This window comes from Virgisporangium ochraceum (assembly GCF_016863655.1).
GTDB classification, from domain to species: domain Bacteria; phylum Actinomycetota; class Actinomycetes; order Mycobacteriales; family Micromonosporaceae; genus Virgisporangium; species Virgisporangium ochraceum.
In genome coordinates this window covers 1-114,847 of sequence record NZ_BOPH01000022.1, presented here as the reverse complement: position 1 = coordinate 114,847, position 114,847 = coordinate 1, and the positions used below count along the sequence as shown (strand labels likewise).

The 114,847-nt window shown below is 73.3% G+C and carries 99 protein-coding genes (1 of these 99 cut by a window edge); 50 read left to right on the top strand and 49 right to left on the bottom strand.

What is annotated here, in order from left to right; genetic code table 11:
* Positions 1-1,350, top strand: partial view of a beta-N-acetylhexosaminidase gene (locus Voc01_RS09580; protein WP_203926954.1) — the 3' portion only. Its footprint begins 144 nt before the window's first position; the window shows 1,350 of its 1,494 coding nt (coding positions 145-1,494); its start codon lies off the left edge, out of view; the stop codon is at positions 1,348-1,350.
* Here Voc01_RS09580 and Voc01_RS09575 read toward each other — a convergent pair.
* The 4 genes from Voc01_RS09575 to Voc01_RS52940 are packed head-to-tail and all read right to left on the bottom strand — an operon-like array spanning position 1,292 to position 5,030.
* Positions 1,292-2,272 (bottom strand): serine hydrolase domain-containing protein, encoded by a 981-nt coding sequence (locus tag Voc01_RS09575; protein ID WP_203926953.1) that lies wholly within the window; start codon positions 2,270-2,272, stop codon positions 1,292-1,294. The two genes, Voc01_RS09580 and Voc01_RS09575, sit on opposite strands and share 59 nt — an antisense overlap.
* A gap of 33 nt (positions 2,273-2,305) precedes the next feature.
* Positions 2,306-3,937, bottom strand: a complete 1,632-nt coding sequence (locus Voc01_RS09570) for a hypothetical protein (RefSeq protein WP_203926952.1) — start codon at positions 3,935-3,937, stop codon at positions 2,306-2,308.
* 29 nt (positions 3,938-3,966) lie between these two features.
* On the bottom strand, positions 3,967-4,749 hold the full coding sequence (locus Voc01_RS09565; RefSeq protein ID WP_239160077.1) for a family 43 glycosylhydrolase: 783 nt from the start codon (positions 4,747-4,749) through the stop codon (positions 3,967-3,969).
* Positions 4,680-5,030 carry a hypothetical protein gene (locus Voc01_RS52940; RefSeq protein WP_239160076.1) on the bottom strand — a complete coding sequence of 117 codons (351 nt, stop codon included), beginning with the start codon at positions 5,028-5,030 and terminating at the stop codon, positions 4,680-4,682. The genes Voc01_RS09565 and Voc01_RS52940 overlap by 70 nt, the downstream gene beginning before the upstream one ends.
* Positions 5,031-5,421: 391 nt before the next feature.
* On the opposite strand from Voc01_RS52940, the gene Voc01_RS09560 reads away from it, so the two are divergent.
* Entirely contained in the window at positions 5,422-6,375 is a 954-nt protein-coding gene (locus Voc01_RS09560) for an endonuclease/exonuclease/phosphatase family protein (protein WP_203926951.1), read from the top strand.
* Here the strand turns inward: Voc01_RS09560 and Voc01_RS09555 are convergent.
* Positions 6,359-8,362, bottom strand: a complete 2,004-nt coding sequence (locus Voc01_RS09555; protein ID WP_203926950.1) for a DUF5005 domain-containing protein — start codon at positions 8,360-8,362, stop codon at positions 6,359-6,361. The two genes, Voc01_RS09560 and Voc01_RS09555, sit on opposite strands and share 17 nt — an antisense overlap.
* 50 nt (positions 8,363-8,412) lie before the next feature.
* A complete protein-coding gene (locus Voc01_RS09550) occupies positions 8,413-8,607 on the bottom strand; it encodes a hypothetical protein (protein WP_203926949.1) in 195 nt (64 codons plus the stop codon).
* A 136-nt stretch (positions 8,608-8,743) separates the two neighbouring features.
* Here Voc01_RS09550 and Voc01_RS09545 point away from each other — a divergent pair, with 136 nt between their 5' ends.
* The 9 genes from Voc01_RS09545 (at position 8,744) to Voc01_RS09505 (ending at position 18,887) form a co-directional block, all read left to right on the top strand.
* Positions 8,744-10,033, top strand: coding sequence for a sensor histidine kinase (locus tag Voc01_RS09545; protein WP_239160075.1), 1,290 nt, complete (start codon positions 8,744-8,746; stop codon positions 10,031-10,033).
* A complete protein-coding gene (locus tag Voc01_RS09540) occupies positions 10,021-10,677 on the top strand; it encodes a response regulator (RefSeq protein WP_203926948.1) in 657 nt (218 codons plus the stop codon). The genes Voc01_RS09545 and Voc01_RS09540 overlap by 13 nt, the downstream gene beginning before the upstream one ends.
* 16 nt (positions 10,678-10,693) lie before the next feature.
* The gene (locus Voc01_RS09535) at positions 10,694-11,404 is read left to right on the top strand and encodes a hypothetical protein (protein ID WP_203926947.1); all 711 of its coding nucleotides are present in this window, start codon (positions 10,694-10,696) and stop codon (positions 11,402-11,404) included.
* 109 nt (positions 11,405-11,513) lie between these two features.
* On the top strand, positions 11,514-12,281 hold the full coding sequence (locus Voc01_RS09530) for an ABC transporter ATP-binding protein (RefSeq protein WP_203926946.1): 768 nt from the start codon (positions 11,514-11,516) through the stop codon (positions 12,279-12,281).
* Positions 12,278-14,740 (top strand): FtsX-like permease family protein, encoded by a 2,463-nt coding sequence (locus Voc01_RS09525; protein WP_203926945.1) that lies wholly within the window; start codon positions 12,278-12,280, stop codon positions 14,738-14,740. Before Voc01_RS09530 ends, Voc01_RS09525 begins: the two co-directional genes overlap by 4 nt.
* A 155-nt stretch (positions 14,741-14,895) precedes the next feature.
* Complete coding sequence (locus tag Voc01_RS09520; protein ID WP_203926944.1) at positions 14,896-16,419, top strand: phenylacetate--CoA ligase family protein; 1,524 nt, start codon at positions 14,896-14,898, stop codon at positions 16,417-16,419.
* A complete protein-coding gene (locus Voc01_RS09515) occupies positions 16,419-16,865 on the top strand; it encodes a DUF4188 domain-containing protein (protein ID WP_203926943.1) in 447 nt (148 codons plus the stop codon). The genes Voc01_RS09520 and Voc01_RS09515 overlap by 1 nt, the downstream gene beginning before the upstream one ends.
* Positions 16,862-17,923 carry a hypothetical protein gene (locus Voc01_RS09510; RefSeq protein ID WP_203926942.1) on the top strand — a complete coding sequence of 354 codons (1,062 nt, stop codon included), beginning with the start codon at positions 16,862-16,864 and terminating at the stop codon, positions 17,921-17,923. Before Voc01_RS09515 ends, Voc01_RS09510 begins: the two co-directional genes overlap by 4 nt.
* Positions 17,924-17,993: 70 nt before the next feature.
* Positions 17,994-18,887 carry a nitroreductase family protein gene (locus Voc01_RS09505; RefSeq protein ID WP_203926941.1) on the top strand — a complete coding sequence of 298 codons (894 nt, stop codon included), beginning with the start codon at positions 17,994-17,996 and terminating at the stop codon, positions 18,885-18,887.
* Here Voc01_RS09505 and Voc01_RS09500 read toward each other — a convergent pair.
* Positions 18,884-19,339: a hypothetical protein gene (locus Voc01_RS09500; RefSeq protein ID WP_203926940.1), complete on the bottom strand. Its 456-nt coding sequence runs from the start codon at positions 19,337-19,339 to the stop codon at positions 18,884-18,886. The two genes, Voc01_RS09505 and Voc01_RS09500, sit on opposite strands and share 4 nt — an antisense overlap.
* A gap of 190 nt (positions 19,340-19,529) precedes the next feature.
* Between Voc01_RS09500 and Voc01_RS09495 the strand changes: the two genes are divergently transcribed.
* A complete protein-coding gene (locus tag Voc01_RS09495; protein WP_203926939.1) occupies positions 19,530-20,369 on the top strand; it encodes a polysaccharide lyase in 840 nt (279 codons plus the stop codon).
* Between the two features lie 85 nt (positions 20,370-20,454).
* Positions 20,455-26,517, top strand: a complete 6,063-nt coding sequence (fxsT, locus tag Voc01_RS09490; protein WP_203926938.1) for an FxSxx-COOH system tetratricopeptide repeat protein — start codon at positions 20,455-20,457, stop codon at positions 26,515-26,517.
* Here the strand turns inward: fxsT and Voc01_RS09485 are convergent.
* Both Voc01_RS09485 and Voc01_RS09480 read right to left on the bottom strand, forming a co-directional pair.
* Positions 26,461-27,216: an alpha/beta hydrolase gene (locus tag Voc01_RS09485; protein ID WP_203926937.1), complete on the bottom strand. Its 756-nt coding sequence runs from the start codon at positions 27,214-27,216 to the stop codon at positions 26,461-26,463. The genes fxsT and Voc01_RS09485 overlap by 57 nt on opposite strands.
* 9 nt (positions 27,217-27,225) lie before the next feature.
* Positions 27,226-27,915: a MerR family transcriptional regulator gene (locus Voc01_RS09480; RefSeq protein WP_203926936.1), complete on the bottom strand. Its 690-nt coding sequence runs from the start codon at positions 27,913-27,915 to the stop codon at positions 27,226-27,228.
* Positions 27,916-27,966: 51 nt separating this feature from the next.
* Here Voc01_RS09480 and Voc01_RS09475 point away from each other — a divergent pair, with 51 nt between their 5' ends.
* Complete coding sequence (locus Voc01_RS09475; RefSeq protein WP_203926935.1) at positions 27,967-28,599, top strand: hypothetical protein; 633 nt, start codon at positions 27,967-27,969, stop codon at positions 28,597-28,599.
* Here Voc01_RS09475 and Voc01_RS09470 read toward each other — a convergent pair.
* The 3 genes from Voc01_RS09470 to Voc01_RS09460 all read right to left on the bottom strand — a co-directional run bounded on the left by Voc01_RS09470 (position 28,590) and on the right by Voc01_RS09460 (position 31,026).
* A complete protein-coding gene (locus Voc01_RS09470; RefSeq protein WP_203926934.1) occupies positions 28,590-29,729 on the bottom strand; it encodes a PrsW family intramembrane metalloprotease in 1,140 nt (379 codons plus the stop codon). The two genes, Voc01_RS09475 and Voc01_RS09470, sit on opposite strands and share 10 nt — an antisense overlap.
* Positions 29,726-30,334 carry a hypothetical protein gene (locus Voc01_RS09465; RefSeq protein ID WP_203926933.1) on the bottom strand — a complete coding sequence of 203 codons (609 nt, stop codon included), beginning with the start codon at positions 30,332-30,334 and terminating at the stop codon, positions 29,726-29,728. The genes Voc01_RS09470 and Voc01_RS09465 overlap by 4 nt, the downstream gene beginning before the upstream one ends.
* A gap of 95 nt (positions 30,335-30,429) precedes the next feature.
* Positions 30,430-31,026 (bottom strand): TetR/AcrR family transcriptional regulator, encoded by a 597-nt coding sequence (locus Voc01_RS09460; RefSeq protein WP_203926932.1) that lies wholly within the window; start codon positions 31,024-31,026, stop codon positions 30,430-30,432.
* 107 nt (positions 31,027-31,133) lie between these two features.
* Between Voc01_RS09460 and Voc01_RS09455 the strand changes: the two genes are divergently transcribed.
* Together Voc01_RS09455 and Voc01_RS09450 are read left to right on the top strand one after the other, a co-directional pair.
* Positions 31,134-32,603 carry an MFS transporter gene (locus tag Voc01_RS09455; protein ID WP_203926931.1) on the top strand — a complete coding sequence of 490 codons (1,470 nt, stop codon included), beginning with the start codon at positions 31,134-31,136 and terminating at the stop codon, positions 32,601-32,603.
* Between the two features lie 43 nt (positions 32,604-32,646).
* On the top strand, positions 32,647-33,147 hold the full coding sequence (locus Voc01_RS09450; RefSeq protein WP_239160074.1) for a GNAT family N-acetyltransferase: 501 nt from the start codon (positions 32,647-32,649) through the stop codon (positions 33,145-33,147).
* A gap of 381 nt (positions 33,148-33,528) precedes the next feature.
* Here the strand turns inward: Voc01_RS09450 and Voc01_RS09445 are convergent, their stop codons facing one another.
* Genes Voc01_RS09445 through Voc01_RS09435 form a run of 3 tightly spaced genes read right to left on the bottom strand, consistent with a single transcriptional unit; the run spans position 33,529 to position 36,982 of the window.
* On the bottom strand, positions 33,529-36,102 hold the full coding sequence (locus tag Voc01_RS09445; RefSeq protein WP_239160073.1) for an ATP-binding cassette domain-containing protein: 2,574 nt from the start codon (positions 36,100-36,102) through the stop codon (positions 33,529-33,531).
* An 11-nt stretch (positions 36,103-36,113) separates the two neighbouring features.
* Complete coding sequence (locus tag Voc01_RS09440; RefSeq protein ID WP_203926929.1) at positions 36,114-36,521, bottom strand: VOC family protein; 408 nt, start codon at positions 36,519-36,521, stop codon at positions 36,114-36,116.
* Between the two features lie 5 nt (positions 36,522-36,526).
* Positions 36,527-36,982: a helix-turn-helix transcriptional regulator gene (locus tag Voc01_RS09435; RefSeq protein WP_203926928.1), complete on the bottom strand. Its 456-nt coding sequence runs from the start codon at positions 36,980-36,982 to the stop codon at positions 36,527-36,529.
* 73 nt (positions 36,983-37,055) lie between these two features.
* Between Voc01_RS09435 and Voc01_RS09430 the strand changes: the two genes are divergently transcribed.
* Complete coding sequence (locus Voc01_RS09430) at positions 37,056-38,171, top strand: RNA ligase RtcB family protein (protein ID WP_203926927.1); 1,116 nt, start codon at positions 37,056-37,058, stop codon at positions 38,169-38,171.
* On the opposite strand, the gene Voc01_RS09425 is transcribed toward Voc01_RS09430, so the two are convergent.
* Genes Voc01_RS09425 through Voc01_RS09415 form a run of 3 tightly spaced genes read right to left on the bottom strand, consistent with a single transcriptional unit; the run spans position 38,152 to position 41,032 of the window.
* Entirely contained in the window at positions 38,152-39,057 is a 906-nt protein-coding gene (locus Voc01_RS09425) for a formylglycine-generating enzyme family protein (protein WP_203926926.1), read from the bottom strand. The two genes, Voc01_RS09430 and Voc01_RS09425, sit on opposite strands and share 20 nt — an antisense overlap.
* Positions 39,045-40,376, bottom strand: a complete 1,332-nt coding sequence (locus tag Voc01_RS09420; RefSeq protein WP_203926925.1) for a radical SAM protein — start codon at positions 40,374-40,376, stop codon at positions 39,045-39,047. The genes Voc01_RS09425 and Voc01_RS09420 overlap by 13 nt, the downstream gene beginning before the upstream one ends.
* Positions 40,373-41,032: a hypothetical protein gene (locus Voc01_RS09415; protein WP_203926924.1), complete on the bottom strand. Its 660-nt coding sequence runs from the start codon at positions 41,030-41,032 to the stop codon at positions 40,373-40,375. The genes Voc01_RS09420 and Voc01_RS09415 overlap by 4 nt, the downstream gene beginning before the upstream one ends.
* A 149-nt stretch (positions 41,033-41,181) precedes the next feature.
* On the opposite strand from Voc01_RS09415, the gene Voc01_RS09410 reads away from it, so the two are divergent.
* Together Voc01_RS09410 and Voc01_RS09405 are read left to right on the top strand one after the other, a co-directional pair.
* Positions 41,182-44,124: an AfsR/SARP family transcriptional regulator gene (locus Voc01_RS09410; RefSeq protein ID WP_203926923.1), complete on the top strand. Its 2,943-nt coding sequence runs from the start codon at positions 41,182-41,184 to the stop codon at positions 44,122-44,124.
* The gene (locus Voc01_RS09405) at positions 44,117-44,500 is read left to right on the top strand and encodes a hypothetical protein (protein ID WP_203926922.1); all 384 of its coding nucleotides are present in this window, start codon (positions 44,117-44,119) and stop codon (positions 44,498-44,500) included. The genes Voc01_RS09410 and Voc01_RS09405 overlap by 8 nt, the downstream gene beginning before the upstream one ends.
* Before the next feature lie 248 nt (positions 44,501-44,748).
* Here Voc01_RS09405 and Voc01_RS09400 read toward each other — a convergent pair whose 3' ends face one another.
* Positions 44,749-45,549 (bottom strand): SAM-dependent methyltransferase, encoded by an 801-nt coding sequence (locus tag Voc01_RS09400; RefSeq protein ID WP_203926921.1) that lies wholly within the window; start codon positions 45,547-45,549, stop codon positions 44,749-44,751.
* Positions 45,550-45,706: 157 nt separating this feature from the next.
* Here Voc01_RS09400 and Voc01_RS09395 point away from each other — a divergent pair, with 157 nt between their 5' ends.
* Genes Voc01_RS09395 through Voc01_RS09385 form a run of 3 tightly spaced genes read left to right on the top strand, consistent with a single transcriptional unit; the run spans position 45,707 to position 48,099 of the window.
* Entirely contained in the window at positions 45,707-46,936 is a 1,230-nt protein-coding gene (locus Voc01_RS09395) for a DUF6745 domain-containing protein (RefSeq protein WP_203926920.1), read from the top strand.
* Positions 46,937-46,989: 53 nt separating this feature from the next.
* Complete coding sequence (locus Voc01_RS09390) at positions 46,990-47,520, top strand: DUF8820 family protein (RefSeq protein ID WP_203926919.1); 531 nt, start codon at positions 46,990-46,992, stop codon at positions 47,518-47,520.
* Between the two features lie 39 nt (positions 47,521-47,559).
* The gene (locus tag Voc01_RS09385) at positions 47,560-48,099 is read left to right on the top strand and encodes a DUF1349 domain-containing protein (protein WP_203926918.1); all 540 of its coding nucleotides are present in this window, start codon (positions 47,560-47,562) and stop codon (positions 48,097-48,099) included.
* Positions 48,100-48,249: 150 nt separating this feature from the next.
* Here the strand turns inward: Voc01_RS09385 and Voc01_RS09380 are convergent, their stop codons facing one another.
* From Voc01_RS09380 to Voc01_RS09365, 4 genes are read right to left on the bottom strand one after another with little or no spacing between them, the layout of a single operon-like run.
* Entirely contained in the window at positions 48,250-49,422 is a 1,173-nt protein-coding gene (locus Voc01_RS09380) for a cytochrome P450 (RefSeq protein WP_203926917.1), read from the bottom strand.
* The gene (locus tag Voc01_RS09375; protein WP_203926916.1) at positions 49,419-50,546 is read right to left on the bottom strand and encodes an AAA family ATPase; all 1,128 of its coding nucleotides are present in this window, start codon (positions 50,544-50,546) and stop codon (positions 49,419-49,421) included. The genes Voc01_RS09380 and Voc01_RS09375 overlap by 4 nt, the downstream gene beginning before the upstream one ends.
* A gap of 25 nt (positions 50,547-50,571) precedes the next feature.
* Positions 50,572-51,729: an AAA family ATPase gene (locus Voc01_RS09370; protein ID WP_203926915.1), complete on the bottom strand. Its 1,158-nt coding sequence runs from the start codon at positions 51,727-51,729 to the stop codon at positions 50,572-50,574.
* 29 nt (positions 51,730-51,758) lie between these two features.
* Positions 51,759-52,793, bottom strand: coding sequence for a LacI family DNA-binding transcriptional regulator (locus tag Voc01_RS09365; protein ID WP_203926914.1), 1,035 nt, complete (start codon positions 52,791-52,793; stop codon positions 51,759-51,761).
* 102 nt (positions 52,794-52,895) lie between these two features.
* Here Voc01_RS09365 and Voc01_RS09360 point away from each other — a divergent pair, with 102 nt between their 5' ends.
* Positions 52,896-56,435: a LamG-like jellyroll fold domain-containing protein gene (locus tag Voc01_RS09360; RefSeq protein WP_239160072.1), complete on the top strand. Its 3,540-nt coding sequence runs from the start codon at positions 52,896-52,898 to the stop codon at positions 56,433-56,435.
* 18 nt (positions 56,436-56,453) lie between these two features.
* On the top strand, positions 56,454-56,846 hold the full coding sequence (locus Voc01_RS09355; protein WP_203926912.1) for a hypothetical protein: 393 nt from the start codon (positions 56,454-56,456) through the stop codon (positions 56,844-56,846).
* Here Voc01_RS09355 and Voc01_RS09350 read toward each other — a convergent pair.
* Positions 56,821-57,021 (bottom strand): ferredoxin, encoded by a 201-nt coding sequence (locus Voc01_RS09350; protein WP_203926911.1) that lies wholly within the window; start codon positions 57,019-57,021, stop codon positions 56,821-56,823. The two genes, Voc01_RS09355 and Voc01_RS09350, sit on opposite strands and share 26 nt — an antisense overlap.
* Positions 57,022-57,127: 106 nt before the next feature.
* A complete protein-coding gene (locus Voc01_RS09345; RefSeq protein WP_203926910.1) occupies positions 57,128-57,877 on the bottom strand; it encodes a class I SAM-dependent methyltransferase in 750 nt (249 codons plus the stop codon).
* A gap of 88 nt (positions 57,878-57,965) precedes the next feature.
* Here Voc01_RS09345 and Voc01_RS09340 point away from each other — a divergent pair, with 88 nt between their 5' ends.
* Genes Voc01_RS09340 through Voc01_RS09330 form a run of 3 tightly spaced genes read left to right on the top strand, consistent with a single transcriptional unit; the run spans position 57,966 to position 59,713 of the window.
* On the top strand, positions 57,966-58,568 hold the full coding sequence (locus Voc01_RS09340; protein ID WP_203926909.1) for a DUF2975 domain-containing protein: 603 nt from the start codon (positions 57,966-57,968) through the stop codon (positions 58,566-58,568).
* Positions 58,568-58,801, top strand: coding sequence for a helix-turn-helix domain-containing protein (locus Voc01_RS09335; RefSeq protein ID WP_203926908.1), 234 nt, complete (start codon positions 58,568-58,570; stop codon positions 58,799-58,801). Before Voc01_RS09340 ends, Voc01_RS09335 begins: the two co-directional genes overlap by 1 nt.
* Positions 58,802-58,834: 33 nt before the next feature.
* A complete protein-coding gene (locus Voc01_RS09330; protein ID WP_239160070.1) occupies positions 58,835-59,713 on the top strand; it encodes a hypothetical protein in 879 nt (292 codons plus the stop codon).
* Between the two features lie 4 nt (positions 59,714-59,717).
* Here Voc01_RS09330 and Voc01_RS09325 read toward each other — a convergent pair whose 3' ends face one another.
* Positions 59,718-60,809: a winged helix DNA-binding domain-containing protein gene (locus tag Voc01_RS09325; protein WP_203926907.1), complete on the bottom strand. Its 1,092-nt coding sequence runs from the start codon at positions 60,807-60,809 to the stop codon at positions 59,718-59,720.
* 17 nt (positions 60,810-60,826) lie between these two features.
* Positions 60,827-61,939: an epoxide hydrolase family protein gene (locus Voc01_RS09320; RefSeq protein ID WP_203926906.1), complete on the bottom strand. Its 1,113-nt coding sequence runs from the start codon at positions 61,937-61,939 to the stop codon at positions 60,827-60,829.
* 61 nt (positions 61,940-62,000) lie between these two features.
* Here Voc01_RS09320 and Voc01_RS09315 point away from each other — a divergent pair, with 61 nt between their 5' ends.
* Positions 62,001-63,002 carry a helix-turn-helix transcriptional regulator gene (locus Voc01_RS09315; protein WP_203926905.1) on the top strand — a complete coding sequence of 334 codons (1,002 nt, stop codon included), beginning with the start codon at positions 62,001-62,003 and terminating at the stop codon, positions 63,000-63,002.
* Between the two features lie 42 nt (positions 63,003-63,044).
* Complete coding sequence (locus Voc01_RS09310; protein WP_203926904.1) at positions 63,045-63,548, top strand: DinB family protein; 504 nt, start codon at positions 63,045-63,047, stop codon at positions 63,546-63,548.
* Positions 63,549-63,634: 86 nt separating this feature from the next.
* Here Voc01_RS09310 and Voc01_RS09305 read toward each other — a convergent pair whose 3' ends face one another.
* Positions 63,635-64,945, bottom strand: a complete 1,311-nt coding sequence (locus Voc01_RS09305; RefSeq protein ID WP_203926903.1) for a vWA domain-containing protein — start codon at positions 64,943-64,945, stop codon at positions 63,635-63,637.
* 1 nt (position 64,946) lies between these two features.
* Positions 64,947-65,435 carry an NPP1 family protein gene (locus Voc01_RS09300; RefSeq protein WP_239160069.1) on the bottom strand — a complete coding sequence of 163 codons (489 nt, stop codon included), beginning with the start codon at positions 65,433-65,435 and terminating at the stop codon, positions 64,947-64,949.
* Between the two features lie 68 nt (positions 65,436-65,503).
* Here Voc01_RS09300 and Voc01_RS09295 point away from each other — a divergent pair, with 68 nt between their 5' ends.
* From Voc01_RS09295 to Voc01_RS09285, 3 genes are all read left to right on the top strand, one after another.
* Positions 65,504-65,893: a VOC family protein gene (locus tag Voc01_RS09295; RefSeq protein WP_203926902.1), complete on the top strand. Its 390-nt coding sequence runs from the start codon at positions 65,504-65,506 to the stop codon at positions 65,891-65,893.
* A gap of 82 nt (positions 65,894-65,975) precedes the next feature.
* Entirely contained in the window at positions 65,976-66,455 is a 480-nt protein-coding gene (locus Voc01_RS09290; RefSeq protein ID WP_203926901.1) for a hypothetical protein, read from the top strand.
* Between the two features lie 165 nt (positions 66,456-66,620).
* Positions 66,621-67,145 carry a CGNR zinc finger domain-containing protein gene (locus Voc01_RS09285; protein ID WP_203926900.1) on the top strand — a complete coding sequence of 175 codons (525 nt, stop codon included), beginning with the start codon at positions 66,621-66,623 and terminating at the stop codon, positions 67,143-67,145.
* Here the strand turns inward: Voc01_RS09285 and Voc01_RS09280 are convergent.
* The gene (locus Voc01_RS09280; protein WP_203926899.1) at positions 67,139-67,612 is read right to left on the bottom strand and encodes a macro domain-containing protein; all 474 of its coding nucleotides are present in this window, start codon (positions 67,610-67,612) and stop codon (positions 67,139-67,141) included. The two genes, Voc01_RS09285 and Voc01_RS09280, sit on opposite strands and share 7 nt — an antisense overlap.
* A gap of 66 nt (positions 67,613-67,678) precedes the next feature.
* On the opposite strand from Voc01_RS09280, the gene Voc01_RS09275 reads away from it, so the two are divergent.
* On the top strand, positions 67,679-68,488 hold the full coding sequence (locus tag Voc01_RS09275) for an alpha/beta hydrolase (protein ID WP_203926898.1): 810 nt from the start codon (positions 67,679-67,681) through the stop codon (positions 68,486-68,488).
* Between the two features lie 30 nt (positions 68,489-68,518).
* Positions 68,519-69,217, top strand: coding sequence for a ThuA domain-containing protein (locus Voc01_RS09270; RefSeq protein ID WP_203926897.1), 699 nt, complete (start codon positions 68,519-68,521; stop codon positions 69,215-69,217).
* On the opposite strand, the gene Voc01_RS09265 is transcribed toward Voc01_RS09270, so the two are convergent.
* Positions 69,214-70,518 carry an ABC transporter substrate-binding protein gene (locus Voc01_RS09265; protein WP_203926896.1) on the bottom strand — a complete coding sequence of 435 codons (1,305 nt, stop codon included), beginning with the start codon at positions 70,516-70,518 and terminating at the stop codon, positions 69,214-69,216. The genes Voc01_RS09270 and Voc01_RS09265 overlap by 4 nt on opposite strands.
* 168 nt (positions 70,519-70,686) lie before the next feature.
* Positions 70,687-71,235: an AAA family ATPase gene (locus Voc01_RS09260; protein WP_203926895.1), complete on the bottom strand. Its 549-nt coding sequence runs from the start codon at positions 71,233-71,235 to the stop codon at positions 70,687-70,689.
* 122 nt (positions 71,236-71,357) lie between these two features.
* Here Voc01_RS09260 and Voc01_RS09255 point away from each other — a divergent pair, with 122 nt between their 5' ends.
* Positions 71,358-71,909, top strand: coding sequence for a GNAT family N-acetyltransferase (locus Voc01_RS09255; RefSeq protein WP_203926894.1), 552 nt, complete (start codon positions 71,358-71,360; stop codon positions 71,907-71,909).
* Between the two features lie 90 nt (positions 71,910-71,999).
* Here Voc01_RS09255 and Voc01_RS09250 read toward each other — a convergent pair whose 3' ends face one another.
* From Voc01_RS09250 to Voc01_RS09225, 6 genes are all read right to left on the bottom strand, one after another.
* A complete protein-coding gene (locus Voc01_RS09250) occupies positions 72,000-73,817 on the bottom strand; it encodes a hypothetical protein (protein ID WP_203926893.1) in 1,818 nt (605 codons plus the stop codon).
* Entirely contained in the window at positions 73,814-77,353 is a 3,540-nt protein-coding gene (locus tag Voc01_RS52935) for a DUF5682 family protein (RefSeq protein WP_239160068.1), read from the bottom strand. The genes Voc01_RS09250 and Voc01_RS52935 overlap by 4 nt, the downstream gene beginning before the upstream one ends.
* On the bottom strand, positions 77,334-78,494 hold the full coding sequence (locus Voc01_RS09240) for an ATP-binding protein (protein WP_239160067.1): 1,161 nt from the start codon (positions 78,492-78,494) through the stop codon (positions 77,334-77,336). Before Voc01_RS09240 ends, Voc01_RS52935 begins: the two co-directional genes overlap by 20 nt.
* A complete protein-coding gene (locus Voc01_RS09235; protein ID WP_203926892.1) occupies positions 78,491-83,101 on the bottom strand; it encodes a hypothetical protein in 4,611 nt (1,536 codons plus the stop codon). Before Voc01_RS09235 ends, Voc01_RS09240 begins: the two co-directional genes overlap by 4 nt.
* Before the next feature lie 26 nt (positions 83,102-83,127).
* The gene (locus tag Voc01_RS09230; protein WP_203926891.1) at positions 83,128-84,012 is read right to left on the bottom strand and encodes a DUF4132 domain-containing protein; all 885 of its coding nucleotides are present in this window, start codon (positions 84,010-84,012) and stop codon (positions 83,128-83,130) included.
* Positions 84,013-84,156: 144 nt separating this feature from the next.
* A complete protein-coding gene (locus tag Voc01_RS09225; RefSeq protein ID WP_203926890.1) occupies positions 84,157-85,053 on the bottom strand; it encodes a LysR family transcriptional regulator in 897 nt (298 codons plus the stop codon).
* Positions 85,054-85,137: 84 nt separating this feature from the next.
* Here Voc01_RS09225 and Voc01_RS09220 point away from each other — a divergent pair, with 84 nt between their 5' ends.
* The 4 genes from Voc01_RS09220 to mgrA are packed head-to-tail and all read left to right on the top strand — an operon-like array spanning position 85,138 to position 88,579.
* The gene (locus tag Voc01_RS09220) at positions 85,138-85,992 is read left to right on the top strand and encodes an NAD-dependent epimerase/dehydratase family protein (protein ID WP_203926889.1); all 855 of its coding nucleotides are present in this window, start codon (positions 85,138-85,140) and stop codon (positions 85,990-85,992) included.
* 24 nt (positions 85,993-86,016) lie between these two features.
* Positions 86,017-86,943, top strand: coding sequence for an SMP-30/gluconolactonase/LRE family protein (locus Voc01_RS09215; RefSeq protein ID WP_203926888.1), 927 nt, complete (start codon positions 86,017-86,019; stop codon positions 86,941-86,943).
* Between the two features lie 34 nt (positions 86,944-86,977).
* Positions 86,978-87,532, top strand: a complete 555-nt coding sequence (locus Voc01_RS09210) for a hypothetical protein (RefSeq protein ID WP_203926887.1) — start codon at positions 86,978-86,980, stop codon at positions 87,530-87,532.
* A gap of 21 nt (positions 87,533-87,553) precedes the next feature.
* Positions 87,554-88,579 carry an L-glyceraldehyde 3-phosphate reductase gene (gene mgrA / locus Voc01_RS09205; protein ID WP_203926886.1) on the top strand — a complete coding sequence of 342 codons (1,026 nt, stop codon included), beginning with the start codon at positions 87,554-87,556 and terminating at the stop codon, positions 88,577-88,579.
* 3 nt (positions 88,580-88,582) lie between these two features.
* Here the strand turns inward: mgrA and Voc01_RS09200 are convergent, their stop codons facing one another.
* Together Voc01_RS09200 and Voc01_RS09195 are read right to left on the bottom strand one after the other, a co-directional pair.
* Positions 88,583-89,422: an SAM-dependent methyltransferase gene (locus tag Voc01_RS09200; protein WP_203926885.1), complete on the bottom strand. Its 840-nt coding sequence runs from the start codon at positions 89,420-89,422 to the stop codon at positions 88,583-88,585.
* 80 nt (positions 89,423-89,502) lie between these two features.
* On the bottom strand, positions 89,503-91,458 hold the full coding sequence (locus Voc01_RS09195; RefSeq protein WP_203926884.1) for a SpoIIE family protein phosphatase: 1,956 nt from the start codon (positions 91,456-91,458) through the stop codon (positions 89,503-89,505).
* A gap of 150 nt (positions 91,459-91,608) precedes the next feature.
* On the opposite strand from Voc01_RS09195, the gene Voc01_RS09190 reads away from it, so the two are divergent.
* On the top strand, positions 91,609-92,082 hold the full coding sequence (locus tag Voc01_RS09190; protein ID WP_203926883.1) for a response regulator: 474 nt from the start codon (positions 91,609-91,611) through the stop codon (positions 92,080-92,082).
* Here Voc01_RS09190 and Voc01_RS09185 read toward each other — a convergent pair.
* On the bottom strand, positions 92,004-94,355 hold the full coding sequence (locus Voc01_RS09185) for a putative bifunctional diguanylate cyclase/phosphodiesterase (RefSeq protein ID WP_203926882.1): 2,352 nt from the start codon (positions 94,353-94,355) through the stop codon (positions 92,004-92,006). The genes Voc01_RS09190 and Voc01_RS09185 overlap by 79 nt on opposite strands.
* Before the next feature lie 63 nt (positions 94,356-94,418).
* Here Voc01_RS09185 and Voc01_RS09180 point away from each other — a divergent pair, with 63 nt between their 5' ends.
* A complete protein-coding gene (locus Voc01_RS09180) occupies positions 94,419-96,338 on the top strand; it encodes an amylo-alpha-1,6-glucosidase (protein ID WP_203926881.1) in 1,920 nt (639 codons plus the stop codon).
* Between the two features lie 41 nt (positions 96,339-96,379).
* Positions 96,380-97,102 (top strand): hypothetical protein, encoded by a 723-nt coding sequence (locus Voc01_RS09175; protein WP_203926880.1) that lies wholly within the window; start codon positions 96,380-96,382, stop codon positions 97,100-97,102.
* 4 nt (positions 97,103-97,106) lie between these two features.
* Here Voc01_RS09175 and Voc01_RS09170 read toward each other — a convergent pair whose 3' ends face one another.
* The 4 genes from Voc01_RS09170 to Voc01_RS09155 are packed head-to-tail and all read right to left on the bottom strand — an operon-like array spanning position 97,107 to position 102,332.
* The gene (locus tag Voc01_RS09170) at positions 97,107-100,118 is read right to left on the bottom strand and encodes an ATP-binding protein (protein ID WP_239160066.1); all 3,012 of its coding nucleotides are present in this window, start codon (positions 100,116-100,118) and stop codon (positions 97,107-97,109) included.
* Positions 100,115-100,480, bottom strand: coding sequence for a response regulator (locus Voc01_RS09165; RefSeq protein WP_203926878.1), 366 nt, complete (start codon positions 100,478-100,480; stop codon positions 100,115-100,117). Before Voc01_RS09165 ends, Voc01_RS09170 begins: the two co-directional genes overlap by 4 nt.
* Before the next feature lie 39 nt (positions 100,481-100,519).
* The gene (locus Voc01_RS09160) at positions 100,520-101,446 is read right to left on the bottom strand and encodes a hydroxymethylglutaryl-CoA lyase (RefSeq protein ID WP_203926877.1); all 927 of its coding nucleotides are present in this window, start codon (positions 101,444-101,446) and stop codon (positions 100,520-100,522) included.
* Positions 101,447-101,456: 10 nt separating this feature from the next.
* The gene (locus tag Voc01_RS09155; protein ID WP_203926876.1) at positions 101,457-102,332 is read right to left on the bottom strand and encodes a sigma-70 family RNA polymerase sigma factor; all 876 of its coding nucleotides are present in this window, start codon (positions 102,330-102,332) and stop codon (positions 101,457-101,459) included.
* Between the two features lie 107 nt (positions 102,333-102,439).
* On the opposite strand from Voc01_RS09155, the gene Voc01_RS09150 reads away from it, so the two are divergent.
* A complete protein-coding gene (locus tag Voc01_RS09150) occupies positions 102,440-102,898 on the top strand; it encodes a carboxymuconolactone decarboxylase family protein (protein WP_203926875.1) in 459 nt (152 codons plus the stop codon).
* Here the strand turns inward: Voc01_RS09150 and Voc01_RS09145 are convergent, their stop codons facing one another.
* Positions 102,899-103,303: a pilus assembly protein CpaE gene (locus tag Voc01_RS09145; protein WP_203926874.1), complete on the bottom strand. Its 405-nt coding sequence runs from the start codon at positions 103,301-103,303 to the stop codon at positions 102,899-102,901. It abuts the gene before it with no gap.
* Between the two features lie 584 nt (positions 103,304-103,887).
* Here Voc01_RS09145 and Voc01_RS09140 point away from each other — a divergent pair.
* From Voc01_RS09140 to Voc01_RS09130, 3 genes are all read left to right on the top strand, one after another.
* Positions 103,888-105,171, top strand: coding sequence for an ABC transporter ATP-binding protein (locus Voc01_RS09140; protein WP_203926873.1), 1,284 nt, complete (start codon positions 103,888-103,890; stop codon positions 105,169-105,171).
* Between the two features lie 93 nt (positions 105,172-105,264).
* Positions 105,265-105,603 (top strand): YciI family protein, encoded by a 339-nt coding sequence (locus Voc01_RS09135; protein WP_203926872.1) that lies wholly within the window; start codon positions 105,265-105,267, stop codon positions 105,601-105,603.
* A gap of 56 nt (positions 105,604-105,659) precedes the next feature.
* Positions 105,660-106,850 carry an RNA polymerase sigma factor gene (locus Voc01_RS09130; RefSeq protein WP_203927082.1) on the top strand — a complete coding sequence of 397 codons (1,191 nt, stop codon included), beginning with the start codon at positions 105,660-105,662 and terminating at the stop codon, positions 106,848-106,850.
* On the opposite strand, the gene pta is transcribed toward Voc01_RS09130, so the two are convergent.
* Together pta and Voc01_RS09120 are read right to left on the bottom strand one after the other, a co-directional pair.
* A complete protein-coding gene (gene pta / locus Voc01_RS09125) occupies positions 106,819-108,900 on the bottom strand; it encodes a phosphate acetyltransferase (RefSeq protein ID WP_203926871.1) in 2,082 nt (693 codons plus the stop codon). The genes Voc01_RS09130 and pta overlap by 32 nt on opposite strands.
* A gap of 1 nt (position 108,901) precedes the next feature.
* The gene (locus tag Voc01_RS09120; RefSeq protein WP_203926870.1) at positions 108,902-111,130 is read right to left on the bottom strand and encodes a putative bifunctional diguanylate cyclase/phosphodiesterase; all 2,229 of its coding nucleotides are present in this window, start codon (positions 111,128-111,130) and stop codon (positions 108,902-108,904) included.
* A gap of 76 nt (positions 111,131-111,206) precedes the next feature.
* Between Voc01_RS09120 and Voc01_RS09115 the strand changes: the two genes are divergently transcribed.
* From Voc01_RS09115 to Voc01_RS09100, 4 genes are read left to right on the top strand one after another with little or no spacing between them, the layout of a single operon-like run.
* Positions 111,207-111,830, top strand: a complete 624-nt coding sequence (locus tag Voc01_RS09115) for a hypothetical protein (protein WP_203926869.1) — start codon at positions 111,207-111,209, stop codon at positions 111,828-111,830.
* A 51-nt stretch (positions 111,831-111,881) separates the two neighbouring features.
* A complete protein-coding gene (locus Voc01_RS09110) occupies positions 111,882-112,277 on the top strand; it encodes a GntR family transcriptional regulator (RefSeq protein ID WP_203926868.1) in 396 nt (131 codons plus the stop codon).
* Entirely contained in the window at positions 112,274-113,167 is an 894-nt protein-coding gene (locus tag Voc01_RS09105; RefSeq protein WP_203926867.1) for an ABC transporter ATP-binding protein, read from the top strand. The genes Voc01_RS09110 and Voc01_RS09105 overlap by 4 nt, the downstream gene beginning before the upstream one ends.
* The gene (locus tag Voc01_RS09100; protein WP_203926866.1) at positions 113,164-114,117 is read left to right on the top strand and encodes an ABC-2 membrane transporter-related protein; all 954 of its coding nucleotides are present in this window, start codon (positions 113,164-113,166) and stop codon (positions 114,115-114,117) included. Before Voc01_RS09105 ends, Voc01_RS09100 begins: the two co-directional genes overlap by 4 nt.
* Positions 114,118-114,171: 54 nt before the next feature.
* Here Voc01_RS09100 and Voc01_RS09095 read toward each other — a convergent pair whose 3' ends face one another.
* Positions 114,172-114,597, bottom strand: a complete 426-nt coding sequence (locus Voc01_RS09095; protein ID WP_203926865.1) for a hypothetical protein — start codon at positions 114,595-114,597, stop codon at positions 114,172-114,174.
* Positions 114,598-114,847: the final 250 nt, after the last annotated feature.

The following is a 114,847-nucleotide window of genomic DNA, read 5'->3' as shown; positions in this document are numbered from 1 at the left end:
CCGGCCACCGGTTACGCGTTGCCGGTCGTGGCCGATTCGCGTCCCGGATCGATCACCCTGACCATCGACGGTGGTGACGGCGATCCCGCCGGGTACCGGCTCGACGTCGAGCGCACCGGTGTCGCGCTGCGCGCCGCCGGCGCGGCCGGCCTGTTCGCGGGTGTCCAGACGCTGCGGCAGCTCCTGCCACCGGCCATCGAGGCCGCCGCGAGAGGCAGCGGTCCGTGGACCGTCGCCGGTGGCCACGTCGCCGACCGCCCCCGGTACGCCCACCGCGGCGTGATGCTCGACGTCGTGCGGCACTTCTTCACCATCGCGGAGGTGCGGCGGTTCATCGACCTCGTGGCGCAGTACAAGGTGAACGTGCTGCACCTGCACCTCAGCGACGACCAGGCCTGGCGGCTGGAGATCCGCCGGTGGCCGCGGCTCACCGGGCACGGCGGCAGCACGCAGGTCGGCGGCGGCCCCGGCGGCTTCTACACCCAGGAGCAGTTCCGCGACCTCGTCGCGTACGCGGCCTCCCGGCACATCACGGTGATCCCGGAGCTCGACGTCCCCGGTCACACCACCGCGGCCCTCGCGTCCTACCCGGAGCTCACGTGCGACGGCGTCGAGCCGCCGCTGTTCACCGCGATCGGCAACGCCACCGGCTTCAGCTCGCTGTGCACCGACAAGGAGGTCACCTACCGCTTCGTCGACGAGGTCTTCGCGGAGGTGGCGGCGCTGACGCCCGGCGGGTTCCTGCACATCGGCACCGACGAGACGCACGCGACGCCGGAGGAGGGGTACCTGCGGTTCGTGGAACGGGTGCTGCCGCTGGTGGGCCGGCACGGCAAGACCGTCATCGGCTGGCAGGAGGTGCTGCGCGCCGCCGTGCCGCCGTCGGTGGTCGCGCAGTACTGGGGACGCGGCACCGACGACGCGACGGTCGCCGCCGCGGCCGCCCGGGGCAACCCGGTGATCCTGTCGCCGTCGAAGAGCGCCTATCTCGACATGAAGTACACCGAGGAGACCCCGATCGGCTTCAAGTGGGCCGGTTACGTCGATGTGGACAAGGCGTACGGGTGGGACCCGGAGACCGTCGTCGAGGGGCTGCCGCCGTCGGCCGTGCTGGGCGTCGAAGCTCCCTTGTGGACGGAGACGGTCGAACGGTTCGACCAGGTCGAGTACATGACGTTCCCCCGGCTGCCGGCGATCGCCGAGCTCGGCTGGTCACCCCGGTCGACCCACGACTGGCCCGACTTCCGGCGCCGCCTGGCCGCGCACGGGCCGCGGCTGGCGGTGCAGGGCGTCAACTTCCACCGGTCGGCGCTGATCCCGTGGGAAGAGCAGATCCCGTGGGAAGGCTAGCCAGCACCCGCGCCAGCACGGCGTCGGGCGTGGCCGACTGGTCGGCGCTGTCGTAGCCGCCCGCGGTCACCGCGACCGCGAGGTCGAGATCGGGCAGCACGAACAGCCGCTGCCCGCCGTTGCCCATCGCGGAGACCGTCCGATGTGGACCGACGGTGTCGAGGTACCACTGGTACCCGTAGCGCAGCGTGCCGCCGATCGTCACGTGCGTCCGCAACGCCACGTCGAGCCACGACGCGGGGACGATGCCCAGCCCGTCACCGAGCACGAGCTGACCGACGCGGGCCAGCCCGCGCGGGGTCAGCCGCAGCCCGGACGCCGCCGACGGCACGCCGTCGCCGCCGGCCATCCACTCGAACCGGTCGATGCCCAGCGGCGTGAACAGCTCCGCGCGCGCGAAGTCGGCCAGGCCCTGCCCGGACCCCTTGCTGATGAGCCCACCCAGCAGGGCGGACGCTCCACCGCAGTAGTGCCACTGCCGGCCGGGCTCATCGACGAGTGGCCGCTCCAGGACGAACCGGTACCGGTCCGCCGCCAGCTCCATGGCGATCTCGGCGTTCGCCGGGCCCGTGTAGGGCACGCTCTCGTCCCACTCGACGCCGAGCGTCATCGTGAGGGCGTGCCCGACGGTGCGCGTCGCCCGCTCCGGGTCGGCGGCCAGGTCGGGGTACTCGGGGAAGTGCCGCACCAGCGGCTCGTCCGGTGCCGGCACGAGCCCCCGCTCCAGTGCGATCCCGTACAGCAGCGCGACGACGCTCTTCGTCACCGAACGCATGTCGTGCAGGGTGTCCGGCCCGAAGTCCACGACGCCGAGCGGCACCCCCCAGGAGAAGTCCGGCCCGCTGCCGTACCACTCCTCGACGACGGCGTCCCGCCGCGCGACCACCACCCCGTGAACGGAGCCCAGCTCTGTCAGGTCCATGCCGCGACTCTGCACCCTGACACGGGGAGAGGGTCAACCGGCCAGCACGAGCACGGAGTAGTGGTCGAGCCGGTCGACGGTCACGGTCAGCCGGCCGCCACGGCAGGTCGACGCGGGCGTCGACGCGCCGGTCCGGTCGGGGGAAACCAGCGTGACGCGGCGCGGGCAACGCGGCAGGTCGACGCCCACGGTGACATCGGACTGCGGGCGGATGCCCCGGTCGTAGTTGTGGTTGACGAGGTGGACCGTGCGCAGCCCGTTGCTCAGCAGGCTCACCGACACGTTGGCCGCGCTGACCCGTACCGGTTGCGGCGCGTGGGTGGTGTTGCGGTACAGCCGCCGGTTGTCCTTGTAGAACCGGCTGTACTCCGTGAGGAAGTCGAGCATGCCGAGCTGTTCGGCGGTGGGGCTGCCGACGGTGTCCTTGAGGTGGAAGGCCGGGTACAGCCCGTTGGCGTAGGCCTCGGCGCCGAAGATGCGCCAGTAGTCCTTGCGCTCCTCCAGCGGCAGGTTGAGGTAGCTGGTCATCATGTCGTTGGGCCAGTCGATGAACACGGTCACCGGGACGTCGCCGGCGATCTCCCGGCTGGTGTTCTTCAGGTACCGGTAGTTGGCCTGCAACGACTTCGCCCCGTTGAGGTGACCGTCGAGGACCGGCATGTAGTCGGCGCCGCGGAAGTCGGGCGTCTGCTCGTCGGGGTTCCACGGGTACAAGCCGACGCTGTTGAAGTCCACGTACGGCAGCAGGCCGTTGGAGGTGATGAGGATGGGCCGTTTCGCGTAGCGGCGGAGTTCGTCCACCATGGACTTCCAGTACCGGCGCAGGTACGTCGCGGTGAAGCTGGTGTCGCCGGCGTACATGCGGTTCGCGGTCACCCGTCCCCACTCCGGCGCCAACGGGTTCGCGGCGTTCAGCGGGTCGAGGTTGAGACCGTTGGCCTTGAGGTAGGTGCGGTAGTTGAAGTTGCGGGTCAGGTCGTTCGGCGGCACGTCCCGTCGCGGCCGGTTGTCGGCGGTCATGCCGAACCGCGCCGTCCAGTCGGCGGCCGTGTAGCGCGGGTACTTCGCCAGCAGGTACCGGGTGAAGTCGGCGATCGCGTAGTCGTCGAACCCCTCGTTGCCGTTGAAGCCGTACTTCTGCCCGCCGCTGAAGCCGGCGTTGACCTCGTCGAGGTTGATCCCGTCGACGCCGCCGTCGATCTGGATCTTCGCCCAGCCGAGCAGGTAGGCGCGGTACGCCGGGTTGAAGATGTTGCCGCGCCTGGCCGGTACCGGAAACCCGAACTCGTCGTGGGGCACGGGGTCACCGTTCGCGTCGCGCGTCGACATGTCGTCGAAGATCGCGGGGGACGCGAAGTCGTGCGGGAAGATGACGCTCGCCGTCCCGCTGCCCATGAACGCGGTGCCCTGCGCGTGGTACCGCGCGATCTGGCCGAAGTTGTAGTCGGCGGCCTCGTCGCCGTTCGTCGACCACTTGCCGATCGCGCGGATCGTCGTGTCGGGGCGCAGGGTGTAGACCTGCGGGTCCTCCTGGTCCACGTCGGACTGGCTGAACCCGTACACCGCGAAGTCCCGGGCATCGAAAGTTTTGGTTTTCGCGGCCGCGGGCGATGCCGGAACCACAAGGGAGAGAACGAGACCGAGGGACGTCAACCGCCGTCGCATGGGCGGCAGTGTAACCCCAGGTATCGACACTATTCGAAGAATTTGAGACTGAACCCGGTATCGGTATTGGCACCGGGCATGTTGGCACGCCGGTAGGTGCTGTTGCCCCACCACACGAACGTGCCGGTGTACCAGTAGCGGTTCTCCCACGCGTAGGGCGTGCCCTTCGCCACCCCGTGGTACATGAACGGGAACCGCGGCCCGGCCGGCGGGCTCGTGGCGATGTCGCCCCGCAGCAGCACGAACGTGTGGTGGCCGGGCCCGTCGACGTACAGGGTCGGGTCCCAGCCGGCCATCATCGTGGCGCGGTTCGAGCCGAGGACACAGCCGTTGGACTTGTACCAGTCCCACACGTAGGTCGGGTCGCCCCCGGCGCGCAGTCGCAGGTCGGCGAGGCAGTACTGGGAGCTCCAGCTGCCGTTCGCGGAGTAGACGATGTGCAGCTGGCCGTTCGGGTCGCGGATCGGTTCGGGTCCCTCGTTGATGTACGGGTTGCCGACCACGCGCTCCCAGCTCTCCCGCGGCTGGGAGATGACGAACCGCCCGCCGGTGGTAGCCGTCGGGCTCGACATGCGGGCGATGTAGATGTTCTGCTCCACGTTGGTGTCGCCGGCCCAGCCCGACCACACGAACCACCGCTGGCCGTTGAAGTGGAACATGGCGCCGTCGATGGCCCATTTGTCGTCGGGTGTCACGATGCGCGTCTCGGACGTGTAGCCGCTGTCGGGCGTCGCCGAGCTGATCACGTACATGCGGTGGGCGGCACCGCGTCCGGCGGCGAAGTAGATGTGGTACCGGCCGCCGTCCTGCACGATCTCCGGTGCCCAGACCTCACCCAGGTTGCGGTGTCCGACCAGACCTGCCGGCTGGCCGCCGAGGCCAACCCGTCGGGCGAGGACGCCTGCCGCACGTGGATCCCGCCACCCGCCGACTGGGCAGAGATGTACGTGCCACCCACGCGGATCACGCTGGGGTCGGCGGCGCGCAGGCTCGTGCGTCCCAGCGGCACCGGCCCCTCGGCCCCGGCCGGCACCGCCGCACCGAGCCCGGCGAACGCGAGCGTGAGAACGAGAAGACCACGGAAGACCAGCATCGTCACGCTCCTCGGCGGTGCACCGCGACAGCACGGGCAAAGCCGGCGCCCGCCCGCGCCAGAAGCGGCTCCCGCGACCGGGACGGCGAGATCGACCAGTCGCGAGAGCGCTCTCTGAAGCATCACCGGTCAGGCCCGGTCCGTCAATACGTCGACCGTGACGGATGCGTTCGCGGTGGCGACGAGATCACCCGGCGTTCCGGGCGCCGGACCCGGGCCGCGGACAGCGACCGGGCACACAGGAACATCATCGCGCCAGGATGATGTTCATCTGTGCCCGGTCGCCGCCCAGGCACGCGGAAGCGCCGGCGTCACCGATGTGGCGGCAGTCGTTGACAAGCCGATCACCCGGCTCACAGCATAGACGGACATCGACATAACGGGGGATCGGATGGCATCTCGTGCTGTGCGCACCATCGTCGGGTTCGGCGTCGTCGTGGCGGTCGCCCTCGGGTTCCAGGCCGGGCTCCAAGCAGGGGGACCGGCGCTCGCCGCCGACCCGCAGCCGCTCACACTGTTGCACTTCAACATGGCCGGCGCGACCCTCAACAACGGCCAGTACCCGATCATCGGGCGGATCATCCGGGAGGTGCAGGAGCGCCGGCCCGACGTCATCTCGCTGAACGAGGTCTGCGACCGGCAGTACGCGCACCTGCTGATCCAGCTCCAGGCCATCGGCTACCCGATGGTCGGGTACTTCCAGAAGTCGCGCACATTCGTCGGGACCTGCGTGCGCCTGCCCGACACGCGTCACGTCGCCGGCAACGCCATCCTGGTGCGGGGCACCCTCACCGCCGACCAGGGCTACATCTTCACCACCGGCCACGTGCTGCAGGCCCGCGAGTCGCCGTCGGTCAGCGAGTCGCGCAGCGTCGCCTGTGTCAGCGCGGTGCTCGCCGCGGGCGGCCGGTCGGTGAAGGCGTGCTCGACCCACCTCGCGCCGAAGGACTCGGGCCAGGCGAACCCCTACGCGGCGCCCGAGGCCGAGGCGCGCGAGCTGGCGCGGGTGTTCGGTCCGGAGGCGGCCGCCGGGCCGTTCCTCCTGCTGGGTGACCTCAACCTGCTGCCCGGCAACGCGGCGCTGAACAGCCTCTACCCGCCGGCGGGCGCGTTCTCGGAGGTCGACCAGTTCCGGCACTGCACGGCCGGATCGTGCGGCGGGCCGGTGCAGGGAGGCCTGCCCTCACACGGGGAGGGGAAGATCGACTACACGTTCGTGAGCCGGAGCCACTTCACCTTCGCGTACCAGAACGTGCAGATGGTCGACGCCGGCAACTGCGACAGCCACGCCTGCTCCGACCACCGCCTCTTCCGCAGCGAGGTGACGCTCAACCAGGAATCGTGACGCGGCCGGGGAGGGAGCGGCCGGACTCGCCGGCGCGGTTGGTGGCGGTCACCACGAACTCGTAGTCGTGGCCGGGGACGAGACCCGTGGCGACCGCGCTGGTGCCGGTGACCGTCACCCGGGGCTCCACGAAGTCGGCCTGCCCGGCGGTGACGTCGCGCTGGTACACCTTGTAGGTCACCTTGCCCGGCGTCGCCGTCCAGGTGATCGTCGCCGTTCCGCCGGGGCCCGGCGTGGCGGCCACGTTGCCGGGCGGTACGGGCAGCCCCTTGAAGGCGATCGCGCGGGCGCGGGTCCACGGGCCGGCGCCGCCGCCACCGACGGCGCGCACGCGGAACTCGTACTCGTGGCCGTGGGTCAGGCCGCCGACGATCCGCTTCGTCTGCGCCGCGCGGGGCAGGTCGAGCCGGGTGAACTGGCCCTCGCCGGCGGTGACGTCGCGCTTCTCCAGGATGTACCGCCAGGCGCGGCGCGGCGCGGTCCACTCGAGCCAGATCTCGCCGCTGCCCTCGGCGTTGGCGACGAAGTCGCCGGGCGCCTCGGGTGGCGCGACCGTCGCGGTCGCCTGGACCGGGTCGGAGTGCCTGCCCTCGCCGGCGCCGGTCGCGGCGGTCACCCGGTACTCGTACCGGTGCCCGTTCTTCAACAGGTCGACGAGCATCGACGGCTCGGACACCTCGCGGGGAAGCCGCACCCACTGCAGCTGCCCGGCGGTGAGGTCCTTCTGGTACACGCGGTACTGCGCGCCCTGCCCGGCCGCCGCCCACGACAGCTGCACCCGCCCGTCCTCGTCGGGGCGGGCGGCCAGCGTGGTCGGTGGTGCGGGCAGCGTCGCCTGGTCGCGCGCGGCGGGCGGCCACGGGACCTCGACGAAGCGCGGCCGGTACAACCGGGCGTCGGTGTAGAGGTCGGCCTGTTCGAGGCTGTTGACGTTGTACGAGAACAGCAGCCGGCCCTTGTGCGCGAGGTGCGGGTGCAGCGTGGCGTCGTAGACGATGACCGGGCGCTGGTCGTTGGTCTCGGGGACCCGGAACAGCTCCACCGGGTCGGTGAACGGACCGGTGAGCGCCGCGGCCGTGTAGGCGACCACCGACGAGTTCAGCGGCAGGTGCGACTCCATGCTGATGAGCACCCACTGGCCGCCGATCCGGTCGACCGAGAAGCTGGTGCCGACGCCGCTGGCCAGCCGGGCGGAGCGCGCCTCCTCGGGCGACCAGGACGTGCCGTCCCAGAACTCCCACGCGCCGGTGAGCTTGCCGACGGGCACCCGGGCCAGGTGGGCGAACTGGAAGTCGTCGGTGCGCTCCGACCCGTAGACGTACGTGAAGCCGCCATCGTCCACGATGGACTGGCCCCACGCGATGCCGCGGGTGAGCGGCAGCGGCTTCGTGTCGGCCACGGTGAGGTGCGGCAGGGCCAGGCTGACCAGCGACGTGGAGGTGCGCTGCACGTCGAGCACGCCGGGGCCGGTCTTCGCGTAGTGGTTCACGACCACGCGCAGGAGGTCGCCGTCGACGACGGCGTCGCCGACCCAGCAGCCGAGGCCCACCTTGTCGTCGCACATCAGCGACAGCGGGATCGTCGGCGAGCCGCCGTGCAGGGTCGAGGTCAGCTCCTTGCGGGTCTGCACGACGAGGCTGTTGTGGACCATCGCCTGGTTGGCCGGCCGGGTGTTGTCGGCGCCGACCGAGCCGAGGAACGTGTCGGAGAACAGCCAGCCCACCTGGTCGCCGGGGAGGTCGACGGAGACCGTGCGGTCGCCGCCGGTCCAGTGGAAGCCGGGCGCGTCGCCGTAGCGGGTCCACATGTCGTTGAGCTCGGCCGCCGACATGGCCGCCTGTCCCGACGGACCCGCCGACGGCGCGACGCGGGCCTCCGGCGGCGCGTCGGTGCCGGTGACGACGTAGGCGACCGCGCCGCTGCCGAGCACGAGGACGGCGAGGGCCGCCAGCACCAGCCGCAGCCGCCGTCCCCGTTCGTCGGTCACGAAGGGCACGATATCCCGACATCGCCCTCGATCACTTCAACGATTCGGTTTCACTGCCGCCGGTGGCGGTAGTGGTGCACGACGAGCGTCGCCGCGCAGGCGAGCGTGACCAGCCCGAAGCCGATGCCGGCGAGCACGTTCGCGCCGGCGGCCGAGGCGGTGGCGTTGGCGGCGGCGCTGACGATCAGCAGCAGCCACAGGACGGGGCGCAGCATCCCGCCCCGGTCGTCGGTGTCGTCACTCATGCCGACCACGCTATGGAGGCGGGCGGTCGCCGACGATCCCGCCTGCGCGCCGGTCGGGGTACAGCAGGCTGTACTTTCCGTTCCGCGGTGCGGCCGGCGCACCTTCCGTGGCCTATCGTCTGGCCGGGAGGTGCGCATGCCGGTCGGCGAGGGGTCCGCCGCGGTCGAGGCCGCGCCGCGCGGTCGCGGCCGCATGGTGCGGCGGTATCTCCGTGACCGCGTGCGCGTGGCCGTCGATGCCCTGGAGCATCTGGTGGGTGGCCTCGGCACGTCGATCCTGGCGCTCGCGGCGCTGGTGCTCCTGGCCGTGGTGGCGGTCCTGTGCGTGTTCGGGATCGGCCTGCTCATGGTGCCGGCGGCCCTGCAGGTCGCCCGGTCGGCCGCCGACCGGGAACGGGCCCGGCTGTCGCGGTGGGGGTCGCACCTGCCCGGTCCGCCGCCGGTGCCCGGCGGGGTGCGCGCGGCGCTGCGCGACCCGTGGGTGCGGCGCGAGCTCGCGTTCGTCGCCGCCCACGGCACGCTCGGGTTCGCGATCGGCACGCTGGGGCTGGGTCTGCCGCTCAGCGTCGTCCAGTACGTGACGTTCCCGCTGTGGTACCGGGCGCTGCCGCCCGACCTGGGTGGGCCGGGCTTCGTGTACTGGCGGATCGACGGTCTGCCCGACGCCCTGGCCGTCGCGCTGATCGGCGTGGGAATCCTCGCCGTCGCGGTGGCCGCGGGTCCGGGGCTGGCCCGGTGGCAGGCGTCGACGGGCCGGCGGCTGCTGGCACCGCCGCGCGACGTCGACGTGTCGCTGCGCATCGCCGAGCTGACCGCGACGCGCGCGGCCGCGCTCGACGCGCACGCGGTCGAACTGCGGCGGATCGAGCGGTCCCTGCACGATGGTGCCCAGAACCGCCTCGTCGCGGTGAACGTCCTGATCGGTGCGGCCCGGCGGGCCCTCGACCGCGACCCGGCCACCGCCGGCGAGGTCCTCGGCCGGGCGCAGGACGCCGCGGAGCTCGCGCTCGCGGAGCTGCGCACCGTCGTGCGCGGCATCCTGCCGCCGGTGCTCGACGACCGCGGGCTCGCGGGCGCGCTCGCCGGCCTGGCCAACGGGGCCGGGGTGCCGTGCACGGTGGAGGTCGACGTGCCGGGACGCTGCGCCGCCTCGGTCGAGGCGACCGCGTACTTCGTGGTGGCGGAGGCGCTCACGAACGTCACCAGGCACAGTGGAGCGCGCACGGCGGCGGTGACGGTCCGCCGCGAGGGTGAGCGGCTGCTGCTGCGGATCGTCGACGATGGCCGCGGCGGCGCCGACGCGACCCGTGGCTCCGGCCTCGCCGGGATCCGCCGGCGCGTGGAGGCCTACGACGGCCGGTTCGAGCTGACCAGCCCACCCGGTGGGCCGACGACGATGGACGTGGAGCTGCCGTGCGGATCGTGATCGCCGAGGACGACGCGCTGCTGCGCGAAGGGCTGGCCCTGCTGCTGCGGGCCGAGGGGCTCGACGTGGTGGCGACGACCGACGGGCCGGACGCGTTCCTGTCCGCTGTGGACGGTCACGAGCCCGACGTGGCGATCGTCGACGTCCGGATGCCACCGACGCACACCGACGAGGGCATCGTCGCCGCGGTCGAGGCCCGCCGCCGGCACCCGGACCTGGCGGTGCTGGTGCTGTCGGCGTACGTGGAGCAGGCGTTCGCCACCGACCTGCTGGCCGGCGGCGCGGTGCGCCTGGGCTACCTGTTGAAGGAGCGCGTGGGCCGGGTGGAGGAGTTTCTCGAGGCGCTGCACCGCGTCGCCGACGGTGGCACCGCCATCGACCCGGAGGTGGTCGGCCAGCTGCTCGCCCGCAGCCGCCCCGACAGCACGCTGAGCCGGCTCAGCCCGCGCGAGCGCGACGTCCTCGCGCTGATGGCCGAGGGACTGGGGAACACCGCGATCGCCGAGCGGCTGTTCGTCACCGAGGGGGCCGTGCACAAGCACATCCGCAGCATCTTCGCGAAGCTCGACCTGGCTCCCGACGACCGGGCCGACCGGCGGGTCACCGCGGTGCTGCGCTACCTCGACGACACCCAGCGACGCTGACCGATAGGGTGCGCGCATGGGCCTCTACGACACGCGGTGCGCGATCACCGGGATCAGCCTGTTCACCGCCGACGCGGTGATGGTCGGGCTGGACGGCTCCCGTCCGGTCACCCTCGGCGTCGCCGGTGGGTACAACGGCTACGGCGTCATCGAGAACGTCGTCGAGGACCGCAACACCGAGCTGATCATGGCCTACGTCCTCGACCGGGCGCGCGAGGGCCGGATGACGTTCCACCCCGACTACAAGCGGGATCTCGGCGCCCCGCCGCGCGACATCGAGAGCGTGCTCGCCTACTTCGAACGGAACTTCTGCGACTCGTCCGACGAGTACCCGGCGCTGGCGTTGGACGGCCGCCCGATCGTCTACTGCATGGTCTCGAAGCTGGTCTGGGACGCGGTCGGCCGGGCGGTCGCGGCCGGCCGGGCGACGGTGGAGGACATGTTCGCCGACGTGTTCGGCGACTCGCCGGTCGCCGCGGAAATCTACCGGTCCGCGCTGCACGAGGTCACCGACCAGCTCCGGGACATGTACGCGGTCTCCTCCTTCCTGCGCGCGCACGGGCTCGCCTGGCAGCCCCCGGACCTCGACGAGCACGGGATGGTGTACTCCGACGAGGAGGTGGCGGCGTTCGTGAGCGGGGCGAGGGTCCGGTTCGCCGAGGTGCCGGTGGTCCTCGGGGCGCTCGACCGCCACGCCGAGGAGCAGCGCCGCTTCGCGGACGACTGAGTACAGCCTGCTGTACCACGATCGGCCCACAGGCTGGATCGATCATCGACCGGCGTCGCCATAGCGTTCTCCGTGTACGCAGAATCCTTGCGAGATAACGGAGAAACCGATGTCCGTCTACGTTGGACAGACCGTCGAGGCGGCGGTGCGCGTCGAACAGCTCACCCGCACCTACGGCACCGGGCCGCAGGCGGTCGCCGCGCTCGCGGGGGTCGACGTGCAGTTCCACCGCGGCACGTTCACGGCGGTGATGGGGCCGTCCGGCTCCGGCAAGAGCACGCTGCTGCAGACCGCGGCCGGCCTGGACCGCCCGACGTCCGGGCGGGTGTGGATCGGCGCGACCGACCTCACCGGGATGTCGGAGACGAAGCTGACGAAGCTGCGCCGTGACCGGATCGGCTTCGTCTTCCAGGCGTTCAACCTCGTCAACGCGCTCACGGTCGAGGAGAACATCCTGCTGCCGCTGCGTCTGGCCGGCATGAAGCCGGACCACGCCTGGCTCGGCCACGTCGTGGAGCGGGTGGGACTGCGGGAACGCCTGCACCACCGGCCGTCCGCGCTGTCGGGTGGGCAGCAGCAGCGGGTCGCCATCGCCCGGGCGCTGGCGACGCGTCCCGAGGTGATCTTCTGCGACGAGCCGACCGGTGCGCTCGACACCGAGACCGCGGCCGACGTGCTGACCCTGCTGCGAGCGGTGGTCGACGAGAGCCGCCAGACGGTCGTGATGGTGACGCACGACCCGGTGGCCGCCTCGTACGCCGACCGCGTGCTCGTGCTCGCCGACGGCCGGATCGTGCGCGACCTTCCGCAGCCGGGCGTCGACCGGATCGCCGAGCAGCTGGCCTCGCTGGGTCGCCGTCGCGTGGTGGCGTCATGACGCGGCTGGCACTGCGGATGCTGCGGCACCGCCCCGGGTCGGCGGTCGCCACGCTGATCGCGCTCGCCACGGGCGTCATGATCCTGATGGCGATGGGCGCGCTCGTCGAGTCGGGACTGCGGTACGAGCCGGCGCCGGTGCGCTACGCCGCCGCCGACATCGTGGTCGCGCATCGCGACCTCACGGTGACCACCAGGACGTTCGGCGAGGTCCAGACGTCGACGGTGCGGCTGCCGGAGGGCGGGACCGTGCCCGCCGACCTGGTCGGCCGGCTCCGCGCCGTTCCGGGCGTCGCGACCGTCGCGGCCGACGCCACCGTCCCGGTCATGCTGTCGTCCACTGTGGTCGGTGGTCACGGGTGGGGCGCCGCGTCCCTGGCGCCGTACCGGCTCGTCGACGGCGCCGCCCCGGCTGGCGACGACGAGATCGTGGCCGACCGGCGGCTCGGGCTCGCGCCCGGGCAGCGGGCCGACGCCGTCGTCGCCGGAACCGCGCGCACGTACCGGGTGAGCGGCGTCGCCGACGGCCCCGCGGCCGCGGTGTTCTTCACCGACACCCACGCCGCGGCCCTGTCCGGTGGCCGGGTCTCCGTCGTCGGCGTGATCGCCGACCCGGGCGGCGACCGCGGCGCCGTGCTCGCCGCGGTGCGCGGGCTGGCCGACGCGGCCGGCGCGACCGCACACACCGGGTCCGATCGCGGCCTGGTCGAGGGGTCCGACGGGCTCGCCGCCCGGGACCTGCTCATCCAGGCCGGTGGCGCGTTCGGTGGCTACGTCGTGCTGCTGATCGTGTTCGTCGTCGCCGCGACCGTCGGCCTGTCGGTGCGGCACCGCCGCCGCGACCTGGCGCTGCTGCGGGCGGTCGCCGCGACCCCCGGCCAGGTCCGCAAGATGATCATGGTGGAGGCCGGGCTCGTCAGCCTCGCCGCGGCGGCGGTCGGCGTGCCGGCCGGGTTCCTCGCCACCCGCTGGGTGCGGCGCGAGCTCGTCGACCGGGGCTTCGTGCCGGAGAGCTTCCCGTTCAGCGACGGCGCGGTCGCGGTCGCGGCGGCGGCGTTCTGCACGGCCCTCGTCGCCGTGCTCTCCGCGCTCGTCGCCGCCCGCCGGGTCACCGCGATCCGGCCGGTGGAGGCGCTCGGCGAGGTCGCCGTCGAGCCGCCGCGCAGTGGCCGGGTGCGGCTCGTGTCCGGGCTCGTGGCGCTGGCCGGTGCCGGTTCGTCGGGCGCGTTCACGCTCGGTGCCGGGGGACAGGCGGCCCTCGCCGGGGCGATCGGCATGCTGTACCTGTTCGTGACCGCCGTCGGCCTCCTCGCGCCGTGGATCAACCGGGGTGCCGCCCGCGTGCTCGCACCGGTGCTGCGCCTGGTGTGGGGGTCCAGCGGCTACCTCGCGACGGCCAACCTGAAGGCGAACGCGCGCGGCATGGCCGCCGTGCTCACCGCGCTGGTGCTGTCGGTCGGGCTCGGTGGCTCGGTGTGGTTCCTGCAGAACAACCTGGAGCGGCAGACGGTGGCGCAGAGCCGCGACGGCCTGCTCGCCCAGCACGCGCTCGTGGCACCGGGCGGACTGCCGGCGTCCACAGTGGACGAGGTCCGCCGGGTCGCCGGGGTCGAGGCCGCCACGTCGGTGCGGCGCACGTCGGTGGTCGTGAAGTTCCTGGACGCGGCGGAGACGGTCAGCGCGCAGGCGGTCGATCCGGTCGGCCTGGCGTCCACGATGGACCTGCGGGTGACCGACGGCGACCTGGCCGACCTGCGCGGCACCGACACCGTCGCGGCGTCGTCGATCCGCGCGTCGTCGAGCGGCTGGAAGGTCGGCGACCGCGTGGAGTTCTGGCTCGGCGACGGCACCCCCGTGACGCCGCGGCTGGTGGCGGTCTACGAGCGCGGCCTCGGGTTCGGCGACGTCACGCTGACCCGCGACACGGTCGCCGGTCACACCGCCCGCGACCTGGACGACGAGATCCTCGTCCGGGGCGATCCCGGCGACCTCGCCGCGCGGTTCCCGGGCACCACGCTCGTCGCCACGGACAGCCTCACCCGGCAGCTCGCCGACGACCTCGCGGTCAGCGCCTGGCTGAACAAGCTGCTCGTCGCCGTGATGGTCGGCTACGCCGCGCTGGCGGCCGCCAACACGATGGTCATCGCGGCGCTCGGGCGGCGGCGGGAACTGGCGGTGCTGCGGCTGGTGGGCGTCACCCGCGGCCAGGCGAAGCGGATGGTCCACGCCGAACAGGCCGGGCTGCTGGGGGTCGCGGTCGTGACGGGCGCGTCGATCGCGCTGGCGACGCTCGCGATGGTGGTGAACTCGGTGACCGGTGAGCCGGTGCCGTACGTGCCCCCACTGGGCTGGGCGACGGTGATCGGCGGCACGGCGCTGCTGGCACTGCTCACCACGGTGCTCCCGATCGGCCGGCTGTTGCGGGCGTCACCCATCGAGCACATGGGAGTCAAAGAGTGAGGCGCTACTGGCGGCGATGTAGCTGACGCGATGCGATCGTGGTGTCGTGATCCGCGAGCGGCTCACAACACCACGATCGAGCGCCGCTACCTAGGCCGGGTTGAGTAGCCGGGCCGAGGTGGCGGCGCCCGCGCTTTTCTACGGTCGACAGGGTGATGAGCTTCGTTCGCCAGTGGACCCTGCGGCTGACCAGTGTCGCGCTGACCGCCCTGTACGCGTTGTACCGGGTGCATCCCGCTGTCTGGCGGACGATGGCCCGCAACTACCGGCCGTGGATGGGCCGGTTCGCCCGCCTGCACGCGTTCATGACGTGCCAGTTCGCCGCGCTCGACGTCCCCGCGTACGCCGACTTCCTCCGCCGCCGCGGCTGGACGTTCCGCTACTTCGACCTGTCGACGTACCCGGAGACGGCGAAGGACACCTACGTCAGGGCGTACCCGGAGGAGCAGCGGTGCTGGCACGGCCGGTTCGAGGTGACCGGCAGCGTCGTCGACGAGTCGTCGGGCTCGTCGGGCACGCCGTTCAACTGGGTGCGCGGCCGGCGCGAGCTGAACACGGTCCACAAGAACCTGGCCGGCTACACGACGCTGGTGTTCCCGTCGCGGCGGAGGTTCGTCATCAACGCGTACTCGATGGGCGCGTGGGCCACCGGCACCAACACCGGCATCGCGATGGCGAAGGTGGCCATGGTGAAGAACACCGGGCCCGACCTCGCGAAGATCGTCGACACCCTGCGGCACTTCGGGCCCGGGTTCGAGTACATCGTGACCGCGTACCCGCCGTTCCTGAAGCACCTGCGCGACGCGCTCGACGCGCGCGGTTTTCCGTGGCACGACTACCGCATCAGCGGCCTGGTCGGCGGCGAGGGCATGACCGAGGCGCTGCGCGACTACCTGGAGGAGCGCTTCGCCAAGGTGCGCAGCGGGTACGGCGCCAGCGACCTGACGATCGGGATGGCGGGGGAGACCGACCTCAGCGTGTGGCTGCGCCGCCGTCTGCGCACCGACGCCGGGCTGCGGTCGGCTCTGCTCGGCGCCGACGAGCACCGGCTGCCGATGGTGTTCCAGTACAACCCGCTGGAGACCTACCTGGAGACCAACGCCGACCACGATGTGGTCTGCACGGTGAACTCGACCGCCGTGATGGCGCCGAAGGTGCGCTACAACATCGGTGACGAGGGGCGGCTGTGGTCCTTTCCCGAGGTGCTCGCGGCCCTGCCGCCGTCGCTTCGACCGGAAGCGCTGCAGGCCTGGATCTCCGACAGGATGCGCCTGCCGTTCCTGTTCCTGTTCGGCCGCCGCGACAGCACGGTGTCGTACATGGGCGCCAACATCTACCCGCAGGACGTCGAGTACGGCCTGTACGAGGGGAACCCGCACGCGCACCTGATCGCCGGGTTCTGCCTGGAGGTGGTCGAGGACGCCGACCTGTCGTCGCGTCCGGTGGTGAACGTGCGCCTGCGACCCGGGGCCGGGGTCGATCGGGGCGACCTGGCGCGCCTGTGCGCCGACGGCGTGGTCGCCCACCTCGCGTCGGCGAGCCGCGATTTCGCGGAGTCGCTGAAGGAGGACCCGTCGGCCGCCCGCGTCGAGGTGCGGGTGTTCGACCACGACGACGGGCCGTTCGCGGGTGCCGACGGCCGGATCAAGAACGTCTACCTGATGACGGGAGCACGCTGATGCGCACGGAGGACTTCACCCACGCGCCGCCGATGGGGCGGGCGACGTCGATGTTCGTGGGCGGCACGAGGTACACGGGTCCGGTGGCGCTGCTCCGGTTGCTGCCGCGGTGGATCCGTCTGGTGCGGCAGCTGAAGCGGATGCGCGGCTACCGCTGGCACACGGTGTACTGGACCTTCCCGTTCACGCTCGGCACGATCGCGCTGTTCGACGACCGCGACGCGTTGCTGCGCTTCGCCCGCGCGTCGGCCCACCGCGACCTGATGTGCTGGGTGTCGGGCAACGGCACGAGGATCGCCACGGGTGGCTTCATCCGCTTCTTCGACGCCGGCCCGCACGGATACACCAACGGCGTGTGGCGCGCGGAGGACGACTCGATGGCGCACACGGAGCGGTTCGGTCCACTGTCCAGGGAGCACGAGGGCCCGGCGGTGCACAGGTCATGAGTCTCGTGGTGTCGAAGGTGGCCGACAGGGCCTCCCTGGGCCAGTTCCGCGACCTGCCGGTGCGCCTGCACCCGCGTGACCGCTACGTACCCACGCCCCGCCCGACGATCGACCGTTGGTACCGCTCCGGCGTCGACATGTACGTGGTGCGCGACGGTGCCGGCGTCGTGGTGGGGCGCACGACCGTCCACCGGGACGCGCGGATCGACGCGAAGCTCGGTCCGCGGCAGCTGTTCGGCCTCACCGAGTTCGTCGACGACCCCGCGGTCGTCGAGGCCCTGCTCGACACCGCGGCCGCCGGTGGCCGCCGACTGTTCGGCCCGGTCGCGTTGCTGCCCAACGAGACCGGCGGCGTGATCACCGACGGGTTCGGCGAGCGTGGCTTCGTCGACTCGGCGTGGAACCCGGCCTACTACGCGGCGCGGTATGAGGAGTACGGGCTGCGGCGGCGGTTCGAGGCCGACACGTGGATCTGCGACGTGTCCGCGCCGGTGGCGTTCTCCTTCGACGACAGCCGGATCGCGCGCGAGGAGCTGGTGATCCGCCACGGGTCGCGACGCCGGTTCGACGGGCAGCTGCCGATCCTGCGGGAGCTGCTCAACGCCAGCTTCGCGGGGCTCGGCTACTACACCGAGATCTCCGCCGACGAGCTGGCCGGGCAGACCGACGGGCTGGCGTACCTGCTCGACGAGAGCCTGCTGCTGTGGCTGGAGAAGGCGGGTCGGCCGGTCGCGTTCGTCGTGGCGGTGCCCGACATCTCGGAGTTCCTCATGCGGTTCTCCGGCCGCCTCGGGCCGGTGCACCGGTTGCGGTTGCTGCTCACCCGTCGCCGGTACCGGCGCGACGCGGTGCTCGTCATCAAGGGGACGGTGCCGGCGGAGCAGGGCAACGGGTACCTGACGCTGCTGTCGCGGGAGCTGCACCGCAACCTGCGCGCCGGCGGGTACCGGTCGCTGCGCAGCACGTTCGTCGAACGCGGCAACCACGCGTCGGCCGCGCAGTACCGCCGCATGGGCGGCCGACCGTTGCACGGCTACACCTTCTATGAGACGCCGTGAGCGAGCCTTGGCGAGCGAACAGTCAACTCAGTGGTGGCGAACGCATCGCCGAGCGGAGCGAGGTGATGTCGTGAGCTGGCCGGAGGCGTTCCGCGAGCTGGAGCCGGTGGTGCAGCGGGCTCCCAGCGCCCACAACACGCAGCCGTGGACGCTCACGTACGGCGCCGACCACGTCGACATCGGCTGGGACCCGTCCCGCGCGTTGCCGGTGTCCGACCCGACGCGCCGCGACCTGTTCCTCGGGCTGGGCACGTTTGTCGAGACGTGCCTGATCGTGGCCGCCGACACCGGCCTGCGCGTGACGGCCGGGCACCTGCGCCTGATGCCGGCCGCCGACCGGTACGACACCCCGTTCACGGTGACCGACGTCGAGGAGCGGCGCTGCGCCCGCGGCCGCTACGCGCCCGGACCGCTGCCCGGGGTCGCGCTGGAGCCGGGACTGGTGCGGGTCCCCGCCGCCGACGTGGCGGCGCTGCTGCCGGTCGCCGACCGCTGGATGTTCGGCTCGACGCCGGTCACCGCGGAGCTGCGCGAGTGGCTCCGGCTCACGCCGCGGCATCCGCGCTACGCGGAGGACGGCCTGACCGACCGGGCGCTGGCACTGTCCACAATGGAGGCGGTCGGGCTGCGGGTGGCGTTGAGCCCGCGCGTCTACGCGGTCGGGCGGCGGCTGGGGCTGCCGTCGCTGCTCGCTGGCGCGTCACCGGTGTCGCCGGAGGACACCGTGTTCGTGCTGACCGGCGACCCCGCCGACCCGGTGGACGCCGGCCGGCGGCTCATGCGCACCTGGCTCGCGCTGGGCCGGCACGGCGTCGCGGTGCACCCGTTGAGCCAGTTGCTCGACTGCCCGCACACCGCGGCCCGGCTGGCCGACCTGGTCGACGGCCCGCCGCTGGCGGTGTTCCGGGCCGGCCGTCCACTGAGGACACCGCCACGCTCGTCCCGCCGACCGACGCCGCGCTAACGGCGGCGCCACCGGTCCCTCGCCACGGCGAGCACGAGCGGACCCCACAACAGCAACGGAAGGTACGCGACGGCGACCGGACCGCCCGGCTCGGGTCGCCGCACCGCGTCGGACTCCTCGGGACCGATGAGCACGGGCCCGGTCTCCACGAACCCGAACACCGCGTTGAGCCCGACGTACACGCTGATCGCGACGAGCAGCAGCCCGCCGGTGACCGCCGGAACCACGGCCACCCGCGCGGGGACGGGCACCGGGTACACCAGCGCGAGCGTCAGCACCGCGAGGCCCACCGACACGACGGACAGCGTCACGAGGTACCAGCCCTCGGCGTCCATCCGGATGTCGTCCTCGGCGAGCAGCGACACGCGCCAGACAGCCGACGGCAGTACGCACAACGGAACGGCCCAGGCGGCGGCCACCGCCCACCGGGCCGGGGGATCGATCGTGGTCACGCCGTCATCGTGTGCGGGCGATCCTGTGTGTTGGCTGAATGCCCCTGAGTGCACTCTCAGGCGCGCATCGGGAGAGGGATAAATCTTCATTAAGGGCGTCGTGGCGGCTCCGGTCGGTGGGGCATCATCCGGAGAGGTCCGCAGGGCGGTGCGGGGTCCCGTCGTTGTGTGCTGCCCCCGGAGGAGAGCCATGAGACTGCGCGTGGCCATCGTCGCGGCCGCCGTCACCACGGTGCTGGCGACCGTCGGCACGACCGTCACCACCCTGGCGGTCGCCGACGCGTCCGTGGCCGGTCCGCGGGTGGGTTCGGTGGCCGCGGCCTCGTGGTCGGCGTCGTTCGACGGCTTTCCCGGTGCCGCGTGGAAAACGGCGTGGGGCGTCGTCCCCGGTGGACAGTTCGGCTTCGACCGCATGTTCGCGATGACCGGCGGCGGCCTGCTCGTGCGGTACGGTGCCGGCTCCTCGGCGCCGAGCTGCACCAACTGCCCGAGCGGGGGCGGCGGCCAGTTCTACACCGACCTCGACACCCTCGGCCTGTCCTCGATGGCCACCAGCCGCACGCTGAGCCTGAGGTACCAGCTGAAGTTCCCGGCCGGCCACGACTTCGGCCGCGGCGGCAAGCTGCCCGGCCTCTACGGCGGCAGCCCCGGCGAGGCCTCCGGCGGCAACCACGGCGACGCCTGGTCGACCAGGTTCATGTGGCGCAACGGAAACCAGGGTGAGGTCTACTTCTACTCACCCGACGAGGACGGCTACGGCCGCGACCTGGGCCTGGGCGCCTGGCGCTACCCCGCCGACGACGCGTACCACACGATCGAACAGTTCGTCGACCGCTCCCGCCAGACCATCACCGTCTGGTTCGACGGCGTCCAGGTCTTCACCACGGCGGTGACCGGCATCGGCGCCATCGACTTCAGCGGCATCTTCTTCTCGACGTTCTACGGTGGACACTCCACGGAGTGGGGCCCGGCGGTCGCGTCGGAGGTGCGGTTCCGGAACTTCTCCCTCAGCACCGCGGTCCAGCACTGAGAGTCGTTCACGTTCGACCCGCCTCTGGACCTTGTTGGCGGCCTGTGACAGGTTGACTACATGTCAGCCGGTGGTGAGCGGGTCGATGAGTTCGACTGACATCCTGATTATCACCGCGTCACGCGAGGAGTACGACGCCGCCCGTTCGGCGGTCGACGTCGCGCGGTGGGAGCAGCGCGGCGGCGGCGCCGTCCCGTCGCATCTGTGGGGTGAGTACCGCGCGAACGACGGTCGCGTCCTGTCGGTTGCGCTGGCCCGGCCCACCCGCGGCGGCGGCAGATCCCTGGCCCCGCTCGCGACCTCCCTGGTGGGCGAGGTCCACCCGACCTGCCTGGCGATGTGCGGCACCTGCGCGGGCAACCCGGCCGACACGGCACCGGGCGACGTGGTGGTGGCCGAGGTCGCCTACGAGTGGGACGAGGGCCTCCAACTCGGCACCGCCCTCATCGGGGACCACCGACAGTTCCCGCTCCACCCTGAATGGGTCCGGGCGGCACAGGACTTCAACCCGGCCGGTCTGCCCAGCCACGGTCCGGCCAGCACCGACGAGGCGCTGGTGTGGTTGCTGGAGCGGCTGCACCGGGGTCAGGAGCCCCGCGACCACCCCGCCCGCAAGCGGTACTTCCCGGTGGGCACCTGGTCGGAGCGGCTCGCCCGCTGGGAGGCGGACGGGCTGATCGACCACCACGGCACAGCGGTCGGCCTGACCCCGGTGGGCCGGGCGATGGTCGAACGGCGCCTCTACGACGACGTCGACGCCCCACGGTCGTTGCCGTTCGCGGTCCACGTGGCGCCCATGGCCAGTGGCAGCGCGGTCATGTCCGACGGTGGGGTGTGGGACTCGTTGCGGGGCATGGGAATGCGGCGCATCGGCGCCGTCGACCTGGAAGCGGCGACGATCGCGACCGTCGCCCATGAGCTGCGCGTCCCCTTCTGGCTGGTCGCCAAGGGCGTCGCCGACCACGCGGACGCCGGCCCGGAGGACCGCTACCGGACCTTCGCCGCGCGGGCGTCCGCCGAGGTGCTCTTCGACCTGCTGGTAAGCCTCCGGCTGCCCGCGGCGTCACGACCGAAGGTGGACGTCCGGCCGGCGGTGGGCGCACGGCCGACCGACCTCCGCAACGCGCTGATCGACGCCCTTCTGCAGCTGCCTGCCATGGCGGCGTTGTCCAGGCGTGTGCTGGTGGTCGACCTGATCCGGCGCGAGCTGCCCGGCTTCCCCGACGTGACCGAGCAGCCCGTGGCACGTATGCACATGGCTTCCCTCGTCACCGCCTGCCTCGACCACCCGGGCGCACTGGAGGTACTGGCAGAGACCGTGGCACTGGTCGACCCGGACACGCACGCGTCGCAGAAGATCCGCACCCTGATCGACGGCGCCACGGTGGCCCAGCGGCTGTCGCCCCGGCTCCTGGAAGCGGGTCGGGACCTGCTGCGGAGGGCCGACCGCGACCTCGACCTGGACCTGCCGACCCTCCTCGGCCTCGATCCGGAATCATCGTCGGAGGACGAGTTCGATCTCCGCGCTGGCCAACGCACGGAACCGGGAGAGGTCCCGCCGGTTCTGCGCCTGATCGTCGAGGCGACCGCCGAGGTCGGTGGTCCGGTCCGGGCCGAGATGTCGGCGTGGGTGGACCGCGTCGCGCACCAGCTCGGGCTCAAGAACGAGGTCGACGCGTACCGCTCCGCGATCTCCGGTGCCGGCGCCCGCGCCGCTCCGCCGGAGGTGGAGCAGCCCGCGCCGGCGGTCCTGGGTGGTGTCCCACTCCGGAGCCCCCGGTTCGTCGGACGCGAGGCGCTGCTCGACCAGGTCCGGGTGGAGCTCGGTCGCCAATCCCCGCTCGCCCTCGCGCTGATCGGGATCGGTGGCGTCGGCAAGACGCAGCTCGCGATCGAGTACGTCTACCGGAATGTCGGGTCGTACGACCTCGTCTGGTGGGTCCCGTCCGGAGGGCGGGACGAGGTCGTCGCGTCACTGGCCCGGCTGGCGGACCACCTCCAGGTCAGCCGGGGCTCCTCCGGCCGCGACGCCGCTGACGCGGCGACCAGGGCACTGCTGGCGACGTCCGAACGGTGGCTGCTGGTCTTCGACGACGTCGGCAGCCCGGACGAGGTCGACGAGTTCGTTCCCGTCGGCGGTGGTCACGTGCTGGTCACCTCGCGCGACCCGGAATGGGCGAGCCGGGTTCTCGCGCTGCATGTCGACGTGTTCGAGCGTGCCGAGAGCGTCAGCCTCCTGCGGAGATACGCGGAACGGCTCCCGGCGCCCGACGCGGCGAGGGTGGCGGAGGCTCTGGGCGACCTCCCGTTCGCGCTCGCCCCCGCGGCGTCGTTCCTGGCCGAGTCCGGCATGCCGGTCGACGAGTATCTGCGGCACCTGGGCGAGGCCGACGAACGGCAGACGGCCTACGGATTCAGCCCGGTCCGAGCGGTGTGGCAGATCTCCATCGACGCACTCGCCCGCCACTCCCTCGACGCGTTGCGCCTGCTCCAGGTGTGCTCGATGCTGGAGACGCAGCAGGTCCCGTGGGATCTCTTCGACACGCCGCTGCACCTGTGGACCCCCGAGCTCACTCACCTCCAGACCGACCGGATCGCCTTCAACCGGGCGCTGCGGGTCATCAGCCGGTATTCGCTGTGCCGGCTCGACCACCGTCTCAGCGCGATCGAGCTGACCCGGACCGCCCAGTTCGTGGTCTGGGAGGCGATCGACGACGAGCAGCTGCCAGCGCTGCACCATGACGCCGAGGCGCTGGTGGCCGCCCGTCCCGAGCTCGGCATCACCGTCAGGCCGGCCCCGGACCGACCGGCGGACGTCGACGCCGGCTCGGTCGAGCTGACCACCTCGGTGCGGCGGCTGCTGGCCGCGGACGATCCCCAGGCGGTGGCGCGGCTGCGGTCGCTGGTCGGATCCGTCGACGGAGACACCGCCGCCCGGCTCGACAGCGAGTTCGCGTTCCTGCTCGACCCCCTTCCCGAGCTCGACGCCACCCCGGGCCGGCTCGCCTGGATCTCGGGAATCTGGACCGCGCTGTCCGCCGGCAACGGGTACGAGTTCCGGGCCCCCGAACCCGACGACTCGCCCGTCGCGACGGACCAGCCGGTCGCACCGGAGCATCCGGCCGACACCGCCACGGAGCCGACCGTCGAAGCGGAGACGCCGCTGGAGGAGTCGTTCCTGCGGTTGCTGCGGCGGATCTGCCGGGTCTCCACACCCGTGGCCGACGCGACGGTCCGAACGCTCCGCGGTCAGGCGGCAGGACCGCAGTACGGGCACAACCTGCGGGTGACCGGCTCGGCCCTGGCCGACGACGAGGTGACGGTGTCGCTCCTGTTCCGCTGCGGCACCGGTGAGCTGACCGTCGACGACGTGGGCACGGCTCTCCTGAACGCCCAGCACCGGTACGCCGACGGCGGGCTCGACCAGTTCGTCGTCGTCGCGCCGCACGCCGATCCGTCGGCCGAGCTCACCGCGCTGGTGCACCGGATGAACCGGCGACAGGAGCACCGGTTCGACATCCAGGTCTGGGGCCCGTCGGAGGGGGTCGAGCGGCTGTTCGCGCTCGAACCGCCGGTCCACCGGACCGTCTACGGCCGGCCGCCGGCAACGGGTCCGGATGGCGCACGGGAATGGGCGGAGAAGGTGGGGGCCGCCGTCCGGTTGCCGGATCCGTGGCCGAGGTACCTCCGGAACACCTCGATGCACTGCCTGGGCGGCGAGGTCTGGGAGCACTTCGCGGCGCTGCTCGACGACCACGTCGAACCGAAGCTGTCCGACGACAAGGGCGCGGTGCTGGAGGTCCCGCTGGGCACGGCGGTGCGCGACTGGTTGTCCAGCGACGGGAACCGGTCGTTGCTGCTGCTGGCGGAGTTCGGTGAGGGGAAGAGCTTCTTCACCTACTGGTTGAGCTGCCGGCTGGCCGCCGAGTTTCTCCGCAACCCCCGTACCGGGTACCTGCCGCTACGGCTCGCCCTACGCGACCTCCGGCAGGCCGGCGGCGGACAGGAGCTCGTGGAACGGCGCCTGAAGCATCTCGGAACGTCGCTCGCCGAGTGGCACGAGCTCAGCCGCCGGTACCGGACGGTGGTCGTCCTCGACGGGTTCGACGAGATGTCGGCGCGGATGGACCCGGAGGCGTTCCGGCGCAACGTGACGCTGCTGGAGTCGTGCTACGAGTACCTTGACCGGTCCAAGGTGCTCATCACGTCCCGGACGCACTTCTTCGAGAGCCCGCGCGAACGCGAACGGTTCCTCGACCGCGTGGGCCGACCGCAGACGGTGCGGATCGCCCCGATCCCGCGCGCCCGCAGCGAGGCCTACCTCCATGCCCACGCCGTCGCGATCCAGGCCGAGGACAAGCTACGCCGGCTGAAGACGCTCTACGACCCGATCGGGCTGGCCGGCAAGCCGCTGTTCCTGCAGATGATCAAGGAGACACTGCCGGAGCTGCCCGGTGACCGCTTCGACGAGCTGGTGCTGTACCGCACCTACGTGGAGCGGAGCCTGCGCCGGAAGATCGCCGACCTCGAGGACCCGGGCGCCGAGGTGCTGCGCGAGGAGCTCATCCCGAACCTGCAGGGGATTCTCGAGCTCATCGCCACCGAGCTGCACGTCACCGACCAGGGCTACGTCAGCCTCAAGGCGGTCGCCGGCCAGCACGATCTGCACCGGATGCTGTGGCAGATGGCCGGCTCGGCGGGCGCGTCACCGGCTGCGGCGAGTTCCGACGACGCCCGGGCCCGCATCGGGATCCGTTCGCTGCTCAAGCCGGTGGCCGCCGCGGACCACCACGTCTGGCCGGTCGAGTTCTTCCACCGGTCGATGCGCGAGTACTTCGTCGCGTGCGCGATCGTCCGGCGGCTGCGCGAGGGCGTTCCGGACGACGACCGCGCGTGGCGGGAGGTGCCGCTGCCGCCGGAGGTCATCAACTTCGCCGTCCTGCTGATGCGCGACGATCCCGGTACCGACTTCCCGGCGGTCCTGCTCGCCGCCGTACGGTCGGCGGAGACGGGTCGCGACAACGGATGTGTCGGCGGCAACGCGCTGTCCCTGCTGTACGGCCTCACCGGACGGCTGCCGACCGGTTCGTGGGCCGGGCTCGACCTCGACTACGCCTACCTGCCCGGAGCGGACCTCAGCGGGATGAGCTTCCGCGGCAGCCGGCTGCGGCACGCGAACCTCGACAACACCACGCTCGACCGCGCCGACTTCACGAACGCCGACCTCACCGGCGTCCGGTTGGAGGAGACGGCCGCGGTGCGGGCGCTGGCACCGGTTCCCGGCGCGGCAGGTGTCTACTGCGCCTACGGCGACGGCACCCTGCGGGAGTGGCGGTTCGGCGGTCCGCGCCAGTTGACGACGCACATCCTGCGCTCGGACCTCCCGACGGATGTCACCGCGATCGCGGTCGGCCCTTACGGCGACATCGTGACGTTCGCGCGGGGAACCGTGTCCATCCTGGTCGGTTCGGCGAACGGCTGGCGGCCGGTGTCGACGTTCCAGCCGCGTCCACAGGTGCGGTTCTTCGCCGGCTATCGGGGCGACATCGTGATCTGCGCCGACATCGACGGGGAGACCCGCGCGATGCGGTACGACCCCGCGGGTCGTGAGGTGCGGGCGGCCGTGCCGGTTGCCGCCGACGACCCGCTGGCGGCGTCGGTCTCCGGAACGTTCGTGGTGTCCAGGTCGACCGGACCGCCGGCCGACCGCGAGCGGACCGTCAACCTTCCCGACGCCCGAGCGGCGACCGTCGACGCGCGTGATCTCGGAGACGGCCGGATTCTGATCGTGGCGGGGTTCCTGGACGGAACGATGACCTGCTGGCTCCGCTCCGGCACCGGTCCGCTGGAACGGTTGTGGTCGCACACCTTCCACGCCGGACCGGTGGCGTCGGTGCGGTTCGTCGGTGACGGCTTCGTCGTCAGTGGCGGAGCCGACCGCAGCATCCTCATCTTCCCGCTGGCGCCGGACCTGTCGGTCGGTCCGCCGGAGCGCCTGCGGTTGTCGGTGCGGTGCGAGGGCATGCGCTTCGCCGGCGTCGCGGGGGAGCGGGAGGCGCAGATGCTGCGGCGCCTCGTGGACCGGCAGCGTTCAGGCGGTCAGGTTCGCCAGTACCCGGTCGAGGGCGGTGGTCACGGCCTGCCGTGACTCGTCGGTGTGGTCGAGCAGGTCGAACGAGTGCCGTCCGTTCGGAACGTCCACAATGGACACATCCGCCTCCGCCTCCCGCGCCGTGGCCACGAACGCCTCCACCGTGGACGCGATCGCCGGCCGCTCCAGGCCCACGCGCGTGAGCACGATCGGCAGCGCGTTGGCCCGCATGGCGCCGGCCACGCCGGCGGCGGCCGCCACGCCCACGGCCTCGACGGCGTCGGCCGGGCGGAAGCGGACCGCCGGCGTGAAGCCCGCAACCGCGCCCAGCAACGGGTACGTGAGCGCCACGCACCGCAGCCACGCCGGCGGGTCGCGCAGCCAGTCGGCGCTCAACGGGCCGCCGCCGGAGAAGAACCACAACGCGACGCGGTCGGCGTCGACGCGGGGGTGGCGGCGCACCCGGTCGACGGCGGCGACGACCTGGTCGGCCGCGCGGGGGTAGGCGTCGACGTCGTGGAGGTCGTGGTCGATCGTCACCCCGACCGCGCCCCGCGACGCGACGAGCGCGCCGTACCCGCGGTACACCGGCCACTCGCGGGGTCGTGGTGACACCGTGGGCGGCAACGGTCCACCGTGGACGAACACCACCGCCGGTCGCGTTCCGCCGGCGTCGGGCAGGTACAGGTCGGTGTCGCCGGCCCGCTCCGGCTCGACGGGCTGTACCGGCACCACGAACGGTTCGAGAAACTCCATGCACCGACCCTACGAGGCGTAGCCGATCTCCAGCACCGTCACCGTGCCGCCGTCGCCGTCGACCAGGTGCTGCTCCACGGTGGGCCCGCACACGGTGAGGCCGTGCCGGCGCACCCAGTCGAACAGGTCGTGGCCGGCGCGGACCACCCCGACCGCCGGGGGCACCGTCGTCCGGACCACGGGGCGCGCCGGAACCGTCAGCGGGTCGCGGCCGTCGGCGACGGCCGCGCGGAAGCCCCCGGACGGTGACCCGTCCAGCCAGGTCAGCAGCGTGCCCGCGCACAGTCCGGCCAGCTCCGACGGGTGGCCGACCTCCACGTACCGCACGCGCATCCGGCGCGCGGCGACCCGGGTCCGCTGGGGGAGGACCGTGCTCGCGACGCGGAGCCGGTCCTCGGCGGCGGCCACCGCGGCGGTCAGGGCGGCGATGTCGCGGCGCAGGGCGGTCACGGTGTCGGCGAGCGCCTCGGTGACCTGCGTGTCGGGCGCGTCGACGAGGTCGGCGACCCGGCGCAGCGGCAGCCCGAGGTGCCGCAGCCCCCGGATGCGTTCCAGCCTCGCCAGCTCGGCGGCGCCGTACCAGCGGTAGCCGGTCAGCGGATCGACGGCGGCCGGTGCCAGCAGTCCGATCCTGTCGTAGTGCCGCAGCGTGTGGTCGGAGACCCCGGCCATCCGCGCCAGCTCACCGATCCGCCACACGCGCGTCCTCCTTGACCTTCGCCCTGGGCGAGGGTTCTACCGTCCCCGGCCATGACGCTTCCCTCCCGGGCGGCCGGCGGGCTGCTGCTGGCCGCGTTGCTCGCCATGGTCGCCTCCGCGGCCGTCGTGGTGCCATCGGGGCTCACCCTGAATCCCACCGATCCGGCCGCGACCCTGGCCGCGGTGCACGCGAAGCCCGGTCTCCACGTGTTCGAGCTCGCCCTCGACGTGCTGGGCTGGCTCGCCCTCACCGCCGCCGCGCTGTCGCTGCCGGCGGGCCGGCTCCCGTCGGGGTTGCTCGCCGCCGCCGGGCTGGCGGGCCTTCTGCACGACGCGTTCAACCTCTCGGTGACCCGGTTGGCGGCCGATTTCCACGATCCGACCACCGTCACCGTCGCGGGCGCCGTGCTCGTCGTCGGCAAGTGGATGGTCAACCTCGCCGGCCTGCTCTGGGTGGCCGCCACGGCGGTCGCCGCGTCGACGTCGGCCGGCCGCTCCGGCATCGCGTCCGCCGGCCGCTCCGGCATCGTGGCCGCGGTGTGCGGGTTCGCCGCGGTCGTGCTGCCCTGGACGACGGGCACGGCCGGCCCGTCCCCGGTCCTGGAGCAGGTGGGGTACCTGCTGCACCTCCCGGTGATGGTCTGGTGGGGCGTGCTCGGATGGCGGCTGGTGCGTCAGCCGTAGGCGCGGATCCGCGCGATCTCGGCCCGCGCGTGGTCGACCTCCGGGGAGTCGCCGCCGTCGGCGCGCGCCACGGCCTTCGCCAGGTCGTGGGCGGCCTCGATCATGTGCTTGCCGGCCCTGCGCTGGCCGCGGCCGTGCAGCGAGCGCAGGAACGCCCGCCGGTTGCCGGTCGCCGCGTCGACCTCGGGCTGGTAGAGGACGCCGCGGTCGACCTCGGGGGCGAGGATCGCCCGCGTCCACGCGCGTTCCGGCGGGGCGGCCAGGCGGAAGGTGTACCAGAGCAGCACGAGCTCCGCCGCGGCCAGGACCAGCATGGCCAGCCCGGACCAGCTACCGGCGTAGGCGCCCATGTTGTCCCACAGGCTGTGGGCCGTCATCGCCGCGAGGATCATCAGGGCGCCGCGGACCGCGTGGCGGGGCACGCCCCGGCCGAGGATCCACATGAGGCCGGAGCAGAAGACGGCGCTGAACAACGCGTGGCTGACGATGCCGGCGCTCGCCCGGGCGAGGAAGATGCTCCAGGCCGCGCCGAGCTGGTCGGAGGCGCTGGCCGCGGCGGCGTTGAACGAGTACAGCACGTCCTCGGAGACCTGCAGGCCGAGGCCGGCGAAGGCACCGACGATCAGCCCGTCGTAGGGGCTGCGTACCAGTCTCGGTGCCAGGCCGAGCAGCAGCACGAGCGCGGTCGCCTTCGAGGTCTCCTCGGTGACCGGCGCGGTGAGTCCGGCGGCGAAGTCGTGCGCCCAGGCCGGCCCGAACAGCTTGCCGTACAGGGCGAGGATGGCCGTGTTCGCCTGCAGGCCCATGAGGTACGTCGCCGGCACCGCGCCCCAGAGGAACGCCACCAGCAGCAGCTTCGGCGGCAGCGCCGTGTGGCGGTTGTGGTGGTTCAGGAGAAAGAGCCATGGGACCAGGTACAGGCCGAACAGCAGCGCGCCGCTGCCGATCCCCGTCCCGTACGCGCCGAGCTGCGGCCCGTACAGGTGCACCAGCTCGATGACGCCGGCGACCATGCCGAACACGAACACCCAGAACGCCGCGTTGTGCCACTGGACCAGCCGGAACCGCGCGCCCCAGCCGGAGTCGCGGATCGCGGTGGCGCGGTCGGTGTGCTCGTCGACCAGGGTCATGAGCCGGCCCGCCCGGCGACGCTGCGGAGCATGGCGTCGATCTCGGCGGCGTGCACGGCCAGTTGGCCGGACGTGGCGTCGACCACGACGGTGACACCGACCCCGTCGAACGCGTACGCGGCCACCAGCCCCTCCCCGGACCCGCTGGAGTAGTCCTCGACGACGCCGGTGATGCCGTCCTGCGCCGGCACGGTCGTGCGTCCACCGCTGACCGTGAAGCCGGGCAGCGCCGACGAGTCGATCCGCTCGGCCTGTCCGAGCAGCGCGTCGGCGTCACCGTTGAACGGCGCGACGTGCACCGACGCCACGACCCCGCTCTGCCCGACCTCGGCGTCGCCGCTGGCCGGTGTGCGGGTCGACCCGACCACGTACCCCTCGACCAGCCGCCAGCCGACCGGCGGCGTGATCGTGACGCCGCCGCCGAGGTCGAGCCGGTCGCCGGCCCCGATGCGCGGGTAGTCGGCCGGCGTCACCCGGTTCACCACGGGCATCACCACGGCCCAGAGCAGGATGAGCCCCGCGACCACGCCCGCGGCCGGCAGCGTGCGCCGGTCGAGCCCGAGCCAGCGCCGCTCGACCGGCACCCAGGTATCCGCAACCGTCATGCGGACACCTTCGCACCGCGGGCCCGGCATGCCAACGCGATCCGCCGAACCGCGTGGCGGCGCACCCGGGCTCCCGCCCGCCGGCTCCACCCCGGTCATTCCCCGGCCGACGGACCGGTGTCGCGCAGGAGCAGCGCGTCCACGAGGTCACGCATCGGCCCCACCAGGTCGCCCTCGTCCGCCGTCGCCAGGGGCTCCAGCCCCGCGGAGCGGAACACCACCGCCCCGATCGACGCCGCCAGCACCAGCTGCGCCCGCACCAGCAGCCCGTCGTCGCCGGCGCCGGGGTGCCAGCCGGCCGCCGTGGCCAGCCGCTCCGTGTAGTAGCGCAGGAAACCGACCCGCAGCTGGTCGATGCGCTCGTCGCCGGACCGGCGTAGCAGCAGCGGCAGGAACTCCCGGTGCCCGCGGTCGCCCTTCGGGCCGGCGATCAGTCCCGCGATGCTCTCGGCGATCCGGTCCGGACCCGTGCTCGCCTCCTGCCGCGACTCCTCCACCAGGTTCATCAGGCACGCCTCGAACAGGCCCTCCTTGGACCCGAAGTACCGGTTGATCAACGCGACGTTCACCCCGGCGTCCTCGGCGATGTCGCGGACCGTGGTCGACGCGTACCCGTCGGCCGCGAAGCGGCGGCTCGCCGCGTCCAGCAGCGCCTTGCGCGTGCGTGCGGCATCGCGCCGGCGCGGATCCATGTGCGCAGCGTAACCGACGTCACATGTGATGTAAACGCGCGTTGACTCACGAAGACGATCACCCTACCGTTACTAAGTCAGCAGCCGTTTACATGCAGGGACCATCCATGACACAGACCGTCGTCGAGCGCCCCGACACACGGGCACCACGGCACGCCAACGCCACCCTCCTGGTGCTGTTCCTGTCGCTGGGCGGCCTGGCGTTCGCGACGCTGCAGTCGCTCGTGGCGCCGGCGCTGCCGGTGATCGCGCAGGACCTGCGGGCCTCCACCGGCGACATCAGCTGGGTGCTCACCGCGTACCTGCTCGCCGCGTCGGTGTTCACGCCGATCCTCGGCCGGCTCGGCGACATGGTCGGCAAGCGGCGCGTGCTGCTCGCGGTCCTCGTGATCTTCTTCGCCGGGACGCTGCTGGCCGCCCTCGCTCCCAACCTGGTGGTGCTGATCGCCGCTCGCGCCCTGCAGGGCGCGGCCGGCGCGATCCTGCCCCTGTCGATCGGCATCGTGCGCGACGAGCTGCCGCGCGAGCGCGTCGGCGTGATCGTGGGTCTGCTGTCGGCCCTGTTCGGCATCGGTGCCGGCATCGGCATCGTGGCCGCCGGCCCGATCGTCGACCACCTCAGCTGGCACTGGCTGTTCTGGCTGCCGCTGGCCCTGATCGTGATCGCGATGCTGGGTGTGGTGTTCGGCGTGCCGGAGTCGCCCGTGCGCACGCCGGGTCGCCTCGACGTGCTCGGCGCCGCGATCCTGTCGGTGTCGCTGGTGTCGCTGCTGCTGGCGATCAGCAAGGGCCGCGAGTGGGGCTGGACCGACCCGCTGACCGTCGGACTGCTGGTCCTGGGAACCGCCGCCCTGGTGTCGTTCGTGCTGGTCGAGCTGCGCGTGAAGGAGCCGCTGATCAACATGCGGCTGATCGCCCTGCGCGGCGTGTGGGCCACCAACCTGGTCGGCCTGGCGTTCGGCTTCGCGATGTTCGGCACGTTCCTGCTCATTCCGATGCTGCTGCAGCTGCCGGCCGCGACCGGCTACGGGTTCGGCAGGACCGTCACGCAGGCCGGACTGTTCCTGCTGCCCACGACCGTGACCATGCTCGTGTTCGGACCGCTCTCCGGCCTGCTCGACCGGCGGTTCGGCCCGAAGCTGCCGATGTTCCTCGGCGCGGTGTTCGTGGTCGCCGCGTTCACGCTGCCGGCGGTCATGCACGACCAGCTGTGGCACATCGTCGCCTCGGGCCTGCTGACCGGCGCCGGTATCGGGCTGGCGTTCGCGGCGATGTCCAACGCGATCATCGAGACCGTGCCCGCGTCGCACACCGGCGAGGCGACGGGCGTCAACGCGATCGTGCGGACCATCGGCGGCAGCGTCGGCACCGCCGTGATCGCGGCGGTGGTCGCGGCCAACACCGACGCGCGCGGCCTGCCGTCGGACTCCGCGTTCACCGAGGGCTTCTGGGTCTGCGCGGTGGTCGCCGTGGTCGCGATCGTCGCGGCCCTCGCGCTGCCGTCCGCGCGGCGCCGCCGCGCCACATTCGATGTGACGCACGTGAGCGCGCAACGGCCGCCAGTGTCCGACGGATGAGCAATGGCCGCCACACCCCCGATGCGGCAGTGTCGGGGGTGTGGTGACTGTCCGCCGTTTCCGCGCCCCCGACGCCCCGGTGCTGTGGGCCCTGAACAACCTGCCCAACGTGGGCGCCACCGCTGACCCCGACGCACCCCTCCCGCTGCCGCCGGCCCAGGACCCACCGGCCGCCTTCCCTGACCTGGCCGACATCCCCGCCGGGTACCTCAGGGCCGGCGGCGACTTCCTGGTGGCCGAGCGGGACGGACACCTGGTCGGTATGGGCGGCATCCGCCCCACCGGTGCGGGAACGGCGGAGGTCCGGAGGCTGCGCGTGCACCCAGCCGTGAGGCGCCAGGGCATCGGCCGGTCACTGCTGGCCGCCCTGGAGCAGCGAGCCCGCGACCTGGGGCTGCACCGCATGGCGCTGGACACGGCCGACAACCAGCCCGAGGCGGTGGCGTTCTACCGGGCCCTCGGCTACGACGAGTCCGGCCGGGAGAGCCACCCCGACTGGTCGTGGACCCTCGTCTACTTCACCAAGCCACTCAACCCCGAGTAACCCGACACCCTTGCCCCGGCGAGGTGCGAGCCCCGGTCGGCCGCCCCGCGCGCCCGTGTGACCCCCTATCGCGCCCCCCTCGCGCCCGCACCCCCGCGCGCCCCCAACCGCGCCGATCTTGCAGTTATGGCCGCCCTTTCGTCCTGTTTCAGGGCGTTCTGCACCGGCCACAAGTGCAAGATCGACGCGGTCCGGTGCCCCCGCGAGGCGCTGGGCGGGGCGGGAGTACGCGGCGAGGCGTGGTTCGGGAGCTGGGCGCGGTGCCGGCGGCGCGGCGTGGGCGGGGCGTGGGCGGGGCGTGGTTCGGCGCGCCGTGGCCGGGCGTGGTTCAGAGCACGCGGCGTGGGCAGGGCGTGGTTCGGGGCGTGGGAGTCGCGGGTGTCAGCGGCGGGTGGGGGCCTTCTTCGCGGGAGCCTTCCTGACAGTCGCCTTGGTGGCGGAGGTCTCGGCGGCGGGGGCCTTCCTGGCGGGTGCCTTGGCGGCGGAGGTCTTGGCGGCGGAGGTCTTGGCAGCGGGTGCCTTGGCGGCGGAGGTCTTGGCGGCGGCCGTCTTCGCGGCGGGTGCCTTGGCGGGGGTCCTGGTCGCCGGCTTGCGGCCGTTCGCCGGGGCGCCGACGTAGTCCGCGAGGTGCTCGCCGGTCAACGTCGAGCGCTCCGCCACCAGATCGGCGGGCGTGCCCTCGAACACGACGCGCCCGCCGTCGTGGCCGGCGCCGGGGCCCAGGTCGATGATCCAGTCGGCGTGGGCCATGACGGCCTGGTGGTGCTCGATCACGATCACCGACTTGCCGCTGTCGACCAGCCGGTCGAGCAGGCCGAGCAACTGCTCCACGTCGGCGAGGTGCAGGCCCGTCGTGGGCTCGTCGAGGATGTAGACGCCGCCCTTCTCGCCCATGTGCGTGGCCAGCTTCAGCCGCTGCCGCTCGCCGCCCGACAACGTGGTGAGGGGCTGCCCGAGACTGAGGTAACCCAGTCCGACGTCGACGAGGCGCGTCAGAATAGCGTGCGCCGCCGGGATCCGGGCCTCGCCGGCGCCGAAGAACTCCTCGGCCGACGCCACCGACATCGCCAGCACCTCGCTGATGTCGCGGCCGCCGAGCTTGTACTCGAGCACCTCGGCCATGAACCGCTTGCCCTCGCACTCCTCGCACGGCGACGCGACGCCCGCCATCATCCCGAGGTCGGTGTAGATCACGCCGGCGCCGTTGCAGGCCGGGCAGGCGCCCTCGGAGTTCGCGCTGAACAGCGCCGGCTTCACGCCGTTGACCTTCGCGAACTGCTTGCGGATCGGTTCGAGGAGACCGGTGTAGGTGGCGGGGTTGCTGCGCCGCGAGCCCTTGATCGCACCCTGGTCGATGGCGACCACGCCGTCGCGGCCGGCGACCGAGCCGTGGATCAGCGAGCTCTTCCCCGAGCCGGCCACGCCGGTCACCACCACGAGTACGCCGAGCGGAATGTCCACGTCCACGGACTGCAGGTTGTTCGCGGACGCGCCACGGATCTCCAGCGCGGAGCTGGAGGAACGCACGGACGGCTTCAGGGACGCCCGGTCGTCCAGGTGCCGGCCGGTCACCGTATCGCTCTTCCGGAGACCGTCCAGGTCGCCTTCGTAACAGATCGTGCCGCCGGCCGTGCCGGCGCCCGGTCCGAGGTCGACCACGTGGTCGGCGATCGCGATCGCCTCGGGCTTGTGCTCGACGACGAGCACCGTGTTGCCCTTGTCGCGCAGGCGGATCAGCAGGTTGTTCATCCGCTCGATGTCGTGCGGGTGCAGCCCGATCGTCGGCTCGTCGAACACGTACGTGGTGTCGGTGAGCGACGAGCCGAGGTGGCGGATCATCTTGACCCGCTGGGCCTCGCCGCCCGACAGCGTGCCCGACGGCCGTTCCAGCGACAGGTACCCGAGCCCGATCTCGACGAACGAGTCGAGCAGGTGCCGCAGCCCCGCCACCAGCGGCGCGACCCCTTTATCCGAAATGTCCGAAACCCACGACGCCAGATCCGAGATCTGCATCCGGCACACGTCGGCGATCGAAGCGCCCTTGATCAGGGACGATCGCGCCAGGGACGTGAGGCGGGTGCCGTCGCAGTCGGGGCACGTCTGGAACGTGATGGCCCGCTCCACGAACGCCCGGATGTGCGGCTGCATCGCCTCGACGTCCTTGGACAGGAACGACTTCTGGATCGACGGGACCAGTCCCGAGTACGTGAGGTTGATCCCCTCGACCTTGATCTTCGTCGGTTCCTTGTACAGCAGGTCGTTCAGCTCGCGCTTGGTGTACCTCGCGATCGGCTTGTCCGGGTCGAAGAAGCCCGACTGGCGGAAGATCCGGCCGTACCAGCCCTCCATGCTGTAGCCGGGGATGGTGATCGCGCCCTCGTTGAGCGACTTGCTCTCGTCGTAGAGCGCGGTGAGGTCGAAGTCCGACACCGAGCCGCGGCCCTCGCACCGTGGGCACATGCCGCCGGTGATGCTGAAGCTGCGCCGCTCCTTGACCTTCTGGCCGTGCTTCTCGACGGTCACCGCGCCGGCGCCCGAGATCGACGCGACGTTGAACGAGAACGCCTGTGCCGAGCCGATGTGCGGCGTGCCGATGCGGCTGAAGAGGATGCGCAGCATCGCGTTGGCGTCGGTGACGGTGCCGACCGTGGAGCGGGGGTTCGCGCCCAGCCGCTCCTGGTCGATGATGATCGCGGTGGTGAGCCCGTCGAGGAGGTCGACGTCGGGCCGGGCCAGAGACGGCATGAACCCCTGCACGAACGCGCTGTAGGTCTCGTTGATCATCCGCTGTGACTCGGCCGCGATCGTGCCGAACACCAGCGAGCTCTTGCCCGACCCGGACACGCCGGTGAACACCGTGAGCCGCCGCTTGGGAAGCTCGACGGACACGTCCTTCAGGTTGTTCACCCGGGCGCCCTGCACGCGGAGCAGGTCGTGGGAATCGGCGGGATGCATGCGGTCGCTCCTCAGGCTTGCTGGATACGCAGAAGGTTGCCCGCCGGGTCGCGCACGGCGAAGTCGCGGATGCCGTACGGCTGGTCGGTCGGCTCCTGGACGATGTCGATGTCGGTGGCCTGCAGCCTCTCGAAGGTGCCGTCGACGTCCTTCGTGGCCAGCAGGAGGCCGCCGTAGGTGCCCTTGGCCATCATCTCGGTGATGACGCGGCGCTCGTCGGCGGTGATGCCGGGGTCGGCGCCCGGCGGGTGGAGCACGATCGAGGTCTGCGGCTGGTCGGGCGGTCCGACGGTCAGCCAGACCATTCCGTTGTACCGGACGTCCTTGCGGATCTCGAAGCCGAGCTTGTCGCGGTAGAAGGCGATGGCCGCGTCGGCGTCGTCGTGCGGCAGGAAGCTCGCGGAGATGTTGATGTCCATGCTGCTCAGGCTAGTGGCGCCGGGTCCGACCGGGCTTCTCGATTCCTGATCGGTCGGGTCACCTGCCTGGTGATCATCGAGGGCAGATCCGCCGGTGCGTGCTCGGTCCGGTAGACGCTGGGCGGCACCCCCACCAGTTCGGAGAACCGGGTGCTGAACGTGCCCAGCGACGAGCAGCCCACCGTGAAGCACACCTCGGTCACACTCAGGTCGCCCCGTCGCAGCAGCGCCATGGCGCGCTCGATGCGCCGCGTCATCAGGTACGAGTACGGTGACTCGCCGTATGCGGCCCGGAACTGCCGGCTGAGGTGTCCGGCGGACATGTTCACGCCGCGCGCGAGCGCCTCGACGTCGAGCGGCTGCGCGTACTCCCGGTCGATCCGGTCGCGCACGCGCCGCAGCCGCGCCAGGTCGCGCAGATGCTGCGCCTCGGCCGGGGTGCGTCCGGCGGTCCCGGTCATCGGTCGATAATAAATTGCCGGGACCCACGTGAGCGCGCGACAGTGGGAATTCGTTCTACGAGGAAGAAACCCCTTGTCTACCACCACCGCCACCGTCACCGTGTTCGCCGCGTCCACGAGCTGGATCGAGTCCGACGCGGTCGACCAGTGCCACCAGGTCGCCGCGTTCGACGGCATGCGTCACGTCGCCGGCATGCCCGACCTGCATCCGGGCAAGGGCGCGCCGATCGGTGCGGCGATGCTGTCGAGCGTGCTGTACCCGCACCTGGTCGGGTCCGACATCGGGTGCGGCATCGCGGTGTTCCCGTTCCGCCTGAAGAAGGCGGTGCCCGAGCAGCTCGCCGGCCGGTTCCCGAACCTCGACCGCGGGCTCGACGACGACGACCCCGCGTGGGACGTCGTCGACGCGTTCGGCGGCCTGCCCGGTGGCTGGGAGGATGGCCTCGGCACGGTCGGGCGGGGCAACCACTTCGTGGAGCTCGCCCGGGTCGAGCCGGTTCTCGACGCCGGCCACGCCGCCCGGATCGGGCTGTCCGCCGGCGAGCTCGTGCTCATCGTCCACAGTGGATCGCGGGGTCACGGCGAGCGGATCCTGCGCGCGCACACCGAGCGGCTCGGTGCCGGTCCGTCCGACGATCCGGCCGCGTACCTGGCCGCGCACGACGAGGCGGTGCGGTGGGGGTCGCTCAACCGGCGGGTGCTCGCGGCGCGCACCGCGGAGGCGCTGGGCGCGCCGGTCAGCGAGCCGGTGGTCGACCAGTGCCACAACCTGGTCGAGGTGACAGACGGCGGCTACCTGCACCGTAAGGGCGCGGCTCCGGGCGACGGCACCGACGTCCTGATCGCCGGCACGCGGGGTACGCGGTCGTACGTGGTGGCCGCGCACGCCGGTCCCGACGCGAACTTCTCCGTGGCGCACGGCGCGGGCCGCAAGATGTCGCGGGCCGACGCGCTCAAGCGCGGCAAGGCCAAGCACACGGTGGAGGAGCTGCGGCGCACGCCGGTCGGGTCGGTGGTGGTGTGCGGCGACCGGCAGCTGCTGTTCGAGGAGGCGCCCACCGCGTACAAGCGCATCGAGCAGGTCGTCGGCGACCTCGTCGACCACGGGCTGGCGACGCCGGTGGTCACCACGGTGCCGCTGGTGACGTACAAGACGCCCGACGTGGCGCCTAAGGGTCGCCGCCGCTGACGTCCTTCCGGCACAGCCGGAACCCGATGTTCGGCGCGACGTTCCCGCCCCACCAGTCCGCGTTCCAGGGCGCCGACCGGCGCGACATCCGGAACGACACCGTCACCGCCTCGGCGCAGTCGGCCCAGGAGCCGCCTCGTAGCACCCGTTCCTCGCCGCCGCCGCCCGATCCCTCCACATAGGACCGTGAGTCGTACCAGTCGGCCGTCCATTCCCAGACGCCGCCGCTCATGCCGTACAGGCCGTAGCCGTTGGGCGGCAGGTCGCGGGACGGGGCGATCCGGGCCGAGCCGAGGTGGTCGAAGTCGCAGCGCCCGGGGGTCGGCGGCTCGTCGCCCCACGGGTAGCGCTTTCCGGTGAGCCCGCCGCGGGCGGCCTTCTCCCACTCGGCCTCGGTGGGCAACGAGTACCGGACGTCCGCTGTGGACAGTCGGGCGCACAGCTCCTCGGCGTCCTGCCACCCGACGCTGACCATCGGCTTGGTGTCGTACCGCAGTGGGCGGCGCGCGTCGGCCGGCAGCACGACGCCGTGCCGCGCCAGTTCGGCCTCCCACTCGACCACCTGCTCCAGCGAGGCGGTGCCGAACAGGTCGGTGTCCGCCTGCTTCTCGTCGAGGCAGTACCGGCGCCGGATCTTGTTCTGTTCCCAGAGCAGGAAGCCGTCGAAGTCGTGGCGTGGCACGCCGCGGGGTGGTGTGTGCCAGCCCATCAGGTCGCAGTAGGTCGACCAGCTGACCGGGGTCTCGGAGAGCCAGTAGGCGTCGAGGGTGACCTCGTGGACCGGGCGTTCGTCGGGGTCGCCGTGTTCGGAGCCCATGAGGAACGGGCCGGCCGGGACGTACCGGAACCGGATGCCGTGCTCCTCGACGACGGTCAGCGGTTCCATGCGCTGATGTCCACGATCGACAGTGGGTTGTGGACGGTGGCCGGCGTGTGCCGCTCCAGGTCGACCTGCCCGTCGATCCACGGGTCGGGCGCGTTGACCGAGCCGTTGAGCACCAGGGCGCGGGCGCGGCAGCCGCCGGCGAACGTGGCCGTGTTCCCGCGGGTGCCGGCCGGGTCGGTGTGGGGGAGCGCGCGGATCGCCCGGAACCCGGCGCTGTCGCGCCAGATCCCGGCCAGCGTGCTGTCGCGCACGTTCGCGGCGACGAACGCCGGCCCGAGGAAGCTGCACGGGTTCACGTCGCCGGAGACCGACACCGAGCAGACCAGGTTGCCGGCGCCGCAGCCGTAGTTCTGGTGCACCACCGACTGGGTTCCGGCCCGGGAGTACGGCCCGAACGGGTCGACCTGCCGCAGGTGCACGGTCTCGTCGAGGTCGGCGAGCGTGTTCAACGCGGCGTTGTACTCGGCGAAGCTCGGCATCAGCTCGCGGTGCCGGGTCGCCACGCCCACCGGGTACAGCGGGCGGAACACGGCGGTGTCGGCGCCGACGTCGCGGGCGAGCCGGGCGCACGCGTCGATCTCGTCGACGTTGGTGCGCATGACCGTGAAGGCGAGCGTGAACCGGGCGTGCCGGCGCAGGAGCGTCAGCTTGTCGAGCACGCGGTCGAACGTCCCCTCGCCCCGTACCCGGTCGTTGGTCGCCGCGGTGGCGCCCTCCAGGCTGACGTTGAGCCACACCAGGTCGCGCCGGCCGAACTCGCGGGCGATGTCCTCGGTGAGCAGCAACGCGTTGGTGGTGACGCACGGCGCCAGCCCGTGCCCCACGGCCAGGTCGATGATCTCGAAGAGGTCCTTGCGCAGCAACGGCTCGCCGCCGGTGAGCCCGAGCCGGAAGCTGCCGAGCGCCGCCATCTCGGCGAACAGCCGGTCGAGGTCGTCGAGTGTGAGCCGCCGCTCGCGGCGTGGCAGGTCGCCGGCGAAGCAGTGGGTGCAGGTGAGGTTGCAGGCCGACACGACCTCCAGGTGCACGGCCAGCGGGCCCACGAGATGGTCGGCCGGCGGGTCCAGGTCGAGGGCCACGCCCGCGAAGCGGGTGCCGACGGTGAAGAAGCCGAGGTCGTAGAAGTGCTCGAAGAAGCGCACGATCGTCTCGCGGTGCGCGTCGTCGCGGGCGGTGGCGAGCACGGCGTCGATGGGCGCGTCGCGCAGGGCCAGGAGTACGGTCGTCGCGTCGGCGTCGAACGGTAGGTACCGCGAGGTCCGCCGGTCGAACACGAGGCTGCCGAAGAACTGCGGGACGAGCACCAGCGGGCCGCTCACGCCGGCGCCCCGATCGTGAAGGCGTGCCGGATCCACAGGGTCGGCGCGGCCGCTGCGCCCGCCTCATCCGGGACGCCGAGCCCCACGGCGCCGTCCCGGGCGAGGCGGTCGACGCGGTAGGACCCGAGGTCCCGCTTCGGGTCGTCGGGTGGGCGGCGGTCGGGCCGGTGCACCAGCCCGGCCCAGGCGCCGTCGTCGAACCCGGGCCGCGCCCAGGCCCCGTCGGTGGTCCCGTCGGTGGTCCCGTCGGTGGGATCGTCCACTGTGTACCGCCACCTGCCGTCGGCCGCCGTGACGACCTGGAACGGCGTGACGGGCCGCGACACCCCGCGCGACGGCGGGTCGTTGGCCATCCGGAACATCAGCACGAGGTACGCCGGGTCGAAGCCGGACACGACGAACCCGAGCACGTGCTCGCCGTACGGCACCACCGTGCGGGCCGCCGGCGGCGCCTGCCCGTCGAGGAGGACCGTGCACTCGCCCTCGGCGTACATCCGCATGAGGAGCGGCACGCCCGCGCGGGGGTCGCGCCACCGCAGCACGACCCCGCCGCAGCCGGCCGGAACCTCGCAGTGCCCGTGCTCCTCGAGGATCAGCAGCGGCGACTCCTTCGAGTACCGCGACAGCGAGTTCAGCTTCAGATCCCGGTCGGCCATGTGACCTCCCGATTCGTCGAGTGGGCCGCGGTCACTGTACGCCGGCCGGGCCAGCCGGTCCCGGCTCCGGGTTGCACGGCGTGAGCGCCCGACACTAGGCTCGACGGTCGGCGATCCATGTATGTGGATGCCGTGTCGGAGGTTCTCTGGTGCTGGTGGTGCGGGTTCTCGGGCAGGTCCGGGTCTGGCACGGCACCGACGAGATCCCGCTCGGCCCGCCGGGCCGGCGCGCGGTGCTGGGCCTGCTGGTGCTGGCCGGCGACCGTCCGGTCACCCGGTCGGAGATCGTCGACGCGCTGTGGGGCGACGCCCCGCCGACCACCGCCACGAACGTGGTGCAGTCGCACGTCATGCACCTGCGCCGGATCCTTGAGCCGACCCGCGGCGCCCGCGCGCCCAGCCGCCGCATCCGCACGGTCGGCGACGGCTACCGGCTCGTCACCGACGGCGCCAGCGTCGACCTGGCGCACTTCCGCGAGCTGGTCGCGTCCGCCGACGACGCCGAGCGGCAGGACCGGCCCACCGAGGTGGCGCGCCTGCTCGGTGACGCGCTCGCGTTGTGGCGCGGACCGGCCCTGGCCGACCTCCCGGCGCTGGCCCGCCATCGCTGGGTGGAGGGCCTCGGGTTCGACCGGCGGCGGACCCTGGCCCGCTACGTCGACGCCATGGTCGGCACCGGCGGCGGCGCCCGGGTGGTCGGCGCCGCCGTGGCCGACGCGGCGGAGCACCCGCTCGACGAGTCGGCGCAGGCGCGGCTGGTGCGGGTGTACTGGGCGACCGGACAGCGCGCGCAGGCCCTCGAGGTCTTCCACCGGGCCCGGAGCCGGCTGTCCGACGAGCTCGGCGTGGCGCCCGGCCCGGAGCTCGAGGCCGCGCTCGGCGAGGTCCTGCGCGGGTCCGGAAGCGGTTCCGGAACCGGTCCGGCCGCCGCGGAACCGGCGCCGCGGGACCCGCCGCGGCAGCTGCCCGCCGGGGTGCCCGCCTTCGTGGGACGCGGTGCCGAGCTCGACGTTCTCGACCGGCTGCGGGCCGCCGCCGGTGAGGCGCCGGCCACCGCGGTGGTCTGCGGCGCGCCCGGTGTCGGCAAGACCGCGTTCGCGGTGCGGTGGGCGCACCACGTCCGCGAGCTGTTCCCCGACGGGCAGCTGTACCTCGACCTGCGCGGCTACGGCACGGGTACGCCGCTGTCCGCCGCCGACGGGCTCGGGCACCTGTGCGTGGCGCTGGGCCGACCCGAGTCCGAGCTGCCCGACGACCCGGCCGGACGGGCCGCGTTGTTCCGTACCGGGTCGGCCGGCCGGCGGCTGCTCATCGTGCTCGACAACGCCGTCAGCGCCGACCAGGTGCGGCCGTTGCTGCCCGGGTACGGGCCGAGCATGGTGCTGGTGACCAGCCGCGACCACCTCGGCGGGCTGGTCGCCGTCGACGGCGCGACCCGCATCGAGCTGACCCCGCTGCCGACCACCGACGCGGTCGCGTTGCTGCGCCGGCTGATCGGCTCGCGGGTCACCGACGACCCGGGCAGCGCCGTGACGCTCGTCGAGCAGTGCGCGCACCTGCCGCTGGCCCTGCGGGTCGCGGCGGAGCTGGCGGTGTCGTGGCCGCACGAGAGCCTGGCGAGCGTCGTCGGGCAGCTGGCCGACCGGCACGGGCGGCTGGACCTGCTCGACGTCGGTGGCGACACCAGCGCCGCCGTCCGCGAGGTGCTCTCGTGGTCGTACCAGCACCTGGACCCCGTGGCTGCGCTCGCGTTCCGGCGGCTGGCGCTGCACCCTGGTCCCGGGTTCGACGCGTCGACGGTGGCCGCACTGTCCGAACTGGACGGTCGGCGGGCCGGCCGGGCGCTGGCCGTGCTCGCCCGCGGTCATCTCGTCGAGCCCCGCTCGACGGACCGGCCGACCGCAGGCCGCTACCGGATGCACGACCTCATGCGGGCGTACGCCGAGGAGCTGTCGGCCGACCTCGACGACGCGGACGCGCGCACCGCCGCGACCGGGCGGCTGCTCGACCACTACTTCGGCGGGGTGTGCCGCGCCCGCGCCCTGCTGTACCCGGCGTGGCGCGGGTACCTGCCCCGGCCGTCCACCCACGGTGGCCCCGACCTCGCCGACGCCGACGCCGCGGTCGCCTGGCTCGACCGCGAGCAGGCCAACCTCGGCGCGCTGTGCGCGTACGCGGCGCGGCACGGGTTTCCGCGCCAGGCCATCGGGCTGGCCGCGAACCTGCAGCGGCACTTCGAGGCGGGCCGGTACCGCGACGGTCTCGCGGCGCACTCGTACGCGCTGGCGGCCGCGCGCGACCTCGGCGACGACGTCGCGGTGGCGCATTTGCTGGGGCACGTGGGGGAGCTGCACCGGTTGCTGGGCCGGTACGACACGGCCGCCGGTCACCTGCGGGAGGCGCTCGCCGGGCACGACCGCACCGGAGACGTGCGCGGACAGGCGCGGGCGCTGTCCGCCCTCGGCATCGTCGCCGAGCGGACCGGCGACCCCGCCGGTGCGGTCCGCCACCATCGCGACGCGCTGGCCCGGTACCGGGCGGCCGACGACCGTCGCGGCGAGGCGATCGTGCTCGTCAACCTCGGCAATGCCTACAGTGGACAGGACGAGCTGAAGCGCGCCGCCGACGCGTTCGAGCGGGCGTACACGCTCTTCCGCGACGTCGTCGAGCCGACCGGGCAGGCCGCGGCCCTGTCGAACCTGGGCGACGTGCTGTGCGCCCTGGGCGACCACCGCCGGGCCGGCGAGCGGCTCGCCGAGGCGTTGCCGTTGTTCCTGGCCGCCGGTCACCGCATCGGCGAGGCGATGGTCCGCACGAACCTGGGCCAGGTGAAGCTGCGGCTCGGCGACCCCGACGCGGCGATGGACGAGCTGCACACGGCGTTGCGCATGTTCCAGGAGATCGGTCACCGCTACGGTGAGGCCAGTGCCCGCAACCGCATGGGCGAGGCGCTGCGCGCCCTCGGCCGGCACCCGGAGGCGCTGGAGTGCCACCGGGCCGCGCTGGCGATCGCCGCTGAGACCCAGGACCACGACGAGCAGGTCCGCGCGCGTGCCGCGCTGGCCGAGTTGGGAGCCGCACCCGTTGACTAGCAGGTATCTGCGCTACCAGAGCCCGACCCGCAACCGTCGCGGGTTCTTCCCCGGCGTCTTCGGGCTGGTGAACGGTCTGGCCACCGCCGGCGTGCTGACCGCCGAGCAGGCGGAGTTCCGGCGCGTCCACAATGCCTGGTACGAGGCCACCGTCACCGATCCGTCCACCGTGGACGCCACGGTCTACGACCGTGCCCTCAACCCGGGCGCGGCCGCGTGGTTCAAGGAGTCGGCGACGGACGTGATCCACCGCGTCGACGGCTACCTCGCGATCCTCGCCGCCCACGGCGTGCCGTGCGTGCTGGTCCGGTCGAACGACCCCGGCCGCGTCGTCTACGAGGACGAGCACCAGGTCGTGGTCGTCCCGCACCCCTAGATGATTGATTCCAAGGCCTGGCACGGGATGACTGGGCGTTTTGCCTGTTTGATGGCTGTTCCGCGACCCGCACGGGACCATCGGCCATCAACCGATGCCGATGGGTGGGAGGCTACGAACATCACAAACGCTTGTTGATGTTCATAGCCTCCCACCCGCTCACGATCATCGACGTATCGGTATGGCGGAGCTCCCGACATTCATCACGAAACAGGCGGACGGACGTCCGAGCCCTCGGAATCGATCATCTAGGGCCGGCGACCCACCGCGGCGACGATGTCGCGTTGGGGCTCCTCGTCGGAGCCGGGTTCCGGGTGCCATTCGGTCACCGGGACGATGCCCGGCTCCACGAGGTCGAAGCCGTCGAGCATCGCGGCGATCTCCTCCGGGGTGCGGGTGGAGATCGGCGTCGGCGTGCGCCGGTACAGGTCGCGGACCCGCTCCTGCTCGTCGCTCGGCGCCGGGTCGGTGACCCCGTGCGAGATCGCGAGGTAGCTCCCGCTGGCGATCGCGTCGCGGTAGCTGGCGATGATCTCGGCGGGCCGGTCGTCGTCCGGAACGAAGTGCAGCACCGCGATCAGCAGGACCGCGACCGGTTGCGTGAGGTCGATGACCGAGGCGACGTCGGGGTGGCCGAGAATCTCCTCCGGCCTGCGCAGGTCGGCGCGGATCGCGCAGGCGTTCGGGTTGTCGGCGAGGATCGACTGTCCATGTGAGACGGCCACGGGGTCGACGTCGACGTACACCACGCGGGCGTCGGGCGCGGTGCGCTGGGCGACCTCGTGCACGTTGCCTAGCGTCGGGATGCCGGAGCCGACGTCGAGGAACTGCCGGATCCCGGCGTCGGTCAGCCACTGCACCACGCGCCGCAGGTAGGCGCGGTTGGCGTGTGCGACGAGCCGGAGGTTCGGCCACGCCTGCTCCGCGGCCTCGAAGAACTGCCGGTCGACCTCGAAGTTGTGGAAACCGCCCAGCGCGAAGTCGTAGATCCGGGCCGCGTTCGGCACCGTGATGTCGACCTCGTCGGCCACCCAGCCCGGCCTGTCCATCGCACCTCTTTCGAAGAAGGACCCCGTCACGGTTACGCGCGTCGATGGTAGCAACACGTGCTGTGACCGGCCGCGGGCGGCTTCGGGCCGACCTGGATCGTCCACTATGGACAGGTAAACGCGTGGACCGGGGCCGTCCCGCACCGCCATCATCAGCGTGCGACGCGGGGAGGTGGAGATGGGCCGCGTGCGGAGGCTCGACGAGGTTCAGCGGCAGGCGCTGCCGGCACACGCCGACGTGTGGGTCGACCGCGCCCTCGGTACCGACCCGGTCAGGTGGGCCGCCTGGGAGTCCGGCGCCCGTGCCTGCTACCAGTACTGCGGCGTCGGCTGGCCGGCGCGGGTCGCCCGGGTCACCTCGCCGCTGGCGCTCGCCCGGGCGCTCGACCTGGCCCAGGTCGACGAGACCCCCGGCCGGGAGCACCGGGCGCTCGCCGGCATGATCCGCGATGCCGTCGAGTCGCGGACCGAGCGGGCGATCATGAACCGGTTCGACCCGCACGTGGTCGCGGCCGTGCGGCGTGAGGTGTTCGAGCCGGTCGACACGGCGCTCGCTCCGCACGCGGTGGCGCTGGCGGTCGACGACGCGGTGACGGGTCTGCTGCTGTCCCACGCTCCCGCCCGCGCCCAGGAGTCGGCGCGCGCCGCCGCCCTCGCGGTCTCGCCGGTCGGTCGGGTCCGGCGGGCCAACCGGCGCGTCCCGTCGGACTGGCGCACGTGGACGCTGACCCTCGGCGGCCGGTGGGAGTCCGCGTGGACCGCGTACGCGTCGTTCTTCAGCGCGGTCGCCGCCGACGAGCGTGAGCGCGGGTGGCGGCGGCGGGTGGAGAAGTACTCCGCGGCGCAGTCGGCCGGATGGTGGTACCCGTGTCTCGACTTCGTCCTCGTGAGCGAGCCGCCGGTGTTCGTGCGCACCGAGCGGGTCGCCGGGTCGCCGGCCCGGCTGCACTGCGCCACCGGCCCGGCGGTCGGCTGGAGCGACGGGTGGGCGCTGTACTTCTGGCACGGCACGCGCGTGCCGGCGTGGGTCGTCGACGCTCCGACGGTCGACGCGGTGCACGCCGAGCCCAACGTCGAGGTCCGTCGGTGCGGCATCGAGGCGCTGGGCTGGGACACCTACATCGCCACGGCCGGTCTGCGGCTGGTCGACACCGCGCCCGACCCCGGCAACCCCGGCTTCGACCTGCGCCTGTACGACCTGCCCGAGCGGGTGTGGGGCGAGCCGACGCGGGTGCTGCTCGCCACCAACGGCAGCGCCGAGCGCGACGGGACCCGTCGCCGCTACGGCCTTCCGGTGCCCGCCGACGTTCCCACGGCGGTCTCCGCCGCGGCGTGGACGTACGGGCTCACCGGAGACCAGTACGCCCGCCTGTACCGCCGGACCTGAACCCGACGGGCCCGCGTCCGAACGGGCCCGGACCCACGAACGGAGGGAAGCACATGAAGACCCTGGCCGACCTCACCGGCGCCACCGGGCGCCCGGTCGACCTGCACCTGATGCTCGACCTCGTCATCCCCGTGCACGACGGAATCCAGGCGCAGGGCGACCTCATCGTCCTGCCGATGGACGACGCGGTCGGGCACGTCACCGTCCGGTCCGGGGCCGCCTGGCACGAGGTCCCGCCCGAGGGCGTGGAACTGCTGCGCGGTGGTGCCGGTGGAAACGCGCACACGCTGGTCGCCGATCCCGGCACCTGCCTGTGGACGGCCGATGTCGACGACACCCTCGGGCTCGCCCTCGGCGCGTTCGAGGCCCTCGACGTGGCCTACCTGCTGCACCGCGAGCACGGCGGCACCGGCATCGCGCCCGGGCGGTACGTCGTGCGGCGTCAGCGCGAGCAGGGTCCGCCGGCGCCGCCCCGGCGCGAGGTGGCCGGGCGACCCGGATCCGCGCCGAGCGGTCTGACGCAGCGGCGGGCGGCCTCGCGGCGCGAGGAGCAGCGGCCGCGCAGCCGCTTCGTCTGCGACTGATCCCGCTGTCGCGCGGCCGCGTCCGATAGGGTCCGCCGCATGTCTACCGAATCGCTCACCGGAACGTTCAGCGCGTCCGCCCGCACCGACTGGTTCATCGACCCCGCCACCGGCGAGGCCACCGCGAGCGCCCCGCTGCGCCTGGTGCCGGTGACCGGCGACTTCCAGCTGCGCGCGCACGTCCGGGTGCCGCTGGCCGCCACGTACGACGCCGGCACCCTGTTCGTCCACGGTGGACCGTCGACGTGGGCGAAGCTCGCGCTGGAGCGGTCGCCCGAGGGCACCGACATGATCGTCACGGTCGTCACCCGGGGCGTCTCCGACGACGCCAACGGCGTCGTGGTGCCCACGCCCGGCGAGACGTGGCTGCGGATCTCCCGCACGGGCGAGGTCTACGCGTTCCACTTCTCGGCCGACGGCGACCGCTGGTCGCTGGTGCGGCTGTTCACGCTGGGACCGGTCGACGGGCACGAGGTGGGCGTCGGCGTCCAGTCGCCGACCGGCGACGGGCTGACCGCCACGTTCTCGGGGGTGTCACTGGTCCACGAGACCCTCGCCGACCCCCGCGACGGCTCCTAGCCTGCCGACGCGTGCACCGGCCGCGCCGCTCGCGTTCGCGCCGTTGTCGAACCCTCCGCCGATCTTGCACTCGTGGCCGCCTCTATTTGCTGAAATGTCGTGTTTTGATGAAGGCCACAACTGCAAGATCGGCGGAAAGGGGGACGTCGCCTAGCCTGCCGACGCGTGCACCGGGAGGCGGGTGAGGCCGCGCACGATCGGGTCGTGGTCGCGCCACGGCAGGTCGGGCTCGGCGATCCGTAGGCGGGGACAGGCGTCGAGGAGCGCGTCCAGCGCGGTCCGCGCGGTGACCCGGGTGAGCGCGGCGCCCGGGCAGTAGTGCGGGCCGAGCCCGAACGACAGGTGCGGGTTGGGGGAGCGACGCACGTCGAGGCGGCCCGGGTCGGGGAAGCGGGCCGGGTCGCGGTTCGCGGCGGCCACCATCACGACGAGCTCCGCGCCGGCCGGCACCGGCACGCCGGCCAGCGTCACGTCGCGGGTGGCCCGGCGCAGCACGCCCAGCACCGGCGGGTCGAAGCGGGCGGCCTCCTCGACCGCGCCGGCGAGCAGGGACCGGTCGGCGCGCAGCCGGTCCCACAGCCCCTGACGCGCAAGGGCGTGCACCGCGTTGGCGATGAGGTTCTGCGTGGTCTCCACACCGGCGAACAGCAGCACCAGGCTATGGGCGCCGACGAGGTCGCGGTCGGCGCCCCAGGCGTCGCGGAGCGCGGCCGGCACGGGCGCGAGCGCGGTGCCGTCGGTGACGCGGTGGCGGAGCGCGGCCGTGGCGGCCGCGATCGCGGCGAGACCGTCGCGGCGGGCGTCGGGGTCGCGGGCGTGGATGCCGGCGTGCTCCATCGCGCGGGCGTGGGCCAGGAACCGGTCGGTCTCGGCGCCGGGCGCGCACAGCAGGTCGGCGATCACCCGTGCGGCCAACGGATGCGCGAAGTCGGCCAGCACGTCGAACCCGTGCGGCGGCAGGTCCGTCAGCAGACCGCGCGCCAGCGCGGCGATGCGGTCGGCCGAACCGCCGATCCTCCTGGGGCCGAGCGCCTTCGCGACCGGTGCCCGCCGGACGGCGTGCTCCGGCGGGTCGAGGAAGAACAGCCACCGCGCCGACCAGTCCGTGAAACCGGCCAGCAGGTCGCTGTCGCGCCGCGGCACCTGGGGAACCACCGCCGACGAGTAGGTGGCGGTGTCGTGGAGCACCGCCACCGCGTCGTCGTACCCGGTGAGCACGAACCGGCGCAGGCGGTCGCTCCGGTACACGGGAGCGGTGGCGCGCAGGCGGTCGAAGACGGAGTGGGGATCGGCGAAGTACGCCGGTCCGAACGGGTCGGTCACGGGCGCGGCGTCGCCAGCATCCCGTCGACCGCCAGCCGCGCCTGTTCCACGCGTTGCTCGCGGCCGCCCGTCATCCGGACGAAGGGCCGACCGAGGCGGGTCAGCTCCTCGGCGATCCGCGCGTGGAAGGCCCGCCGCTCCGCCGGGCTGTCGCGTGTGGGCGAGCCCTCGAACGGCCACTCCGGCTCGGTGAGCAGGTACAGGTCGGCGGGGTCGGCAGCACCGACCTCCCGCAGCCAGTCGGGGACGGCCTCGAAGAGACGCTCGCTCCAGAGGCCGACCGTCATCGGGTCGGTGTCGCAGAACAGCACCCGGTGGGCGTGGCGGGCGAGCGTCGCCTGCGCGGTCACCTGCGCCTGGGCGATGTCCGACACCTCCCCGGGATGCATGCTGCGGCCCCAGAGCTGATCGAAGGAGCGGGCCGCCTCCGACACGCAGACGGTGTCGTAGTGCCGGGCGAGGTCGGTGGCCAGGGTGCTCTTGCCGGACCCCTCGGCACCGACGATCGTCACCCGGCGCACGTACCAGGCCCGCACGCACGGCGGCAGGTGCCGCGCGTGGTCCCACGGCGCCTGCCGGACCAGCGTTCCCGAGACCGGGACCGCCGTGCGGTCGACCGGCACGTGCCGGATGCCCAGCCGGCCCGCCACGACCTTGCCGTAGTGCTCACCGGAGAAGAGGAAGTCGGGCATGCCGTCGGCGCGGATGGTGTCGAGCCACCGGTTGTGCACCGCGTTCCACCAGTTGGTCTCGCCGGTCCACGCGTCCTCGATCGCGACGGTACGCACGTCGGGGAAGAGCTCGGCCAGCCAGTCGCGGCGTACCTCCCACGGGATCGGGTCGGCCGCGCCCACGCGCACGTACGCGGTGATCCGGCCCGTGTAGGCGCGGGCGAACTCGACGAGGTACCGGTGTCCATCGTGGACGGGCAGGAACCGGCCGAGCACCACGCCCGAGGTGTCGCCCCCGCCCGGGCGCGGGGTGAACTGCTCGGGGCTGAAGCGCGCCAACCGGTGGGCGCGCCCCGACGCGGCGGCGGCGTCCAGGTCGCCGACCGTCGGCGGCTCGTACACGAAGCTCGATCCGTACCAGGCCATCGGCGGCGGTGGGGCGAGGGAGGTCACGCCGCCGAGGGTACCGCCGCGCCGGTCACGCCTCCTCTGCCAGCAGGGCGTCGACGGCCTGCACGGCGGTCCGTAGCCGGCCCTCGACGGCACCGGCGAGGATGACGTACCGGTGGCCCTGCCGGGTCAGCTCGGCCCGGCACCGGTGGAAGAACGCGTGCCGTTCCGCCGGCCGGTTGTACTCCGGCGGCCCGACGAAGAGCTGGTCGCTCGACGTCAACAGGTACAGGTCGATGTCGCCGCCGGGCCCGGTGGCGGCCTGCAGCCAGTCGGGCGCGGCGCCGAACAGCCGCTCGCTCCACAGCCGCACGGCGAGCAGATCGGTGTCGCAGAACAGCACCCGGTTCGCCCGGCGCGCCATCGCCGTCTCCGACGCCCGCTGCCCGTGGGCGATCAGCGAGATCGACGGGGGATCCCAGTCGTGGCGCATCCCGCGGGCGAACTCCGGCACGTGGACGGTGCCGTAGTGGATGGCCAGCCGGAGGGCCAGGTGCGTCTTGCCGGTGGACTCGGGCCCGATGAGGCACACCCGCCCGACGGTGGCGGGGTCGACGGGTCCGGGTCCCTCGAACGGCTCCATCGCCGGCTCGTTGGCGAGGTACCACGTCCGTACCGGCGGCGGCAGGTACGCGGCGTTGCGCGCCGGCCAGCTCCGGATCCTGCTGCCGGACACCGGAACGGCCGTCCGGTCGACCACGAGCAACCGCGCGCCGAACCGCCGGGCGAGCTCGGGGCCGTAGTCGTTGCCCATCACCACGTAGTCGGGCAGCACATGTTCCCGGACGCGCTCGTCCCACAGCGCGAACAGGTCCTCCCGGGTGAACCTGGCGGGGTCCGCGACCGGTACGACCGTGACGTCGGGGAACAGCCCGGTGAGCCAGTCCCGGCGGACCTCCCACGGGATCCGGTCGTTGCGGTTGATCCGCACGAAGATCCACAACCGGCGGGCGAACGCGCGGGCGACCTCGACGAGGTAGCGGTGTCCATCGTGGACGGGTAGGAAGCGCCCGAGCACGATGCCCGTGCTGTCACCGCCACCATCGGGACGGGGAGTGAACTGGTCGGGGGAGAAGGACTCCAGGCGACGGGCGCGCGCCTCCACGGCCGCCGCGTCGAGCTCCCCGGGATCGGGTTCGTAGTACGTGAAGCTCGAGCCGTACCAGGCCATCGGCGGCGCCGTCACGCCGCCGAGGGTACCCGTTGCGCGCGAGCTCAGGCCGGGGCCGAGGAGGCCCGCACCACCAGCCGGCAGGCGACCGTGTGGAGGCCGGCCTCCGTGCCGTGCACGATGGCCCGCAGCAGCAGCGTGCCCGCGACGCGGCCCACCTCGCGCAGGTTCAGGTCCACTGTGGTCAGTGGTGGCCGGCAGCCCTCCGCCACCGGTGCCCAGTTGTCCACGCCGACCAACGCGACGTCGTCGGGCAGGCGGCGGCCGCTCTCGCGCAGCCCGTCGGCGACGCCGCGGGCGATCACGTCGCTGCCGCAGAACACCGCGTCGACCTCGGGATGCGACCGGGTCAGCGCGGCCGCGGCGAACCGGCCCCACACCTCGCTCCAGCCGCCGTACCAGGGCTCGCCGACGAGGTCCAGGCCGGCCGCGCGCAGCGCCCGGTGCGTGCCCTCGACCCGGGCGCGTACCGACGCGTGTCCGTGCGGACCGGTGACGTGCGCGATGCGCCGCCGGCCGGTCCGCACGAGGTGCTCGACCGCCGTCACCGCGCCAGCGGCCTCGTCGACGACGACGCTGCAGTCACCGGCGTCGGCGGAGCGCGCGAACGCGTAGACCACCGGAACCGCCGGGCCGCCGGCGGCCATGCTCGCGGGGATGCCGGCCAGCGGCAGCCGCGCCTCCGTGCGCCGGCCCGCGACGATGATCCCGTCGACGCGCCGGCGCAGCAGGCTGCGCACGTAGTGCTGCTCGCGGATCGGGTCGTCGCGGGTGTCGCACACGAACGCGACCGTCTCGCCCCAGCCGAGCGCGTCCTCGGCACCGTGCGGGATCGGCAGGCCGAACCGTCCATGGTGGTCGGTCATGATGAGACCGACGGTGTAGGTGCGGCCGCTCAGCAGGCTCGCCGCCACCGCGTTCGGCACGAACCCGAGCTCCTGGGCCGCCGCGCGCACCCGGTCGCGGGTCTCGGCGCGCAGCTGCCCGCGGCCGTTGAGCGCCTTCGACGCCGTGCCGACCGACACCCCGGATCGGCGTGCAGGCCGTCTGGACGGTCGTCCGGGAGGCGGCGGAACCACGGAAAACACTTTCCGAGCCGTCGGACCGACCGGGTGTGAACGACAACCGCGGAGGGGTCCACGATGAGCCAGCCGGGACGCACCCGACCCCACCGTGCGACGATGATCCTCGCCCTCGTCGGCGTCACCGCCGCACTGGGTGCCGTCCCGGCGACCGCCGCGCCCCAGGAGGCCGCCGTGCCCGATCCCGTCGTCGCCTACACCTTCGACGCCGACGACCCCACCACCGGCCGGATCACCGACACGTCGGGCAACGGGCTGCACGGCACGCTCGTCGACGGCGCCACCGCGGCGTTCGTCGACGGCGCGACCGGCGGACGGGCCATCGACCTGCCCGGTGGCGCGCCGACGGCCGCCGGCGCCCACATCCGGTTGCCCCGCGCCGTGCTGGAGGGCCGCACCGATCTCACCGTCCAGGCGCGGATCCGGTGGGACGGCACCACCGCGCCGTGGCAGTGGATCTACGCGCTCGGCACGGACACCGGCCGGTACCTGTTCAGCACGCCGTACAACGGCGACGGCCGGCTGCGGACCGCGGTCACCGCGACGTCCGCCGGGGGAGAGGCACAGGTGACCGGGTACGCCGCGCTGCCGGCGAACACCTGGAGGACGCTCACGGTCACCCTCGACACCGCGGCCGGACGGGTGACGACCTACCTCGACGGCGCCGCGGTCGCGTCGGCTCCGTCCACTGTGGTCGCCGGCGACCTGCTCGGCCCCGACGCCACCTCGGCCGGATTCATCGGCCGGTCGTTCTACCCCGACCCGCTGTTCGCCGGCGCCGTCGACGACTTCCGCGTCTACGCGGCCGCGCTGACCGCCGACCAGGTCGCCTCGGCGGCGGGCGTCGTACCGCCGACGCCGACCGGGCCCGGCACGACGACCTTCGACGTGCGCACCACGGTCGGCGTCGCACCACCGTTGCCGGAGACCGTGCGCGCCTCGTTCAGCGACGGCTACGACCGCGACGTCGCCGTCTCGTGGAGCCCGGTAGACCCCGGCCGTTACGCCGCGCGCGGCACCTTCGAGGTGACCGGCACAGCGGCCGGTCGGGCGGTGACCGCGACCGTCACCGTGATCCGCGAGGGGGAGGTCACGATCGACCTCGGTACCACGACCGGCCCGTTCCACGGCGGCGCGTCGGGCACGCTGTACGGGTTGTACGGTCCGGGCGTCCCCACGAACACGCTCATCGAGGGCATGCGCCTGCGCACGGTCTCGACCAAGGCGCAGGACGGACCGCAGCACCCCGGCGCCGACGCGCTGGAGGTCGTGCGGCCGTTGGCCGACAGCACCGACGGCGACATCTACGTCTACATGACCGACATCCACCGCGGTTTCCCGTACCAGTGGCCGGGGAGCACCCCGGAGGAGAAGGTCGCGCTGTACCGGGAGAAGGTCGCGAAACAGGTCGACCAGGTGCTCACCCTGCCGGCGGAGTACCGCGACAACATCGTGTTCGTGCCGTTCAACGAGCCCGAGGGCAACATGTTCGGCACCGGCGAGTGGAGCTACGACGGGGTCAGCTGGCTCAGCGACCCGACCGACTACTTCCGCACCTGGGACGACTTCTACCGCCTCATCAAGGGGAGGATCCCGGACGCCCGGATCGCCGGCCCGAACACGAGCGTGCTCTACGCGCAGGTGCGGGGCTTCCTCGAGCACACCGTCCGGGAAGGCACCGTGCCCGACGTCATGACGTGGCACGAGCTGTCACATCCCGAGCAGGTGCGCCAGAGCGTGCGCCGCTACCGCGAGATGGAGGCGGAGGTCCTCGGCGGCCGGCGGCTGCCCATCAACATCAACGAGTACGCCTTCAACTACCACACCTCGGTGCCCGGCCAGATGATCCAGTGGATCTCCGCGATCGAGGAGTCCAAAGTGGACGCCGACATCGCCTACTGGAACATCGACGGCAACCTCTCCGACTCGGCGGTGCAGGCCAACCGGGCCAACGGGCAGTGGTGGCTGTTCAACGCCTACGGCGGCATGACCGGCGACACCGTGCGCGTCACGCCGCCGTACCCGGGCCGTGACTACACCCTGCAGGGCGTCGCGACGCTCGACCGCGGCAAGCGCCAGGCCCGGGCGATCGTCGGCGGCGCGGGCGGAGCCGCGCACCTCCGGTTCGACAACGTTCCCACGACGGTGTTCGGGCGCACCGTGCACGCGACGGTCCGTGAGATCCCGTGGACCGGCCAGCTCGGCGACTCCGGGCCGCCACGCGTGCTCGCCGAGCGCGACCTGAAGGTCCGCGACGACACGGTCGTCGTCGACCTGACCGACCTGACCGAGTCGTCGGCGTACGAGATCGTGCTGGCGCCCGCCGGCGACGCCGGCCGCGAGCAGAGGGACCCGCTGCTGTGGCAGCAGTCGTACGAGGCAGAGGACGCGGTCTACACCGGTTCCGGCTACAGCCGCAACGGTCCCGAGGGCTCGCCGCGGGACGTGTCGAAGTTCTACACCTCGGGCGGGTTCAACGTCGGCGGGCTGCGCACCGGCAGCGACGGCGTGCTCGACTTCACCGTCGACGTACCGACCACCGGCACCTACGACCTGAGGGTGTTCGCCAACTCGCTCAACACGTTCGACCTCGTGCGGGAGCAGGGACCGACGAACGTGTTCCTGCGCGTCGACGGCGGCGCCGAGCAGGAGCTGTTCCTGCCGCTGGGCTACAAGTGGGTGGTCTGGGACCACACCGGCACCACCGTCCGGCTCACCGCGGGCCGGCACACGATCTCGCTCGCGGCCCGCAGCCTCGACGGCACGAAGGCCACGAAGGGCGACGCGATCGTCGACCGCATCCTGCTGAGCCTGACCGGCCCGAAAGCCACGGCGACGGTGTACCAGGCCGAGTACGCCGATCTGAAGGGTGCGAGGACCGTCTACACGGGACGGACGTCGGGCGCCGCCCTCGGCCGCGGCGACACGGCCACGTTCTGGGTCTACTCGGCCCACGACGCCGAGTCGATCCTCGATCTGTCGGTGCCCGACGGCGACGTGTCGATGACGGTCAACGGGGTCCGCGTCGGGCGTAGGGCCGCCGTGTCGCTGTCCGGCGGTATCAACAAGGTCGTGGTGACCGGCACCGCGCGCCACAGCGTGCTCGACCGGCTCACCGTGACCCCGGGAGGCGGACACCTGCCGACGACCTCCTACGAGGCCGAGGCGGCGCGGACGGCCGGCACCGCCACGACGGAACCGCGTTCGCTCGCGAGCGGCGGCACGGCGGTCACCGGCATCGGCGGCGACCCCGGCAACGCCAACACGCTCACGTTCACGGTGACCGCGCCGGCCGACGGCACCTACGCGATGCGCGTGCGTTACTCCAACCCGGAGCAGTCGCCGGCCACCCACTACAACCCCGACCCGTTGGCCCGCCACGCCGACATCTCGGTCAACGGCGCGTCGCCGCAGCGCGTGCTGTTCCCGCACTCGTTCCACGCCAACAACTTCTGGGAGCTCACCGTCCAGGTGAGGCTCCGCAAGGGCACGAACACCGTGCGGTTCGCGTCGCGGGAACTGCCCAACCTCGACGGGACCACCTACGCGTCGGACACGTTCCCCGGCGTGCTCCTGCGTTCGAGGTACGCGCCGCTGATCGACCGGATCACCCTCACCCCCTTCAGCCGCACCCTCTGACGTCGAGGAGGAACCCCCGTGCACCGCCGCGTGAGCCGCGCCGGCGCCGGCGGCCTCTACGCGCTGGTCGAGAACAACCGGCCGGCCGACAACCTGCTGCTCCCGTTGAAGCTCAACACGGTGACCCAGCCGTCGCCCCGGGGCGGCCAGCGTCCCGCCGACGTCAGCAAGGGCGAGCTGACGGTGACGGTCCCCAACATGAGCGCCACCAGCGGCTACCACCTCCGCATCCAGCTGATCAGCGGCGTGCCCGCGTACCAGCAGCGGCACGGGGCCGAGAACGCGTCGATCTTCCGGGCCAACCGGTTCGGCAGCTCGAGCGCGTCGGCCGGCCGTACTTCGGCGGCGCCACGGGCTACGCCGAACTGGACTACATGGAGCTCGTCTAGCCGCGTTCGTGGACGCGGATGACCGCCGCCGGGCACCGGTCGACCGCGTCACGGACCGCGGCGTGGAGGTGGGGCGGTGGCCGCTCGTCGGCCAGGACGACGACGCCCTCGACGTCGTCCTGGCCGAACACCTCGGGGGCGGTCAGCGCGCACATCCCGGCACCGATGCACATGCCGGTGTCGACCTCGACGCGCATCGGCACCCCCGTTCGCCCCGGACCAGCGAGAGATCACCGTCAATCCTCGTATCCGGGGCGGCGAAAAGCCATCGGGTCGACGGTCGATTTCACGCCCGGCGCGAGATCACCCCGTCGGACCGGTCGCGATGGCGACCACCCGCCGCATGGGCGGGTGCTCCAGCACCCGGGCGCCCTCCTCGTGCAGGGCCCGCAGCGCGCCGTCGTCGCCGGGGTCGAGGGCGGCCGCCTCGCGCCACATCGCCAGCTCGCGCTCCAGCCACGCCGGCCGGTCGTCGACGGTCACCTCGCGGAAGCCGGCCGCCGTCAGCTCGGCGCGGAGATCGAGCAGCCGGAACCGGTCGGGGAGCCGGTCGTCGTCGCGGTCGACCGGTTCCCAGCACGTCAGCACGATCCGGCCGCCGGGCCGCAGGACGCGGCGCGCCTCCGCGAACGCCCGCTCCGGATCGGCGAACTGGATGGCGTCGACGCACATGATCGCGTCGACGGACGCGTCGGCGAGGCCGGTGTCGTCGAAGGTACCCACCCGGAACGTCGCCGGAAGCCCCTGGGAAGCGGCGTTTCCGGTCGCCTGCCGCACCGCTTCGGCGGAGAAGTCGACGCCGATCAGGTCGACGCCGGTGCGCCGGACGATCTCGAGGCCGTAGCCGCCCCGCCCGCAGGCGAGGTCGAGCAGGGTCGCGCCCGGCGTGAGGCGCAGGGCGGCGACGACCTCGGCGAGGCCCTCGCCCGGGAGGAGGCTGGTCGACAGCAGGTCGCCGGGCAGGTCGAGGTGCCGTCGGACGAGCGCCTCACGGGCCGGCGAGGCGGCCATGGCGGCGTACCAGGTGTCGAAGTGCTCCGCGGTGGGTGCCATGGGAGACGACTGTACCGACGCCGGACTTGACACGATGCCCCACTGTATCGATTATCAGTATATCGACTTTCGATACGGGGAGGCAGTGATGAGAAGGCTCAGTAGGCCCGACTGGCTCGGCGAACTGCAGGGGATCACGGTGCTCGTCGGGGCGGTCGCCGTCGTCGGGTCGGCGGCGCAGGTCGCCGTCACCGCGTTCGGCGACGCCGGGATACCGGTGGACCTGGAGGCGCGCCACCTCGACGGCGTCGCCGGCGCACACGCCGGTGCGGAGGGCGTCACGGTCGCCGCCGACGGCACCGTCGAGGCCGTGGTCACCGATCCGTCGGTGCGGCAGGTGCTCCTGTCGACGCTCACCTGGCTGCCCACCGCGGTGCTGGCGGTCGCGGTGCTCACGCTCCTCGTCCGGATCATCCGTGACGCGCGGAGCGGCGACCCGTTCACGGCCCTGACCGTGCGGCGCCTGCGGGTACTCGCCGCGGTCTGCCTGGTGGGCGGTGCGGTCGTCACGGTCGTCGAGTCGGTCTGTGCGACGGCGCTGATGGCGACGGTCCTCCCGGCGACGGGCGGGTTCTCCTGGTCGCTGACGCTGTCGGTCGGATGGGTGTTCGCCGGCTTCGCGTTCCTCGCGCTCGGCGAGCTGGTGCGGCGCGGACTGGCCCTGCGCGAGGAACTGGACGGGGTCGTCTGATGCCGCCGGAGGAGCCGCACCGCGTCACCATCCACCTCGACGACCTGCTCGCCGAGCGCGGCATGACCCTCACCGAGCTGGCCGACCGGGTCGGTGTCACGTTCGCGAACCTGTCGGTGCTGAAGAACGGGCGCGCCAGGGCGATCCGGTTCAGCACGCTCACCGCGCTGTGCGACGTGCTCGACTGCCAACCGGCGGACCTGCTCACCGTCCACCCGCCCGAAAACGCGTAGAGGACGGCCGGGACCGGCGCGACAATGGGAGCCATGAAGGGAGCGGACACCCTGCCGTTCCGGTGGGACCTCGTCGCACCGGACCAGTTGGGCACCCTTCTCTCCGGCACGGAGTCCCCGCGCCTGTGGTTCGTCGACGACCTGGCGGAGTGCGCGGGCAAGGTGCTGGCGCGCAGCGGCAACGGCGACCTGGTCTTCGTGGGCCGTTCGCTCGACTCGATGTTCGACCTTCTCGGCGGTGCGCTCGCCGGCGTCGCCGACGACCGGCGACTGCACCGCCTGCCGGTGTCGTTCGCCCGTTCCGGCGTCCGGTCGGGTCGCCGGTGGCGCGAACGCCCGCTGACCCACGGCGAACGCCGACGGGGCCGCGAGTTCCTCGCGAACGTCGGTGTCACCCCGCACGCACTCGCCCGCCGCGCGCGGCCGGTGACGTTCGTCGACGTGGTCCACGAGGGCGGCACCTTCACCGACCTGTTCACCCTCCTGCGCGACTGGATCGACGAGGAACGTCAGCCGTGGCGGGTGATCCGGCGCAAGGTGCGGTTCGTCGGGGTGACGATCCGGCGCGAGACGAGCCCGAACACCTACCGCTGGCGGCACGACGCCGGCTGGACGCGTCAGCTGCCGGCCCGCTCGGTCGTCAACGTGTCGCTCGACTGGTGGGTCTGGAACTACCTCGGCGACCGGCAGACCAAGCTGACCCGCACCTTCAAGCCCGAGCGGTGGCTGGCCGGGGCGGCCGCCCCCGACCGCGACCTCGACACCCGGCAGGCGATCGCCGAGGCCGTCGCGATCGTCCACTATGGACGGAGCGCGGCGGGCCGGAAGGCGATCGCCCGCGCGGCCGACCGCGAGCCGGCGCTCGCGGAGGCCTGGCTGCGCACGGTGGTCACGGCGCTGAACAGCACCTGAAGCGTCAGGCGGCCACGATCCGCACGTCGTGGGCCGCACCGGGTTCGAGGAAGGCGAGCAGGCCCAGGCCCTCCGCGGTCACCGCGTCGCGGTCGGCGGCCGGCAACGGCTCGAAGACGCGCACCGTGAGCGTCGCCGCGCGGTCGCGCGCCTTTCCGCTCGTCGCGACCGACCACGCGGCGGCCGTGACGCCGTCGACCAGCACCGGACGCGGCACCGGACCGTGCGGGGTCACCGCCTTCGAGCGGAACCCGTCGGTGACGAACCGGCCGCGGTCGCGGTGCGACAGCAACAGGTTGTCGAAGTCGTACAGGAACCGCACGGGCGCCGGGGTGTCCGGGTCGGGGCGCGGCGCGTCGGGCAGGTCGTGGTAGCCGTCCGCGAACCGGGCCAGGGGCAGGCGTTCGACGACCTCGGTCAGCTTCGTCAGGCCGCACCACGTCTGGAGGTCCTGCACGGTCGCCGGTCCGTACGCGGCGAAGTACCGCAGCACGAGCGTCTCCAGCGACCCGCCGCCGACCGGCGCGCCGACCCACTCCTCCAGCGGCGCGTGCAGCGTGCGGCCGCTGCGCCCCCACACGCCGCGCGGCGGCGTCTGCACCACCGGCAGCAGGTTGCGCACCGCGTAGGCGAGCGCCGCGGGGTCGGTGCCGGGCCACCGGTCCCGCAGCGCCGCACCCAGTTCGGCCGGGGTGAGCGGCTTGTCCGCCAGCAGGTCGCGTCCGGCCGCCACCACCGCGTCGGTGTCGAGACCGCGCATCCAGCGCCCGTACGCGTTGTTCTGGAACAGGTCCCGGTCGAGCGCCGGCTGCACGAGGGGACGCAGCGCGAGCGCGTCGGCCGCGCTGACGAAGTGGATCGTCGACCGCATCAGTGCGATCCGCACCGCCCGCCGCGAGGTGAGCAGCCCGGCCACGTCCTCCGGCCGGCACCCGGCCACGCGCGCCCACAGCCCCACGTACCACGTGTGCGGGGTCTGCGCCTGCAACCCGACGAGGTGCTCCGTCACCTCCAGCACAGGCCGGTGAGACCGGCGCAGGAGGAACTGCCGGGCCAACGTAGCCCGGTTCAGCTGCCGGACACCGAGCTCGCTCACGCGCGTCCCCCCCGTTTCTAGAAGACCTGACGGAAGAACTCTCGCAGATCCGTGACCAGCGTGCCGGTCGCGTCGAACGACGAGTAGTGGCTGCCCTCGTCGTGGTAGCGCCACGACACGATGTTCGCGTGGTCGCGCTCGGCGAACCGGCGCACCGACTGGAAGTCGTGCCTGAAGTTCGACAGTCCCAACGGGACGGTCGTCGGGCCCTCCGGAACCGAGGCGCTGTGCCGGTCCTCGAAGTAGAGCCGCGCGGCGGAGCCGGCGGTGTTGGTGAACCAGTAGATGCTCACGTTGGTGAGGATGACGTCGGGGTCGAGGCCACCGAGCAGTTGAGCGCTCCACGCCAGCTGGCCGACGGGGGAGTCGGCGAGCGCGTGCGCGATCGTGCGCGGTGCGAGCGACTGCATCTTGTCGTGGGCGCCGCCGTTCTCGTGCCACCACTGCATGAACCGCACCCGTTCGAGGTCCTCTTCGGACAGTCCGGCGAACTCGGCCGGGTCGCCGGACGGGAACGAGAACACCTGGGTCACGTGCACGCCGGTCACGCGGTCGGGGTCGACGCGGCCGACCTCCGGCGAGATGAGCGAGCCCGCGTCGTTGCCGTGCACGCCGTACCGGTGGTAGCCCAGGCGGCGCATCAGCTCGGCCCACGCCCGCGCGATCCGGTACCGGTCCCAGCCCTTCTCCGTGGTCGGACCGGAGAACGCGAACCCGGGGATCGACGGGATCACGAGGTGGAACGCGTCCGACGGGTCGCCGCCGTGTGCCCGCGGGTCACTCAGGGGGCCGACGACCTCGAGGAGGTCCACAATGGACCCCGGCCAGCTGTGCGTCATCAGCAACGGCCGCGCGTCGGGCTCCGGCGACCGGACGTGGAGGAAGTGCACGCTCTGGCCGTCGATCGTCGTCGTGAACTGCGGGTACCCGTTGAGCCGCTTCTCGGCGGCGCGCCAGTCGTACCCGTCGCGCCAGCGCTCCACCAGCGACCGCACCTGCTCCAGCGGCACGCCGTACGTGTCGCCCGCGCCGGGCAGGTCGTCGGTGAACCGCGTGCGCGCCAGCCGCCCGGCGAGGTCGTCGAGGTCGGCCTGCGGGATGTCGATGCGGAACTCGCGGATCTCTGTCATGCGGTCACCCTCGCAGTCAATTAGGAGAGCTTCGTTCCTAATGACCTGGCATCCTCGACGAATGTTGGAGACCTCCGCGCGCCTGTTGCGCCTGTTGTCGCTACTGCAGAGCAACCGCGACTGGACCGGCACGGAGCTGGCCGACCGCCTGAACATGAGCGGGCGCACGGTCCGTGCCGACATCGAACGCCTGCGCACCCTCGGGTACCCGGTCGAGGGCACCCGCGGCAAGGTCGGCGGCTACCGGCTCGGCGCCGGCGCCGACATGCCGCCGCTGCTCCTCGACGACGAGGAGGCCGTCGTGGTCGTGGCCGGGCTGCGGGCGGCCGCCGCCGGGGCCCTCGCCGGCGTCGGCGCGGTCGAGGAGACCGCGTTGCGGGCGCTGACCAAGCTCGAACGCGTCCTGCCGCCGCGCCTGCGCCGGCGCGCCGCCGCCCTGCGTTCGTTCACGGTGGCCGTGCGCCCCGACTCGCCCGGACCGGTCGTCGACCCGGCCGTGCTGTCGACGCTGGCCGCCGCCTGCCGCGACCACGAGGGCGTCCGCTTCGACTACGACACTCACGGCGGCTCCGCGACCCGCCGCGAGGTCGAGCCGTACCGCCTCGTCAACTGGGGTCGCCGGTGGTACCTCCTCGCCTACGACCTCGGCCGCCGCGACTGGCGCACGTTCCGCGTCGACCGGATCCGCCCGCGCACCCCGAACAACCCGCGCTTCACCCCGCGCCCGCTGCCGACCGACGACGTCGCCGCCTACGTCTCCGGTGGCGCCGCGGCCGCCGCCTGGCGGTACCGGGCCAGCGTCGTGGTGCACGCGCCCGCCGCCGGGGTCGCCGCGCGGATCAACCCCGCGGTCGGCACCGTCGAGTCCCGGCCGGGCGACCGGACCTGCCTGCTCCACACCGGTGCCGACTCCGTGGAGACCCTCGCGGTGCACCTCGCCCTCCTCGACGCCGACTTCGAGGTGACCGGGCCGCCGGAGCTCGTCGCGCACCTGCGGACCCTCGCCGACCGCTATGCACGGAGCGCGCCGGTCGTGCGAAAGCGGTCAGGATCTGACCGCTAGGTCGTCCACACTGGAAGGAGGCCCGACAGAGGAGGACCCGAGATGACCGCACCGACCATCACCGGTGAGCGCGCCGACCTGCTGCAGGTGCTGGCCAAGCACCGCGGCTTCCTCCGGTACACCGTGGCCGGCCTCACCGACGAACAGGCCAGGGCCACGCCCACCGCGAGCGCGCTGTCGCTGGGCGGGCTCATCAAGCACGTCGCGGCCGTCGAGAAGGGGTGGTTCGCGTTCATGACCGGCGGCGCGGCGGCCCTGGAGGCCGAGCCGTCCGACTGGGAGAACGGCTTCCGGATGACCGGCCGCGAGACGCTGGCCGGGCTGCTCGACGCCTACGAGGCGGTGGCCGCCGCCACCGACGCCCTGGTCGTCGACCACCCCGACCTCGACGAGTCGTTCCCGCTTCCGCGGGCGCCCTGGTTCGAGGCCGGTGCCTCCTGGTCGGTGCGGCGCACGCTGATGCACATCATCGCCGAGACCGCCCAGCACGCCGGTCACGCCGACATCCTCCGCGAGACCATCGACGGTCAGAAGACCATGGGCTGACACGCGACGGCCTCGCGGATTCGCGCGATCTTGGAGACTTCTGCATCGAAATCGATGGACAAGTGTCCAAGATCGCGGGTGGGGGGTCAGGAGGCAGGCGGGTCGGGGCGCTCGGGCTTGTCCGGCGGGGGCGGCATGACGCGTCCCCGCTTCTGGAGCTTGCGGTACGAGCTCGCCGACAGGTACTTGCCCGACCGCTCGCGCGACCCGAACTCCGTCTCGCGGGCCAGGTACTCCAGCTCCGCCGCCTCCTCGGCCAGGTCGGCCGCCTGCGCCTGCGGCGCGTCGGCCCGGGCCGCGGCGATGTCGCGCTGCGCCTGGCGGATCTCCTTCAGCGCCGCGTCGGAGTCGCCCTTGCCCAGGTGACCGGACGCGCGCCGCTTGGCCTGCTGCGCCCGCAGGTACACCAGCTCGGTGCGCACCACCGGGTCGGCCACGCGGCCGGCCGCCCGGTCGCCGGGCACCACGTTGACCGTGACCGGCACCGTCACCGTGTGCTGCTTCAGCGTCGGCAGCTCCACGTACGTGAACACCAGCGTGGCCACCTCGGTGAGCCCGAGCGCCGCCACGCCCGGGATGTCGAAGGTGAGCACGAGCTTGCGGGTCTCCTCGGCGTAGAAGCTGCCGAGCTCCACCATCAGGCCACCGTCGACCACTGTGGACGGTAGGTCGTTGACCACGAGCACACGACGGATCGCCGGCGTGAGCCGCACCTGCACGGAGGCCGCCTGCACCGTCTGCGCGAGCAGACCCTCGACCTCGCCGGCGATGAGCGCCACCGCCGTGTCGGGCTCCTCGGCGAAGTGCTCGTTGCCGGAGCCGCCCCGGGCGATCGCCGACATGAGCGCCTCGTCGTAGCCGAGCCCGAACCCGAGCGTCGACGTCGTGACGCCGCTCCGGTGCGCCTCGGCGGCCACCTCCCCGAGGGTCTCCGGGTCGGTGACGCCGACATTGGCGTGCCCGTCGCTGACGATGAGCACGGTGGCGCCGCCCGCGCCCGCGACCCGCCGCGCCTCCTGGAGCCCGCGCAGGTACCCGCTGGACAGGTCGGTCCCGCCGCGGGCGTCGACCGCCGCGATCCTGCGCTTCGCCGCCGGCTTGTCGGTGAGCGGGCCGGCCGGCACCACGACGTCGATCTCGGTGTCGAAGATGACCAGGCCGAAGTTGTCGCGTGGGTCGAGCCGGTCGACGAGGTTGCTCAGCGCGGTGCGCGCGCCGGCGATCCGGGCACCTTCCATCGAGCCGCTGCGGTCGAGGACCACCTGTAACGTGCTCGGAACCCGGTCGGCCGAGGCGGAGCCGGTCGCGGGCGGCGCGGTCAGCTCGACCAGCACCGAGACCTGGTCCTCGGTCTCGATCGCGATCAGCTCGACGTCGAGATGCGCGGTGATTCGCACGTCAGCTCCTCAAGCTCGGGTCGGGAAACCCCGACACCGGCTGAAGGTAGCCCACCGGAGCCCGTTCAGACCCCGGGGTCGAACGGGATCCCCGCCGGCATGGCCTTGCGCAGCATGCCACCGAACCGGGCGTCGGTGAGGTCGAACACGGCGCTGCCGAAGGACGCGAGACGTGCCGCGCGGTGCCGTTCTCGACCCGGACCACCACGTGCTCCCAGTCGTGCCGGTGCCCGCTCTCGATGCCGTTGACCACCTGGTCCTTCTTGAAGTACAGGGCGTACGCGTAGGCGCACCACCGGCCGTCGCAGCGGTACCGCGAGTACCCGTTGGTGTTGTCGAGGTCGGACCGGTCGCGGCAGTTGCCGTTCAGCGCGCCCGACGGCTTGAGCCCGCCGTTGAGCGTGCCGGTCGGCCCGATGGCCGGCGTCGGGTAGCAGGTACCGAGGACGACGGCGGCGGCCGCGAGCGACCTGAGCGCGAGAGTCCGCATGGCGACACGGTACGAACGCCGCCGCCGCACCAGACATCAATGCATGTACATCTGGGACAGTGGACGGCGTGGCGCGTATCCGTGACGTGGTGGTCGACTGCCGGCATCCCGCCCCGCTGGCCCGGTTCTGGGCGGAGGTGCTCGACGGCTTCGCGGTCGCCCCGTACGACGACGAGGAGCTGGCCCGGCTGCGGAGCATCGGCGTGTACGACCCGGAGGACGACCCGTCGGTGCTGGTGGAGCGCCCCGGCACGGCGCCGCGGTTCTTCTTCCAACTCGTGCCGGAGCCGAAGACCGTCAAGAACCGGCTGCACCTCGACCTCGATGCCGACGACCCGCCGGCCGAGCTCGCCCGCCTTCTCGGCCTCGGCGCCACCGTGGTCGAGGAGTACGAGGGCGACCACGTCGTGCTCGCCGACCCCGAGGGCAACGAGTTCTGCCTCATGTATCAGTCGTAGAAGCCGACGACTCCCCGGTTGCGGTCGGGCGCCGGGTGCCCGGCGCCTTGATCCCGGTCGATCAGGCGGGCAGGGTTGCGCCATGGGGAACCCCGCGCTCACCGACCGCGTGTCCGTCGACGTCGAGCACGTCCACCGCGGTCTCGTGCACCTGAGTCTGGACCTGGGACGGCAGGGTTCCGTCGTGGAGCGTCCGGCGGGCGGGAGCGTCGCGGTGCCGGTGACGTGCCCGGAGTGCGGTGCCGACCTCGTCGCCGAGGTGTTCAGCGTCGACGGCACCCGGCGCCTGCGGCGGACGGCGCGATGGCTGATCCTCGCCGTGGTCGCCGGGATGGTCGGCGTCCTCCTGCTGTTCGGTCTGGTGGCGGTCGGCCTGGACACGGCGTTCCTGGCCATTCTCCTGGTCCTCGTGTTCGTCGGCCTGGTGGTCGGCGCGCTCGTGCTGGTCATGGAGAGCCGCACACCGGGCGTCTACGGGCCCTGGCCGCGGCGCCTCATGAGCCGGCCGCGCCTGCTCCGTCGGGGCGGTCGCGACCACACCCTGCAGGTCCGCTCGAGGTGACGAGCACCAGGCGCGACTGCTCGACCCAGCGGTGACCGCAGCGGCACCGCAGGTACCGCACGATCCCCTCCGACGTGGTGTGCCGGGACTCGACCCGGGCCGTCGCCGACCCGCGTCCGCAGGCGTCGCAAGCGCTCATGCGTTCCAGCGTGCTGTAATGGCCTTGTGCAGTTCAACCATTACGGCGGAACCGGCGCCTTCCTCGCCGCGGCCCTGCTCAACACCACCGACGCCACGCCGGCGGAGCTGGAACGGGTGCTCACCGAGCACGAGATGAGCAGCCGCACGCTCACCGCCACGCAGGCGCGGGCGCTGGCGGCGTGGATCGCCGGGGTGCGCCCGGTGTTCGGCGAGCCCGACACCCGCCGCCAGATCGACCTGGTCAACCGGCTGCTCGCCGACGCCACCACGTCGGTGCGGGTGTCGATGCACGACGGGCACGAGCCGCACCTGCACTACATCACCGGTACCGACGACCCGGTCGCCCGCATCAGCGCCGCCGTCGCGGGCGGCCTCGCCGTCGCGCTGTGCGGCGCCGGCGGCGCGCGCCTGGGCACATGCCAACGGGACGGGTGTGCGACCGTCTACGTCGACACCTCCCGCAACGGGCGGCGCCGGTTCTGCTCCCTGGCCTGCGCCAACCGGGTGAACGTGGCCTCGCACCGGGCCCGCGCCCACGCCGGTCAGTAGTCGTAGACGGTGACGTCGACGCCGGTGTCGCACAGCGTGCGGACCGCGATCGGCTCGACGAGGTCCCATCGCCCGCCGGCGAGGCCGCACCCGATGCGCGGCATGTGGACCGACGCGCCGAGGCGCCGTGCCTCGGCACCGAGCGTCGACAGGCACGACTCGAGCGCGGGGTAGCGGATGGGCGGGCCGTTGCTGCCGGTGCGGATGCCGTGCTGCGCCACCATGTTGGCGACCCACAGGCCCGGCTGGACCGGCACCAGGCGGACGGCGCCCAGCCCGAAGTCGTTGCCGGCCCGCTCGCGGTGCCAGCGCCGGTAGTCGCGCTCGGGCTCCTTCCACCGGCGGGAGACGGCCACCACGAAGCCCCTGCCCCAGCCGCCCAGGTCGTTGCAGACGTGCGCGATGATCTTCGGGCCACTGGCCTGCGGGCTCGTGGCGTCGCCGGCGATCACGACCAACGTGGACATGCGCCGCACTATGCCAGCGGGGTACGACGACCCGCTGCCCAAATAGCCCCGGATCGTTTGGTGTGCGTGGGGAAGCCGAGGGTCAGTCGCCGGGCGGTTCTCGCCGGTGGGGCGGGCGTCGCGGCCGCCGCCGGCGTCTGGCTGCTGCCGACAGCGCGGGACCTGCTACCGGACGAGCTGACCGGCGGGCCCGAGCCGGTCGTGCCCGACGCGCCGCCCGGCGACGAGCGGCTGGAACGGCGCGGGTCGGTGGCCCGCAGCCGCGAGGTCGACCTCTACACCGCGGTACCGGAGGGGCACGGCGACGGCTGGGGACTGCCGGTGTGCGTGGTCCTGCACGGCGGGTCGAAGTCACCCCGCGACTTTCCCGGCCTCGGGCTCGGCCGGTTCCTCACCGCGGCCGTCGACCGCGGCGCCGCGCCGTTCGTCCTGGTCGGCGCGTCGGGTGACCGGCTGAGGTGGCGACCGTCGACCGGCGACGACCCGCAGCGGATGGTCCACGAGGAGATCCCGGCGTGGTGCGCCGAGCGCGGCTTCGACACCCGGCGGATGGCGGTGTGGGGCTGGTCGATGGGCGGCTACGGCGCGCTGCGCATCGCGCAGACGTTCCCGGGGCTCGTGCGGTCGGTGGCGGCGTTCTCGCCGGCGGTGCAGCGCGGCGACGACGTGTTCGACGGCGTGGCGCGGCTGCGCGGCATCCCGGTCGGCCTGTGGTGCGGCCGCGACGACGACTTCTACGACGACGTGCGCGCCCTGCACCGGGCCCTGCCCGCCGGGCCGGTGGCCGGCGGCTACACCGACGGGCGCCACAACTTCGGCTACTGGAGCCGGGTGATCCCGGCCGCATTCGCGTTCGTCGCCTCGACCCTGCGGTGAGTTCTCCGCGCTGAGGATACGGTGGTCGGCATGACCAGCGCGCTGATCGTCCGTGGCGGATGGGAGGGGCACCGACCGGTCGAGGCCACCGACCTGTTCGTGCCGTTCCTGAAGGAATCCGGGTACACCGTCCGCATCGAGGATTCGACGGAGGTGTACGCCGACGCCGACGTCATGGCGGCGACCGACCTGGTGGTGCAGTGCGTCACGATGTCGACGATCACCGGCGACCAGCTCGCCGGCCTCACCTCGGCCGTGGTGGCCGGCACCGGGTTCACCGGCTGGCACGGCGGCATCGCCGACTCGTTCCGCAACTCGTCGGACTACCTGCACCTCGTCGGCGGCCAGTTCGCCACCCACCCGGGCAAGGAGCCGGGCCTGCGGTGCGGCGACGAGACCGACAACTTCCTGCCGCACACCGTCACCATCACCGACGCCGGTCGCGAGCACCCGGTGACGGCCGGCATCGCCGACTTCGAGCTGACCACCGAGCAGTACTGGGTGCTGCACGACGACCTCATCGACGTGCTCGCCACCACCACCCACCCGGCGCGGCCGTGGCAGCCGTGGCAGCGGCCCGTCACGTCACCCGCGATCTGGACGCGTCGGTGGGGGGCGGGGCGCATCCTGGTCACCACGCCCGGTCACAGCCTCGACGTGCTCGCCGACCGCAACGTCCGCACGGTGATCGAGCGCGGCATGATCTGGGTGACGCGGACAGCGGGCTAACGACGCGAGGCCGACGCCGACGGACGCCCGGACGACGACGGGGTCGCCGCGGTCGGCGGCGGCGGCTCCAGCCAGCTTCCCGCGGTGGTGTCGCGCCAGTCGTCGTTGCCGAGGTAGTTGTAGACGCGGCTCGACAGGGACCCGATCGCCGGCAGCCCCGGGATGCCGCCGAACACCAGCCGTGGCACGCCGAGGAACACCGGGCCGTTGAACTTCCTGAACGCGGCGCCGACCGTTGCCGGGTTCAGCTGGTCGCCCGGGAGCGAGCCGAGCACCCGGGCGGCGACCAGGGTCATCTGCAGCATCATCACGCCCGCGGTGCTCGGCACGCCGCGCGCGCCCAGCGGCGGGAACCACTCCTTGAGCGCGCGCAGCTGCCACGCCGTGGTGTCGTCGGAGGCGCTGGCCTCCGCGCTGATGTTGAACGTCATGTAGTTCCAGCGCGGGTAGTCGCCGAGCTTGGTGCGGACCTCCTGGCTGAGGCAGCCGGCGAGCGTCAGCACCTGCGTGTTGATCCGCAGCTCCTGCAGCGCGTTCTGGATGTTGACGCAGTGCGCGGCGTCGGCCACCACCGGGATGAACAGGTCGGCGTTGGCCGCGCCGCTGGCCGCCAGCGGCTCGGTGAGGTCGGTGCTGTTCGCCGGGTACTTCGCGACGGTCACCTTGACGCCGCTCGCCTCGAGGCCCTGCTTGATCGCGGCGACCGCCCGCTCGCTGGCCACGAAGCCCTCGGTGGTCAGCAGCGAGACCTTGTCGGCCTTGGCGTAGGTCTTCGCGTAGGTCACCACGCCGAGCGCGCCGAACTGGCCGCTGGAGAAGTAGTACGAGTTCGGGGCCGCGGCGTCGGCGGGCTGCAGCGGCAGGCCGCCGAGCACCGGCAGCTTCGGCGACAGCACGCGGTGGAACGGCGCGGTGTCGGCGTCGATCGCGCCGTGCAGCACCGCGGCGATCGTCGGGTCGGCCGTGAACTTCTGCGCGCACTGCTCGGCCTGGCCGGCGTCGTCGGGGTGGCACAGGTCGAGCTCGATCGGCCGGCCCTTCACGCCGCCGAGCTGCTCGTTGAGCAGCCGCACGGCGTCGGTGACGGCGATCGTGTACTCGGGGAACGAGCCCGGGCCGTTCTCGGTGTTGACGAACCCGAGGCGGATCGGCTGCCCCGTCGCGCGTCCGGCCGTCGATCCCGTGTACTGGGTGAAGGTCGCGAGGGTGGCCGGCGAGAGGGTGCCGCCGCCGTCGGTCGAGCGGGGGGCCACCGCCAGGTCGCCGCCGTCGGTTCCGTCGCCGTTACACGCCGTCAGCATCAGGGACGCAGAGAGCGCTATCACGGCAGGGGCCGAGATCCACCTACGCAGGTTCCGGAACATGATTCCGGAACGCTATCCGGCCCCTGCTTGCGCACGCAAATGCGTCAGCTTCGCGAATGCGAAGAATCCACTTTTAAGCCACAAGATCAAATGAAATGGATCACTCTAGCTCACTGTCCGTGAGCCCCGGATGTACCCGTCGATCTGATCGACGCGGTCGTCCAGCGGGCCGGCGGGCACCTCGACGAGCTCGAACCCGTGCTCCCGGTACACCCGCTCGTGGATCCCCTCGAACCGCACCGACTGCTCGAACGAGATCCGCCGCGCCGCCGTCGGCGTGACGAACCCCAGCAGCCGCACGAAGAACACCGTGGGCCGGTAGAACCCCTCGGCGACGATCCGGTCGACCTCGCCGGCGAGCGCCGGCGGCACCGGCAGCTCGGCGTACCGGGCCAGCGCCAGCGTGCAGATGGGCGACCGGTCGAACACCCGCGCCGGGCCGGTGTCCGGCTGCCGCTGGCGTCGGAGCTGCAGGTCGAGGATGGCGTCGAGGAAGCCCGGCGCGGTCCACGGCTCGGGGTGGCCCTCCCGCTGCCGGCGGGCGATCACGTCGGTCGCCGCCTCGTCGACGACCGGGTAGCCGCGCTCGCGCAGCCCGGCGAGGATCGTGGTCTTGCCGGCACCGGGCGCACCGGTGAGGATGTACCGCCGCATCGCTGGTCCCCTCGGATGTGGGCGGACGACGGCGAGCGCCGACGTCCGGCGCTGAAGGATGGAGGTTTCGGGAGTCGCTGCCACGAACGGTGGGGCTCCCGGGAAGAGCCTATCGTGAGGCGGTGCGCACCGAGCCCCTGACGGCGCAGACGTGGCCCGACCTGGAGAACCTCTTCGGCCGGGCGGGCGCGTCGAACGGCTGCTGGTGCATGTACTGGCGGCTCGGTCCCCGCTACCACGAGCGCCCCCGGGCCGAGAACCGCGAGGAGCTCGCCTCGTCGGGGCGCGGTCTCCTGGCGTACGACGGCGACCTGGCCGTGGGCTGGTGCCTGCTGGCGCCGCGGGCCGAGCTGGCCTGGCTGGCCCGGGCCCGCTACGTGGCCCCCGTCGACGACCTGCCGGTGTGGTCGGCGCCGTGCTTCTTCGTCCGCCGGTCGCACCGTGGACAGGGGGTGACGGGTGTCCTGATCGACGCCGCGGTCGAGGCCGCCGGTGCCGCGGGTGCGCCCGCGCTGGAGGCCTACCCGGTCGACACGTCGGTGGCGGGCCATACGAGGAACCTGTTCCCGGGGGTGGCGTCGGCGTTCGAACGCCGCGGATTCGCGGTGGTGGCCAGGCGCGCGCCCGACCGCCCCGTGATGCGCTTCCCCTTGACGGGCCCGGACCGCTCATGATCGAAAGTGCTGGCGACTTTCTGCTGTTCCACCCATGCGTCGGACCGCGAAAAGTCGCCACCACTTTCGATCATGAAGCGGTGGTGCGGCCTACTGGGCGGCGGCGAGCCAGGTGTCGGTGGCCATCCGGGCGGCCACCGCGTCGAGGTAGGCCGCCGCCGACAGCCAGGTGGTCGCGAGGTCGTCGACGTGACCGGCGGGGCGGCCGAACTCGTCGCGCGGCCGGTCGACGGCCAGCCGGTCGAGGCTGCCCGCCAGGGCAGCGGCGGTGGGGAGGCCGGCGGCGGTGAGGCGGACCGGGTCACGCGGCGCGCCGGCCGCGGCCTGCGCTCCTCCCTCCACGGCCCGCTGCACCCGCCGGGACAGCAGGTACAACGGCAGGTCCGGCGGCGGCTCCGGCGGGACGTCCGTCGCCACGTCCTCCGGCGGCTCCGAACCGGGGTGCGGAAGCCAGGCGCGCAGCAGGATGTCGACGCCCAGATCGACGTGGCTGCCCCGCGCGTCGGGCAGGCCGGTCCAGCTCGCCGCCAGGGCCTCGACGCGGCCGTCTCCCGCGAAGCGGCCGATCAGGCGGACCTCGCCGGCAACCTCGGCGAGCATCCGCAGGTTCGACAGGTACGGCAGGCCGGGGTTGTCGGTGGGCACGGTCAGGCGGACCGTCCGGCCGTCGGCGGTGGTGAACCGGACCCCGGAGTCGTCGGCCGGCCCGGTGCGGCCGGTCAGGAACGCCAGGTCGTGGCCGGCGGGACGCTCCTCGGCCGGCAGGCGCAGGGCGTCGTGGTAGGCGGCGACCTGGGTGGACAGGGTGCGGGTCCAGTGGCGGGCGAGCGGGTCGTCGGTCCACGGGCGGCCGGACCCCCGGACGGCCCGGACCGTGCCGGCGTTGCTCAGCCGGCCGTCGGCCGACGCCCTGGCGGCCGACACGAACAGGCCGGCGTGGCCCAGTTCGCGGAAGGTCAGCCGGGCCTCGCCGATGCGCACCGGGTTCCCGGGACGTCCGGTGGCCAGCTCGAGGCCACCCGGCGTGACGTCGTTCACCTGGTACAGCGTGCCCTTCGCGTCGGTGAGGTAGGTGACCGCGCCGGCGTAGCCGGTGGGGTCGAGCACGGGTACGCAGCAGAGGCCGTAGAGGCGCAGGTCACCACGGTCCACATAGGACCGTCGGGCGACGCCGCGCAGCGACGCGGGCGACCCGGTGCCGTGGCGGATCCGGTGGCTGACCTCGAGCAGCTCGTGCACCGCGGCCACCAGGTCGGCGAGGCGGAACGCCGGGTCGTCGGCGCGCGCCGCGCGGGCGGACCGCACCACGCGGACCGCCGCCGTCGACGCCCGGTGCAGCCCGAGCGACCGCGCCTCGTGGGCGGCGCGCAGGAGCACGGCCTGCTGCACCGCGCCCGCGCCGGCGATGCCCCGCGTGAGGACCGCCGCGCCGGCCACCCACAACCCGTCGGCGGCGGCCACCTCGGCGGCACTGAACGCGGCCGCTTCGGCGGCGGCGTCGCCCGCCGGCGCCGGTGCGGCGCCCGCCTGCGAGCCGGCGCCGGCCGGAACAGCGCCGGCCGGAGCTTCCCCGGTCGCCGTGTCCCCGGTCGCCGTGTCCCCGGTCGCAGTGTCCCCGGCCGCGGCGTCCTCGGCCGGGGGAGCGGTACTCAGGACCGCCGCCCGGTGGGCGCACCTCGGCGCCATGAGGCACGTGCACGTCACGTCGCCGGCCGCCCGTACCGGGACCCGCAGCGTGACGGTGGTGTCGTCGTCGACCCGTACCACCACCGTGCCCGCGTCCACAGTGGACACCGGCCACGCCGCGGCCCTCGTCACCACCTCGTCGAGCTTCTTGCGCAGCCGGGTGGGCAGCGCCTCCACCGCCTCCGCGACCACGGCCGGCGGGACGCCCGGTAGCCCACTCACGAGACCTGCTCCGCCACCCACCGGGCCAGCCGCAGCGGGCTCAACGCCGCCACCGGCATGCCCGCCGCGGTCAGCTGTTCCGCCACGCCCACCGCGTACCGCGGGCGGGCCTGGTCGTCGAGGCTGGCGCAGCCGAGCAGCCGGCACCCCGACTCGGCCAGTGCGCGCGTCTCGGCCAGCAGGTTGGCCACCGGGTACCCCTCCTCGAAGTCGCTGACCACGATGATCATCGTGCGGGCCGGCACCTTCACCAGCGTGCGGGCGTGCCGGAGCGCGGCCGCGATGTGCGTGCCGCCGCCGACCCGCACCTCCAGCAGCAGCGCCAGCGGGTCGGTCAGGTGGTCGCTCAGGTCGACGACCTCCGTCGAGAACGTCACGAAGTGCGTGGTGAGCGCGGGAACCGCGGCGAGCACGGACCCGGTCAGCGCCGCCCACACCGTCGACGGCTCCATCGACCCGGACACGTCGACGAGCACGATCACGCGCCAGTCCATGCTGCGCCTGGCCCTGCCGCGGAACACCGGCCGCTCCGGGATCACCAGCACCCGGCCGTCGTCGTCGCGGCGGGCGGTCGCGAGGTTCGCCCGCACGGTGGCGGCCAGGTCGAGCCGGCCGCCGGGCCGCCGTGTCGGCCGCGGCACCGTGAGACCGTTGAGCGCCGGACGCATCTGCGTCGCCAGCTTCTCCGCCAGTTCCTTCGTGATGCGGTTCGCGAGCGGGCGCAGGCGCGCGAGCTCCTTCTCCGGCAGCGCGCCCGCGAGGCTCAGCACGGTGTGCAGCAGGTCGACCGACGGCCGCGCCCGCTCGGTGTCGAGCTCGAGCACCGCGTCGAGCCGGCCGGACGCCGCGGCCCGCCCGAGCACCTCCTGGCACACGTCGGCGCCGTACAGCTCGTCGAGCTCGTCGCGCCAGTGCCGCACGTCGGGGTACCGCGCCGCGCGCCCGCCGCCGGATCCGCCGATCGTCTGCGACCCCTCGCCGTGCCCGGCGCCGTACAGTTCGTCGAGCGCGCGCGCCAGCCGCCCGGCGGCCGCACCTCCCGTCCCGGACCGGTGCCGGCCGAGCACCAGCCGCCACCGGTCGGCCGTCGACAGTCGCGCCCCGTCGTGCGGTCGCGGCCGTCGCGGCTCACCCTCCACAGTGGACCGCGATGCGCGTCCATCCACAGTGGACCCGTCGGGGAACAGCCCGGTGACCGCGGCCCGCCCGGCGAGGTCGTAGCCGACGGCGGCGACGGGTGGGTCGCGGTCGAGATCGTCGCCCGCCAGGTCGGTGCCCCGTTCACGCACGGTGGCGAGCAGCCGCTCGCGCGCGGCCGGGCTCAGCGCGTCGAACCCGCCGCGCACAGCCGGCAGCCGCCGCACGAACTCGTCGTCGGGCAGCGACTCGACGCGGTCGAGCAGCGGGGTCAGCGCCGCCCCGCCGGTGGCCAGCAGCGGCCCGGCCGCCACGAGTGCGCCCGCGAGCAGGCGCACGAGGTCGTCGCCGGGCGCGTCGAGCCACGACGCGAGCCGCTCACCGAACGCGGCCGGGGTCTCCAGCCCGCAGAGGACCGACACCGCGCCGGCCGCGCCGCGGATCAGCGGCCCGCCGTCGACGCCGAGCCGGCGCAGCGACGCGTGCAGCCGCAGCAGCCGACCGGTGCCCTCGGCCCGCTGCACGACCTCGACCAGCGCCCGCGCCCCGTCGACCGTCTGCGCGCCGGCCAGCCCGTCGACCTCCCGCACGGCGGCGGCGTCGAGGGCGTCGACCAGCGCGGCCAGACCCGGTGGCGGCTCCGGCGTTCCGGGCACGTGGCCGCGGGCGATCCGCTCGGTCTCGGTGATCGCGGTGATGATGTCGCGCAGCGTGCCGACGGTCGCCACGATCCGGCCGACGTCGTCGACGCGGGTCGCGGTCATGGCCGGGAGACCGCAGGCCGCGGCGACCGCGAGCCCCGCGACCGCCTCGGCCGGGGTGGGGCCGCCCTCGGCCACCTCGGCCCGGCGGGCCAGCGCGAGTGTGCCCTCGGTGGCCTGGACCAGCGTGACCCCGCGCATCCCCGCGACCGCGATCGTCGCCCGCACCTGCGCGGTCCACCCGACGTCCCACACGGTGGTGAGGCTCTCGCCGATGCCGCCGGAGTCGCGCAGCACCCCGTACCGCACCCCGCAGGCGGCGAGCCGGCGCAGCAGGACCTCGCGACCACGGTCGACTGTGGACCGCAACGGGTCGAGCCGCAGCGACCGCGCGGGGGTGTTCTCGCCGGGCAGCCGCGCCCTGCGCAGTTCCGCGAGCACGGCCGGCACGAGCCCCGACTCCGGCGTGCCCGGTGCCAGCCGGCCGAACCGGTCGCCGACGAACACCGCGTGCATCGCCTCGGCGACCGCCCGGCCACGGCCGAGCACCTCGCCGTGGGCGAAGACCGTCTCGATCGCCTCGACCAGCTCTCCCCGGCCGGGCGCCGGCAGCCCGCGCAGCCGGGCCAGGTCGATCGCCAGCCTCGCGGCCTCGCGCGCCTCGGCCGGACCGGCCGGGTGACCGGCGGCCCGCAGCCCCGCGCTGACCCGCACCGCGTACGCGACCGCCAGCTTCTCCAGCGCGGCCGGGCCGGCGCCGCACTCGTACACGTCCTGCTGCCAGCCGGGGTCGCGGATCCCCGACCCGTATCCGGACCGCGAGTCGAGCAGCCCGAACTCGTACGGCACGAGCGACGTGACCGTGCTTTCGGCGCTCGCCTCCGCTCGCGCGGGCCCGCGGGCCTTCGAGGCGCCGCCTTCCCTCGTCGCTCCGATCGCTGCGCTCCTCAGTCCAGGCGACGCCGGCCCGCGGGCCGGGTCGGCCGGTGCGAGCAGGGCCGGCGCGTGGAAGGCGCCCACCACCATGGCCACCCGCCGGTCGCCGGCCGAGGCGGCCCGCCCGCGCATCCAGCGCTCGCGGGCGGCGTCCACGGCGGACACCGTGCCCGCGTCGCGGCGGATCGCCCAGCCGACCGCCAGCGCCGCCCGCCGGACCTGCTCCGGCGTGCAGCCCGGTGCGGCGGCCTCGACCAGCCGGTCCCACAGGTCGTCGTCGGCGCGGCCGGTCTGCGTCTCCCGGAGGCGCGCGGTGAGCGAGTCGACCGCGGTGGGATCCGCGCCGGGCTCACCGGGGGCCGCCCAGGCCGGGTCGCCCAGCGGCAGGTCGCACGTCGCCACCTCGACGCCGTTGCGCACCGCCCACCGCACCGCGGCCAGCTCCGGGGAGAAGTCGGCGAACGGGTAGAACGCCAGCCCACCGCGGCCGTCGTCGGTGGCGGCGCCCAGGGCCACCGGCGCGACCGTCGCCGGGTCGCCGAGCCAGCGCAGCCACCCGCCCAGCTCCTCCGGCAGCTCGATCAGCAGCAGGTCGGGCGCGAACGCGTCGAGCAGGGCCGGCACGGCCGCGGCCAGCACGGGGGAGTGGTGCCGCACCCCGATCAGGAACGGCGCCGTGCTCCCCGCGAGCCGCGCCAGCGCCTCGTCGGGAAGCTCCAGCCCGTCGGTGGCGGCGGACGCGTCAGCCTTCGAGGGCGCCACGGCACTCCCACAGGTCCCGCCAGGGTCCCTCGCCGGCCTCGGCCCGGCGGCGCACCGAACCGTCCCAGTAGGACAGCAGCCGGGCGCGGTCGGCCTCGTCGTCCTTGCGCACCACGCCGAGCAGGTGCTCCGGCACCAGGCCGAGCGGCGGCCGGTCACCCGGGAAGTACGCCGCCGCGAGCCCGATCGACGCCGTGACCGCGACCGCCTCGGCGGTGCTCATCACCGTCGACGGCTTCTCCACCGCCCACCCCTCGACCGACCGGCCCGACCGCAGGTCGCGGAACGCCGTGACGAGCGCCTCGAGCACCGACGCGTCGACCGCGTACGCCGCGCCGACCCGCTCGACCACCGCCCGGGCCTGCCGGCCGACGAGCGCGATCTCCTGGTCGAGGCTGGCGATCGGCGGCACCACCTCGAAGTTGAACCGCCGCTTGAGCGCCGCCGACATCTCCGACACGCCCTTGTCGCGCAGGTTCGCGGTCGCGATGAGCGTGAACCCGGGCGCCGCGTGCACGACGGCCCCGCCACCGTCACCGTCCACGTCGGACAGTTCCGGTACCGCGATGCGCCGGTCGGACAGCACCGAGACCAGCGCGTCCTGCACCTCGGGCAGGCACCGGGTGACCTCCTCGACCCGGGCCACCCGGCCGGCCGACATCGCCGACAGCACCGGCGACGGCACCAGCGCCGCCCGGCTCGGACCGCCGGCCAGCAGCATCGCGTAGTTCCAGCCGTACCGGAGCTGGTCCTCGGTGGTGCCCGCGGTGCCCTGCACCACCAGGCCGCTGGTGCCGCAGACGGCCGCGGCCAGCAGCTCCGACAGCATGGACTTGGCCGTGCCCGGCTCGCCGACGAGCAGCAGCCCGCGCTCGCCGGCCAGCGTCACCACGCACCGCTCGACCAGTGCCCGGTCACCGACGAACTTCGCCTCGACGACGCGCGCACCGCCCTTGCCGGTGACCTTCCGCCCGCCGCTGCCGGCGACGAACGTGACCACCGCGCGCGGGGTCAGGTTCCAGCCGGGCGGCCGGGGACCGCTGTCGGAGCTGGCCAGGAACTCCAGCTCGTCGGCGTACCGGTACTCCGGCGGGTCGATCTGCCGCGGGGTCGTCATGCGGGTCTCCTCGTTCGTGATCATCGGGCGCCCAGCTCACGCAGGCGGGGCGGGTCGCCGTCGAGCACCCGGCGCCACGCGGCGCGGAACAGCGCGCCGACCGGTGCGCAGGGCGCCGCCGGCCAGGTGTTCCCGTCGTCGTCGAGCCCGAGCAGCGTGACCTTCCACTCCTCGACGCCCGGCGTCTTCTGCCAGCCGCCGGGCAGGAACACCGAGCGGCCGGCGCCGGCGCGCCTGGCCTCGACGACCAGGTCGGTGGCCGCCAGCTCGGTGCGGGCCTTCCTCAACCGGGCCGGCGTCCAGCCGTTCCAGCGCTGGACGGCGCGGTCGGTCGGGTCGCCCAGCGCGAGCAGCTGCAGGTAGTACGCGGCGGCGTCGGCGCCGAGACCGTGCCGCCCGGCGACCTCGGCCACCAGGTCGGGCACCTCGGTCGCCGGGTCCTGCGCCCAGCCGGTGCGGCCGGCGTCGGCGCGGACGGCGGCCATCAGGTCGGCGGTTCCGGGCGCGAGCAGCCGGCGCACCGCCCACATGGCGGTGGTACCGGGGAACATCCGCAGCACCGGGTCGTCGGGACCGGTGACCTTCGCCAGGTGCACCGTGCACTCGACCACGTCGCCGTACTCCCGTTTACCGGCCGTGACCGACGGCGGCAGCGGCGTGTTCCTGTCGAGGTAGCCCACCTTGACCTTGGCGGCCGGATCGGCGATCAGCGCCCGGAGCCGGTCGTACCAGTCGGGGACCGCGGCTCGCACCGGGCTCTCCCGGGGCAGCCGGTAGGCCAGCCACGGCAGGATCAGGCCGAGGTCGCCGATCCGGTCGCCGACCGACTTCGCCTTGTCGGCGTCGAGCCAGCGGGCGCCGTCGAGGAGGCCGATCACGAGCGACTCGAGGCTGCCCCACCGCTGCAGCCGGCCGACCTCGGCGAGGACCTCGTCGGGCAGGGCCAGCCGGGTGCCGACGGTCTGCCGCCAGACCTCGGCGACGCGGGCCACGTCGGGTCCCGCGGTCCACAGGTCGGCCGGGTCGTCGGGCATCGCGGCGAGGATCAGCGCCTGCCGGGCCTCGGCCTTCAGCGCCTGCAGGGTCGCCCGGCCGCTGCGCGCCTCGGCGGTGGAGATCCCCAGGATCGCGCGGGTCTCCTTCGGCAGGAAGTTCGCGTCGTACGAGCCGATGTTCGGGCCGCCGGCGAGCACCAGCGCGGCCGCGCCGCGGCCCATGCCGGAGTCGGCGACGAGCCGGTCGACCGCGTCGGGGAACCACGGCGGCGCGCCGCGCTCCGACAGCGCCGTGGCGACCGCCTCGACGCGCGCCCGGCCACCCCACGTGACCCGGACATCGCTGACGATCTTCCCGTTCTCGACCGGCCCGAACCCACCGGTCGGGTCGTGCTCGACGGCCGCGTACGTGCGGTCGTCGTGGCCGACGCGGCGCTGCACCAGGAGCGTGCGCCCACCGGTCCGCACCACCTGCGGCACCGCGTAGGACTGCTTCTTGTCGGCGACCCGGACGCGCAGCACCCGCACGGTGCCGTCGGGCTCGGCCAGCCCGGTGCCGGCGAGCAGACGCAGCAGGGTGGCCACGGTCTCCCGTTCGGCCGCCGGGATGCCGGGCGCGGTCGCGCGCAGCACCAGGCGGCTCTGCAGCGCGAGCAGTTCGGGCCAGGTGACGTCGGTGTGCTTCCACTTCGGTGGCTTGCCCGGCTCCGCCGCGAGGAGCCCGGGCACCGCCGCCAGCTGGTCGACGAGGTTGCGGCAGTCGGCGTCGTTGAGCCAGACCGAGTCGTGGACGTCGACCAGCACGGTGCGCAGCACCTCCGGGTCGAAGACCGCCGCGACCGGTGCCGGCTCGCTGCCGGGTGCGGAGTCGGCCAGCGCGCGCAGCGTCCGCAGCCGCAGGGCGAGGCGACCGGCGTCGGTGAATTCGGCCACGACGGCCTCGCGCAGCGCCGTCGCGGTGACCGCCGGCAGCGCCGCGAGGACCGTCGCGGTGACCGCCTCCGCCAGCCGGGCGGCGGCCTCCTTCTTCGGCACCCCGTCGGTGCCGCGGGCGGCCTCGTGGGCCTCCTGCAGAGCCACGACCGCGTCGAGCACCTGCCGCACCGTGGCCGCGTCGACCGCGCGCAGCGCCGCCGAGCCGGCCGCGTCACGCACCCGCCACGCGTGCCACCAGTCGGTCGGCGGCACCCGGGTTCCGGGCGAGCCCGACGTGAGCCGCCGGTCTCCGCCCGGCGTGTACACCGTGAAAACGCGCTGGACCGGCCCGGCGGAGTCGACGACGACCGGGCACGGTTCCCCGGTACCGGGGAACAGCAGCCCGCCGGCCGGGTGCCGGTGCGCCTCGATGTCGGCCGGGAACACGACCTCCCGACCGTCGATCCGCGTACCCACGCGCGACCCGTCGGGGTTCGCGCGGACCTTCCACCCGACCAGGCCGTCGACGTAGCCGAGCGGCGAGCCGGCGAACTCCTCCGGCGCCGGCACGAGGTCGCCGAACCGGTGGTCGGTGCCCTGGTCGGCGAGGAACTCCGGCGGGTCGCCGGGGGTCGCGGTGCCGGTGGCCGGGTCGTACGGCCACCACTGCCGGACGCCGCCGTCGTGGTGCAGCCGCCAGTACCGGGTGCCGTCGCTGATGAACGTGTGCGGCTGCGGGAACCTCGCGTCGCCGGGCTTCCACGGCGCGCCGCCGAACGTGGCCCCGCCGTCGGGCAGTGGCAGCGCGCGCACCGGGCCGTACGACGGCAGGCCGCCCTCGAAGACGTCGTTCGGCGCGTCGGCCCAGTAGGCCCTGCCCTCGTACGTCCACACGAGCAGCCGGTCGACGCCCGGCACCCAGACGGCCTCGCGGTACCACCAGTTCGAGGCGTGCTTCGGGCGCGGGTGCTTCAGCACGACCGCCGACGGCCCCAGGACGACCGTCTTCTTCTCGCCCTTCACCACCAGGTGCGGCCACGACCCGTTGAACGAGGCGCCGCCCGGCAGGTCGTCGTGGGCCTCCTCGAGCACCGGCCAGACGAACTCGGCCAGCAGACCCGTGCGCAGCGTGCGGGTGAGCCCCTCGGCCAGGTCGGTCGCGGCGATCCGCCGGAACGCGTCGGGCTCGACGGCGGTGGCTGCGGACGTCGACACCCAGGAGACCCCGGTGATGTGGTCGCTCAACGCGGCCAGCGTCGGATCGGTGGGCACCGCCGCCGCGTGCGCGCGCAGCCAGGCGCCGAGCGCCGTGCGGAGACCGGGGGTGCGGGTGATCGCGGCCAGCCGCTCGACGCCGGTGTGGCGCAGGCTCTGCACGGCGCCCTCGCCGAGGTCCGTCGCGAAGCGCTCGTCGGCGGCGACCGCCGCGAGGTCGCGCCCGCCCGGTGCGGTGTCGTCGATCCAGCGCAGGACCCCGAGGTCGACGTTCTCGGCCGGCGCGACCGCGACGTCGCCGGCCAGGCACACGTCGAGCACGTCGAGGTCGCACCGGTGACCGGCGAGCAGCCGCACCGGCCGCCCGGCGGCCTGCAGCGCCGGGACCATCCGTTCGACGAGCCCGACCAGCTTCTCCGACCGGCTGAAGCTCCACCGCCGCTGGCGCGCCGCCGAGATGCGCTCGAGCCACCCGGCCGCGCCGTCAGGGCTCGCCGCGGCCGGCTCGACCTCGCCGGTGAGACCGGCGTCGGCACCGGCCGCCACGAGCAGGTCGATCCACTCGTCGGTCAGGTCGGTGTCCCAGCCAGGCGGTTCGGGGATGATCCCCAGCAGCCGGCCGCGCACCTCCGGACGCCGCCGCGCCGCCTTGACGATGATCGGCCGCAGCGCCTTCCACGTGCCCGGTGCGCTGCGCGCCGTGGCGGCGAGCCCGACCAGGTCGGCGACGAGGTTCTCGACCTCGGTGTCGGCGTCGAGGCCGGCGGCGGTGGCGAGGCGCTTGAGCTCCGCCGGCAGCGCCGGATAGGGCGCGAGGCCGCTGGCGACCCGCCGCAACGTCACGGTGCGGAACCGCTCGAAGGCGGCGTCGGGCTTGCTGCGGGCCGCGAGGTCCTTCGCGTACTGGCTGATCGCCTTGACCGGCAACGCACCGGCCATCGCGTACTCGAGGAACACCTCGGCGACCCGGTCCTCGTCGATCGCCAGGGCGTGCGCCTGCTCGGCCTCGCGGGCGTAGTTGAAGCAGGTGGACGCGTACCGCACGTTCTCGCCCGCGATCAACGCCCGACCGGCCTCCTCCCAGAACGTCGGCAGGAACTGCGGCGCGGCGCCGTCGAGCCGGCCCGCGAGCGCGCGGTAGCCGTCCATCGCCGCGGCCGGCTTGGCGGCGGCCAGCTTCGCGAGCTTGCGCATCTCCTTGACGAGGGCCAGCGCGTGCCGGCCGTTGGCCGGGTCGTGCACGAGTGCCCACGCCGGGAACCCGAGTGCCTGCCGGGCGGTGACGCCGACCTCGGCGGTGCGCTCCGGCCCGGTGAACCCGAGGAACTCCATCGTCAGGTCCTCGGCCTCGCCGAGCAGCGACGGCACCAGCCGCACCACCGGGCGGTCGGGCGCGTCGTCGCCGAACCCGGGGTGCCGGTAGACCCGGACGGTGAGGACGTCGCTGTCGGCGTCGCCCGGCACGGGACCGATGCCGCCCGCCGCGACCACGTCTGCGCTGGTCATGTTTGGGCTGTTCATCTCCGAGCTGGTCACGACTGCTCCTCCTGGCTCAGGCTCCGGCCGGCGTACAGGGCCGCGGCCATCCGCATGCCCTCGGACCACGCGACGGGGCCGACGTCGTCGAGCGGCAGCGCCCCGCCGGCCGCGGTGGTGAACTCGAGCGGACCGGTCTCGGTCTCCGACCACGGGTCGTAGTCGCCGAGCCACACGCTCGCGACCACCTGGCCGCCGCGTTCCCACACCTGGCAGACGGCCGACCCGCCGCGCACGCGGTAGCCGAGCGTGCCCGCCCGCGCGGTGAGGTGGCGCAGCTCCTCGTACCGGCCGCCGGCGTACCGGGACAGCTCGGCGTCGCGGGCCTCCTTTCCGGCCGGCTTCACCCAGACCTCGCGGTGCAGCTGCGGCGTGCCCTGCGACAGCCCCAGCTCGGTGGCGAACTCACGCAGGTCGTCGAGCTCCTCCAGCACCACCGGGTGCGGCAGCGCCACCCGCCGCGGGTCGAGCCACATCGAGTCGCCGTCGAGGTTCACCACGCCGAGGCCGCGGGCCGGGTCGGCGTCGCGCAGGAAACCGGCGTCGTCGAGCTGCCAGGCTCCCCCATCGCCGGAACTGTCGTCGATGGGCGCGACGATGACGTCGGTGAGCGGGGCCCGCCACGACGGGTCGGGCCACACGGCGGTGAGGACGGCGACCGGCACGGGCAGCGAGCGGATCAGCCACTTCTCGACCTCGGCCCGGCAGGCGAGGTCGTGCCGGGCCAGCCACTCCTGGGTCTGCACCAGCCCCAGGGTCGTGTCGTGCTCCCGGACCGGCTTCGGCACCGTCTTCAACGGACGGCCACCCACGCGGCGGCTGGCCACCTTCCCCCCGACGAGCGCCACCTCGTAGCCCTCGACGGCCGACAACCATCCCATGCGGGTCCCTTTCCAGCAGTTGGGGAATGCCAGAGGCCGCGCCGGAACCCTGCGAGCGGGCCGCGCGAACGACGCCGACCCTAACGGTGCGATGCGACACTTCCGGCCCCCGGTGACCACACGGCCGCCACACGGCCGCGGGTGTCAGTAGCGGTCGCGGTGGGAGACGTGGCTGTCGACGAGGTCGAGGAAGGCCCGGGTGGCCCGGGTCGGTGGCGCGTCGAGCCGGGCGACGGCCAGGGTCCAGGTGGAGGCCGGAGGGTCCAGGTCCACCGCGGCCACCGCCGCAACGTCCTCTGTGGACAGCGGCGGGACGAGCGCCAGTCCGATGCCCGACGCGACGTAGCCGGGCACCGTCGTGAGGTCGCTGACCTCGACGGCGATGGTGCGGCTGACACCGGCCCGGCGGAAGTCGTTGTCGGTGCGGGTGCGCGCGCAGAAGCCGGGTGGCAGGTCGACGAACGCCTCGTCGGCCAGCGCGGCCGGGCTCACCGGACCGCCGCCGGCGAGCGGATGGTCGGCGGGGACGAGCAGCCGCGGCTGGAACGTCGCGATGGGCTCGACCCGCAGGTCGGGGACGGTGGGCGTCTCCAGCCCGACGAACGCGACGTCGAGGGTGTGCTCGCGCAGCCCGCGCAGCAGCCCCTCGCTGCCGGCGGCGTCGACCCGCAGGCCGAGGTGCACGCCCGGGTGGCGCCGGCGGAAGTCGCCGACCAGCGCCGGCAGGTCGACGGCGGTGAGACCCGCCAGTGTGCCCACCCGCAGGCTGCCGGTGACGCCGGCGCGCAGGCTGTCGACGGCCGCGCGGGCCTGGTCGAGCTGGTCGAGGGCGCGGCGCGCCTCCGGCAGCAGCGCGCGGCCGGCCTCGGTGAGCGCGACCCGCGTGGTGCTGCGCTCGAACAGCGGCGTGCCGAGCGTCTTCTCCAGCGCCCGGATGCTGGCGGACACCGTCGACTGCACGGCGTGCGTTCGCCGGGCGGCCCGGGTGAAGTTGAGCTCCTCGGCCACCGCGACGAAGAACTGCAGCTGGCGCTGTTCCACCCGACGATCCTATCGCCGACGACGATAGGGAGGATCGGAAGTATTCGTTTCCCACGAACGCCCGGCCCGGCGAGGCTGTGGGGCATGAAGATCCTCCTCACCGGTGCGACCGGTTTCATCGGGTCCGGCGTCCTCTCCGCGCTGGTGGCCGCCGGTCACCACGTCACCGCGCTGGTGCGCGATCCCGCGCGGGTCGCGCCGCTCACGCGGGTCCACCCGCATCGCGGCGACATGCGCGACCGCGCGACGGTGCGCGCCCTGGCCGCGGACGCCGACGCCGTGATCGCGACGGCCTCTCCCGGCGACGCGACGAGCGCCGCCGCCGACACCGACTTCGTCGACGCCGTGCTCGACGGGCTGCGGCCCGGCGCGACGTTCATCCGCACCGGCGGCATCTGGGTGCACGGCTCCGGCGCCGACCTCACCGAGGACTCGCCGCTCGCGCCGCCCGACCTGGTGGCGTGGCGCGTGCCGCTCGACGCGCGGGCGCTGGCCGCCACCGGAATCCGGTCGATGCTGGTCGAGCCCGGCGTCGTGTTCGGCCGCGGCCGCGGCATCCCCGCGCTGGTCGTCGGTTCCGCTCCCGTGCTCATCGGACCGGGGACGCAGCACTGGGCGACCGTGCACGTCGACGACCTCGCCGACCTGTACGTTGCGGCGCTCGACCACGGGATGGCGGGCGAGCGGTACCTCGGCGTCAGCGGCGACAACCCGACCACACGGCAGCTCGGCGAGGCGGCCAGCCGCCGGCTCGGACACGGCGGGCACGTCGTCGCGGAGGACCCCGCCGACACCGTGGCCCGGCTCGGCGCGTTCGGCGCGGCGCTGCTGCTCGACCAGCGGGCCAGCGGCGCGAAGGCACGTGCGGAGCTGAGCTGGAAGCCCAGCCGCCCGACGCTGGTCGAGGAGCTCGCGGCCGGCGGGTACCCGGCGGCGTAGCTCTCTGCGCGTACGGTGGCCGGTATGCCGGGCCACCATCCGCACCTGTACGAGACGCTCGACGACCGGTTCCGCACCGGGAAGTGCGCGTCCGGCGATTCGAAGCTGGAGCTGCTGTACGACGGCACCCGCTGGGCCGAGGGACCGGTGTACGTGCCGGCCGGCCGGTACCTGGTGTGGAGCGACATCCCCAACGACCGGCTGCTGCGATGGGACGAGACGACCGGCTCGGTCGGCGTGTTCCGCTCACCCGCCGGTCACCCCAACGGGAACACGCTCGACGCGCAGGGCCGCCTGGTCACGTGCGAACAGGGCAACCGGCGCGTGACCCGCACCGAGCACGACGGCTCGGTCACCGTGATCGCCGACCGGTACCGGGGCAAGCGGCTGAACAGCCCGAACGACGCGACGGTGCGGTCCGACGGTTCGATCTGGTTCTCCGACCCCGACTTCGGGATCACCAGCGACTACGAGGGCCACCGGGCCGACAGCGAGATCGGCGCCTGCAACGTCTACCGGGTCGACCCGTCGACCGGTGAGGTCACGCTCGCCGCCGACGGGTTCCTCGGCCCGAACGGGCTCGTCTTCTCCCTCGACGAGCGCCGGCTGTACGTCTCCGACAGCCGCGCCAACCACATCCGCGTGCTCGACGTCGACGACGACGGCGCCGTCACCGACGACGGGGAGATCTTCGCGGCGTGCGTCGGCGGCACCTTCGACAACATCCGGTTCGACGACGGCGGACGCCTCTGGGCCGCCGCGATGGGCGGCGGCGTGCACTGCTACGACCCCGACGGCACGCTGCTCGGCCGGATCCTCGTCCCGGAGATCGTGGCGAACATCCGGTTCGGCGGGGCCAAGCGCAACCGGATGTTCATCGCGGCGGACACCGCGCTCTACTCTGTGGTCCTGGGGGTGACCGGTCCACCGCATCTCCCGGTGCGGCGGTAGCCGTACGTGCCGGTGTCCGGGCACAGTGACGGTCATGGAACTCGAACTGGCACGGCACGACTGGGCGGCGTTCACCGGCCGCGGCGCCGCCACCGAGCACCTGCCGCGCGCCCTGCGCCACCTGTTCGCCGCGACCGACGCGGACGCGGTGCGGCACCACGCCGAGTACATCCGGCACTGCGCCGCCGACGACGGGCTGCTGGCCGACGTGTCACCGGCGATCGCGGCCGCGCTGGTCCACGGGATCTGGACCGGCGCCTCACCCGGCCGCGACGAGGCCCTGGACATCCTGACCGACATCGCGCACGCCCGGGTGAGCGACCTCGAACCGGACGCCTACGGGATCGTCAGCGAGGCCGACTGCATGGCCGAGATCGCCCGCGGGCTGCCGGTGTACGCCGAGATCCTGGAGGTCGGCGAGGGTCCGGTCGACGCCTGCGTGGACCTGATCTTCACCTGCGGAGACCACGACCCGTGGACCCGCGACCGCGCGATCTCGTACTTCACGCAGGCCCTCGCCCTGCACCGGCTCCGGTCGCACCACGACCAGCTGCGCGCCTGCCTCACCGAGCTCGAACGGCGCGGCTGACCGGTGAGGCATGATCGGGCCATGGCGTACACACCTGACCCGGCCCGCTACGGCTCCATGCAGTACCGGCGCACCGGGCGCAGCGGTCTGCTGCTGCCGGCGGTGTCGCTCGGACTGTGGCACAACTTCGGGCACGACCGGCCGCTCGACACCCAGGCGGCGATCCTGCACCGGGCGTTCGACCTCGGGGTGACCCACTTCGACCTGGCCAACAACTACGGCCCGCCGTACGGCTCGGCCGAGGAGAACGCCGGCCGCGTCCTGGCCCGCGACTTCCGCGCCTACCGCGACGAGCTGGTCGTCTCCACCAAGGCCGGCTACGACATGTGGCCCGGCCCGTACGGCCAGTGGGGCTCGCGCAAGTACCTGCTCGCCAGCCTCGACCAGAGCCTCGCCCGCCTGGGGCTGGACTACGTCGACATCTTCTACTCGCACCGCTTCGACCCGGACACCCCGCTCGAGGAGACGATGGGCGCGCTCGACAGCGCCGTACGCCAGGGCAAGGCCCTGTACGTCGGCATCTCGTCGTACTCGCCGGAACGGACCCGCGAGGCGGCGGCGATCCTGCGCGGGATGGGCACGCCGCTGCTGATCCACCAGCCCTCCTACTCGATGCTCAACCGCTGGATCGAGGACGGGCTGCTCGACGCCCTGGAGGAGGAGGGCGTCGGCTGCATCGGGTTCTCCCCGCTCGCCCAGGGCGTGCTGACCGACCGCTACCTGGACGGGGTCCCGGAGGGGTCGCGGGCGTCCCGGGACAGCTCCCTGTCGCCGGACCAGCTCACCGACCAGACGCTCGCCAAGGTGCGCGCGTTGAACGGGATCGCCTCGCGGCGCGGCCAGTCGCTGGCCCAGCTCGCGCTGGCCTGGTCGCTGCGCGACCCCCGGATGACCTCGACGCTGATCGGTGCCTCCAGCGTGGCCCAGCTGGAGAACAACGTGGCGTCGCTGTCGAACCCGACCTTCTCGGCCGAGGAGCTGGCCGAGATCGACCGCTACGCGACCGAGGCCGACATCAACCTGTGGGCGAGGTCCTCCGACGCCTGACGGCTACGGCTTGCGGGCCACGGCGGCGAACATGGCGATGTCGGCCGGGTCGGGGCGGGGGCGGGGCTCGTCGTCGTCGCGCCACTGGCTGACCGGGACCACGCCGGGCTCCACCAGTTCGAGGCCGTCGAAGAGGGCGGCGAACTCCTCCCGCGGGCGCGACCAGATGTCGACCTTGCCGGCCTCGACCAGCTTCTTCCAGCGCTCCACCACCTCGGGCTCCGGCAGGTCGTAGGTGGCGTTGGTGGCCACCAGGTAGCTGCCCGGCGCCAGCGCGTCGAGCAGGGTCCGGACGATCGGCAGGGCGGCGCCCTCGCCCTGCACGAAGTGGAGCACCGCCACGAGCATCAGGCCCACCGGCCGGTTCAGGTCGAGGGTCTCGTGCAGGTCGGCGCTGGCCAGGATCGACCTGGGCTGCCGCAGGTCGTCCTCCAGGTAGGCGGTGCGGCCCTGGGGGGTGCTGGTGAGCAGCGCCCGCGCGTGGACCATCACCATCGGGTCGTTGTCGACGTACACGACGCGCGCGTCGGGCGCGATGCGCTGGGCCACCTCGTGGGTGTTGTCGGCCGTGGGCAGGCCGGTTCCGATGTCGAGGAACTGGCGGATGCCGCACTCGGCGGTGAGGAACCGGGTGGCCCGCTGCAGGAAGCGGCGGTTCTCGACCGCGGTCTCCCGGATGGTCGGGAACACCGCCGCCATCTCGTCGCCGGAGGCCCGGTCGGCCGCGAAGTGGTCCTTGCCGCCCAGCCAGTAGTTGTACCGGCGGGCGGGGTGGGCCACGGACGTGTCGATCGCGGTCCGCTTTGCGCCGCCGCCTACCGCCTGTGGCGGGAATTCTGGCATGCGTCGAATAATCCCCCTGAACGACCGCTGTTGCCATGAGTCCAGCGAGAGAGTTCCATTACTCACTGTGATGAAGGACGTCAGGGCAGCACGCGCGACCCGAGGTCGGTGAGGTCGAGGACGTAGCGGGCCGGGCAGCCCGCCGGTGCGTGGAGCTCGACCGGGTGGTCCTCGGTGAGCCGGTAGAGGAACTGCACGCCGGCGCTGGCGAGCATCGTCACCGGGCTCAGGTCGACCACCAGGGACCGCGCCTCGTAGCGCTGCACCGCCGCCTGCAGCAACGGGGTCGTGGTGGCGTCGACCGGTCCGTGCACGGTGACCCGCGGACGGTCGCCGGGTTCGTCGGTGACCTCGGTGCGGAACTCGGCGCGCTGCTCCGGTACCGGTGACGACACGCCGTCGTCGTCGCGACCGACCACTGTGGAGTGTCGCGGGTGGACGGTCATCGCGACCGAGGTCCCGGCGTCGCCGCTGTCGATGACCACCTCGTCGCAGACCGCGCGCATCAGGCTGATGCCGCGGCCGCCCGGTCCGCCGCCCGGCGCGCGCCAGGTGCCGTCGTCGTCGACGGTGAGCCGGACCGCGCCGTTGCCGTCGAGGTCGGCGACGACGCCGATGCGCCCCGGCAACCGGTCGACGTAGGCGTGCTCGACCACGTTGGTGGCCGCCTCGCAGACCGCGAGCATCACGCCGAGCGCGTCGGTGGGCCGCACACCGAGCGGCTCGAGCCAGTCGGCGACCGCCTCGCGCAGCCCGGCCAGCTCGGCCGCGTCGGCCCGGACGTCGAGCACCAGCGGCGAGACCGGCTCGCGCAGCAGGTGCGCGGCGAGCACCGTGACGTCGTCGTGGATGCCCCACCGGGTGATGCGTTCGACGGCGAGCGTCGTGAGGCGGTCGGGGAGCATGCGCGGCGTCGTGCGTCCCCCGCCGGTGACCGCGGCGGCGGCGACCCGCGCGAGCCGGTCGAGGCCGTCGCGGACGGTCTCGCCCGGACGTTCGATCAGGCCGTCGGTGTAGAGGATGACGGCGTCGCCGGGGTCGACCTTGCGGGTGATGGGTGCCGCCGAGACCCCGCGGACGCCGAGCGGACCGCCGTGCGTGTGCGGCAGGTACTCGGTACGCCCGTCGGGGTGGCAGACCAGCGGCGGGGGATGGGCGCGGCAGACGTACTCGATCGTGCCCGCTCCGGGGTCGAGCACCGCGATGCACACCGTGGCCGCGCGGGTGGCCGGCGTGCGGGCCGCCGACGCGTCGAGCCACCGCACGGCGTCGGCGATGTCGGTGTCGGGCCGCTGCAGCGCCTCGTGCAGGACCGTCTGCAGCCGGGCCATCGCCGCGGCCGCCTCGGCGCCGTGCCCGACGACGTCGCCGACCACGAGCGCGACCCGGCCCCCGCCGAGCGGCACCGCGTCGAACCAGTCGCCGCCGGCCTGCAGTTCGGCCTCGGCGACGAGGTAGTGGGCGGCGAGCCGCACCTGCGGCAGCACCGGCACCGAGTCGGGCAGCAGGTGCCGCTGCAGCGTGAACAGCACCTGCTGGGCGGCCTCGAGCTTCTGCTCCGCGCCGGCGATGCGCTCCTGCGCCGCCCGGCGCTCCTGCACCTCCGCCGACACGTCGACCGAGTGCGCCACCAGCCCGCGCGGGCTGCCGTCGGGGTTGCGCACCGGTATCAGCGTGAAGGTCATGACGACCTCGTTGTCGGGGTCGTGCGGGTCGAACATCATGCGCCACTCGATGGCGGAGTACAGCCGCTGCTCGGCGTAGACCTTCTCGAGCAGCTCGTAGAGCTCCTGCCCGCCGAGGACCGGTGTCGCCTCCCGCAGCGGCAGGCCGATCACGTCCTGGCGCTTGTACAGCTCGCGGGTGGCGGCGTTGGCGGCCCGGACGATGAGGTCGGGGCCCTCGAAGTAGACGATGACCGCGGGCACGCGTTCGAACGCCTCCACGATCGCGGCGGGGTCACCGGCGAGGCGCAGCAGCTCCGCGAACCGCGGATCATCGGGGGAAGTCGATCCGGTCGCGCCTGTCGCGGTCATCGTCGACCTCCAACCTCGCGGCGCTTGATGGCATGACGTTATCGGATAACTACGGATCCAGATGGACGACCCCGTCCGGGTGACCGGACAGACCGGGACATTTCACTGATGTCATGGACAGTGCAGTAATAGGCGGGGAGACTCGGCTCCATGACTGGTGCTGCAGACGGCCGGTTACGGGGTACGTCCGTCCAGCGAACGGTGACCGAGCGCGGCGGCCGCACGGGTACGGCGGCGCGCCCGGCGTCAGGGTCGCGTCGCCCGGTCGCGCTACTGGTGGTGGGAGACCTCGACGGCGACCGGCTGAGCCGGCGGCTCGACCCGCACTTCAACATGATCGCGACCACGAACCTGCCCGCCGCCGTGGCGGTGCTCGGTGACGTGCGGCTCGACTTCGTGCTGATCGACGCGGCGCTCCCCGACCCGGCGATGATGGAGCTGATCACGCAGGTGCGCGTGCGCCAGTGGCTGCGCGACCTGCCGATCATCTGCTACGGGTCGGCGGCGCCCGGCAGCCCGGTGTCGCGCCTGGCCGGCCTCGCGGCTCACGACGTGATCGTCGAGCCGGTGAGCACCGACGAGCTGATCTCGCGCATCTCGGCGGCGCTGCCCGTCAGGCGCTGATCGGCGAGCCAGCTGTCCACGAGCGGCGCCGGCATCGGACGGGCGAAGTGGAAGCCCTGCGCGTACCGGTACCCGGCGGCGTGCAGCCGGACGGCCTGTGACGCGGTCTCCACGCCCTCGGCGACGGCCCTGATCCGTAGCCGGTTGGTGATGTCGATGAGCCCGTCGACGATCACCGCCTGCGCGGTCGCCGACGTGACGCCGCTGACGAACGACTTGTCGACCTTGAGCACGTCCACCGGGCAGTTCACCAGCAGGCTCAGCGACGAGTTGCCGGTACCGAAGTCGTCCAGCGCGACCGTCAGGCCGAGCGCGCGCAGGTCACGCAGCGCGTCGACGGCCGAGTCCACCGCGAGCACCGCCGTCTCGGTCACCTCGATCATGAGCCCCGTCGGGTCGACGCCGGTGCGCTCGACGATGCCGGCGATCTCGGCGACGATGCCGGGCTGGCTGAGCTGGCGGGCCGACATGTTGATGCTCACCCGGCTGATCCCGCCACCGCGCTGCCAGGCCGCCGCCTGCCGGCACGCCTCGGTGAGCACCCAGCGGCCGATCTCGACGATGGCGCCGGTGCGTTCGGCGAGCGGGATGAAGACGTCCGGCGGCACGAGGCCGTGGCGCGGATGCCGCCAGCGCAGGAGGGCCTCCACCCCGGTCGGCCGCCCGTCGGGCAGCTCCACGATCGGCTGGTAGACCAGGAACAGCTCGTCGCGCGCCGCGGCCTGGTGCAGCTCGGCGGTCAGCCGCAGCTCGGCGTCGGCCTGCCGGTCCATCTCCGGGTCGTACCAGGTCCAGCCGTTGCCGCCGGACCCCTTCGCCGCGTACATCGCCACGTCGGCCCGGCGCAGCAGCTCCTCCGGCCGGTCGTCGTCGTGGCTCGCGGTCACGCCGATGCTCACGTGCGTCGCGACCTCGTGCCCGCCGAGGTCGACGGGGCGCTCGACGGCCGTCACCAGGTCGGTGAGCAGACCCGTGACGGTGTCCGGGTGGGCGTCGGGCAGCAGCACGACGAACTCGTCACCGCCGAGGCGCGCGACGGTGTCGCGCGGCCGCACGTGGTCGACCAGCCGCTGGCTCACGGTGGTGATCAGCAGGTCGCCCATGCCGTGGCCGAGCCGGTCGTTGACCATCTTGAAGTCGTCGAGGTCGAGCAGGGCCATGTGGAACGGCGTACGGTCGGCGACCAGGCCGGCGACGGTCCGCTCGAACAGGGCCCGGTTGGCGATGCCGGTCAGCGGGTCGTGGGTCGCCTGGTGCGACAGCTGCTCCTGGTACCCGCGCAGCTGCGCGAGGTTCGCGTCGACGGTGTTCAGCAGCCGGTTGTTGTCGCGCAACGCGACGACCTGCCGCAGCGCGACCAGGACGGTGAGGCTGACCACGCAGCTCGCGACCAGCCGCGTCTCACCGGGGTCGCGGAAGACGACCAGCAGGAGCAGCGCGTCGGTGGCGGCGACCGCCAGGTACGGCAGGACGCTGATCGTGCGGCTGGGCGACCGCGGAACCGGGTCGGCGCCCGCCCGTGACTGCACCGTGGCGGCCAGGTGGACCCCGAACGTGGCGACCGCGACACTCGTGAGCGTCGCCGACAGGTGCGGGTAGGCCAGGAGGAACGGCGTCGTGGCGCCCAGCCCCGTGGCCGTGGCCGCGGCGGCACCGAGCATCCGCAGCGCCCGCCGGTCGAGCTGGCCGGCGCCGGAGAACGCGACCTTCACGAACGTCACCATCGACACCGCAGCCACGAGGGCCATCACCAGAACCGGAACCGCCGACCCGGTCTGCGACTCCCAGTCGCCGAGCCGGCGGACGGAGAAGTGCCACACGAAGACGCCGGTGGTGATGAGGATGACGCACGCGTCGAGGCCGAAGCGCACCCAGTCGCTGCGCGAGCGCTGCCAGGTCGGCAGGCGCAGCAGTGCCCACAGCACCACCCCGACGGTGGCCAGGTAGCAGCCCAGCGTGCGCATGCCGATCACCTGGCTCGGCTCCGGGCCGGTGAGGGCGTCGACCGTGTTGCTGATGACGCCGACGGTGAGCAGCGCGCAGGCGCAGGCGAGGTACAGCCAGAACCGCCTCGTGGGCGCGTCGAGGGTCGGTACGCGGGTGACGCGCCAGCAGCCCGACGCGGCCAGCACCGTCATCACCGGCAGCGGCAGCCAGCCGAGGACCGGGTGGGCGGGCACCGCGGCCAGCCCGTACGCGGTCCACGCGAAGCAGGCGACCAGCAGCAGGCCGTTGCCGACCAGCGCCGCGTCGCCGCGCAGCCGTGCGCCCATGGGAGTCTCCTCGCAGTCCTGCGTCCATCGGAGGCGCGGAGCGGATCTGAAGGGATTCCGGCGGTGACGGGAACAGGTGTCTTCGACGGGACGACGTTCGTCGTCAGTGACGGCAGTGGCGACATCACGCCCGACCGGGACCACCCCACCGGGCTGTTCCACCGCGACACGCGGCACCTGTCGCGGTGGGAGGTGCGCCTCGACGGCCGTCCCCTGGTCGCGCTGAACAGCGCCGACCCCGCGTCGTTCACGCTCGTGGAGCCCACCGGGACCGTCTACCGCGACCCGACGCTGTCACTGACCCGCGACCGGGTCGTCGCCGGCGGGCTGCGGGAGAGCCTCCGGCTGGCCAACCACGGCGACGCGGCGGTGACGGTGGAGCTGTCGGTGCTGTTCGAGGCCGACTTCGCCGACCTGTTCGAGGTGAAGGACCAGCTCCGCAAGGCGGGCCGGTTGACGTCCACAGTGGACGGGGACCGGGTGGTGCTGAGCTACCGGCGGGCGGACTTCCACCGGGAGACCGTGGTGCGCGCGCCCGGCGCGTTCCTCACCGCGCGGTCACTGACGTTCCGCGTGCCGCTGGAGCCGACGGGGGAGTGGACCGGGGAGGTGCGGGTCGAGGTCGGTCCGTCGCCGGCGGTGCGCCGGCCCGCCCCGCTGACCGGCGCGCCCCGGCTCGACACGGACAGTCCCGACCTCGAGCGGACGTACCGGACCAGCGTCGCCGACCTGGCCGCGCTCACGTTCGTCCCGTTGCCCGACCTCGACCCCGACGGCGCCGCACCGGCCGCGGGCCTGCCGTGGTTCATGGCGTTGTTCGGCCGCGACAGCCTCATCACCAGCTACCAGGCGCTGCCGTTCGCGCCCGACCTGTGCCGCGGCACGCTGCGCGCGCTCGCCGCGTGCCAGGCCACCACCGACGACCCGTTCCGCGACGCCGAGCCCGGGAAGATCGCCCACGAGCTGCGCCACGGCGAGCTGACCCACGTGGGCGATCGGCCGCACTCGCCGTACTACGGCTCGGCCGACGCCACCCCGCTGTTCCTCGTCGTGCTCGACGAGTACGAACGCTGGACCGGCGACGCGGCCACCGTGCGCGACCTGGAGGGTGCCGCCCGGGCCGCGCTCGCCTGGCTCGACAGGGACTTCGTGACGTACGACTCGCGCAACCCGGTGAGCGGCCTGCCCGTGCAGTGCTGGAAGGACTCGCCCGACGCGATCGTGCACCCCGACGGCCGGGTCGCGCCGCTGCCGCACGCGACCTGCGAGATCCAGGGCTACGCCTACGACGCGTTGGTGCGGTCCGCGCGGTTGGCGCGCTCGTGCTGGGACGACGAGGAGCTGGCCCGGTCGCTGGAGACCCGCGCGCGGGCGCTGCGCGAGCGCTTCCTCGACCGGTTCTGGTTGCCCGACAGGGGCTTCTACGCGCTGGCCCTCGACGGCGACGACGCGCCCGTCGCGACGCTCACGTCGAACATCGGGCACCTGCTGTGGAGCGGGATCGTGCCCGACGAGCACGTCGACGCGGTGGTCGGGCACCTGCTCGGCCCGGACCTGTTCTCCGGCTGGGGCATCCGCACGCTCGCGGCGGGCCAGCGCCCGTACAACCCGATGGGCTACCACCGTGGGACCGTGTGGCCGCACGACACCGCGCTCGTCGTGGCCGGGCTGACCCGCTACGGCCGGCGGGCCGAGGCCGCACGCGTCGCGACGGCGTTGCTGGAGGCGGCGCCGTTCTTCGACTTCCGGCTGCCGGAGGTGTTCGTCGGCACCGACCGCGGCGGTGCGCCGGTCGCGTACCCGACCGCGTGCTCGCCGCAGGCGTGGGCGGCCGGCACACCGCTGCTGTTGCTGCGCGCCCTCCTCGGCCTGGAGCCCGACGGCGACCGGCTCACCGTGGACCCGTACGTCCCCTCCGGCCGGCTGGGCCTGCGCGACGTCCCGGGACGGTGGGGACGGGCGGATGCGGTGAAGATCCCGTGAAGCCGGCCGTGGGGCTTTCATCCACTACCTACGATGGCCGCGTGCTGGAAGCCAAGGAGACACTGACCCGCCTCGCGCGGGCACTGATGAACGCGGTCATGCACGAGCGCCGCGGGCGCCGCCGCGCCGGGTGCGCGCTGGCGGCGGTGCTGGTCGTCGGATGGGCGTTGGTCCAGGCGGCCTGGCTTAACCCGACGCGGCTGCTCGTGCTGGAGCCGCTGTCAAACGAGACCGTGACCCTCGCGATCCACGCGGCCGCGGCCGCCCTCGCCGTGGCGGCGATGCTGGTCGGCCTGCGCCGCCCGCTGGCCCTGTCGCTGTCGACGGTGGTCGTCTCGCTGTCGCTGCTCGTCGCCGGCGTCGTGGTGGTCAACCGTCACCTGTACTCCGACGCCGAACCGGGCTTCCGGCAGACCTCCGAGGCCGTCGCGGCGACGTCGCCGGACGGGCGGTTCGAGGTGGTCACCACCGTCCACCGCGGCGACGGCGACGCCGACTTCTGGTACGAGGAGTACCACGTCGAGTCCCGCGCGGGCCTGTGGAGCCGGCGCAGCGACTTCCTCGCGGTGCTCCACCACCCCCTCGGCGACGGGGGGCCGCGCGTCGGGTCGGTGCGCTTCGGCGACGGCGCCGTCGAACTGTCCACATCGGACGGTCGACAGTGGACGATCCCGTTCGACCCCGACGAGGTCCAGGTGTCCGAGTGGCTGTCGATGTGCGACGACGGGGGCACCCTCTGCCAGGGCCCGCTTCCGGTCGAGTGACCGGTCAGGGCGCCATCGCCGGCGTGAGCTGCCAGTGGTGCGTCTCGATGATGCCCACCACGCCCGCCGTCTCGAGTTCGATGCGCAGCCGCGCGGCGATGGTCCTCGCGTCCGACGCGGTGCAGTGGAGCAGGATGCCGAAGCGGTCGTCGTCGATGCGGGCGAGGACGTCCCGGTCGCGCAGAGCACGCCGGGCGGCGGCCGCCGCGGCGAGGCGGTAGGCGTCGGGTGGCCGAATCTTGTCCACTGTGGACTGTGGCTGCACGTCGAGCCACAGGACGGTCGTCGGGTCGGCCAGCCGGTCGTACCGGGTCACCGCCTCCTCGAGGAGGCGGTCCCAGGCCCGGGCGTTGGGCAGGCCGGTGAGCCAGTCGGTCTCGGCCGCCGCCAACCGCTCCACCAGCAGGTCGTGCCGCGCGTCGTCGGCCGCGCGGTCGGCGGCCAGCACCGCGGTGAGCAGCTGCCCGAGCAGCGCCAGCTGCGACTCGGCGGCCGCCATGCGCGGGTCACCGGTGCGGGCCTGCGGGTCGAGGCCGCAGATCGCCCCGAACAGCGATCCGTCGGTGTCGCTGATGACCGCACCCGCGTAGGTGCCGATCGTGATCAGGTCGTTGACGCCGGCACGGGCGTACTCGGGCACGGACTGCGCGTCCAGCGCGACCGTCGGCGCGCGGCCGGCGGCCATGTGGACGCATAAGCTGTCCTCCCACGGATGGCTGCCGCCCTGGTGCAGGCCGTACCCGTTGTCGGCGTCGAGGTACAGGTAGGTCTGCCGGCCGTTCTCGACCCGTGTGACGGCCCAGAACGCCAACGGCATGTGCCGGTGCAGGTAGTCCAGCACCAGGCGGGCGGCGTGGTCGAAGCGTTCGGCCGGCACCGCCGGCACGCCGCCCGGCGCGGCGACCGGCACGGCCGGTTCGGGCGGCTCGGCGGGTCCGGCCGGCTCCAGCGTGATGCGGGGGGCGACCGCGGGCCGGGTGACGGCGCGCTGGACCGGTTCGGCCTGCGTGGCTTCCAGGATGGTGCCGCCCTCGGCCGGCAGGGTGAACGTGAACCGCGACCCCGTGCCCGACGGGTTGTCGGTGGCGACGATCGTGCCGCCGTGCCGCTCGACGATGCGCTTGCAGATGCCGAGCCCGAGGCCGGTGCCCGCGTAGCCGCCCGAGCGGTGCGCCCGGTGGAAGTTGTCGAAGATGCTCTCGTGCTGGCCGGTCGGGATGCCGATGCCGTTGTCGCTGATGTGCACGGCCACCCGGCCGTCGACCGGCTCGCAGACGACGCTGATCCGCGGCTCGACGTCGGGCCCGGTGTACTTGATGGAGTTGCTGATGAGGTTGTCGAGCAGCTGGCGCAGCAGCACCGGGTCGGCGTGCACCACGACGTCGGCGCGGAGGTCGAAGACGGGCACCGGCCTGTCGTTGCTCTGCGCCTGGTCGATGCGCGCGGTGGCGATGTCGTCGAGCACGCGGTCGAGGCGTACCGGCTCCGCGGCGATGGTCGCGTCGCGGGCGGTGGTGTACGCGAGGAGGTCGTTGATGAGGTTGCGCATGTGCGTGGCGGCGCGCCTGATGCGCGTCAGCCCGCCGGCCGCCTCGGTGGTCAGCGGCGTCACCGGCGCGTCCTCGAACAGCTCGGCGACCGCCTCGGCCCAGCCCTCCACCGTGGTCAGCGGGTTGAGCAGGTCGTGCGCGACCACCCCGGCGAACGAGGCGAGCTCGTCGCGGTGCCGCCGCTCGGCGGTGACGTCGTGGAACACCGTGACCGCGTACCGGTGCCCGTCGCGCTCGCCGGGCAGCGCGGTCGAGCTGATGCGCAGGATGCGGCCGTCGGGCACGTCGCTGTCGCGCACGAGCACGTCGAGGTCGCGCACGTCCTCGCCCGCGAGCGCCCGGCGGTGCGGCATGTCGGCCGGGTCGACCGGGGTGCCGTCGAGGTGGCACAGCCCGGAGGAGCCCGGTTTCCCGGTGCCGAGGAGGTCGCGGACCGCCGGGTTGCTCAGCAGCAGCCGGCCCTGCCCGTCGACCACGGTGAGCCCGTCGCTCATCGAGTCGACGATGGTGCTCATGAGGCGCGCCTGGCCGGTGGCGGCCTCCTGGGCACCGCGCAGCACGCCGATCAGCTCGTCGCGCTCGTCGCGGCCGAGGGCCAGGGTGAGCCCGACGACGGCGATGATGCCGACGAACAGCTGGGCGACGAGGGCGCGCGCGGCGTTGCTCGGGATCGCCGCGAACGGTCCGGTTCCGTGCAGCGTGAACAGGACCGCGACCGTGCCGAACACGGCGTCGTGCGCGATCACGAACCCGGTGCGCAGCCGGATGCCCGCCCACACGGTCATCACGAGCAACAGGAACGCCAGCGGCAGGTCGTGGGGGAACCCGAACACCATGCCGTAGGTCGCCGACGACAACGCCACCACGACGAGGTACTCGGCGCGGAGGCCGGCGCGCAGGCGGGTCCAGACACCGGACCGGTGAGGGCCCGACAGGTACTGACCGAGCCGGATTCCGAGGACGCCGACGAGCATGATGCTCACGGTGTTGCGGGTCATCCAGACGGCCGTCGCCGACCACGAGTAGGCGCCGCTGACGACCCAGACGCCGGTCGGGCCGACAAGGGCGCCGCACGTGGTGCTGAGCAGCGCCGTGCCGACGATCCGCCACAGGTCGGTCAGCCGGGACAGGGTCCGGTCGCCGCCACCGCCCCACAGGTGCGGCAGCCACCGTCGGTACAGCTGGACGAACAGTTCCGCCTGCACCAGGTTCGCCACGACGAAGAACGCCGTCAGCGGCAGCGACGCGCCGGTGACGTAGTTGACGACGACGGTCACGACCGACAGCGCCGCCGCGTCGAGCGCCCGCCACACCGACCCGTGCTGCACGAGGAACCAGATCGCCGCCACCCCCGCCGCCGGCCACACCAGGCTCAGGTTCGTGGCGTCCAGCACGGTCAGCCGGCCGGCCACGGTCGCGACGACGTACAGCGCGGTGAACGCGAGCGTGCGCAGGACCGGGCTCACGGATCGCCTTCGAGAAGGGTCTGTACGCCGGTCGCGAGCTGCGCCGCGGTGAAAGGCTTGCCGAGGCAGACCACCTCGGCCTCGCGCACCCGGTTCTGCAGCTTCGACCCCCACAGCACGGTCAGCAGGAGCACCGGCAGGTCGGGTCGCATCCGTCGCAGCTCGCGCAGCACGTCGAAGCCGTCCATGCCGGGCATGTCGACGTCGAGGATCGCGGCGTCGGGGAGTCCGCACTCGCGGATCACGTCCAGCGCCGACGGCCCGCTGTCGGCCGAGAACACCTCGTGCCCGTCCCGCACCATCCGCTGCACCACGAGGTCACGGATGTCCTGCTCGTCGTCGACCACCAGTAGCGTCGCCATCGCAGCCTCCCGCGAGACCTATCGGCAACGCCGTGGCAACTATGAGTTCATGGCCTGCACGGTCCGCGACGGGCTGGGGCGGCCCAGGTGACCGGCCATCCACACGCTGGTCTCCACGAGGAGGCGGAGGTCGACGCCGGTCTCGATGCCGAGGCCGTGCAGCTGCCACACCAGGTCCTCGGTCGCGAGGTTGCCGGTGGCCGACCCGGCGTACGGGCAGCCGCCCAGCCCGCCGGCCGACGCGTCGACGGTGGTGACCCCGTGCTGCAGGGCCACCAGCGTGTTCGCGAGCGCCTGCCCGTAGGTGTCGTGGAAGTGGACGGCGAGGCGGGAGGCCGGCAGCCCGCGCGCGTCGAGCGCGGCCAGCAGCTCGACGACCTGGCCGGGCGTCGCCACCCCGATGGTGTCGCCGAGGGAGATCTCCGCGCAGCCCATCTCGGCCAACGCCACCGCCACCCCGACCACCTGCCCGACCGGCACGGCGCCCTCCCACGGGTCGCCGAAGCACATCGAGACGTACCCGCGCACGGGAACGCCCGCGCCGGCGACCACGGGCCGGAACATCTCCAGCGACGCGGCCACGGTGCGGTTGAGGTTGCGGCGGGCGAACGTCTCGGTGGCGCTCGCGAACACGGCGATCTCGGTGGCGCCGGCCTCCAGCGCGCGGTCGAGGCCGCGCGCGTTCGGCACGAGGACCGGGTAGCGGCCGCCCGCCTTCGCCAGGTCGTCGCGCAGCAGGTCCATGAGCCCGGACGCGTCGGCGAGCTGCGGGATCCACGACGGCGGGACGAAGCTGGTCAGCTCGACGGTGGACAGGCCGGCCGCGACCAGGCGCCGCACGAACCCGGCCTTGATCTCGACCGGCACCACGGCCGACTCGTTCTGCAGCCCGTCGCGCGGGCCCACCTCGTAGACGGTGACCCGCCGGGGCAGGCCCGGCAGTTCCACGACGCGTGCGGGATCCACCCGCCCGAGCCTACGTCACGTCGAGGTCGAGCCCCCGGATCGCGTCGGCGTCGGCGACCGCCTCCACGCCGATGACCGTCCCGTCGACCACGATGAACGTGATCACGATGCGCGGGGTGTCGCCGGCCAGCACCACCGCGCCGGGCGCGCCGTCGACCAGCGCCGGCCGCGCGGCCCGCGCCCGCCCGTCGAAGAACCGGGCCACCGCGTCCCGCCCGCGCACCTCCGCCGGTGCGCCGAGCCGCTGCCCCGCCGCGTCCACCCGGAGCACCACGTCGGGGTCGAGCATGGTCAGCAGGGTCCCGAAGTCGCCGCCGCGCGAGGCGGCCAGGAACGCCTCGACCACCCGCCGGGTCCGCGCGGCGCCGGGCGCCGCCGGCGGCCGCGCGCCGTCGGACGGATCCGACTGGACCCGCCTGCGCGCGCGACTGGCGAGCTGGCGGGCCGCCGCCGGGCTGCGCCCCACGATCGGCGCGATCTCCTCGAACGGCACGGCGAACAGGTCGTGCAGGACGAACGCGAGCCGCTCCACGGGGGTGAGCGTTTCGAGCACCACGAGCAGCGCCACTCCCACGGAGTCGGCCAGCTCGGCGGCGTGCGCGGGGTCGGGCGTCGCTTCCGCCGTGTTCGCCCGGGTCCCGTCGAGCGGGTCCTCCTTCCGGACCGTGCGGGAGCGCAGCATGTCCAGGCACACCCGCCCGACCACGGTGGTGAGCCAGCCGCTGAGGTTGTCGACGGTGTCCGCGTCGACCCGCCGCAGGCGCAGCCAGGCCTCCTGCACGGCGTCGTCGGCCTCGGCGGCCGAGCCGAGCATCCGGTGCGCCACCGCGCGCAGGCGCGGCCGGTCGGCCTCGAAGCGCCGGGCCAGCAGGTCCTCGTCAGTCACTGTTCGTCCCCTTATGTGATGGACGCCACTTTTGTCACAGCGGTGTCGCGCCCCGAGTCATAGCGGTGACGTGCACCGAGGCACGGATGTGACAGAAGGAGAACGCCATGGACCCCCGGATCACCAACCCCGCCGGACTGCTGCCCGACGCCGTCAAGGCGGTCAACCTCCTCTACAGGGCGGGGCACTCGGCCGGCGTGCCGGACACGGTCCTCGAGCTCGTGCACCTGCGGGCCAGCCAGATCAACGGCTGCGCGCCGTGCGTCGACGCCGGTGCCCGGGCCATGCGCAAGACCGGCGAGACCGACGACCGCATGTTCACCGTGGCGGTGTGGCGCGAGACGCCGTACTTCACCGAGCCCGAGCGGGCCGCGCTGGCCCTGGCCGAGGCCGCCACCCGGATGGCCGACACGCCCGACGCCGTGCCGGACGCCGTGTGGGCCGACGCGGCGAAGCACTTCACCGAGGAGCAGCTGGCGGCGATCGTCCTGTGGATCGCCACGACCAACTTCTTCAACCGGATCAATGTGACGACCCGGCAGCAGGCCCCCCAGACCTGGGCCTGATCAGACCTGGGGCTGGCCGGTGCGCAGCTGCTGGAGCACCGCGGCCCCGTAGGCGTCCTCCGGGGTCGCGGCCAGCACGTCCGCCTGGCCGTTCACCACCACGCGGTAGGCGTCGCCGTCGCGTTCGAGGCGGTCGAACGCGTCGCCGAGCATCGCGCGGAGCTGGTCCTCGCGGGGCAGCCAGATCGCCTCGTCGCGCTCGATGTCGTCGAGGGCCCACTCGGTGGTCCCGTTGAAGCCGATCACCGTGCCGCGCGGCAGCTCGTGGATGCCGACGATCATGTCGCTGAGCACGAAGGTCTGGTCGTCGAGGTCGCGGTCGGGGATGGCGAAATGGTCACCGGCGGCGGGCTCCCACGCGACGCCGGCGTCACGGAGCCTGATGGCCAGGTCGAGACGGATCACCGTTCCATCATGCCCACCCCCGGACGCCCCCCCACGCCCCGCCCGCTGTGCCCGGTCCGCTGTGCCCGGTCCGCTGTGCCCGGTCCGCTGTGCCCGGTCCGCTGTGCCCGGTCCGCTGTGCCCGGCCCATGCGGTGCCCCGCCCACCCCCTGGCGCCCTCGCCCCGCAGCGCCCGCCCCCGCGACACCTCCGCCCAGTGCTGCGACCCCATCCCGCAGCGCCCCGGCGCTCGCTGCGCTCGCTGCGCTCGCTGCGCTCGCTGCGCGCCGATCTTGCACTCGTGGCCGCCACTTTAGGCGGCATATCCGGATTTTTCGGCGGCCACAAGTGCAAGATCGGCGGGGGAGAGGCGGCGGCGGGGGCGGCGGGGGCGAGGGCGGCGGGGCGGTGGGGCGATGGCCTGCTCAGCCGGGGGCGGTGGGCACCACCTTCGGGGTGTTGCTTGCGCTGCGCACCGGTTTGGACACGGAATGATGCAGATGCGGTGATGACTTTGCGTTGATGGGGAGATAGGACCGTTCACCCGATGGTCGTCGGCCGGTCACAGTGGTGACAGTCTCCCTGCCGAAGCGGGGAGGTGGCGGGTGGAGGTCCTGCTGCGGGACGTGTCCAAGGTGTTTCCGGGGGGCACGGTCGCAGTCGACACGGTGAGCCTTCACGTGCGTCCCGGTGAGCTCGTGGTGCTGCTCGGCCCGTCCGGCTGCGGCAAGACCACGCTGCTGCGCATGGTCGCGGGCCTGGAGCTGCCGACGGCCGGCCAGGTGACCCTCGACGGCCGGCCGGCGCGCACCGTCGCCTACTCCGGGCGCGACGTCGCCATGGTCTTCCAGGAGCTGGCGCTCTACCGGCACATGAGCGTCGCGGAGAACATCGGGTTCCCGCTGCGCTGGGCCGGCTTCGACGACGCGGCCCGGCACGAGAAGGTGCTGGAGGTGGCCTCGGCACTCGGCATCGGCGAGCTGCTCGGCCGGCGGCCCAGCCAGCTGTCCGGCGGCCAGCGCCAGCGGGTGGCGATGGGACGCGCGCTGGTCCGCAACCCTCGCCTGTTCCTCATGGACGAGCCGCTGAGCGACCTCGACACCCAGCTGCGCACCGAGCTGCGCACCGAGATCGTCGACCTGGTCAAGGACCTCGGCGCCACGTGCGTCTACGTGACCCACGACCAGACCGAGGCGCTGACGATGGCCGACCGGGTGGCGATCCTGCGCCGCGGGGTGCTGCAGGACCTCGGGAAGCCGACGGACGTCTACACCCGCCCGGCGACCCTGTACGTGGCCGGGTTCCTGGGCCAGCCGCGGATGAACCTCATCGAGGCGACCGTCGTCGTGTCGCTCGACCAGCATGTCGCGTTGCGGATGGGTGCGCAGGAGCTGCGGCTGCCGTGGCTGCACATGCAGGCCCGGATGCTGGCCCGGTACCACGGCGAGCGGATCGCCGTCGGTTTCCGTCCCGAGGCGCTGACGCCGGTGCCGCCCGACACGACCGACAACGTGCTGCACGGCCGGGTGCTGTACCTGGAGCACCACGGACACGAGTCCCTGGCGTTCCTCGACGTCGGCGCGACGGCCGTCACCATCGACGAGACCGGCTACGGCGACCCCGGCACGAACCGGGGCAGGAGCCGGGGGGTCCGGGGGATGCTCGCCCGGCTCTCCGGTCGCGGCGGCCGCCCGGCCGCCGCGAGCGAGGAGAAGGCTGTCGAGCGGGCGGGGGCAGGCCGGCACGAGCGGGCCCGGGCGGAGCTCACCATCCGGCTGGCGCCGTACCCGTCGATCGGCGTCGGCCACCCGGTGGCCGTGGCGGTCGACGTCACGAGGCTCCACTTCTTCGACGACGCCGGCATGCGCATCGACCTCGCCCGCCGCTGAGGAGCGCTGAGGCGTCTACCGTGTCCGGGTGTCGAATCCGGCCGGACCCGTTCGTCGGGAAGGCAGGACATCACGAAACCCGAGGAGCGACCGATGCCGCAGTACGGAGTTCTCATCTTCTCGCCGGCTCCCGCCGACCCGACGTCGATCACGCCCGACTACCTGGAGCTGCTCAACCGCTACCCGGCGCAGGTCGAGGAGCTCGGTGGGCGGATCGTCACCGGGTTCGCCCTGCAGTCGAGCGCCACAGCCACCGCGGTCCGCGGCGACGTGGTCACCGACGGGCCGTTCATCGAGGCGAAGGAGGTCGCGGCCGGCTTCTACATCCTGGAGGCGCCCGACGACGCCACGGCGGTCGCGATCGCGAAGCTCAACCCGGCCACGATCGACGGCGGCGTGGAGGTCCGGCCGTTGTTCGTCCCGCCGGCGTGAGTCGTCGCGAGGCGGAAGAAGCGGTGACCGACGCGCACCGTCGCGAGTGGGCGTTCGTGCTCGCCGCGACGGCGCGGGTCGCCGGCGACCTCGACGTGGCGGAGGAGTGCGTCCAGGATGCCTACCTCTCCGCCCTCGACGCCTGGACCCGCGACGGCGTACCCCGCAAGCCGGGCGCCTGGCTCACCGCCACCGCCAAGCGCAAGGCGCTGGACATCCTGCGCCGCGACAAGGTGTTCCGGGCCAAGATGCCGATGCTCGTCGAGCCGGTGGAGGCCGCACCCGACGAGCCGGAGGAGGAGTCGGTGCCCGACGACCGGCTCCGGCTCATCTTCACCTGCTGCCACCCGGCGCTCGCGCGGGAGGCGCAGGTCGCGCTCACACTGCGGCTGGTCTGCGGCGTGGGGACCGGCGACATCGCCCACGCGTTCCTGGTGTCGGAGACGACGATGGCCGCCCGCGTGACCCGGGCGAAGAAGAAGATCACCGCCGCTCGGATCCCGTACCGGGTGCCGGAGGCGGCCGAGCTTCCCGAGCGGCTCGACGCCGTGCTGAGCGTCGTCCACCTGCTCTACACGACGGGGCACACCGCGCCGTCGGGCGCCGACCTGGTCCGCAACGATCTTGTCGACCGCGCAGTCCACCTGGCGCGGACGCTGCGCGCGCTGATGCCCGACGAGCCCGAGGTGCGTGGACTGCTGGCGTTGCTGCTGCTCACCGACGCCCGCCGGGCCACCCGCACCGACGCCGACGGCCGCCTGCTCACCATCGAGGAGCAGGACCGCTCGCGCTGGGACGCGGACCTCGTCGCCGAGGGGCGGGACGTGGTCCTCGGCGCGTTCCGCACGGGGCGGGTCGGCCGGTACGCGCTGCAGGCGGCGATCGCGTCGCTGCACGCGCTCGCGCCGAGCTACGCCGACACCGACTGGCGGCAGATCCTCGGCCTCTACGACGAGCTCCTCAGGACCTGGCCGTCACCGGTGGTCGCGCTCAACCGGACGGTCGCGCTGTCCTTTGTGGACGGGCCGCGCGCGGCCCTCGCGGAAATACGTGACCTGCGACGCGACGGGCGGCTGGCCGACTACCACTACCTGCCGGCCGTGGAGGCCGACCTGCTGCGCCGCGACGGCCGCCCCGACGGGGCCGCCGCCGCCTACCGGGAGGCGCTCGACCTCGTCGACAACGACGCCGAGCGGGAGTACCTGAACCGCCGGCTCATTGAGGTAACGCCGCCTGCACGGCCGTGATCGCCACCGTGTTCACGATGTCCTTGACCGTGGCGCCCCGCGACAGGTCGTTGACCGGGCGCCGCAGGCCCTGCAGCACCGGCCCGACGGCGACCGCCCCGGCGGAGCGCTGCACCGCCTTGTAGGTGTTGTTGCCGGTGTTGAGGTCGGGGAACACGAACACGGTCGCCCGGCCCGCGACCGCGCTGTCGGGCAGCTTCGTCGCCGCCACCGCGGGGTCGATCGCGGCGTCGTACTGGATCGGGCCCTCCACCGGCAGGTCCGGACGCAGGCTCCGGACCCGCTCGGTGGCCTCGGCGACCTTCGTGACGTCGGCGCCGGCGCCGGAGGCGCCCGTGGAGTACGACAGCATCGCCACGAGCGGCTCGATGCCGAACGCGGCGGCCGTCTCGGCGGAGGACAGGGCGATGTCGGCGAGCTGGGTGGCGTCGGGGTCGGGGTTCACGGCGCAGTCGCCGTACACGAGGACCCGGTCGGGCAGCAGCATCAGGAACACGCTCGACGCGACCGACACACCCGGACGGGTCTTCACGATCTCGAACGCCGGCCGGATCGTGGCCGCGGTGGTGTGGACCGAGCCCGACACCATCCCGTCGGCGTGTCCATTGTGGACCATCATGGTGCCGAAGTAGTTCACGTCGCGCATCACGTCGCGGGCGAGCTCGTGCGTCATCCCCTTGTGGCGGCGCAGGTCCACGTACTGCTCGGCGAACTCCGCGCGCAGCTCGCTGGTGACCGGGTCGACCACATCGGCGGCGTCGAGGTCGAGGCCGAGCTCGCGGGCCTTCCGCCGCACGGTGTCGGGGTTGCCCAGCAGGGTCAGGTCGGCGGCGCCGCGGCGCAGCAGCGAGTCGACGGCGCGCAGGATGCGCTCCTCGGTGCCCTCGGGCAGCACGACCCGCCTCCGGTCGGCGCGGGCCCGGTCGAGCAGGTCGTACTCGAACATCATCGGGGTGACGCGCGTCGACCGGCTCACGTCGAGCACCCGGGTGAGCTCACCACCGTCCACATGCGACTCGAACACCCCGATGGCCGCGTCGACCTTGCGCGGGTTCGCCGCCGACAGCCGGTGCTCGATGCGCGTCGCGGCGGCGATCGTCTCGAAGCTGCCGGTCTTCACCCGGAGCACCGCGAGCCCCGGGTCGAGCCCGGTGAACACCGACAGCGCGACCGGGTCGGGGTCGAGGCCGAGCGTGAGCACGATGCCCGCGGCCGAGGTGACGCCGGCGACCTGCGCCGCCGCCGTGGCCACCAGCAGGTCGGACCGGTCGCCCGGCGTGATGAGCAGCTCGCCCGGCGCCATGTGTTCCAGCACGTGCGGCAGGTGGGCCGCGCCGACCACGTACCCGAGCACATCACGGCCGAGAGCCGCGCTGTCGCCCGTCACCACTTCCGCGCCCAACGCGGCCGCGACCTCCGCGACGGTGGGCGCCCCCAACGTCGGCACCGCCGGGATCACGAACGACGGCACCGGCAGGTCGGGCGGCCGGAGCCCGGCCGGAGCCCGATTGATGACGACGGCCGCGACCGTCGCGTTGAGGTCGGAGAGGCTGTGGTACGCGGTACGGGCCTGCCCCGGAAGGGCGGCCGGCTCCGACGCCGCGCCGTTGACCACGGCCACCACCACGCTGCCGAACTCCGTCGCGAGCCGCGCGTTGAACGCCAGCTCCCGCGACATCCCGCCGGTCTGGTGGTGGTGACCGTCGTCGAAGTCGCTGCCGACGACCACCACCGCGCCGCACCGCCGGTCGACCGCGCGGTACCTGTCGACGATGTGCGCGAACAGGTCCTCCCGGCGCCCGTCGGCGACCATCGCGGCGGCCTCGGCGTAGGTGACGCCGTACAGCTCCTCCCGCGGAACGTCGACGCCGTACCGCTCGCGGACCAGGTCGATCGTGTCGTCGCGCGTGGCGTCGAGCACGAGGGGACGGAACACGCCCAGCTCGGGCACGCGGCGGGACAGGAGCTCGGCGATCCCGAGCGCCACCGCCGACTTACCGGCGCCCGCCCCGTGCTCGGCTACGTAGATGCTGCGCGACACGGGTTTCACTCTAGGGCGCCGGCAGCGCCTTCGTCGGATCGGCCATCAGCTGGTCGATCTGCACCGCCGCGGCCGGCCGGGCGAACAGGTAGCCCTGGCCGTAGTCGTAGCCGAGGTCGCGCATCGTCGACCACTGGGTGTCGGTCTCGATGCCCTCGGCCACCGTCTGCAGCTGCAGCGCGCGGCCGAGGCCGAGCACCGCGTCGGCCAGCGTCGTGTCACCGGCGTTGTGACCGCCGACGAACGACCGGTCGACCTTGAGGATGTCGACGGGGAACCGCTTGAGGTAGGACAGCGACGAGTAGCCGGTGCCGAAGTCGTCGACGGCCACCCGCACGCCGAGGTCGCGCAGCGCCTGCAGCATCAGGGCCGTCGCGTCGACGTCCTGCATCAGCATCGACTCGGTGATCTCCAGGACGATCGCCTTCGGGTCGACGCCGGTCTCGGCGAGCACCGAGGTGACCTCCTCGACCAGGCCGGAGCCCTGGAACTGGCGGCCGGACACGTTGATGCTCATCCGCAGGTGGCCGGTGTCGGGGTTGTCGCGGTGCCACTGCGCGAGCTGCCGCACGGCCTGGCGGATGATCCACCGTCCCAGCGGGACGATCAGCCCGGTCGCCTCCGCGATCGGGATGAACGTGTCGGGACCGACGAGCCCCTCGACCGGGTGGCGCCAGCGCACCAGCGCCTCCACACCGACCAGGCGCCGGGTGGTCAGGTCGACGATCGGCTGGAAGTAGAGCACGAACTGGTCGTCCTCCAGCGCGCGCTCCAGGTCTGCCCGCTGCTGGGCCTCCCGGGTCAGGTCGGTGTACATGGCCGGGTCGAAGACCGCGAACCGGTCGCGTCCGCCGCGCTTGGCCGCGTACATCGCCAGGTCGGCGTTGCGCAGCAGCTCCTCTGTGTCGCAGTCGTCGCCGGCCTTCGCGACGGCGACGCCGACACTCATCGTGCAGACCACGTCGCGCGTGTCGAGGCGGATCGGCTCCCGGGTGACCGCGAGCACGCGCTCGGCCAGCTGCGCCGCGCCGAACTCGTCGAGGTTCTCGACGATGAGCGCGAACTCGTCGCCGCCGAGGCGGGCCAGCGTGTCGCCGGGACGCACGTGCGCCTTCAGCCGCTCGGCGATGATCGTGAGGAGCCGGTCGCCGGCGCTGTGCCCCAGGCTGTCGTTGACCATCTTGAAGTCGTCGAGGTCGACGAGGATCACGGCGACCTGGGTGCCACCCCGGCCCAGCCGGGCGACGGTGTGCGCGAGCCGGTCGCGGAACAGCGCCCGGTTGGCGAGCCCGGTGAGCGAGTCGCAGAACGCCTGCCTGGTCAGCTCGATCTCCAGCGCCCGGCGGGAGCTGATGTCGCGGATGCCGAGCACGCACGCCGACAGGTCGGGGTCGTCGGTGCGGTTGCGGCCCAGGATGTCGACGTAGATGACCGTCCCGTCGGCGCGCTGGATCCGCACCTCGACGCGGTCGGTGCCACCGGGACGGCCGGCGGCCAGCGCCGTGATCCAGTCGCCGAACCGCGGCACGTCGTCGGGGTGCACGAGCGCGCCGAAGCGGGCGCCGCGCAGCCCGTCGGCCGCGTGCCCGAGCACGGTGCGCACGGCCGGGCTGGCGTAGGTCACCGCGCCGTCCGGACCGATCGCGAGCACGGCGTCGGAAGCGTTCTCCAGCAGCAGCTCGGTGCGGCGCTCGGTCGACCGGCGGTGGGCGTCCTGCCGGTACCGGTTCTGGGCGGTGATGGCGGCGACCACGACGGTCGTGGCGAGCGCCGCGCCCAGCACCACCACGGCGGCGGTGTTGCCCTGCGGCCGGTCGAGGATCAGCACGGCGAGACCGACCAGCGACACCGCGCCGAGCCCGACCACGGGCAGCGGCGGGTACAGCGCCGCCGCGAGCATGAGGAGCAGCGTGACCGCGGCGACGTACACGGCGACGCCCAGCTGGTCCTTGGCGGCGAACATGTAGATCAGCGGCAGCTCGGCCAGCCACCAGGTGAACAGGAACTCGCGCATGTGCGGCCGGCGCACGATCCGCCCCCACCGCAGCCCGAGCGTGGCGCCCTGCGCCGCCGCGGCCACCGCCAGCGGAAAGAGCCACCACCGCAGCTCGGCGGGCCAGTCCAGCACCACGCGGACCATCGCGAGCAGCGTGACCCCGACCGCGACGCCGGTGCCGAAGCGGATCTGGCGCACCCAGTACTCGGCCTCGTGCTCGTCTTCAATCGGTGTCAGCCGCACCTGGGGGACATCGGTCGCGGGTGGACCGACCTGACGGGGCTCCGGGCATCATGTCGGGAGCGGAAGGGTTGCTGACATGGACGGTAGGGCGTACCTGGAGAAGCTGATCGCCGACCGGCTCGGCGCGGGCAGGGGCCAGCCGGCGGCGGGGCGGCGGTTGAGCTTCGACCGCACGGAGGTCCGCGGCGTCGCGCAGGGCCTGGTCGCGGCCGGCGCGCTGCGTGCCGAGGAGATGGACCGCATGCTGGCCGACCTCGACGCGACGCTGACCGCCGCGGGCTGGCTGACGGTCGTCGAGCACCGGGTGGGTACCGCGGGGTCCGCGCGTCCGGAGTGGACGGAGCGCATCGGGGAGCCGCCGGTGCCGCTGCTGCGTCGGGTGGTGCCGCTGACCGGCCGGGCGGACCCCTTCACGCTGCTGAGCCTCGAGGTGTGGTCGACGATCCTGGTGCTGCGCACGGCCCGGGTGCTGTCGGCGTCGGAGCACCGCCGGGAGCTGCTCGCGGGCTCCGGCGGCCGCACCGTCGACGCCTGGGACGACGCCGGCACCCGCTACCGCCCCCGCGGCCTGACCGGGTCGGGAACGCACGGACTGCACTTCGAGCAGTGGACGTTCGAGCCCGGCCCGGCCGACCACGCGGCCGAGGTGACGTTCGCGACCGGCGGGACGCGCTTCACCGCGCCACTGCGGCCGTCTTGACCAGCGGCTTACTGCTTTACTAGGGTACTAGGAAAGCAGTAAGGAGCCCCCGTGTTCGTATTCCGGCTCGACACCCATTCCGGCGTGCCGCCGTACCTGCAGCTGGTCCAGCAGGTCCGGCAGGCGGTGCTGCTGGGCTTTCTCCAGCCCGGTGACCGCCTTCCGCTCATCCGCGAGGTGGTCGAGGGCCTGGCGATCAACCCGAACACCGTCGCCAAGGCGTACCGGCAACTGGAGCAGGAGAACCTGGTGACCGGCCGGCCCGGCCAGGGCACGTTCGTCGACGACCAGCAGTCGGCCGCGATGTCGGCGTCGACGTACACGTCGCTGCGCCGCGGCCTGGCGACCTGGCTGCGCCGCGCCTACGCGGCCGGCCTCGACGAGCAGGCGGTCGACGCGCTCTTCACGTCCGTCCACCAGCAGACGAGGAACGAGGACGTGGCGTGACGGCGACCGGGTTCGCGCTGCGTACCGACGGTGCGGGCAAGCGGTACCGGAAGGGCTGGGCGCTGCGCGACTGCACCCTGTCCCTGCCGGCGGGCGGCGTGATCGCCCTGGTCGGGCCGAACGGCGCCGGCAAGACCACGCTGCTGCGCCTCGTCGTCGGGTTGCTGGCGCCGAGCACCGGCACGGTGGAGGTTCTCGGCCACGCCGCCGGCACCCCGCACACCCTGTCCCGGGTCGGGTTCCTGGCGCAGGACCACCCGCTGTACAAGCGCTTCACCGTCGCCGAGATGCTCCGCTTCGGCCGGGCCTGCAACCCGCGGTTCGACCGGGAGCTGGCCGAGCGCCGGCTGGCGACGCTGGGCATCCCGCTCGACCGCAGGGCCGGCACGCTCTCCGGCGGGCAGCAGGCCCAGGTCGCCCTGGCCCTGGCCCTGGCGAAGCGGCCGGACCTGCTGGTGCTCGACGAGCCGGTGGCCAGCCTCGACCCGCTGGCCCGGCGCGAGTTCCTGCAGGTGCTCATGGGCGCGGTGGCCGAGGGCGGGGTGACCGTCCTGTTCTCCTCCCACGTCGTGCACGAGCTGGAGCGCGTCTGCGACCACCTGGTCGTGCTCAACGACGGCCGGGTCACGCTCACCGGCGACATCGACACCCTCCTCGCCGAGCACCGGCTGCTCGTCGGTCCGCGCACGGCCACCGACCTCGACCGGGCCGGCACCGTCGTGGAGGCCGTCCACAGCGACCGGCACACGACCCTGCTGGTCCGCGACGGCGCGCTCCCGGCCGCACCGGGATGGCAGGCCCAGCCGGTCGCGCTGGAGGACCTGGTGCTGGCGTACCTGCGGCGGTCGTCCGGCCCGGGGGCCGCCGTCACCCCGGAGGTGGCGGCGTGACGTGGTTGATCTGGCGCCAGCACCGGACCGAGGTCTGCGTCCTGGGTCTGCTCCTCGCCCTGTTCGGCATCGTCCTGCTCGTGCTCGGGACGCAGGCCCACGACCTGTTCCCCGGCGGTCCGGCCCGGTGCGCGGGAACCGAGGCCTGTGCCGCCTCCTTCCGCCGGCTCGACGAGGAGTACGGGTACCTCGAGAACCTGCTGGCGGTGTTCTACCTGGTCCCCGTCGTCATCGGCGCGTTCCTCGGCGCGCCGCTGCTCGCGCGCGAGCTGGAGGAGGGCACCTGGCAGCTCGCCTGGACGCAGGCCGTGCCGCGGATGCGCTGGCTGGCGGCGAAGCTCGCGGCGCTGGCCGGCGTCACCGTGGTGCTCACCGGGCTGTTCACCGCGGTGCTCACCTGGTTCCGCCAGCCGTTCGACGCGTGGGAGGGGCGGTTCCAGTACGACGCCTTCGACGTGGAGGGACTCGTCCCGGTGGCGTACGCGCTGTTCGCGTTCGGCGTCGCCACCGCCGCGGGGGCGATCCTGCGGCGCAGCCTGCCCGCGTTCGGGGTCGCGTTCGGGGCGTTCCTGGCCGCCCGGATGTCGGTGGCGCTGCTGGCCCGTCCCGCGTACGCCACCCCGCTCACCGCCATGGAACCCGTTCCCGCCGGCGGCCCGGACGACCGGGCGGGGCACAGCGTCGCGGACTGGACGGTCGACCAGGGCTACGCGGACGCCACCGGGCGCCGGCTGAGCGCGACCGAGTACTACGAGCTGGAGGACGCCGCCAACCGGGCCGGCACCAACGTCAACCAGTTCCTGCACGCCCGCGGCATCCAGCGGTTCGAGGTCTACCACCCGGCCGACCGGTTCTGGACGTTCCAACTCATCGAGGCGGCGCTGTTCGTCGCCCTCGCGGGGGTCCTGATCGGCGTGGTGGTGTGGCGGGTACGGCGCCGTATCGTCTAGCGCCCCCGTCCTGCCGATGACAGGCGGGACAGGGCCCGGCGCCCTGAAGGCGGCCTACACGTAGAGGGCGTCGACGCCGGGGGTGGCCGAACGGACGCGGCCGGCGAAGCCGGCGTAGAAGAACGGGATGTTGTCGGCCTCGTCGCCGGACAGGCGGCCCCGGGTCTTGTCCCAGGTGAGCAGCGCCACCCGGAAGTCGGGCTCGCCGACGAGGAGGACCGGGGCCGAGCGTCCCTCGTGCCACACGTAACGGCCGCCGTGGGCGCGGCGACCGACCTCCAGGATGTAGCAGCCCATCTGCTGGGCGATGTTGGCGACCTGGTCCCCGGTCATCCCGTCGACGAAGTCGGCCGCCTCGGCGAGCATCTCCTCGACCACGGCGAGGCTCGCCTCCGACCAGTCGAGCCGGTCGGGCTTCGTCGCGGCGATGCCCGCCGCCACCCGCTGCACCTCGGCGGTGAGATCATCGGCTTCGTTCATCGGCCGAGTATGACCCGGTGCGGACCCGATGACCATCGTGGTACCCCGGTCACCACTCACCGGGCACATACGAACATCATCGGCCGCTGATGATGTTCCTCCGTGCCCGGTGAGCACCAGGCGGCATTCCGGCGAGCGGCCCTCCGCGGCCCGGGCGGGTGCCCGCGGCGCCCGGTGTCCCGCGGCGCCCGGTGTCCCGCGGCGCCCGGTGTCCCGCGGCGCCCGGTGTCCCGCGGCGCCCGGTGTCCCG

Bases quoted from the DNA above. Each gene is read 5' to 3' on its own strand.
- Voc01_RS09575 (WP_203926953.1), bottom strand. From the start codon at position 2,272: ATGGACCTGACAGAGCTGGGCTCCGTTCACGGGGTGGTGGTCGCGCGG.
- Voc01_RS09570 (WP_203926952.1), bottom strand. From the start codon at position 3,937: ATGCGACGGCGGTTGACGTCCCTCGGTCTCGTTCTCTCCCTTGTGGTT.
- Voc01_RS52940 (WP_239160076.1), bottom strand. From the start codon at position 5,030: ATGCTGGTCTTCCGTGGTCTTCTCGTTCTCACGCTCGCGTTCGCCGGG.
- Voc01_RS09560 (WP_203926951.1), top strand. From the start codon at position 5,422: ATGGCATCTCGTGCTGTGCGCACCATCGTCGGGTTCGGCGTCGTCGTG.
- Voc01_RS09550 (WP_203926949.1), bottom strand. From the start codon at position 8,607: ATGAGTGACGACACCGACGACCGGGGCGGGATGCTGCGCCCCGTCCTG.
- Voc01_RS09545 (WP_239160075.1), top strand. From the start codon at position 8,744: ATGCCGGTCGGCGAGGGGTCCGCCGCGGTCGAGGCCGCGCCGCGCGGT.
- Voc01_RS09535 (WP_203926947.1), top strand. From the start codon at position 10,694: ATGGGCCTCTACGACACGCGGTGCGCGATCACCGGGATCAGCCTGTTC.
- Voc01_RS09530 (WP_203926946.1), top strand. From the start codon at position 11,514: ATGTCCGTCTACGTTGGACAGACCGTCGAGGCGGCGGTGCGCGTCGAA.
- Voc01_RS09525 (WP_203926945.1), top strand. From the start codon at position 12,278: ATGACGCGGCTGGCACTGCGGATGCTGCGGCACCGCCCCGGGTCGGCG.
- Voc01_RS09520 (WP_203926944.1), top strand. From the start codon at position 14,896: ATGAGCTTCGTTCGCCAGTGGACCCTGCGGCTGACCAGTGTCGCGCTG.
- Voc01_RS09515 (WP_203926943.1), top strand. From the start codon at position 16,419: ATGCGCACGGAGGACTTCACCCACGCGCCGCCGATGGGGCGGGCGACG.
- Voc01_RS09510 (WP_203926942.1), top strand. From the start codon at position 16,862: ATGAGTCTCGTGGTGTCGAAGGTGGCCGACAGGGCCTCCCTGGGCCAG.
- Voc01_RS09495 (WP_203926939.1), top strand. From the start codon at position 19,530: ATGAGACTGCGCGTGGCCATCGTCGCGGCCGCCGTCACCACGGTGCTG.
- fxsT (WP_203926938.1), top strand. From the start codon at position 20,455: ATGAGTTCGACTGACATCCTGATTATCACCGCGTCACGCGAGGAGTAC.
- Voc01_RS09485 (WP_203926937.1), bottom strand. From the start codon at position 27,216: ATGGAGTTTCTCGAACCGTTCGTGGTGCCGGTACAGCCCGTCGAGCCG.
- Voc01_RS09475 (WP_203926935.1), top strand. From the start codon at position 27,967: ATGACGCTTCCCTCCCGGGCGGCCGGCGGGCTGCTGCTGGCCGCGTTG.
- Voc01_RS09470 (WP_203926934.1), bottom strand. From the start codon at position 29,729: ATGACCCTGGTCGACGAGCACACCGACCGCGCCACCGCGATCCGCGAC.
- Voc01_RS09465 (WP_203926933.1), bottom strand. From the start codon at position 30,334: ATGACGGTTGCGGATACCTGGGTGCCGGTCGAGCGGCGCTGGCTCGGG.
- Voc01_RS09460 (WP_203926932.1), bottom strand. From the start codon at position 31,026: ATGGATCCGCGCCGGCGCGATGCCGCACGCACGCGCAAGGCGCTGCTG.
- Voc01_RS09455 (WP_203926931.1), top strand. From the start codon at position 31,134: ATGACACAGACCGTCGTCGAGCGCCCCGACACACGGGCACCACGGCAC.
- Voc01_RS09445 (WP_239160073.1), bottom strand. From the start codon at position 36,102: ATGCATCCCGCCGATTCCCACGACCTGCTCCGCGTGCAGGGCGCCCGG.
- Voc01_RS09440 (WP_203926929.1), bottom strand. From the start codon at position 36,521: ATGGACATCAACATCTCCGCGAGCTTCCTGCCGCACGACGACGCCGAC.
- Voc01_RS09435 (WP_203926928.1), bottom strand. From the start codon at position 36,982: ATGACCGGGACCGCCGGACGCACCCCGGCCGAGGCGCAGCATCTGCGC.
- Voc01_RS09425 (WP_203926926.1), bottom strand. From the start codon at position 39,057: ATGGAACCGCTGACCGTCGTCGAGGAGCACGGCATCCGGTTCCGGTAC.
- Voc01_RS09415 (WP_203926924.1), bottom strand. From the start codon at position 41,032: ATGGCCGACCGGGATCTGAAGCTGAACTCGCTGTCGCGGTACTCGAAG.
- Voc01_RS09400 (WP_203926921.1), bottom strand. From the start codon at position 45,549: ATGGACAGGCCGGGCTGGGTGGCCGACGAGGTCGACATCACGGTGCCG.
- Voc01_RS09390 (WP_203926919.1), top strand. From the start codon at position 46,990: ATGAAGACCCTGGCCGACCTCACCGGCGCCACCGGGCGCCCGGTCGAC.
- Voc01_RS09385 (WP_203926918.1), top strand. From the start codon at position 47,560: ATGTCTACCGAATCGCTCACCGGAACGTTCAGCGCGTCCGCCCGCACC.
- Voc01_RS09360 (WP_239160072.1), top strand. From the start codon at position 52,896: ATGATCCTCGCCCTCGTCGGCGTCACCGCCGCACTGGGTGCCGTCCCG.
- Voc01_RS09350 (WP_203926911.1), bottom strand. From the start codon at position 57,021: ATGCGCGTCGAGGTCGACACCGGCATGTGCATCGGTGCCGGGATGTGC.
- Voc01_RS09345 (WP_203926910.1), bottom strand. From the start codon at position 57,877: ATGGCACCCACCGCGGAGCACTTCGACACCTGGTACGCCGCCATGGCC.
- Voc01_RS09340 (WP_203926909.1), top strand. From the start codon at position 57,966: ATGAGAAGGCTCAGTAGGCCCGACTGGCTCGGCGAACTGCAGGGGATC.
- Voc01_RS09335 (WP_203926908.1), top strand. From the start codon at position 58,568: ATGCCGCCGGAGGAGCCGCACCGCGTCACCATCCACCTCGACGACCTG.
- Voc01_RS09330 (WP_239160070.1), top strand. From the start codon at position 58,835: ATGAAGGGAGCGGACACCCTGCCGTTCCGGTGGGACCTCGTCGCACCG.
- Voc01_RS09320 (WP_203926906.1), bottom strand. From the start codon at position 61,939: ATGACAGAGATCCGCGAGTTCCGCATCGACATCCCGCAGGCCGACCTC.
- Voc01_RS09315 (WP_203926905.1), top strand. From the start codon at position 62,001: ATGTTGGAGACCTCCGCGCGCCTGTTGCGCCTGTTGTCGCTACTGCAG.
- Voc01_RS09310 (WP_203926904.1), top strand. From the start codon at position 63,045: ATGACCGCACCGACCATCACCGGTGAGCGCGCCGACCTGCTGCAGGTG.
- Voc01_RS09300 (WP_239160069.1), bottom strand. From the start codon at position 65,435: ATGCGGACTCTCGCGCTCAGGTCGCTCGCGGCCGCCGCCGTCGTCCTC.
- Voc01_RS09290 (WP_203926901.1), top strand. From the start codon at position 65,976: ATGGGGAACCCCGCGCTCACCGACCGCGTGTCCGTCGACGTCGAGCAC.
- Voc01_RS09280 (WP_203926899.1), bottom strand. From the start codon at position 67,612: ATGTCCACGTTGGTCGTGATCGCCGGCGACGCCACGAGCCCGCAGGCC.
- Voc01_RS09270 (WP_203926897.1), top strand. From the start codon at position 68,519: ATGACCAGCGCGCTGATCGTCCGTGGCGGATGGGAGGGGCACCGACCG.
- Voc01_RS09265 (WP_203926896.1), bottom strand. From the start codon at position 70,518: ATGCTGACGGCGTGTAACGGCGACGGAACCGACGGCGGCGACCTGGCG.
- Voc01_RS09260 (WP_203926895.1), bottom strand. From the start codon at position 71,235: ATGCGGCGGTACATCCTCACCGGTGCGCCCGGTGCCGGCAAGACCACG.
- Voc01_RS09240 (WP_239160067.1), bottom strand. From the start codon at position 78,494: ATGATCACGAACGAGGAGACCCGCATGACGACCCCGCGGCAGATCGAC.
- Voc01_RS09235 (WP_203926892.1), bottom strand. From the start codon at position 83,101: ATGACCAGCGCAGACGTGGTCGCGGCGGGCGGCATCGGTCCCGTGCCG.
- Voc01_RS09230 (WP_203926891.1), bottom strand. From the start codon at position 84,012: ATGGGATGGTTGTCGGCCGTCGAGGGCTACGAGGTGGCGCTCGTCGGG.
- Voc01_RS09220 (WP_203926889.1), top strand. From the start codon at position 85,138: ATGAAGATCCTCCTCACCGGTGCGACCGGTTTCATCGGGTCCGGCGTC.
- Voc01_RS09215 (WP_203926888.1), top strand. From the start codon at position 86,017: ATGCCGGGCCACCATCCGCACCTGTACGAGACGCTCGACGACCGGTTC.
- Voc01_RS09210 (WP_203926887.1), top strand. From the start codon at position 86,978: ATGGAACTCGAACTGGCACGGCACGACTGGGCGGCGTTCACCGGCCGC.
- mgrA (WP_203926886.1), top strand. From the start codon at position 87,554: ATGGCGTACACACCTGACCCGGCCCGCTACGGCTCCATGCAGTACCGG.
- Voc01_RS09200 (WP_203926885.1), bottom strand. From the start codon at position 89,422: ATGCCAGAATTCCCGCCACAGGCGGTAGGCGGCGGCGCAAAGCGGACC.
- Voc01_RS09195 (WP_203926884.1), bottom strand. From the start codon at position 91,458: ATGACCGCGACAGGCGCGACCGGATCGACTTCCCCCGATGATCCGCGG.
- Voc01_RS09190 (WP_203926883.1), top strand. From the start codon at position 91,609: ATGACTGGTGCTGCAGACGGCCGGTTACGGGGTACGTCCGTCCAGCGA.
- Voc01_RS09185 (WP_203926882.1), bottom strand. From the start codon at position 94,355: ATGGGCGCACGGCTGCGCGGCGACGCGGCGCTGGTCGGCAACGGCCTG.
- Voc01_RS09165 (WP_203926878.1), bottom strand. From the start codon at position 100,480: ATGGCGACGCTACTGGTGGTCGACGACGAGCAGGACATCCGTGACCTC.
- Voc01_RS09150 (WP_203926875.1), top strand. From the start codon at position 102,440: ATGGACCCCCGGATCACCAACCCCGCCGGACTGCTGCCCGACGCCGTC.
- Voc01_RS09135 (WP_203926872.1), top strand. From the start codon at position 105,265: ATGCCGCAGTACGGAGTTCTCATCTTCTCGCCGGCTCCCGCCGACCCG.
- Voc01_RS09115 (WP_203926869.1), top strand. From the start codon at position 111,207: ATGGACGGTAGGGCGTACCTGGAGAAGCTGATCGCCGACCGGCTCGGC.
- Voc01_RS09095 (WP_203926865.1), bottom strand. From the start codon at position 114,597: ATGAACGAAGCCGATGATCTCACCGCCGAGGTGCAGCGGGTGGCGGCG.